General features: G+C 56.9%; 118 protein-coding genes and 9 pseudogenes (1 of these 127 only partly in view). 62 read left to right on the top strand and 65 right to left on the bottom strand.

Annotation, left to right across the window (positions count from 1 at the left end):
- Both C7476_RS18460 and C7476_RS18455 read right to left on the bottom strand, forming a co-directional pair.
- Positions 1–392 carry the 5' portion of a (2Fe-2S)-binding protein gene (locus tag C7476_RS18460; protein WP_114431344.1) on the bottom strand. The gene continues 70 nt to the left of window position 1, outside the view, so only the first 392 of its 462 coding nucleotides appear in the window; it begins with the start codon at positions 390–392; its stop codon lies beyond the left edge, outside the window.
- A 477-nt stretch (positions 393–869) separates the two neighbouring features.
- Entirely contained in the window at positions 870–1298 is a 429-nt protein-coding gene (locus tag C7476_RS18455) for a GlcG/HbpS family heme-binding protein (protein ID WP_114431343.1), read from the bottom strand.
- 569 nt (positions 1299–1867) lie between these two features.
- On the opposite strand from C7476_RS18455, the gene C7476_RS18450 reads away from it, so the two are divergent.
- Positions 1868–4723, top strand: coding sequence for an ATP-binding protein (locus C7476_RS18450; RefSeq protein WP_181872506.1), 2856 nt, complete (start codon positions 1868–1870; stop codon positions 4721–4723).
- Positions 4724–4758: 35 nt separating this feature from the next.
- On the opposite strand, the gene C7476_RS18445 is transcribed toward C7476_RS18450, so the two are convergent.
- The 10 genes from C7476_RS18445 to C7476_RS18395 form a co-directional block, all read right to left on the bottom strand.
- On the bottom strand, positions 4759–5064 hold the full coding sequence (locus tag C7476_RS18445; protein WP_114431341.1) for a putative quinol monooxygenase: 306 nt from the start codon (positions 5062–5064) through the stop codon (positions 4759–4761).
- Positions 5065–5089: 25 nt separating this feature from the next.
- Positions 5090–5839: an alpha/beta fold hydrolase gene (locus tag C7476_RS18440; protein WP_425374003.1), complete on the bottom strand. Its 750-nt coding sequence runs from the start codon at positions 5837–5839 to the stop codon at positions 5090–5092.
- 57 nt (positions 5840–5896) lie between these two features.
- Positions 5897–6694, bottom strand: coding sequence for a type 1 glutamine amidotransferase domain-containing protein (locus tag C7476_RS18435; RefSeq protein WP_114431340.1), 798 nt, complete (start codon positions 6692–6694; stop codon positions 5897–5899).
- Positions 6695–6843: 149 nt separating this feature from the next.
- Positions 6844–8079, bottom strand: a complete 1236-nt coding sequence (locus tag C7476_RS18430; protein WP_147274682.1) for an MFS transporter — start codon at positions 8077–8079, stop codon at positions 6844–6846.
- A gap of 619 nt (positions 8080–8698) precedes the next feature.
- Positions 8699–9598 (bottom strand): sugar phosphate isomerase/epimerase family protein, encoded by a 900-nt coding sequence (locus C7476_RS18420; protein ID WP_114431337.1) that lies wholly within the window; start codon positions 9596–9598, stop codon positions 8699–8701.
- 70 nt (positions 9599–9668) lie between these two features.
- Positions 9669–10607 (bottom strand): ABC transporter substrate-binding protein, encoded by a 939-nt coding sequence (locus C7476_RS18415; protein ID WP_114431404.1) that lies wholly within the window; start codon positions 10605–10607, stop codon positions 9669–9671.
- A 74-nt stretch (positions 10608–10681) separates the two neighbouring features.
- Positions 10682–11665 (bottom strand): ABC transporter permease subunit, encoded by a 984-nt coding sequence (locus tag C7476_RS18410; protein WP_114431336.1) that lies wholly within the window; start codon positions 11663–11665, stop codon positions 10682–10684.
- 34 nt (positions 11666–11699) lie between these two features.
- Entirely contained in the window at positions 11700–13256 is a 1557-nt protein-coding gene (locus C7476_RS18405; RefSeq protein WP_114431335.1) for a sugar ABC transporter ATP-binding protein, read from the bottom strand.
- A complete protein-coding gene (locus C7476_RS18400) occupies positions 13253–14650 on the bottom strand; it encodes an FGGY-family carbohydrate kinase (RefSeq protein WP_114431334.1) in 1398 nt (465 codons plus the stop codon). Before C7476_RS18400 ends, C7476_RS18405 begins: the two co-directional genes overlap by 4 nt.
- On the bottom strand, positions 14647–15429 hold the full coding sequence (locus tag C7476_RS18395) for a DeoR/GlpR family DNA-binding transcription regulator (RefSeq protein WP_114431333.1): 783 nt from the start codon (positions 15427–15429) through the stop codon (positions 14647–14649). Before C7476_RS18395 ends, C7476_RS18400 begins: the two co-directional genes overlap by 4 nt.
- Before the next feature lie 200 nt (positions 15430–15629).
- Between C7476_RS18395 and C7476_RS18390 the strand changes: the two genes are divergently transcribed.
- The 3 genes from C7476_RS18390 to C7476_RS18380 are packed head-to-tail and all read left to right on the top strand — an operon-like array spanning position 15630 to position 18807.
- Positions 15630–16688: a class II aldolase/adducin family protein gene (locus tag C7476_RS18390; RefSeq protein WP_245426414.1), complete on the top strand. Its 1059-nt coding sequence runs from the start codon at positions 15630–15632 to the stop codon at positions 16686–16688.
- Positions 16685–17956, top strand: coding sequence for an FGGY-family carbohydrate kinase (locus C7476_RS18385; RefSeq protein WP_114431331.1), 1272 nt, complete (start codon positions 16685–16687; stop codon positions 17954–17956). The genes C7476_RS18390 and C7476_RS18385 overlap by 4 nt, the downstream gene beginning before the upstream one ends.
- A complete protein-coding gene (locus tag C7476_RS18380) occupies positions 17953–18807 on the top strand; it encodes a TIGR01459 family HAD-type hydrolase (protein ID WP_114431330.1) in 855 nt (284 codons plus the stop codon). The genes C7476_RS18385 and C7476_RS18380 overlap by 4 nt, the downstream gene beginning before the upstream one ends.
- 52 nt (positions 18808–18859) lie before the next feature.
- Here the strand turns inward: C7476_RS18380 and C7476_RS18375 are convergent, their stop codons facing one another.
- Both C7476_RS18375 and C7476_RS18370 read right to left on the bottom strand, forming a co-directional pair.
- On the bottom strand, positions 18860–19027 hold the full coding sequence (locus C7476_RS18375; RefSeq protein ID WP_245426413.1) for a hypothetical protein: 168 nt from the start codon (positions 19025–19027) through the stop codon (positions 18860–18862).
- A gap of 305 nt (positions 19028–19332) precedes the next feature.
- A complete protein-coding gene (locus C7476_RS18370) occupies positions 19333–19917 on the bottom strand; it encodes a Fic/DOC family protein (protein ID WP_342633353.1) in 585 nt (194 codons plus the stop codon).
- Between the two features lie 564 nt (positions 19918–20481).
- On the opposite strand from C7476_RS18370, the gene C7476_RS18365 reads away from it, so the two are divergent.
- Positions 20482–21423: a ketopantoate reductase family protein gene (locus C7476_RS18365; RefSeq protein ID WP_114431328.1), complete on the top strand. Its 942-nt coding sequence runs from the start codon at positions 20482–20484 to the stop codon at positions 21421–21423.
- A 91-nt stretch (positions 21424–21514) separates the two neighbouring features.
- On the opposite strand, the pseudogene C7476_RS28765 reads toward C7476_RS18365, so the two are convergent.
- Positions 21515–21718, bottom strand: a pseudogene (locus C7476_RS28765) (OsmC family protein); the annotation flags it as partial.
- A 272-nt stretch (positions 21719–21990) separates the two neighbouring features.
- Between C7476_RS28765 and C7476_RS18355 the strand changes: the two are divergent.
- A complete protein-coding gene (locus tag C7476_RS18355) occupies positions 21991–22680 on the top strand; it encodes a haloacid dehalogenase type II (protein WP_114431403.1) in 690 nt (229 codons plus the stop codon).
- Between the two features lie 64 nt (positions 22681–22744).
- Here C7476_RS18355 and C7476_RS18350 read toward each other — a convergent pair whose 3' ends face one another.
- Positions 22745–24052, bottom strand: coding sequence for a chloride channel protein (locus C7476_RS18350; protein WP_114431327.1), 1308 nt, complete (start codon positions 24050–24052; stop codon positions 22745–22747).
- 272 nt (positions 24053–24324) lie between these two features.
- Positions 24325–25020, bottom strand: a complete 696-nt coding sequence (locus C7476_RS18345; protein WP_114431326.1) for a GntR family transcriptional regulator — start codon at positions 25018–25020, stop codon at positions 24325–24327.
- A 155-nt stretch (positions 25021–25175) separates the two neighbouring features.
- Between C7476_RS18345 and C7476_RS18340 the strand changes: the two genes are divergently transcribed.
- Genes C7476_RS18340 through C7476_RS18325 form a run of 4 tightly spaced genes read left to right on the top strand, consistent with a single transcriptional unit; the run spans position 25176 to position 29394 of the window.
- Positions 25176–25730, top strand: coding sequence for a TRAP transporter small permease (locus tag C7476_RS18340; RefSeq protein WP_181872505.1), 555 nt, complete (start codon positions 25176–25178; stop codon positions 25728–25730).
- A gap of 52 nt (positions 25731–25782) precedes the next feature.
- Positions 25783–27105 carry a TRAP transporter large permease gene (locus C7476_RS18335; protein WP_114431325.1) on the top strand — a complete coding sequence of 441 codons (1323 nt, stop codon included), beginning with the start codon at positions 25783–25785 and terminating at the stop codon, positions 27103–27105.
- 43 nt (positions 27106–27148) lie between these two features.
- A complete protein-coding gene (locus C7476_RS18330; protein ID WP_114431324.1) occupies positions 27149–28153 on the top strand; it encodes a DctP family TRAP transporter solute-binding subunit in 1005 nt (334 codons plus the stop codon).
- A 47-nt stretch (positions 28154–28200) separates the two neighbouring features.
- Positions 28201–29394: a mandelate racemase/muconate lactonizing enzyme family protein gene (locus C7476_RS18325; RefSeq protein WP_425374002.1), complete on the top strand. Its 1194-nt coding sequence runs from the start codon at positions 28201–28203 to the stop codon at positions 29392–29394.
- Between the two features lie 369 nt (positions 29395–29763).
- On the opposite strand, the gene C7476_RS18320 is transcribed toward C7476_RS18325, so the two are convergent.
- Positions 29764–30585 (bottom strand): LON peptidase substrate-binding domain-containing protein, encoded by an 822-nt coding sequence (locus C7476_RS18320; protein ID WP_114431322.1) that lies wholly within the window; start codon positions 30583–30585, stop codon positions 29764–29766.
- A 309-nt stretch (positions 30586–30894) separates the two neighbouring features.
- On the opposite strand from C7476_RS18320, the gene C7476_RS18310 reads away from it, so the two are divergent.
- Positions 30895–31245 (top strand): hypothetical protein, encoded by a 351-nt coding sequence (locus tag C7476_RS18310; protein WP_114431320.1) that lies wholly within the window; start codon positions 30895–30897, stop codon positions 31243–31245.
- An 8-nt stretch (positions 31246–31253) separates the two neighbouring features.
- Positions 31254–31457: a thermonuclease family protein gene (locus C7476_RS29495; RefSeq protein WP_181872504.1), complete on the top strand. Its 204-nt coding sequence runs from the start codon at positions 31254–31256 to the stop codon at positions 31455–31457.
- Positions 31458–31836: 379 nt separating this feature from the next.
- On the opposite strand, the gene C7476_RS18300 is transcribed toward C7476_RS29495, so the two are convergent.
- From C7476_RS18300 to C7476_RS18275, 6 genes are all read right to left on the bottom strand, one after another.
- Positions 31837–32037 (bottom strand): cold-shock protein, encoded by a 201-nt coding sequence (locus tag C7476_RS18300; RefSeq protein ID WP_114431318.1) that lies wholly within the window; start codon positions 32035–32037, stop codon positions 31837–31839.
- Positions 32038–32423: 386 nt separating this feature from the next.
- Positions 32424–32684 carry a hypothetical protein gene (locus C7476_RS28255; protein ID WP_181872503.1) on the bottom strand — a complete coding sequence of 87 codons (261 nt, stop codon included), beginning with the start codon at positions 32682–32684 and terminating at the stop codon, positions 32424–32426.
- A 213-nt stretch (positions 32685–32897) separates the two neighbouring features.
- The gene (locus tag C7476_RS18290) at positions 32898–35222 is read right to left on the bottom strand and encodes a xanthine dehydrogenase family protein molybdopterin-binding subunit (protein ID WP_114431317.1); all 2325 of its coding nucleotides are present in this window, start codon (positions 35220–35222) and stop codon (positions 32898–32900) included.
- Positions 35219–36205 (bottom strand): FAD binding domain-containing protein, encoded by a 987-nt coding sequence (locus C7476_RS18285; protein WP_114431316.1) that lies wholly within the window; start codon positions 36203–36205, stop codon positions 35219–35221. Before C7476_RS18285 ends, C7476_RS18290 begins: the two co-directional genes overlap by 4 nt.
- Positions 36202–36708, bottom strand: a complete 507-nt coding sequence (locus C7476_RS18280; protein ID WP_114431315.1) for a (2Fe-2S)-binding protein — start codon at positions 36706–36708, stop codon at positions 36202–36204. The genes C7476_RS18285 and C7476_RS18280 overlap by 4 nt, the downstream gene beginning before the upstream one ends.
- A gap of 67 nt (positions 36709–36775) precedes the next feature.
- Entirely contained in the window at positions 36776–37207 is a 432-nt protein-coding gene (locus tag C7476_RS18275) for a MarR family winged helix-turn-helix transcriptional regulator (RefSeq protein WP_114431314.1), read from the bottom strand.
- 252 nt (positions 37208–37459) lie between these two features.
- On the opposite strand from C7476_RS18275, the gene C7476_RS18270 reads away from it, so the two are divergent.
- From C7476_RS18270 to C7476_RS18240, 7 genes are all read left to right on the top strand, one after another.
- Complete coding sequence (locus tag C7476_RS18270) at positions 37460–39340, top strand: M6 family metalloprotease domain-containing protein (RefSeq protein WP_114431313.1); 1881 nt, start codon at positions 37460–37462, stop codon at positions 39338–39340.
- A 46-nt stretch (positions 39341–39386) separates the two neighbouring features.
- Positions 39387–41255 (top strand): hypothetical protein, encoded by a 1869-nt coding sequence (locus tag C7476_RS18265; RefSeq protein ID WP_114431312.1) that lies wholly within the window; start codon positions 39387–39389, stop codon positions 41253–41255.
- Between the two features lie 629 nt (positions 41256–41884).
- Positions 41885–42559 carry a response regulator gene (locus tag C7476_RS18260; protein WP_114431311.1) on the top strand — a complete coding sequence of 225 codons (675 nt, stop codon included), beginning with the start codon at positions 41885–41887 and terminating at the stop codon, positions 42557–42559.
- Positions 42556–43875 (top strand): sensor histidine kinase, encoded by a 1320-nt coding sequence (locus C7476_RS18255; RefSeq protein ID WP_114431310.1) that lies wholly within the window; start codon positions 42556–42558, stop codon positions 43873–43875. The genes C7476_RS18260 and C7476_RS18255 overlap by 4 nt, the downstream gene beginning before the upstream one ends.
- Before the next feature lie 89 nt (positions 43876–43964).
- A complete protein-coding gene (locus tag C7476_RS27875) occupies positions 43965–44315 on the top strand; it encodes a hypothetical protein (RefSeq protein WP_147274681.1) in 351 nt (116 codons plus the stop codon).
- Positions 44316–44347: 32 nt separating this feature from the next.
- The gene (locus C7476_RS18245) at positions 44348–45223 is read left to right on the top strand and encodes a hypothetical protein (protein WP_245426412.1); all 876 of its coding nucleotides are present in this window, start codon (positions 44348–44350) and stop codon (positions 45221–45223) included.
- Positions 45195–45434, top strand: a complete 240-nt coding sequence (locus tag C7476_RS18240; protein ID WP_114431307.1) for a hypothetical protein — start codon at positions 45195–45197, stop codon at positions 45432–45434. The genes C7476_RS18245 and C7476_RS18240 overlap by 29 nt, the downstream gene beginning before the upstream one ends.
- Positions 45435–46023: 589 nt before the next feature.
- Here C7476_RS18240 and C7476_RS18235 read toward each other — a convergent pair.
- Positions 46024–46521 (bottom strand): CYTH domain-containing protein, encoded by a 498-nt coding sequence (locus tag C7476_RS18235; RefSeq protein ID WP_114431306.1) that lies wholly within the window; start codon positions 46519–46521, stop codon positions 46024–46026.
- Positions 46522–46656: 135 nt separating this feature from the next.
- Here C7476_RS18235 and C7476_RS18230 point away from each other — a divergent pair, with 135 nt between their 5' ends.
- Complete coding sequence (locus tag C7476_RS18230; RefSeq protein ID WP_114431305.1) at positions 46657–47022, top strand: hypothetical protein; 366 nt, start codon at positions 46657–46659, stop codon at positions 47020–47022.
- Positions 47023–47502: 480 nt separating this feature from the next.
- Here the strand turns inward: C7476_RS18230 and C7476_RS18225 are convergent, their stop codons facing one another.
- On the bottom strand, positions 47503–48435 hold the full coding sequence (locus C7476_RS18225) for a LysR family transcriptional regulator (protein ID WP_114431304.1): 933 nt from the start codon (positions 48433–48435) through the stop codon (positions 47503–47505).
- A gap of 94 nt (positions 48436–48529) precedes the next feature.
- On the opposite strand from C7476_RS18225, the gene C7476_RS18220 reads away from it, so the two are divergent.
- Together C7476_RS18220 and C7476_RS18215 are read left to right on the top strand one after the other, a co-directional pair.
- Complete coding sequence (locus C7476_RS18220) at positions 48530–48859, top strand: nuclear transport factor 2 family protein (protein ID WP_114431303.1); 330 nt, start codon at positions 48530–48532, stop codon at positions 48857–48859.
- Positions 48856–49644 carry an SDR family oxidoreductase gene (locus C7476_RS18215; RefSeq protein ID WP_114431302.1) on the top strand — a complete coding sequence of 263 codons (789 nt, stop codon included), beginning with the start codon at positions 48856–48858 and terminating at the stop codon, positions 49642–49644. The genes C7476_RS18220 and C7476_RS18215 overlap by 4 nt, the downstream gene beginning before the upstream one ends.
- 19 nt (positions 49645–49663) lie before the next feature.
- Here C7476_RS18215 and C7476_RS18210 read toward each other — a convergent pair whose 3' ends face one another.
- Complete coding sequence (locus C7476_RS18210) at positions 49664–50131, bottom strand: MarR family winged helix-turn-helix transcriptional regulator (protein ID WP_114431301.1); 468 nt, start codon at positions 50129–50131, stop codon at positions 49664–49666.
- 142 nt (positions 50132–50273) lie between these two features.
- Here C7476_RS18210 and C7476_RS18205 point away from each other — a divergent pair, with 142 nt between their 5' ends.
- Complete coding sequence (locus tag C7476_RS18205; RefSeq protein ID WP_114431300.1) at positions 50274–51077, top strand: alpha/beta fold hydrolase; 804 nt, start codon at positions 50274–50276, stop codon at positions 51075–51077.
- Between the two features lie 197 nt (positions 51078–51274).
- On the top strand, positions 51275–52879 hold the full coding sequence (locus C7476_RS18200; RefSeq protein ID WP_114431299.1) for a GMC family oxidoreductase: 1605 nt from the start codon (positions 51275–51277) through the stop codon (positions 52877–52879).
- Positions 52880–53162: 283 nt separating this feature from the next.
- On the opposite strand, the gene C7476_RS18195 is transcribed toward C7476_RS18200, so the two are convergent.
- From C7476_RS18195 to C7476_RS18185, 3 genes are all read right to left on the bottom strand, one after another.
- Positions 53163–53972: an NAD-dependent epimerase/dehydratase family protein gene (locus tag C7476_RS18195; RefSeq protein WP_114431298.1), complete on the bottom strand. Its 810-nt coding sequence runs from the start codon at positions 53970–53972 to the stop codon at positions 53163–53165.
- A 4-nt stretch (positions 53973–53976) separates the two neighbouring features.
- Complete coding sequence (locus tag C7476_RS18190) at positions 53977–54426, bottom strand: MarR family winged helix-turn-helix transcriptional regulator (RefSeq protein WP_114431297.1); 450 nt, start codon at positions 54424–54426, stop codon at positions 53977–53979.
- Positions 54427–54701: 275 nt separating this feature from the next.
- The gene (locus C7476_RS18185) at positions 54702–55592 is read right to left on the bottom strand and encodes a LysR family transcriptional regulator (protein WP_114431296.1); all 891 of its coding nucleotides are present in this window, start codon (positions 55590–55592) and stop codon (positions 54702–54704) included.
- A 95-nt stretch (positions 55593–55687) separates the two neighbouring features.
- Here C7476_RS18185 and C7476_RS18180 point away from each other — a divergent pair, with 95 nt between their 5' ends.
- From C7476_RS18180 to C7476_RS18170, 3 genes are all read left to right on the top strand, one after another.
- Positions 55688–56746 (top strand): aldo/keto reductase, encoded by a 1059-nt coding sequence (locus tag C7476_RS18180; protein WP_114431295.1) that lies wholly within the window; start codon positions 55688–55690, stop codon positions 56744–56746.
- Positions 56747–56843: 97 nt separating this feature from the next.
- Positions 56844–57398: a nuclear transport factor 2 family protein gene (locus C7476_RS18175; protein WP_114431294.1), complete on the top strand. Its 555-nt coding sequence runs from the start codon at positions 56844–56846 to the stop codon at positions 57396–57398.
- 107 nt (positions 57399–57505) lie between these two features.
- Entirely contained in the window at positions 57506–57835 is a 330-nt protein-coding gene (locus C7476_RS18170) for an Atu4866 domain-containing protein (RefSeq protein ID WP_114431293.1), read from the top strand.
- Between the two features lie 102 nt (positions 57836–57937).
- On the opposite strand, the gene C7476_RS18165 is transcribed toward C7476_RS18170, so the two are convergent.
- A complete protein-coding gene (locus tag C7476_RS18165) occupies positions 57938–58837 on the bottom strand; it encodes a LysR family transcriptional regulator (RefSeq protein WP_114431292.1) in 900 nt (299 codons plus the stop codon).
- A gap of 93 nt (positions 58838–58930) precedes the next feature.
- Here C7476_RS18165 and C7476_RS18160 point away from each other — a divergent pair, with 93 nt between their 5' ends.
- From C7476_RS18160 to C7476_RS18150, 3 genes are all read left to right on the top strand, one after another.
- Positions 58931–59764, top strand: a complete 834-nt coding sequence (locus tag C7476_RS18160) for an SDR family oxidoreductase (protein ID WP_114431401.1) — start codon at positions 58931–58933, stop codon at positions 59762–59764.
- A 54-nt stretch (positions 59765–59818) separates the two neighbouring features.
- Positions 59819–60313 (top strand): lipocalin-like domain-containing protein, encoded by a 495-nt coding sequence (locus C7476_RS18155; protein WP_114431291.1) that lies wholly within the window; start codon positions 59819–59821, stop codon positions 60311–60313.
- Positions 60314–60413: 100 nt separating this feature from the next.
- Complete coding sequence (locus C7476_RS18150) at positions 60414–61388, top strand: MBL fold metallo-hydrolase (RefSeq protein ID WP_114431290.1); 975 nt, start codon at positions 60414–60416, stop codon at positions 61386–61388.
- Between the two features lie 17 nt (positions 61389–61405).
- On the opposite strand, the gene C7476_RS18145 is transcribed toward C7476_RS18150, so the two are convergent.
- A complete protein-coding gene (locus tag C7476_RS18145) occupies positions 61406–62311 on the bottom strand; it encodes a LysR family transcriptional regulator (RefSeq protein WP_114431289.1) in 906 nt (301 codons plus the stop codon).
- A gap of 170 nt (positions 62312–62481) precedes the next feature.
- Between C7476_RS18145 and C7476_RS18140 the strand changes: the two genes are divergently transcribed.
- From C7476_RS18140 to C7476_RS18130, 3 genes and pseudogenes are all read left to right on the top strand, one after another.
- A complete protein-coding gene (locus C7476_RS18140; RefSeq protein WP_114431400.1) occupies positions 62482–63474 on the top strand; it encodes an MBL fold metallo-hydrolase in 993 nt (330 codons plus the stop codon).
- A gap of 26 nt (positions 63475–63500) precedes the next feature.
- Positions 63501–64582 (top strand): annotated as a pseudogene (locus tag C7476_RS18135) (aldo/keto reductase).
- 53 nt (positions 64583–64635) lie between these two features.
- Positions 64636–65220 carry a dioxygenase family protein gene (locus C7476_RS18130; RefSeq protein ID WP_114431288.1) on the top strand — a complete coding sequence of 195 codons (585 nt, stop codon included), beginning with the start codon at positions 64636–64638 and terminating at the stop codon, positions 65218–65220.
- Positions 65221–65358: 138 nt separating this feature from the next.
- Here C7476_RS18130 and C7476_RS18125 read toward each other — a convergent pair whose 3' ends face one another.
- Together C7476_RS18125 and C7476_RS18120 are read right to left on the bottom strand one after the other, a co-directional pair.
- On the bottom strand, positions 65359–65664 hold the full coding sequence (locus C7476_RS18125) for a hypothetical protein (RefSeq protein WP_114431287.1): 306 nt from the start codon (positions 65662–65664) through the stop codon (positions 65359–65361).
- A gap of 388 nt (positions 65665–66052) precedes the next feature.
- Positions 66053–66793, bottom strand: a complete 741-nt coding sequence (locus C7476_RS18120; RefSeq protein ID WP_181872514.1) for an SDR family NAD(P)-dependent oxidoreductase — start codon at positions 66791–66793, stop codon at positions 66053–66055.
- Between the two features lie 79 nt (positions 66794–66872).
- Between C7476_RS18120 and C7476_RS18115 the strand changes: the two genes are divergently transcribed.
- On the top strand, positions 66873–67553 hold the full coding sequence (locus C7476_RS18115) for a TetR/AcrR family transcriptional regulator (protein ID WP_245426411.1): 681 nt from the start codon (positions 66873–66875) through the stop codon (positions 67551–67553).
- 39 nt (positions 67554–67592) lie between these two features.
- On the opposite strand, the gene C7476_RS18110 is transcribed toward C7476_RS18115, so the two are convergent.
- Positions 67593–68543: an AraC family transcriptional regulator gene (locus C7476_RS18110; protein ID WP_114431284.1), complete on the bottom strand. Its 951-nt coding sequence runs from the start codon at positions 68541–68543 to the stop codon at positions 67593–67595.
- A 111-nt stretch (positions 68544–68654) separates the two neighbouring features.
- On the opposite strand from C7476_RS18110, the gene C7476_RS18105 reads away from it, so the two are divergent.
- Positions 68655–69023 (top strand): DUF1330 domain-containing protein, encoded by a 369-nt coding sequence (locus tag C7476_RS18105; RefSeq protein WP_114431283.1) that lies wholly within the window; start codon positions 68655–68657, stop codon positions 69021–69023.
- Positions 69024–69151: 128 nt separating this feature from the next.
- Here C7476_RS18105 and C7476_RS18100 read toward each other — a convergent pair whose 3' ends face one another.
- The 7 genes from C7476_RS18100 to C7476_RS18065 form a co-directional block, all read right to left on the bottom strand.
- Positions 69152–69625 carry a DUF2147 domain-containing protein gene (locus C7476_RS18100; protein WP_114431282.1) on the bottom strand — a complete coding sequence of 158 codons (474 nt, stop codon included), beginning with the start codon at positions 69623–69625 and terminating at the stop codon, positions 69152–69154.
- A gap of 878 nt (positions 69626–70503) precedes the next feature.
- The gene (locus tag C7476_RS18090; protein WP_114431280.1) at positions 70504–71121 is read right to left on the bottom strand and encodes a class I SAM-dependent methyltransferase; all 618 of its coding nucleotides are present in this window, start codon (positions 71119–71121) and stop codon (positions 70504–70506) included.
- Complete coding sequence (locus C7476_RS18085; protein WP_114431279.1) at positions 71121–71756, bottom strand: DedA family protein; 636 nt, start codon at positions 71754–71756, stop codon at positions 71121–71123. The genes C7476_RS18090 and C7476_RS18085 overlap by 1 nt, the downstream gene beginning before the upstream one ends.
- 3 nt (positions 71757–71759) lie before the next feature.
- Positions 71760–72743, bottom strand: a complete 984-nt coding sequence (locus C7476_RS18080; RefSeq protein ID WP_114431399.1) for an SDR family oxidoreductase — start codon at positions 72741–72743, stop codon at positions 71760–71762.
- Between the two features lie 142 nt (positions 72744–72885).
- Positions 72886–73131, bottom strand: a complete 246-nt coding sequence (locus C7476_RS18075) for an aldo/keto reductase (RefSeq protein WP_210207802.1) — start codon at positions 73129–73131, stop codon at positions 72886–72888.
- A gap of 109 nt (positions 73132–73240) precedes the next feature.
- Entirely contained in the window at positions 73241–74092 is an 852-nt protein-coding gene (locus tag C7476_RS18070) for an SDR family oxidoreductase (protein WP_114431278.1), read from the bottom strand.
- Positions 74093–74146: 54 nt separating this feature from the next.
- Positions 74147–75460: an MFS transporter gene (locus tag C7476_RS18065; RefSeq protein ID WP_114431277.1), complete on the bottom strand. Its 1314-nt coding sequence runs from the start codon at positions 75458–75460 to the stop codon at positions 74147–74149.
- Between the two features lie 168 nt (positions 75461–75628).
- Here C7476_RS18065 and C7476_RS18060 point away from each other — a divergent pair, with 168 nt between their 5' ends.
- Positions 75629–76546, top strand: a complete 918-nt coding sequence (locus C7476_RS18060; RefSeq protein ID WP_114431398.1) for an AraC family transcriptional regulator — start codon at positions 75629–75631, stop codon at positions 76544–76546.
- Between the two features lie 324 nt (positions 76547–76870).
- On the opposite strand, the gene C7476_RS18055 is transcribed toward C7476_RS18060, so the two are convergent.
- Positions 76871–77137, bottom strand: a complete 267-nt coding sequence (locus C7476_RS18055) for a hypothetical protein (RefSeq protein WP_114431276.1) — start codon at positions 77135–77137, stop codon at positions 76871–76873.
- A gap of 54 nt (positions 77138–77191) precedes the next feature.
- Between C7476_RS18055 and C7476_RS28760 the strand changes: the two genes are divergently transcribed.
- Positions 77192–77587: an autotransporter outer membrane beta-barrel domain-containing protein gene (locus C7476_RS28760; protein WP_342633352.1), complete on the top strand. Its 396-nt coding sequence runs from the start codon at positions 77192–77194 to the stop codon at positions 77585–77587.
- A gap of 377 nt (positions 77588–77964) precedes the next feature.
- Here the strand turns inward: C7476_RS28760 and C7476_RS18045 are convergent, their stop codons facing one another.
- The 6 genes from C7476_RS18045 to C7476_RS18020 form a co-directional block, all read right to left on the bottom strand.
- The gene (locus tag C7476_RS18045) at positions 77965–78162 is read right to left on the bottom strand and encodes a hypothetical protein (protein WP_114431274.1); all 198 of its coding nucleotides are present in this window, start codon (positions 78160–78162) and stop codon (positions 77965–77967) included.
- The gene (locus C7476_RS28250; protein WP_181872502.1) at positions 78152–78523 is read right to left on the bottom strand and encodes a hypothetical protein; all 372 of its coding nucleotides are present in this window, start codon (positions 78521–78523) and stop codon (positions 78152–78154) included. Before C7476_RS28250 ends, C7476_RS18045 begins: the two co-directional genes overlap by 11 nt.
- 109 nt (positions 78524–78632) lie before the next feature.
- Entirely contained in the window at positions 78633–78908 is a 276-nt protein-coding gene (locus C7476_RS18035) for a DUF982 domain-containing protein (protein ID WP_114431273.1), read from the bottom strand.
- Between the two features lie 82 nt (positions 78909–78990).
- On the bottom strand, positions 78991–79203 hold the full coding sequence (locus tag C7476_RS18030; RefSeq protein ID WP_114431272.1) for a hypothetical protein: 213 nt from the start codon (positions 79201–79203) through the stop codon (positions 78991–78993).
- A gap of 275 nt (positions 79204–79478) precedes the next feature.
- Positions 79479–79703, bottom strand: a complete 225-nt coding sequence (locus tag C7476_RS18025; protein ID WP_114431271.1) for a hypothetical protein — start codon at positions 79701–79703, stop codon at positions 79479–79481.
- A 47-nt stretch (positions 79704–79750) separates the two neighbouring features.
- Positions 79751–79951 carry a hypothetical protein gene (locus tag C7476_RS18020; protein WP_114431270.1) on the bottom strand — a complete coding sequence of 67 codons (201 nt, stop codon included), beginning with the start codon at positions 79949–79951 and terminating at the stop codon, positions 79751–79753.
- Positions 79952–80321: 370 nt separating this feature from the next.
- Between C7476_RS18020 and C7476_RS28245 the strand changes: the two genes are divergently transcribed.
- Complete coding sequence (locus C7476_RS28245; RefSeq protein ID WP_181872500.1) at positions 80322–80492, top strand: hypothetical protein; 171 nt, start codon at positions 80322–80324, stop codon at positions 80490–80492.
- A 61-nt stretch (positions 80493–80553) separates the two neighbouring features.
- On the opposite strand, the gene C7476_RS18015 is transcribed toward C7476_RS28245, so the two are convergent.
- Complete coding sequence (locus C7476_RS18015; protein WP_114431269.1) at positions 80554–80850, bottom strand: hypothetical protein; 297 nt, start codon at positions 80848–80850, stop codon at positions 80554–80556.
- A gap of 204 nt (positions 80851–81054) precedes the next feature.
- Here C7476_RS18015 and C7476_RS28240 point away from each other — a divergent pair, with 204 nt between their 5' ends.
- From C7476_RS28240 to C7476_RS17980, 7 genes and pseudogenes are all read left to right on the top strand, one after another.
- Positions 81055–81222, top strand: coding sequence for a hypothetical protein (locus C7476_RS28240; protein ID WP_181872499.1), 168 nt, complete (start codon positions 81055–81057; stop codon positions 81220–81222).
- 466 nt (positions 81223–81688) lie between these two features.
- Positions 81689–81796 (top strand): annotated as a pseudogene (locus C7476_RS29490) (BA14K family protein); the annotation flags it as partial.
- Positions 81797–81983: 187 nt separating this feature from the next.
- Complete coding sequence (locus C7476_RS29485) at positions 81984–82166, top strand: DUF3606 domain-containing protein (protein ID WP_114431266.1); 183 nt, start codon at positions 81984–81986, stop codon at positions 82164–82166.
- Between the two features lie 72 nt (positions 82167–82238).
- Positions 82239–82487, top strand: a complete 249-nt coding sequence (locus C7476_RS17995) for a hypothetical protein (protein ID WP_114431265.1) — start codon at positions 82239–82241, stop codon at positions 82485–82487.
- Positions 82488–82859: 372 nt separating this feature from the next.
- A complete protein-coding gene (locus C7476_RS17990; RefSeq protein ID WP_114431264.1) occupies positions 82860–83306 on the top strand; it encodes an MgtC/SapB family protein in 447 nt (148 codons plus the stop codon).
- A gap of 222 nt (positions 83307–83528) precedes the next feature.
- Complete coding sequence (locus tag C7476_RS17985) at positions 83529–84506, top strand: sensor histidine kinase (RefSeq protein WP_114431263.1); 978 nt, start codon at positions 83529–83531, stop codon at positions 84504–84506.
- A gap of 845 nt (positions 84507–85351) precedes the next feature.
- Entirely contained in the window at positions 85352–86827 is a 1476-nt protein-coding gene (locus tag C7476_RS17980; protein ID WP_114431262.1) for a protein adenylyltransferase SelO, read from the top strand.
- A gap of 431 nt (positions 86828–87258) precedes the next feature.
- Here the strand turns inward: C7476_RS17980 and C7476_RS17975 are convergent, their stop codons facing one another.
- Positions 87259–88065: an alpha/beta fold hydrolase gene (locus C7476_RS17975; RefSeq protein ID WP_114431261.1), complete on the bottom strand. Its 807-nt coding sequence runs from the start codon at positions 88063–88065 to the stop codon at positions 87259–87261.
- A gap of 937 nt (positions 88066–89002) precedes the next feature.
- Between C7476_RS17975 and C7476_RS29480 the strand changes: the two genes are divergently transcribed.
- The 7 genes and pseudogenes from C7476_RS29480 to C7476_RS17935 all read left to right on the top strand — a co-directional run bounded on the left by C7476_RS29480 (position 89003) and on the right by C7476_RS17935 (position 94080).
- A complete protein-coding gene (locus C7476_RS29480; protein ID WP_181872498.1) occupies positions 89003–89320 on the top strand; it encodes a helix-turn-helix transcriptional regulator in 318 nt (105 codons plus the stop codon).
- A gap of 67 nt (positions 89321–89387) precedes the next feature.
- The gene (locus C7476_RS17960) at positions 89388–89738 is read left to right on the top strand and encodes a DUF1330 domain-containing protein (RefSeq protein ID WP_114431259.1); all 351 of its coding nucleotides are present in this window, start codon (positions 89388–89390) and stop codon (positions 89736–89738) included.
- A 201-nt stretch (positions 89739–89939) separates the two neighbouring features.
- Complete coding sequence (locus C7476_RS17955) at positions 89940–90764, top strand: enoyl-CoA hydratase/isomerase family protein (protein WP_114431258.1); 825 nt, start codon at positions 89940–89942, stop codon at positions 90762–90764.
- A gap of 12 nt (positions 90765–90776) precedes the next feature.
- Positions 90777–91715, top strand: a complete 939-nt coding sequence (locus C7476_RS17950) for an alpha/beta hydrolase (protein ID WP_114431257.1) — start codon at positions 90777–90779, stop codon at positions 91713–91715.
- Positions 91712–91938, top strand: a pseudogene (locus C7476_RS29475) (NAD(P)H-quinone oxidoreductase); the annotation flags it as partial. The gene C7476_RS17950 and the pseudogene C7476_RS29475, both read left to right, overlap by 4 nt.
- A 108-nt stretch (positions 91939–92046) precedes the next feature.
- Positions 92047–93117, top strand: coding sequence for an alkene reductase (locus tag C7476_RS17940; protein WP_114431256.1), 1071 nt, complete (start codon positions 92047–92049; stop codon positions 93115–93117).
- A gap of 84 nt (positions 93118–93201) precedes the next feature.
- On the top strand, positions 93202–94080 hold the full coding sequence (locus tag C7476_RS17935; protein ID WP_114431255.1) for an alpha/beta fold hydrolase: 879 nt from the start codon (positions 93202–93204) through the stop codon (positions 94078–94080).
- Between the two features lie 102 nt (positions 94081–94182).
- Here the strand turns inward: C7476_RS17935 and C7476_RS29470 are convergent.
- A pseudogene (locus C7476_RS29470) lies at positions 94183–94341 on the bottom strand (SOS response-associated peptidase); the annotation flags it as partial.
- Positions 94342–94408: 67 nt separating this feature from the next.
- Between C7476_RS29470 and C7476_RS29465 the strand changes: the two are divergent.
- Positions 94409–94600 carry a hypothetical protein gene (locus C7476_RS29465; RefSeq protein ID WP_114431254.1) on the top strand — a complete coding sequence of 64 codons (192 nt, stop codon included), beginning with the start codon at positions 94409–94411 and terminating at the stop codon, positions 94598–94600.
- 2 nt (positions 94601–94602) lie between these two features.
- On the opposite strand, the pseudogene C7476_RS17920 reads toward C7476_RS29465, so the two are convergent.
- Both C7476_RS17920 and hisD read right to left on the bottom strand, forming a co-directional pair.
- Positions 94603–94778: pseudogene (locus tag C7476_RS17920) on the bottom strand (integrase); the annotation flags it as partial.
- 329 nt (positions 94779–95107) lie between these two features.
- The gene (gene hisD, locus C7476_RS17915; RefSeq protein WP_114431253.1) at positions 95108–96391 is read right to left on the bottom strand and encodes a histidinol dehydrogenase; all 1284 of its coding nucleotides are present in this window, start codon (positions 96389–96391) and stop codon (positions 95108–95110) included.
- 170 nt (positions 96392–96561) lie between these two features.
- On the opposite strand from hisD, the gene C7476_RS17910 reads away from it, so the two are divergent.
- From C7476_RS17910 to C7476_RS17890, 5 genes are all read left to right on the top strand, one after another.
- Positions 96562–97110: a cupin domain-containing protein gene (locus C7476_RS17910; protein WP_112551725.1), complete on the top strand. Its 549-nt coding sequence runs from the start codon at positions 96562–96564 to the stop codon at positions 97108–97110.
- A 102-nt stretch (positions 97111–97212) separates the two neighbouring features.
- Positions 97213–98253 (top strand): ABC transporter substrate-binding protein, encoded by a 1041-nt coding sequence (locus C7476_RS17905; protein ID WP_114431252.1) that lies wholly within the window; start codon positions 97213–97215, stop codon positions 98251–98253.
- A 123-nt stretch (positions 98254–98376) separates the two neighbouring features.
- Positions 98377–99444 (top strand): ABC transporter ATP-binding protein, encoded by a 1068-nt coding sequence (locus C7476_RS17900; protein WP_112551723.1) that lies wholly within the window; start codon positions 98377–98379, stop codon positions 99442–99444.
- A complete protein-coding gene (locus C7476_RS17895) occupies positions 99441–100622 on the top strand; it encodes an ABC transporter permease (protein WP_112551722.1) in 1182 nt (393 codons plus the stop codon). Before C7476_RS17900 ends, C7476_RS17895 begins: the two co-directional genes overlap by 4 nt.
- Positions 100619–101407: an ABC transporter permease gene (locus C7476_RS17890; protein ID WP_112551721.1), complete on the top strand. Its 789-nt coding sequence runs from the start codon at positions 100619–100621 to the stop codon at positions 101405–101407. Before C7476_RS17895 ends, C7476_RS17890 begins: the two co-directional genes overlap by 4 nt.
- Positions 101408–102069: 662 nt before the next feature.
- On the opposite strand, the pseudogene C7476_RS17885 reads toward C7476_RS17890, so the two are convergent.
- The 7 genes and pseudogenes from C7476_RS17885 to C7476_RS17860 all read right to left on the bottom strand — a co-directional run.
- A pseudogene (locus C7476_RS17885) lies at positions 102070–102344 on the bottom strand (GMC oxidoreductase); the annotation flags it as partial.
- 10 nt (positions 102345–102354) lie between these two features.
- Positions 102355–102504, bottom strand: coding sequence for a zinc-binding alcohol dehydrogenase family protein (locus C7476_RS17880; RefSeq protein WP_210280708.1), 150 nt, complete (start codon positions 102502–102504; stop codon positions 102355–102357).
- A gap of 198 nt (positions 102505–102702) precedes the next feature.
- Positions 102703–102852 carry a hypothetical protein gene (locus C7476_RS28230; protein WP_181872496.1) on the bottom strand — a complete coding sequence of 50 codons (150 nt, stop codon included), beginning with the start codon at positions 102850–102852 and terminating at the stop codon, positions 102703–102705.
- 52 nt (positions 102853–102904) lie between these two features.
- Entirely contained in the window at positions 102905–103249 is a 345-nt protein-coding gene (locus C7476_RS17875) for a hypothetical protein (protein ID WP_114431251.1), read from the bottom strand.
- A gap of 125 nt (positions 103250–103374) precedes the next feature.
- Positions 103375–103776: a RidA family protein gene (locus C7476_RS17870; protein WP_106719499.1), complete on the bottom strand. Its 402-nt coding sequence runs from the start codon at positions 103774–103776 to the stop codon at positions 103375–103377.
- Between the two features lie 127 nt (positions 103777–103903).
- On the bottom strand, positions 103904–104644 hold the full coding sequence (locus tag C7476_RS17865; RefSeq protein ID WP_114431250.1) for an SDR family NAD(P)-dependent oxidoreductase: 741 nt from the start codon (positions 104642–104644) through the stop codon (positions 103904–103906).
- Positions 104645–104909: 265 nt separating this feature from the next.
- Positions 104910–105767 (bottom strand): alpha/beta fold hydrolase, encoded by an 858-nt coding sequence (locus C7476_RS17860; RefSeq protein WP_114431249.1) that lies wholly within the window; start codon positions 105765–105767, stop codon positions 104910–104912.
- Positions 105768–105901: 134 nt separating this feature from the next.
- On the opposite strand from C7476_RS17860, the gene C7476_RS17855 reads away from it, so the two are divergent.
- Together C7476_RS17855 and C7476_RS17850 are read left to right on the top strand one after the other, a co-directional pair.
- Positions 105902–106468: a TetR/AcrR family transcriptional regulator gene (locus tag C7476_RS17855; RefSeq protein WP_114431248.1), complete on the top strand. Its 567-nt coding sequence runs from the start codon at positions 105902–105904 to the stop codon at positions 106466–106468.
- Between the two features lie 135 nt (positions 106469–106603).
- Positions 106604–107305: a carbon-nitrogen hydrolase family protein gene (locus tag C7476_RS17850; protein ID WP_245426409.1), complete on the top strand. Its 702-nt coding sequence runs from the start codon at positions 106604–106606 to the stop codon at positions 107303–107305.
- Between the two features lie 223 nt (positions 107306–107528).
- Here the strand turns inward: C7476_RS17850 and C7476_RS17845 are convergent.
- The 4 genes and pseudogenes from C7476_RS17845 to C7476_RS28515 all read right to left on the bottom strand — a co-directional run.
- A pseudogene (locus C7476_RS17845) lies at positions 107529–107768 on the bottom strand (MFS transporter); the annotation flags it as partial.
- A gap of 141 nt (positions 107769–107909) precedes the next feature.
- The gene (locus C7476_RS17840; RefSeq protein ID WP_245419254.1) at positions 107910–108419 is read right to left on the bottom strand and encodes a nuclear transport factor 2 family protein; all 510 of its coding nucleotides are present in this window, start codon (positions 108417–108419) and stop codon (positions 107910–107912) included.
- Positions 108420–108459: 40 nt separating this feature from the next.
- Entirely contained in the window at positions 108460–109860 is a 1401-nt protein-coding gene (locus C7476_RS17835; RefSeq protein WP_245426408.1) for an aldehyde dehydrogenase family protein, read from the bottom strand.
- Positions 109861–109985: 125 nt separating this feature from the next.
- Entirely contained in the window at positions 109986–110234 is a 249-nt protein-coding gene (locus C7476_RS28515) for a putative antibiotic biosynthesis monooxygenase (RefSeq protein ID WP_114431247.1), read from the bottom strand.
- Positions 110235–110440: 206 nt separating this feature from the next.
- On the opposite strand from C7476_RS28515, the gene C7476_RS17825 reads away from it, so the two are divergent.
- Complete coding sequence (locus C7476_RS17825) at positions 110441–111352, top strand: LysR family transcriptional regulator (RefSeq protein WP_114431246.1); 912 nt, start codon at positions 110441–110443, stop codon at positions 111350–111352.
- A gap of 400 nt (positions 111353–111752) precedes the next feature.
- Positions 111753–111914 (top strand): annotated as a pseudogene (locus tag C7476_RS29460) (2Fe-2S iron-sulfur cluster-binding protein); the annotation flags it as partial.
- Positions 111915–112167 lie beyond the last annotated feature (253 nt).

Here is a 112167-nt window from a genome sequence, read left to right as displayed (position 1 = left end):
CAGAGATTGCCCGACATGACCTCGTTGATATCCTCATCGGTTGGATTGGGAATTGTCTCGAGGAGCGAGATCGCCTGGATGATTTGACCGGTCTGACAGTAGCCGCACTGGGGTACCTGATGTTCGATCCAGGCCTCCTGCACCGGGTGCAGCTTGCCATTGCCCACGGCTTCAATCGTAGTTATCGCCTTGCCCGCAATATCAGCCATACGCGCCTGACAGGAGCGAACGGCTGCTCCATCGACTTGCACAGTACAAGCGCCGCATTGGGCTATTCCGCAACCATACTTAGGACTTGTTATGCCGAGCTCATCGCGCAAAACCCAGAGCAAAGGCATCTCGGGAACCACGTCTACTCGATGCCTAACGCCATTTACCGTGATGTCAAACATGGCACGCCTTCCGCAGTTTTGAATACTTGGCTATCGCGTGCAACCGTACTCGCGGCTTGCGAAGCTGCAAAGAACAGTTGACCGGAAATTTACCTCTTTTAACCGGCGCTTGGACATCAACAACCGCCAACGCAAAGCCGAGTCCGTTTAGTTCTTGGCCGCTCGACGTGGTGCCGCGAACGTCATGAAGGCGGGGACCTCGGGACAGAGATTACCCGGGCGTGTTGTCCGAATGCGACATGTCTAGTGGCAGTAGGTGATCCTGGTAATATTTCCACTACAGGTTTATGCCCTAAGAATTGTCGACGCTGCCGATCGTGACGAACACCTTTTGCAGTCGAGGCAAGGAAAGACGCGACAACGGCGGGATCGGTGTCGCGCCAGAACCTGAGCGCGCGGCATGAGCATTGCGCAGACGCCTCATGACCATGCCACCTACCTCGACGGTGGAATGCCGCTTTCATCACTGATGTCTCGTTAGGCGTTGCTTGAATTGAGTGCCGCGGTCGCCGCCTCAGCGACTGAAATATCTTGCTCGATCGTTCCGGCGCTCGCGCCCACCGCACCAATGATTTCACCGTCGATGCGCACCGGAATTCCGCCGCCGAAGATGACGACCCGCCCGCCATTGCTTTGCTCGATGCCGAAGAGCGGCGCACCGGGCTGCGCCAGTTCGCTCAGATAGGCGGTGGTCTTATCGAATAAACGGGCCGTCACTGCCTTGCCGATGGCAAGATCGATGCTTCCGATGAGGGCACCGTCCTGACGCACAAACGCCACGAGCGCGCCACCGTCATCGACGACGGCAATGTTGTACGCAATGCCGAAGCTTGCGGCTCTGGCTTCACCCGCCTCTAGCATCCGCTTCGCATCAGAGAGGGTGAGGGTGGTGCGAGAACAAGGCATCGTTTTTCCTCGGCTTAGGCTGCCGTTCCGGGGACTGAATCGGGTTCTTGCGGTAAGCTCATTGCAAGCCTCTCAAGTCGTTATCGTCCAGGCAACCACGGTTCGGGTAGCAGCCGAGCTGCCATCGCTTGGTCATCGCGATTGTCCTCGAACGGCCGGACTGCCAGAGACCGTATGCAAAACAACGTTGCGTGCGAAGCACATTACAACCGAACGAGCCAAATTGGGGGTAAAAAAAGGTAATTCTGATAGGGTGGTTGTAAAACTGGGCTGCCTCTGGATAGTCGTAACAGAAGGGAGAACCAGCGCTCCGGTCGCGGCGGATAAAACCAGATGCTACGATAGGCGAGATGGAGCAACGGCCTCCTGCTTTGGCGATTGCTGCATCATCACGACGCGACGTGTACTTCCGATCGCCGCGTCCGAACGGTGCTGTACGCGAGCGGACTAAGAGGTTAAATTTGGCTGGCACGCCAAAGCTCACCAAGCCGAGCCTGGGGTGCGTTCTGGCAGATGCAGGCAGGCCCAACTCGCAACAGTGCGTTCATTACGGAGTCATTCGGGGGTGCATGGAACGATCCGGCAAACTAGACGATAAGACATATTGCTTCGGTGACTATCGGTTCATTCCAAACCGGCAACTGTTGATGCTTGGCGACAACCCGCTGCGGGTGGGAGCCCGGGCTCTGGATCTGCTCCACCTGCTCCTCATCCACGCGGGGGAAGTCGTCGGCAAGGATCAGCTGATGAGCTTCGTCTGGCCGGACACCTTCGTGCATGAAAGCAACCTGAAGGTCAACATCGCCGCCTTGCGCCGTGCTCTTCGGCTACAAGCGTCAGGACTATCGTGCATCGCCACGGTAAGCGGCCGCGGCTATCGCTTTGTCGCGCCGCTGCGTGTCTATGGAGGAGATCACTCGCCGTCGGCTTTCGATTCTGGCAAGGCGCCAGCGAGAGAACTGCCGAACATCGCGCCGATCATTGGTCGCGATCAAGTAATCGCCGCGCTCGAAGCCAAACTTGCCAAGGAAAAATTAGTGACTGTTGTCGGCCCGGCCGGAGTCGGCAAAACGACCGTCGCATTGGCCACAGCGAGCCGCCTTCTGAAACGCTATGGCGATGGTGTTTGCTTCGTAGATCTCGCCACCATCGGTGACCCACAGCTCGTGGACGCGACGATTGCGGCTTCGCTGGGTGTCAGCGGCAAATGGACCAATGTGCTTGCCGGCATCGTCGAAACATTGCGGGATTGCGAAATGCTGCTTGTGCTCGACAATTGCGAGCATGTTCTTAGCACGGCCTCCGCCATCGCGGAGCATCTGAGGCTAGCGATTCCCAGCATCCACATCATCGCGACGAGCCGGGAACCGCTCCGCTCGCGGTCCGAGAATATCTATCGGTTGTCCCCGCTCCCATATCCAGACGAGAATGGTGGCACCAACCGAAAGGATGCCCTGGCCTTTGCTGCCGTCGAGCTCTTTGTCAGGACGGCAAACGAGGCGTGCGGCTTCGTGTTAGATGATAAGGACGCGTCGGCGGTGGTCGGCATTTGTCGACGTCTCGACGGCATCGCGCTTGCGATCGAACTCGCCGCGTCGAGGCTGGCGGCTATGGATCTGGCAACCTTGCTCGGTCTTCTCGAACGCAGCTTCGAGCCGCTCAACGCGGGATCTCGCGAAACTCTACCGCGCCACCAGACCCTTCTTGCGACCCTGGATTGGAGCTACCAACTCCTCTCCCGGGATGAGGCTCGGCTCCTGCGGTTGCTTTCGGTTTTTTCGGCAAGCTTCTTTCTCTCGGATGTCATCGGCGTCGCTGGCCGCATCGGCGGAAGCATCGAGGAGATAGCGGCGTGCACTGAAAGCCTCGCCGCGAAATCGCTCCTGTCGGTCGCGTACGATGCCGGCGTGCCACGCTATCGCCTGCTCGACAGTACTCGCAGCTTTGCGGCCGAGCGGCTAAACAGGAGTGGAGAAGCCGCCGACGCTCATTCCAACCATGCGCGCCATCTTCTACGACTGTTCGAGCAAGCCGAGGCGGAGTGGCAATGGCAGCCGAGGAACCAATGGACCGCCACTTACGAACCGCGAATTAACGACTTGCGCAAGGCGATCGATTGGACTTTAGGCGAAGGCGCCGATCCCGAGGTCGGCGTGCGTCTTACCAGCGCTGCAATTCCGCTTTGGGACGAGTTGTCGACCGTCGCTGAAAGTCGCCGGCGCGTAGAACGGGCACTGCAATCAGTCGAAGCCCTGTCGCGATGCGACCCCGCTGTCAAAATGAAACTGATCGCGTCCTACGCCTCGGGCCTCAATTTCTCCGACCATTTTGGACCCGAAGCCGACGCGGCGTGGATGGAGGCCAACCAATTGGCCCGCGAGATCGGCAATGCCGATTACCAGCTTCGTACCTTGTGGGGACTTGGCATACTGCAAAGCTTCACCGGACGGCACAGGCAGGCAATCACGACGCTCAGGCAGTTTGCCGAGCTCGCCGATCGGGAAAATGAGGGGGCGGTCATAGCGGAAGGAGAACGGGTGAGGCTGATGGCCGCCTTTTACTGTGGCGACGTCCGGTTTGCCTACGATGACCTGAAGAGGCTCGTGCGCGAGCATGCGATCACCGCGAAGCGAACGGGCGTCGCCCGATTTCAGATGGACCGGTTCGTGTCGATCCGCGTGGCTCTGGCGACGGCGGCCTGGGTGGCTGGCGATCGAAGCGAGGCGACGACGGCGCTCCAGGATGCGCTCGATCACAGCCTTGCGCTCGACCACTTGGTTTCGCATTCCAACGCCCTTGCACAGGCGGCCTTGCCTATCGCGCTCTGGTCCGGCGAGAGCGAAACTGTGCGCCGACATGTTGTGGTGCTAGCGCGTAATCTTACCTTGCGCGATATCGCCATCTGGCGACCCGTCTGTCATTTCTACGAGGGCGCCGTGAGGAGCATGGACGGCGAACGCGAGGGTGTCGACGCGATGCAACTGGCGATCGGGCAACTCGTTGCCAACAATTTCCTTGTCCGGGTGCCTTTATATCTCGCCATGCTCGCGGAAGCCGCATTGCGTCATGAACGTATCGCGCTCGCGCGTGACAGCCTGAGCGCTGCCTTCGATCGTGCCGATCGCCAAGGCGAGTACTGGTCCCAGCCGGAACTGCAGCGGGTGCGCGGGCTGCTACAGTGGTGGGACGGCGACTTGCCCGGCGCCTCGGAAACGCTGCTGCTGGCCACGGAGACCGCAAGAGAAAGCGGTGCGCTTTTCTTCCGGCTGCGAGCCTCGACGGCTCTGGCGGAACTGTGGGCGGAAACCGACCGCCACGTGGCAGCAGCCGATTTGCTGTCGCCCATCTGCGCCGAATTCGATAACGTACCGCCCTGTGCGAACGTAGCGAAGGCGCGTCATCTGCTCGAGAATCTTAGGCGATAGACACAGCCCGGTCCAAAGGTGCTTCTCAAACCACTTCAGCCATTCTTGTTCGCGACCAGCGCGGGCTCGAGGACAAAGGCGTTTCGGTCGGCCAGGTCATTGATTTTTGACAGATAGTTCTTGAAATGCGGCGTCTCGCGGTGGGCGGCCACGGCAGCATTGTCGACATAGAGCTCGTCCAGCGCATAGCGGTCGGCTTTCGTCTGGTCCCGCCAAATGTCCCATCGCAGATTTCCCGGCTCGGCCCTACAATGGGGAGCCATGCTGAAGAGCAAAGCCTCAAGCTCTCCGGTCTTGCCCGGCCTTGCCAGCAAAGTCGCCATAATTTTTATGTGAGCCATGATCTGGATCTTTCGGTCTGCTAATTCACCTGCCGGCGGTTTCTATGAAGGCTGCGACCTGCTGTGGATGGGAGAGCATCACGGCATGGCTGCTGTCGATCTCCACGCTTGTGGCTCTGGCCCGCTTCGCGAACGCCCGCTGAAAGGTCGGCGGGATCATCAGGTCTTTGGTGGTAACCATGAAATGCGATGGCTTGGCCTTCCACGCGACCTTTGTAATTTTTGTCTGCACTGCTTCCAGTCCCCACGGCACCTGCGCGGCGGCCATGAATCGCGTGATCGAAGCATCAACATCAGCGGCGAACGCGCCCGGGAATTTTGACGGGTCGACGAGCAGGTAGCCCTCACGGGGCGGCAGCAGCGGCGCGCCCGATTCTCCCGGCGGTACCGGCTCTTCGGCAAGCGACGCTACAGACTCTCCGGCGTCGGGCGCAAAAGCTGCGATATAGACCAGACCTCGTACTTTCGGATTGTCACCCGCTTCCGTGATGACCATTCCGCCATAGGAGTGGCCGACGAGGATTACCGGGTGTCTTGCAGCTGCAATAACCTGCTGCGTGGCCGCCACGTCGCCATTGAGGCTGATCGTCGGGTTCTGGACGACGAGCACCTCGTATCCTTCATCAGTGAGTATGTCGAACACCGCCTTCCAGCCGGAGCCGTCGACGAACGCGCCATGCACAAGAACAATCGACACAGGCTTTTCGTTCGATTGAGCCAGCGCGGCTGCAGGAGCGATCAAAGACACGAGGAGGGCTAAAGCAATGCGCATCATAGAATTAGCTCCATTTGATTGAGAGTGTACACGGCGAGGCATTACGCCTCGTATGCTTCACGGCGCCAGACTGGCGCGATCAAGCGCTTCAATGAGCTTTGCCGCCATCGGATGGTCAGAGCGAGGATTTTGGCCTGTGATGAGTTCCCGATCGACGACCACATGAGGCTCGAAATCCGGACCAACTGTCGTCTTCGCGCCAGCCAAGTCCAGGGTTTCGGGCATATTGAAATAAAGCTTGCCGTGCAGGATATTCTCCTCGATGGGTTTTTCCTCGCTTGCCGAATAGACCGTCATCCTGTAGCCGGCATATTGCCACCCCTTTGCAAGTTCTGCCGCCTTGACCCGGTCACCCTGGATCAGCGCTGCGCGAAATTCGCTCGCCCGAGGCATTGCGGAAATCGAGACGATCGGGCCGTGGCAGAGCAGGGCGGTGGGCTTTCCGGCCGCGTGGAAATGCCGAAGGATCTCTCCCGCGTCCGGATCCTGCATCAGATCGACGACGGGCCCTTGGCCGCCTGGCGCGAATACGCCGGCATATTTATCCAGCCCCTCCTCGATCACAGATCGCAAGGTGCGGCCCGTATTCGTCGAGGGATCGTTGGCGAAGAAATCTTTGCCGCGCTGATACGCCGCCTCGTCGCCGCCGAAATGCTGGACTGCGTCCGATGCCGGGTCAATGTAAGGCTTGGCGCCCGAAGGCGTGGCAAGCAGAACTTCATAGCCTGCCCCGACAAGCGCCAGCATGGGCACCACTGTTTCATTGAGATACTGTCCCGTCGGCCCGGTGCCGCCTCCCTGAATTTCGATACGTGTGGCGTTCGAGCCCATCACCAGCACTTTTCCCTTGCTCATAAAGCCGCCTCCCGATGTTTCACGGCGGATGGCGGACCGAAGCCGGCCGTCCGGAACTGCGGAGATGATATACCGGCTACTCCACGACGGCTGGTTAAAAGAGGTAAAAACCGACATAGGTCATGACGGCCAGGATTGGTCCGGCGATGCTATGCGAATGCCTGAGTCTTCCGGGTCGGATAAGGCCCCAGGAAAAGAATCGTTGCCGCGCCAGCCACGAGCAGCAGCGCACAGGCTTCGAGTATTCCCGAATAGGTGCCCGTGCTGTCGAACGCGTAACCGAACAGGCTGGGTCCTACGAAAGCGCCCACCACGAAGATGCCGTACAACGTGGCGTAGGTCGTGGCATAGCTGCGCATCCCGAGATAGCGGGCGACCAGATAGGCCATCAGGTCGAATTCCACCCCAGAAGTGAGGCCAAGCAACAAGATAGCAATGCAGGCCATGGGAAAGCTCACATGGTCCAGCGAAAGGATGAGGCAGGAGGCCGCGCCCAACGTCAAGATGACCGTACCGACTGCAGGCGCCCAGAAGCGATCGACCAGAATGCCGCCAAGCAGTCGGCCGGCCACTGCCGCTATTCCGACAAGGGAGGCGAGCTGAACAACTTCGCTGGGGGACAGGCCAAGCGAGCGAAGTATGTTCTCGATGTTGGGCAGTGGCGCGGCGATGGCGAGCGACATCGGCACAAAGACGATGGCCAAGAGCCAAAAATAGCGGGAGTGGAACGCCTCGCGAGCGGTCATGCCTTCCGACGCCTTGCTCATCGCCGGCTCCGTGCTAGCATTCCTACTTGGCAACCTGGCAAAGCCCCAGAGAACCATTGGGGACGCGATCAGGATGGGCATTGCCCCAACCACCAAGATCGCGACACGCCATCCACCGGTTTCGATCAACAGTTGAGCCAGCGGTTTCACCACGAAGGCGAACAGGCCCGCGCCAGATAGCACGATGCCAAGGGCAAGACCTCGGCGTTCTTCGAACGCATTATTGATCACCCGAGTGAAGACGACGGGGGTCGCTCCCAACCCGAAGATCGCGATAGCCAGCCACGACAGATAGTATTGTTCGATAGAGCCGTTCGATGCCGCGAGCGTCATGTAGCTCAGGCCCAGGCACGGCAGCGAGATCGATGCTACCCGGCGCGCACCAAACCTGTCGATCAACGTCGCGAAAAATGGACCGACGATCAGAATTGCACCGGCCAACAGCGACAGACCGCCAAAAATGATCGCGAAGGACCAGCCGAATTCTTCGACGAAGATCGGCGCAAACACGCCGATCGTGTAGAACGGAATGGCGGGCATGCCTAAAGCCGTTCCGAGCAAGCCGGCCAACACCAGCCGCCATCCGTTCCTGAACTCGTTGAAGTCTATTCCTTTCAACGGGCACTTCCTGTTTTTCGAAAGTTCGGCAATCGCATCGTTGGGCAAGACACTATGCGCAATGTATCCCTGTCTGCAACCATGCGAGGTTTGCGACAATCTCGGAAACGGCGAATATTGTCGGATGAATGCGGTCAACCGTGAATGTGCTGTCCTTTTGAAGGTCCGCTTTCAGGATGCGGCCGCTACCGGATCAATGACCTGAAGGCGGGCGCAAAGCAGTCGTCGTTGGTTTGGTCACTTTTATTCCTGCTTTTGCCAAATCAAATAATCATCAACGAGAGGGGATAACTAGCGACTCTGCAGTCCACGCTCTGTTCGAGACGTAGTATTGAATAGGCGAGACAAAACAGGCTTTTATTCGGGATTGTAAACATTCGGCCACAATTAAAAATGCCTGAAACCAGCTAATATCGGTGTTTTCAAAGGAACGTTTTCTGGCCATTTCCGGAGACTGTCTTGAGCCTGCCGCATCTTGCTGTCATCGTAAACAGCACCATTTGGTGCGCAGCCGACCAGAACTTGCTGTCAGGATCATTCTCAATGGGCTTAACTTGTCATCGAAAACGCGAAACTGTTTTACTGAAAGGCGTGCCCGAGGACCAAACCGATCTGCCACTTAATGGTCTGCCCTATGCTCCGCCTTCACCAATTCCATTTTTAACCTGGAAGTCTCCAAACCAAGATCGATAAAACGGTGCGCATGCTTCGCCAATGCAGCATTGTTTGACCAGAGGTTCCGCCAGATACCTGTCTTCAGCGATAAGTTCTCGTCCACAACTTCCGAAGAGAAGGACTCGAATGTTAGGTAATCGTCATACCCAATAGCCACCAGTGCATCGAATATCGCGGCGAAATCGATATTGCCCGTTCCCAGGTAGCCGCGATGACTTTCGCCCAAATGCACATAGCCGATCTTATCCCCGGCGTGGCGCAAAGCGAGACTAATATCGGCCTCTTCGATGTTCATGTGAAAGGTATCGAGATGAAGAAAGATATTATCGGAACCCGTATCTTCGATGAAAGCGAGCCCTTGTGAAACCGTATTGAGAAGATTGCTCTCGAAACGATTAACGATTTCAAGATTGAGCGTAATGCCGGCGCTCTTTGCAGTATGTGCCACGTTCGCCAAAGTAAAGGCGCTGGTCTTCCAGGCGCGTGCGGTGGGTGCCTGATCCTGCTTGCCATGGGACGATGATAAGATGCCCGCCAGTTTCTGCCCACCGAGATCACGTGTTAATGCAATTGCCCTCTCAAGTATTGTCACACCGTTAGCAACGACCGATGGATCGTCACTCGACACGTCGCCATCACGCGGAAGGCCCATGCTGACCGCGACACCTAGCCCATAGGCGTCGATCCTTTTGGCGAGCCATGCCACATCGACCTGGCGGGGATCAAGGTAGGAAAATTCGATCAAATCAAATCCCAGTTCTGAAGTCATCTTAAGAGCATCTTCAAGTTCTGCCTGCGACGAGCCTGCGCTCCAGACGAAAGAATGAATTCCAAGCTTGGACATGATCGAGCCTTCTTCGATTCAAGTGAGTGGCAGCCGGAATTTCACCGGCTGCGTGTTTTGTTTGCCCTACTTAGCGCGCCGCGGTCCAGCCTTTATATTCTCCCAAATTGTCTTTGGTGATGAGGACTGGGTCCAGCAGGATCGTAGTCTCCGCAGGTTTTTCACCCGCAAGGAGCATCGCCGCCAGATCGAGCGACTGTCCTGCCATCGTGTAAGGATCCTGGGAAGCTGACGCCTTTATCAGTGAGGTGCCCGTCTTGAGAACAGCCTCGATGTCAGGTGCTCCATCGACTGCTGTGATGATGAATTCCGACCGTCCAAGCTGCTTTGCGGCAAGCTCGGCACCGATTGCTGTCGGATCATTAATCGCAAAAACAGCATCGATCTTGTCAAAGCGCGTCAAAATGCTCTGGAACACTTTCAAGCCGCCATCGCGCGAACCTTCGCCATTCTGATCATCGGAAAGAATCTTGATATCGGGATGTTTTTCCAGCACGCCCTTGCATCCCTTGACGCGGTCAAGGATGGAGGAGGAGGCCGGGCCGTTTATGATGACGTAGTTTCCCTTGCCACCTGTCTGATCGACAAGATACTGGCAGGCGAGTTCACCAGCTTTGATATTGTTGGTCATCACCGTGATGTCGGCACCGGGAGCCGAAACATCAAAGGCTGCGACGAGCACGCCCGCGTCGTGCGCTTTCTTAACGGCAGGCGCGATCGCACTGGCGTCGACCGCGTTCAGCATAATGACATCCACTCCTGCGGCGATGAAACTGTCAACTTGCGATGACTGCTTGTTGAGATCGTAGTCGGCGGAGACCGATGTTACCTGGACATTCGGATTGATTTTTTTTGCCGCGTCTTCAATGCCTTTGATAGTGGCGACGAAAAAAGGGTTGCCGAGAAGTCCGACGGATATACCAACCTTGTTGAGCTCTGCCGCAGATGCTGGCGCTACAAACATCGCTGTCACCGCGACCCCACAAAGCAGTCTTTTAAAATAAACCATGCATTCCTCCATTTGTGCCGTTTCTGCGGGCACCTTTGTGAACCGGTATAGAGCCGGCGTCTCCTGATCGTTCACTACGTCCTGACACCTCCCTGGAGCCGGTATCGGTCCAGAGTGACGGCCGCGATGATGACCAAACCTTTGATGATGTACTGCCATATGTCCGATACGCCCGCGAGAATCAGACCATTGGAGAGAACGGCTATGATCAGCGCGCCGATAAATGTTCCCCAGATAGAACCAACGCCGCCGACAAAGCTCGTACCGCCGAGGATGACCGCAGCAATGGCATCGAGCTCGTAGGACTGCCCCAGCTGCAGGCCATTTGCCGCGTAAAGCCGGGCGGCCGACATTGCGCCGCCAAGGCCGGCAAGCATTCCGGAAACCGAATAGACGAAAACAAGGACGAGGGGCACTTTGATGCCGGTCAAACGTGCTGCTTCAGCGTTCCCGCCAACCGCATAGATCCAGGTACCGAGCACGGTGCGTCGCAAGATCAACCACGACAGCACCACCACAACGACCGCAATGATGACAAGCCAGGGAACGCCTAGAAATTTTCCGTTGCCGATAAATTCGAAGGGCAGCGCAGGGTTGAAGACGGTGGTATCTCCACCGAGGAGCCGTGCAACCCCGCGCACTGCTGTCAGCGAGCCGAGTGTGACAATAAAGGGAGGGAGCCGGATAAAGGCGATCAGAAGCCCATTTGCCAATCCGAACAACAGACCAACGAGCACTGCGGCCGGCACGCCCAGCATGCCAAAGTCCGGAATGAGCGATATGATCACGGCAACCATGGCCGAAACGGCGAGTATCGATCCCACCGAAAGGTCGATGCCGCCTGTCAGGATAACGAAGGTCATGCCCGCCGCGAGCACGGTGTTGATCGACGACTGCTGCATGACAATGGAAAGATTTGCTCCCGTCATGAAGCGCGCATTGATGAGCTGGAAGGCGATGGCGAGGATGACCAGAACAGGCAACATTCCAAGGGCTGCGACAGACGTGCGGATGCGCGAGGGACCCGGTTGTGTGGACGTGGTTGTGGAATCAGTCATGATCCTGCCTGCGAATATGGAGTGAAATCTGGCATCACGCGGAAATCTCCCTGGAATCCATTTGAGTGGACAGGTGCATGATCGCCTCTTGCTGGATGGGATTGTTCGGCGTGGCGGCAATCTCGCCTGCAATGCGCCCTTCGCGCATGACAAGAACGCGATCGGCAATTCCGATGATTTCCGGCAATTCGCTGGAAATGACCAGGATGGCGATCCCGCGTTGCGCTAGTTCGTCGATAAGGCGATAAATTTCTGATTTCGCCCCAACGTCTACCCCGCGGGTCGGTTCGTCGAGGATGACAACGCGTGGGTTGGTTTCGATCAGCCTTGCAAGCAGCACTTTTTGCTGGTTGCCTCCAGAAAGGCTTCCCGTGTTAATGTCGGCACTATGAGTGCGAATGGCAAAATTGGAAATTGCAGCGGTCGCGCGTCGTTTTGCTGCATCGAAATTTAAAATTGAGCCATATTTCGCATCGTCACCGAGAACGCCCATGTTGATATTGTCGCAAATGGTCATATCGAGAAACAGGCCGAGAGCCTTGCGATCTTCGGTCAGGTAAGCAACACCGGCACCGAGCGCTTCGCGGGGCGAACTGATCGAGATCGCCTCGCCATTGAGTTCCACAGTGCCTGCGATACGTTTGTCGGCGCCAAAGATGAGTCTCGCAAGTTCAGTCCGTCCCGAACCGACAAGCCCGGCAAGACCGAGCACTTCCCCTTTGTAAAGGTCAAAGGAGCAATTGTGAACTCGCCTTCCGTCGGACATATCCCGCACGCGCATGGCGATCGGTCGTCCCGCTGCAGGTGGTCGATGCGCTTTCTTATAGAACGATGATATATCCCGCCCGACCATCATCGAAACCAATGCCTTGGCGGAGAGTTCTTTTTTTTCCAGCGTGCCAACATAAGCGCTGTCGCGCAGAACGCTGACCCGGTCGGCAAGTTGATAAACTTCTTCCATACGGTGACTGATGTAGATTATGGCAATACCTTGATCCTTGAGCGCGGCGATGACGCCAAAGAGCTTTTCGGTTTCCCGCGTGGTCAGCGATGTGGTCGGTTCGTCCATAACAATGATGCGCGCCTCCGTTGACAGAGCACGCGCTATTTCGACCAGTTGCCGCTCGCCCAAGGATAGATACTCCACCTTCGTCGATGACTGGAAGCTGACGCCGAGACTGTCCAATAGAGGCTGTACCCGGTCTGCCATTGCAGCCCGATCGACAAATCCAAACCTGGATATCTCCTTACCGAGAAAGATGTTTTGCGCAACGGTGAGGTTGGCCGCCAGGGAAAGCTCTTGATAGATGACGGCTATACCGCTCGACTTTGCCTTTAGCGGATCACCGGTGATGACCGGTATACCGTCCATCAAAATCTCCCCGCCAGGGTCAGCTCTATAGGCGCCCGACAATACTTTCATCAATGTAGACTTGCCCGCACCGTTCTCACCCATCAAGGCATGAACTTCGCCGCTATGAACCGTCAGCGAGACATTGCTCAGTGCTTTTATTGTCCCAAACGTTTTGGAGATGTCGCGCATTTCCAGGAGAGGTTTGCCAGGGACAGTTAACCCATCTGCCGACGTCATGGTGTCCTTTCCAACGGTGCTGAAGCTGCGGCGGCTGACCGTGGCTCCACCGCTTGCCGGCGCCAATTATCCCGATATGAGGCCAGTCCAACTAGGGCCGCCGGCTTGACAGGAATAGGTGGCTTGCCGAGAGGTTTTGCTCCCATTGATTCAAATGCCAGCGCGGCGGCGCCAGTTGCGCTGCCTTCCACATTGCTGCTTTGAACCACTTCCTGTGCGGGACGAAGTTGTGCGAGAAGGGCCCCAAATAGGCCCGAGCGATTGAGGCCACCATCGACGACAAGAGTATTGGCTGACCGGATTTCGTCCAGCGACAGATCTGTCATCAGAACAACATAGAGGAAGGCTGCGGCAGCTCGATCCTCCGGGGTCGGTTCGGGCCCTACCAGCATACCCTTTTGCCCCGGCATCGGTCCGCCCGCAGCAAACGAGGGAAGGGCGAATATCTCGCGCTCGATAACACGCTCAATCTCATGCGGCTCGATGGATTCGGCCCAGCCTTGGCTGATGACATCGAATTCGCGCCCACCCATGAAACGTATCGTTGCAACGGGCTCTCCATCGACACTGACGTTGGCAAGCATGTCCTTACCCGCGTCGAGCGAGCCGAGGGGGCAATTCGGATTGAAAATAATTACCCAGGTTCCCGTGGATACAAGTGTGAAATCAGAAAGCCCAAGCGAACGATAAAAATAAAGTGCAGCATTGCTGTCGTGAACTCCGTTGTGCACGGCAAGTGTCCGCATTGAGCCGTCCGGAAGTTTCAAAGCATAGGAACCGAGCACTGCACCCGCCCGTGCGAACGCAGGCATTTTGCTTTTCCAGCCCATTGCATCGACGAGGCTGCTGAAATCTTTTTGCAACGGCGCCCATAGATGCGAATGGCACCCAAGATACGAAACTTCGTTTATGGGGATCCCGGAAAATTTCCAGCTCCAGAACTGTGGATAGCCAAGGATCGATTTTGTCTTGGCGAAGCTTCCTGGAGACCGTTCTGCAAGCCAAAGCATGTGTCGACCGTAATTGAGGCCGAGGGGAAGCCGTGGCGAAAACGTCTCCGGAAAGCCTGGTATGCGATCGTCAATTCTTGCAGCGATTTCGGTCGGTGGTTCCTGTTCGTAATCCAAAATCGGATGTGTCAGTTCCGTGTCATCGACAAGGGCGAAGGTGCAGCCATGACCAGATATCATGATCCCCGTAATATTGTGAACCGGTGTGGTGTCCTTTAACGCTTGTTGCATCCATTCAAACATGGCGTGCTCGTCAAGTACGGTCAGGTCGTCAACCGTTCGCCATTTTGGCTGTATCCGGCTTTCATGGATGATCCCGCCTGCTTCGTTGAAGACGAAGAGCTTGGTGTTGGTCTTGCCAAGGTCAAATACTGCCAAGCTCATGCATCGCCTCCGTTGAGCTGAGCAATCAGGATTGAAATGCCTTCATCGACGAGCATTTTTGCATCGGCGTCCTTTAGTCCATCATCCGTAATGATCGTGCCAATGCGCGAAAGGGGCAGCGCGATATTTCTGGCGCGGGTGGCGAACTTTCGGCTGTCGGCCAGCACCACGATCTGGTCGGCGCATGTGCTTAGATCCTGAATGGCCTTCACGAGAAGCGGATGCGACTCCTGCAGACCGGACACGCTCACTCCTTGCGTACCAACAAAGAACTTCGTGGCAAAAAAGGCGGGCGCGGCCGCGCCGGCAGATTGAATGATGCCTGGTTCGCGGTGCAGATCCCCGCCTGCCACCACCAATTGGCATGTGCCTCGCTCGCCAAGGTAAGCGGCGAGCGGCATGGAATTTGTGAAGATGCGGATATTGCGTTTGGCAAGACGCACTCCAAGTTGAAAGCAGGTGGAGCCTCCATGAATGATAACGGAATCGCCGTCGCGGATAAGCGTCTCTGCCGTCACCGCTATGGCACGCTTGGCCTCAACCGCCAAATCGCGGTTTTCGTCATAATAGCGGGCCGACAACCGACCTGAAGCTGCTCCTTCAGGTGCGGAGATACCTCCGTAGACCTTACGAACCTGTCCGCCATCGTGCAGCTTGTCGATATCCCGGCGAATAGTAGCAGCGGAAACACCAAGCATTTCCTGAAGGTCTCGCACCGAAGCAAACGGCCGTTCCTTGACGATGTCTATGATCTGCTGATGACGATCTAGATCGTTCACATCTCACTCCCTTGCGGCCGGTCGCCTCCCAAGCGTGACGAAGATTACTCATGACATGGCGCATTTTGTCAAGATGCTGATTGATTTTAATCACTATTGACGTAAGTTCATCTTTCTAGATATTTAGGTCACGACACCGGCGCGATGCTTGCGGGCCGGCGGAGGCAAGGTTGTCCAAGGTTTTAAATCAGGGAATGGTGATGTCAGGCGAACTCGAAGCCCTCAAAAAGCTCTCGTTCAGGTTGGGTACCGACATCACACGGACGCAGGGCGCCGGCGGCAATGTCTCGGTCAAGCGCAATGGTGTCATGTGGGTCAAGGCGTCGGGCACTTGGCTTGCTCACGCACTGGAACGAGACATCATGGTTCCAGTCAAGACAAAGCCCTTGCTTGCAGCAATTGCTGCACGCGACGACCGTGCGGAGAAGGCGACTGATTTCATCGTTGATGAGCTGAATCACGCCAATCTGCGCCCTTCAATTGAAACCAGCTTCCATGCTCTTATCCGGCAGCCCGTCGTGGCGCATTTCCATTGCGTCAACACGATTGCGCGCTGCGTGGTTGAAAACGGCGAAGCGGAAGTCTCGGCTTTGCTGGCATCTTTTGTGCCAGAATTGCGCTTTGCCTTGATCCCCTATTGCAGACCCGGCATCCCACTGGCGCAGGAAATTGCCAAGGTAGTAGATCGCGATCCGGATATTTTGGTCCTGCAGAACCATGGCATCATCATTGCAGGGCAATCGGTGGACGAAGTGGGTGACCGTATCGAAAAGGTCACAGCTGCTCTTGCCACACCGCGCCGCCACCCCTCCAATGCCGATCATCCGTGGCTGGAAGAGGCTGCTGAAGGGAGCGCGTACCGCTTGCCTGTCGATCTTCAAATTCATGACTTGGCAATGGATGCCGCCGGACTTGAACTCGCTCTTGGCGGAGCTCTCTACCCCGATCACATCATTTTCCTGGGGCGGACCATTGGCGTCATCAACGACACAATCACGATCGAAACCCTGTTGAAGGAGAGCGCATCGTCGGGACAACCTTTACCCAAGCTCGTTGTGGCGCCTGGCAAGGGGACCCTGCTTTTGCGCGATCTGACTGCCGGCGGCGAGACTATGGCGCGCTGTCTAGCGGAAGTCGTCACACGCATTCCCGAAGGGGCACAACTTTCTTACTTGCGTGCCGAACAGGAAGCGGAGCTATCAAATTGGGAGGCCGAACAATATCGCCAGGCCCTCGACCGGGAAATGGCGAGACAATGAACCGGAACCGGGCGATTGCCGTTGGCATTGATCTTGGCACATCTGGCGTGCGGGTCGCGGCGCTTTGCGAGCAAGGCAATATTGTCGGCATGGCGCTGTCGTCTTACGGTTCGGCCGAGGAACGTCGAAGACCCGAGGCTTGGTGGCGTCACGTGCGACATTCGTTAAAGCAACTTGCAGCAGAAGTTCGCCTGGATGGTATTCGTGGCATTGCGGTCGATGGGACGTCCGGGTCACTTCTTGCTGTTGATGCAGCTGGCAAGGCTTTGGGTGAAGCATCGCTCTACAACGATGTTTGCCAAGATACCGCCGTTTTGGCTGCCGTCGATACACACGCACCCATCGACAGCGCTGCACGGGGCCATACCTCGCCCCTCGCGCGCGCCCTATGCCTTCAAAAACGAGGGGGTATTGCGCAAGTCGTCCATCAGGCTGACTGGATTGCGGCTCGAATAGTTGGTGACGGCTTGATTGTCAGTGATGAAAACAACGCTTTGAAGACAGGTTTTGATCTGGATACACGCTCCTGGCCCGAGTGGATGGAACGGACGGGATTTGATCGTTCTTTATTGCCCATTGTCTACGGCGCCGGAACGCCCATCCGGACTGTTTCTCCCAATGCGACGATGGTCGATTTCCCCAAGGACGCCATGATCTTTGCGGGAACCACGGATGGATGCGCTTCCTTTCTCGCAACGGGAGCAAAACAACATGGCGAGGCGGTTACGTCACTCGGCTCGACGCTTGTGATCAAGATCGCGTCCCATAGGCCAATCGATGCTCCGCAATACGGCATCTATAGCCACCGTGTTCGGGATATGTGGCTGGCTGGTGGTGCCTCCAACACGGGTGGGGCGGTGATAAGGAGCTTCTTCGCCGATGACCGCCTCCGCGAACTGAGTGCGGGCGTATCTCCTGATCAGCCAACCGGTCTTGACTACTATCCGCTCCTCGAGCCGGGCGAGCGTTTCCCGGTTAACGATCCTGTGATGGCGCCTCGCCTTACGCCGCGTCCAAGCGATGATGTCAAATTTTTCCAGGCTATTTTGGAGGGAATAGCCGCTGTCGAAAAACAAGGATATGACCGGCTGCATGAGCTCGGCGGCCCGTCCGCCACGTCTGTGCGGACGGTTGGCGGGGGAGCAAAGAACAAAGCCTGGAGCCGGATTAGACAGAACAAAATGCAAGTGCCGTTTGTTGAAAGCTTATCTGCTGAGGCGGCCGTTGGAACGGCGCGGCTCGTTCTGATGGGACTGCAAAACTCATGAACAATCACGTCACGCTCGAGGACTTGGCTGAGTGCTATGATACCTTCTTTATCGACCAGTTCGGTGTACTGCTTGACGGGGTCAAAGCCTATCCTGGCAGTATCGAGGCGCTGCATTGGCTCAAGTCCCGTTCGAAGGAAATCGTCATCCTGTCTAATTCGGGCCGGTCCGGCGCCTACAACACACACAGGCTGGTTGCGCTGGGCTTTGACGCGTCGTCGTTTGATCATTTCGTGACATCCGGTGATGTTGCCCGCCATCTCATCACCAGCGGCGCCCTTGTCATTCCCGCAGGGGCAGGACCGCGTTGTCTGACCATCTCGGTTGCCAATGATAGCACCCTTGCGGACAGTCTTGGTTTCACACGCACAGACAGCGGGCATGACGCTGACCTCGTGGTGATCGCCGGCAGTGAGGCCGATCGAGTTCCGATGCAGCGATATCAAGACCTTCTCGCGCCCGCGGCTGCCCGCAAAACCCTGTGCGTTTGCACCAATCCCGATATCAACATGCTGACGGGGAAAGGGTTGGCGCCGGCTGCTGGCGCGATTGCAAAGCTGTACGAAGAAATGGGCGGCCCGGTTATGCGTATCGGTAAGCCCTACCGCGATATCTATGATTATGCCTTACATATCGTCAGGCAAAAGGACAAATCGCGCATTGTCGCAATCGGCGACAGTGTCGAGCATGATATTGTCGGCGCCAACCGTTTCGGAATAGCTGCTGCACTGGTCAGAACCGGAGTTTTGGCTGATACTTCCGTATCACAGCTCCAGCGCATATCGATGGATCTCAATGTTGATTTCCCTGAGATCTTGCCAAACTTCGCTCGTGAGATTGCGTCGTGTTGAAGGGGCCGCGGGTTTGAGGGTCGGCACCTTCAAGGCGCCCATCTAGGTCGAACTAGGGCCAATCACTCTCAACATCAATGTCGCAATTGACCGCGTGACGCAACGTGCGCAACCCCTCGAAGTCGTTCCGCAAAATAGGATCTTCGACCCCAGCGTCCCGGATCGCGGTCAGCTTGACCACGGCCTCTTTCCAGTTCCAGGCCCCATTGGGGTCGATCATGATCAGCGATCCCTTTTGGCACTGATTCCTGCAGCAGGTCGAGCCGTTTGGAGTGTTTTGTCTCGTTCCAAATGTGCGTTAGAGAGGATCGCGCCTATGTCTCGTTTGTGCCAGGTCTGCCGCCTTTCCGTGCTTCGAAAATCGCATAATGGCTCATCCGGAACCGCTTTAGGCGATTGTATTGAGTGGGTCTGCGGTTCGATTCCGCTCAAGGCGTGCAAGTTTCGTTACGAGTTTCCTGCAAACCACCCCAACTGGGTGGCCAGTCCCTCCCTATAAAGAAGCAACGGTCTCAGCGTGCATGCTCACTGGGTAGACGAAATGATATCCATGATTAAGTCCGCCAACGGTCGCTCGTTGCCGTCGAAGCTTTGGATCATAGCGTCCAGAACACGCTCCCTTACAAGTTCCTCGGCGCCGAACGGCAACCCGGCATTATCCGTCAACAGGTATAAGAACGCCAGCTGAGTTCGGCCGTTGCCTTCTCGGAACGGGTGGATCGCGTTGACTTCCGCAAGAATGTGAGCGGCATTCGATGCAAATTCCGGCGGTAGCATATCCATGAGGAAATTCAGCCGTTCAAGAAATGCAAATGCCGCCTTCATCTGTTTGTCGATGTATTCGGGATAGCAGAACCAGTTGCCGCTCTTACCAATGCGAATGGTTCGCGGCTGACCTGCCCATTCATAGACGTCCTGAAACAGATGGTGGTGGAGCGCCATATAGTGCGGGTAATCGAGCCGGCCGTATGGAAACTCTTCATCCGCACGGATTAGGAACAGTGCCAGCTCTGCTTCGTCTAAATCGTCTTGATTCTGTAAACCAAGTTTGTTGCGCAGGACCGTCGTGCCCGGGTAACAGAGCGGGTCGGATTCGGCGGTATAGACCACTATTTGCGCTTGGTTTTTGCCAGCTGCTCTTTGACTAAAGTACGACGTTCGTCGCCGGTTTTACCTCGAGACTCAGCTAACGCCGTTGCCATCCGTGGCGTCAGTTTCATGCCCTCGACGGCACTTATTCTTTCGCCGCGCGTACTGGTAAGCGTCCAACTACTTTTAGTAGTTCCACGGGCCGGATGATGAAGACTGTGATTTTTCATGAGGTGAAGTTTACAACAGCGCGCGGAACCTGGGCAATAGGAATTTTCAAGGCGACTTCGCTCGTCAAGGAAGCCTTGCCGGCTCGCTTAGAGACATTGTAGACTTAAGGAATCAATCAAAAACGGTCGAAAATCCGCTATTATCGGCATTTTCAAAGGAACGGTTGTTGCTGCGCGGCAACATTGTACTATGCCGATTTGGGAGACGGTCAAAGATCGAGCGCAGGCTACATCATTGTACGAATTCCCGAGAATATTCGTTCAAGCCGTATAAACTCGATTGTACGGCTAAATGGTGAGCGGGTGCAGCGTTCTCGATATTCGACTCCCGTACTCATTTCCTGGAGGCACAATCATGCGTATTGCGATTCTCGGAGCAGGGGCCGTCGGTGGCTATTTTGGGGCGCGGCTGGCGGTTGGCGGCGCGGATGTGACCTTCGTTGCGCGCGGCGCCCATCTTGCCGCCATTCAAAGGGACGGGCTGCGTGTAATCAGCCAACGTGGCGACGTCCATCTGCGGGACGCCAAGGCAGTTGACGATATCAGCAAAGTCGGTGAGGTCGACCTTGTCATCGTCGGGGTGAAATTATGGGACACGGAACTAGCCGCCGTCACACTCAAGCCATTGGCCGAACAAGGCGCGGCGATCCTCTCCTTGCAGAACGGCGTCCATAAGGACGAGGTGTTGCGTGAACACGTACCACCTGAAGCTGTTATCGGTGGACTCTGTTATATCGCAGCCGTAATCGCTGAGCCGGGTACCATCCGGCACGACGGAACAATGCAACGCATCGTGTTCGGGGAATATGACGGAACCCGCACCGCCCGGCTCGAAGCTTTCTATCAAGCCTGTATCGCCGGCGGCATCGACGCCGATATCAGCAATGCGATTGAACGGCTGATCTGGGAGAAATACGTCTTTCTCGTCGGACTATCGGCAACAACAGCGGCTATCCGCCAAACCATTGGGCCAATTCGGGAACATCCCGCTGCCCGTGCCCTCTTGTTTGACATCATGAACGAGACTATTGCCGTCGGGCGGGCAAAAGGCGTGCCCCTTACGCCGGACTTTGCCGAGGACCGGCTGGCCTTTTGCGATACACTTCCGGCTTCGATGACATCGTCGATGTATCATGATCTTGTTCGCGGCAAGCGGATGGAGTTGGCGTGGTTGAGTGGCGGAGTTGCCGCCTTGGGAGAGGAACTGGGCATACCGACACCCATGAACCGGGCGGTCGCCAGAATCCTGCATATATACGCTTCCGGGAACGCAGGCGCGGGGAGTGCGCCGGGTTAATCTTGCTCCGAAGAGATGCGGGCATTTCGGCCGATGTTTCATGGCGGCGCTCCGCAGATTGCGACAATCGGCGGCTTCGAGGGCAACTTGGACCTAAGCACAGTTCCAGGCCCGTCACCCCGGTCGCGGGATGAAGGCCCGCCACGGCGAGAAGGCGTCCAGTTTCCACCTTGCAGGCGATGTTTTGATCATCGAGCGTGCCATGCGCCTTCAACGTGATGTATGCGTTCTTCGGATCGGTTTTGTAACCTTCCTTGATCGGCGCCTGAATGGCGCGCAGTGCGGCAGCATCCATAGTGATTGACCTTCCCTTTTCGACCGCCGTTCTTTTAACATATCACGTCGTCGTGCGCTGATCCGATAGCAGGAAGTCGAGTTCTCAAGTGTTGCTCTGTGTCAGCAAACTATCAAGGGAAAACCGTTCCACTGGCAGGCATTGGAACTTCACCATCAAAAACCATTATCCGGCAAGAGGCAAATACACTTGTGAGTGGTGACCCAAAGGGTTCAAGTTGGTATGCTCCGGTGATCGAAATCGCCGAAGCTGGATCAGGCAAAGGGGTTGAAATGAGCGGAGCGAGGTTTGAGAACGTTGAGGCCTGCGTCTTCGATGCCTACGGGACGCTGCTCGACTTTAATTCTGCTGCCGGGCGGGCGAAAGATACCCTCGGTGAAAAGGCAGATGCTTTGTCGAGTCTATGGCGTCAAAAGCAGCTTGAGTACACATGGCTGCGCTCGCTGATGGGCGCCTATGCGCCATTTTGGCAAGTGACAGGCGAAGCGCTGGACTATGCCATGGAAGCACTTGCCATCGCCGACGATGAATTGCGTCAGCGACTTATGCAGCTCTACCTCGCGCTCGATCCATTCCCGGAAGTTGCCGCGACATTGAAGATCCTGAAGCAAGCGGGGATAAAGACGGCGATACTGACCAACGGATCACCTCAGATGATCACAGCCGCCTGCCGCAATGCAGGCATCGATGTCTTCCTTGATGCTATTTTGTCGGTTGATGAAGTCCAAGTCTACAAGCCGCACCCGTCCGTCTACCAGCTTGCCGTTGACAGGCTCGGTGTTGCCAAGGAGCGCATCTCCTTTCAATCCTCGAATTCCTGGGATGCCGTTGGCGCGTCGCATTTCGGATTCCAGGTCGCATGGTGCAATCGTTACGATCGGCGGTTTGATCGCCTGCCGGCACAGCCCGACGCAGTCATCAAGAGCCTGACGGAACTACCGCTCCTCATTGGTATAGTGTGAGTACAGATTTCTGCCGACATTGGCGCATTTTTGTCGCCTCGTCTGATTGAAGCGCTGATGGATTTTATCCGGCCCGCTCTGCCAGCGGTGCTGCCTCCGCCCGCTTGCGCCGAATAGCTTCAGCGATAAAGACGCGGGACAGGGCATGGTAAAGCGGTTCGTGCGAAATCATCCGCGCCGTGCCATAGCCGAGCATCGAGGTGCACATCAGCCCGATGACGCTGTTATGGCTTCCCGTCATTTCGAGAATGATGACAAAGGCCGTCATCGGTGCCTGCACGACGCCGGCAAAGTAGCCTGCCATGCCGAGGATTGCCGCAAGACCGATATTGCTGCCGAGCAATTGTCCAACGGCGCTGCCGAAACCGGCGCCGACCGAAAGCGAAGGCGCAAATATGCCGCCGGGAATTCCGGAGATCATCGACAGAAAACCCGCCAGTAATTTTTCGAGAAAATAGTACCAGGGCAGGGCGTTTCCCTCCACCGCGCCACGAGCCTGTTCATAGCCGGTACCAAAGGTCATTCCGCCTGACAAAATGCCGACTATGGCAACCGCAAATCCGCAGATGACAGCCAACAGGATCATCCGGTGCAGGGGCTTTGATATCGCCCAGCGGCGGATCCTGCGAGAAGCCTTGAGTGCGGCCGCGCTGAAGCCAGCACCAAAGGCGCCGCCGCCTACGCCGCACAGGATCACCAGGAGCCAGTCGGAAAACCCGGTCGATGCGCCAGCCGATTCGCCGAAATACGTATAGTTGCCGACAAGCGCGATGGCCGCGAGACCCGACAGGATTACCGCCGTCAGGACGAGACCATTGGCACGCGATTCATAAGAACGTCCCATCTCCTCGATGGCAAAGACAATGCCGGCGAGCGGTGTGTTGAATGCAGCGGCGACGCCCGCAGCTGATCCGGCCACGATCAGTCCGCGCGCGTGGGCCATTTTACCCCAGCGCGCCGCCTGCAACATCAGTGATGCACCCACCTGAACTGTTGGCCCCTCGCGTCCGATGGAAGCGCCACAAAAAAGACCGACGATGGTAAACAGAATTTTGCCGGCGACCATCTTGAGGGAGAGCAGACGGGCACGATCGTCATCATCGGTCAGGTGCCTTGCTGCGATAGCTTGCGGGATGCCGCTCCCCTGGGCATTTGGAAAAAAACGCATCGCCATGAAAGCGCAAAAGCCAAAGCCAAGCGGCGTGATGATCAATGGCAGAAATGTCGTCCAGCCATGTGTCCCGGTCATGAGGTGAAAGAGATGTTGCGCCATATCGGCGAGTTTTGCGAAAGTGACACTGATGACACCAATTGCCAAAGCCCCGGCCCAAAACACCAGTCGCGGTCGCCAAACCCGCCTGTTTCCCCACATGGCCTGAGACCGGCGCAGGACAGAGTTCTTTCGGTAGATTGGGCGCACAATGGATCCTGCAGTTTATACGACAGCAACGTTCTATCCGAAGTCCCACCTAGCACAGGGAGGCCCCGTCGTGCCAGCGCGGATGGGACAGATCGTGCCGGCGTCCCACATATATCGAGCAGGTCTCGTCGCACGATCGATTTTGTCGAATGCGGTGGAAATGCCTGTTCTCGCCGCATGGCAGCGGAAGCGCAATCCGAACGAGAAGGCGACGCTTCAATCGATTATTTCGCAGACTTTTCGCGGCCGCGGCCAGCACGTATGTGATCGATCAGGTGGCGACAGGCGCCATGGACATGCCGCTCTGTGAATGCCGCCGCCGCATCAGCGTCCCGTGATCTGACAGCCGCCAGTATTCCTCGATGTTCCTCCAAGCACTCGGCCCACCGACTACGGGTAAGCGGGTAGCGCTTGTTGAGCATGAAAAGAATTTCACGGTAGCGCTCCTCCATATCGATGGCCTCGCGATTGAAGTGGCCAGCATAAGACACGCTATGAAACCGCTCATTCAGAGTACGATAGGCTTCGTGATCGCCGTCAAGTTGCTCGATCTCATCCTGGATTGCTTCCATTTCCGCAATCTGTGCTTTTGTGGCATTCGCTGTGAACCATCGGATCATGTACGGTTCGATCAAAGCGCGGATATCGTAGATGTCCCGGGCAAAATGCTCTCCGACGGAGCGAACCCTTGCACCACGGTTTTGCGAGATGACGACAAAGCCTTCACCTTGCAATTGGTGCAAGGCCTCGCGCACAGGGTTGCTTGAACTGTCGTAGCGACGAGCGAGCTCAGCGACCACCAATCGCGTTCCCGCATCCAACTGGCCGTCGATGATGTCCTCGCGAATTCGGTGATAAAGCGGACGTTCGTTGTTTGCGACGACGCCTATGCTGCGCCCGATCAGAGCGATGTCACCCATGTGTTCCTCGCGATTTATCTGCAGGATTCCATTTCACGGAAGCGACTTCATGGCAAGCCCTATCGTGAATTCACCTCAAATTGCGTACAATCGTTGACAAGATGCGTATAATAAGGTTACGCGGTTGGTTGAGGAGTGAGTGAAGGAGGAGGTCTATGCTGCGCAATTTGATTTTCCGAACGATGGAAATGCTGATGGTCGCGTGCCTAGCGGCCATGGTGACAATGGTCTTCACCAATGCGGCTCTGAGAAAACTTTCGGACTATGGGCTGACCCTGTTTGGTGGTGGCATAACCGTTTCGGAAGAGCTGTCGCGGATTCTTTTCGTTTGGCTGACATTCGTCGGTGCAGTGGTCGTCGCGGGTCAGTGGGGGCATCTGGGCGTCGAGACACTCGTAGGGAAACTACGCGGGCGTGCCCGGATCGCCGCAATGTTCACATCCGATATTCTCGTGTTGGTCTGTTGCGCTGTATTATTCATCGGCACATGGAGGCAGGCACCGATCCATGCGGACAACATCGCGCCGGTGACCGGAATGCCGATGATCTGGGTCTATGGTGCAGGTTTTATCACCAGTATCGGGATTGGATTGATCGTTGTCGGGCGTGTTTTCCGCGTTCTGACAGGAAGGATCACGGACCAGGAACTGCGTCAGTTCGCCGGCGAAGTCGACGATCCGAATGGTCTTCCGAAGGGGCACGTCGAATGACGTCTCGGTCTCAATTGACAGAAAATACCCACCGTCTGAAAAAGGTCGTCCCATGACCGTCGAAATTTTTCTGGTAACGCTTGTCGGGGCAATGGCTATCGGTGTGCCGGTGGCATTCTCGCTGATCGTCTGCGGTCTGGCACTCATGCTTTATATGGGCATCTTCGACAGCCAGATCGTGGCGCTTAAGCTGATCGAAGGGGCCGATAATTTTCAACTCCTCGCATTGCCTTTCTTTTTACTCGCCGGCGAATTGATGAATGCTGGCGGCCTGTCCAAACGCATCATTGCATTTGCCATTTCACTGGTGGGCCATCTGCACGGCGGCCTCGGCTATGTGGCGATCTGTGCCGCAGTCATTATGGCGGCGCTGTCCGGCTCGGCGGCCGCAGATACCGCAGCGCTCGCAGGCATTCTAATCCCCATGATGCGTGCAGCAAATTACAATATCCCACGCTCGGCCGGCTTGATCGCTTCAGGCGGCATTATTGCACCCGTCATACCGCCATCGGGTGGGTTCATAGTCTTCGGTGTTGCTGCAAACGTTTCCATCACCCAGCTTTTTCTAGGCGGTATTTTCCCAGGCTTGCTGATGGCATTTTCGTTGATCTTTGCTTGGGCGTTCGTGGCGCGCCGAGACAAGGTGCAGACCTTCCCTCGACAGACATGGGTCCAGCGGGCGCGTGCCTTTCGAGACGGGATATTTGCGCTCTTCATGCCGGCGATTATTCTTGGCTGTATCAAGTTCGGCTGGGCAACGCCGACAGAAGCCGCTGTGTTCGCAGCCGTCTACGCCCTGTTCGTCGGCATGTTTGTCTATCGTGAACTGAAGCCTCGCGAACTTTACGGCGTCTTTCTCATGGCAGCAAAGACGTCTGCCGCCGTGATGTTTCTCGTCGCTGCCGCTCTCATCTCAGCCTGGCTGATCACGCAGGCAAACATCCCGGCCGAACTAGGTTCGCTCCTCGAAGGCTTCGAGGATAGCCCGCGCCTCATGATGTTTGTGATGATGCTGCTGGTAATCGCTGTTGGAACCGCCCTTGACTTCACACCGACCGTTTTGATCCTGACGCCGATCCTGATGCCGATCGTGCGAAAGGTTGGCATCAACGAGGTATATTTTGGTGTGCTCTTCATCATGAACAACGCCATTGGCCTGATCACGCCGCCGGTGGGCATTGTTCTCAATGTTGTATCGAGCGTCGCGCGTGTTCCCATGAGCGCCGTGATGCGTGGAGTAGTGCCATTCTTTCTGGCCCAATCGGCTGTGCTGTTCTTTCTGGTGCTGCTTCCGGAATGGGTAATCGCGCCGCTCAATTTTCTGCGTGACCGGATCACCTTTGGCGAAATGCTCGCCAGGATGTTTGGTTTTTGATCAACCGTGGGACGGGAGGTCCCGAAAGAGGAGAAGAGTAGTAATGAAAAAGTTTTTGATGTCGCTTATGGCCCTGACGGCCACGACCATGATGACGGCGCCAGCAAAGGCCGAATTCCGGGAATTGACAATCAGGCTTTCCAGTGGTGTCGGCGAGGGACATCCAGTTGTCGCCGGCGTCGAGGCGATGAACGTTTGCCTCGCGGACAGATCTGGCGGCGCGATGAAGGTACAGGCTTTTTTGGGTGGAGCACTTGGCGGTGATTTGCAGGCGACGCAGTCATTGCGGACCGGCACATTGGAAATGGTCGTTACCGCCACCTCGCCTCTGGTCGGGATTGCACCGGTCCTCGGCGTCTTTGATCTGCCCTTCCTCATTGGCACCGAGTCAGAAGCTGATCGGCTTCTCGACGGAAAATTCGGGAAGATGATCTCTGACAGATTGCCCCAGCACGATCTTGTCAATCTGGCCTATTGGGAGAACGGTTTCCGCAACGTCGCCAATTCGAAACATCAGGTCGCGTCGGTCGATGACCTGAAGGGTCTGAAAATCCGGGTGATGCAGAACAACATCTATCTCGATACATTCACGACGCTCGGAACGAATGCGGTTCCTATGGCTGGTGGCGAAGTTTTCTCTGCACTTGAAACGCATGCGATCGATGGCCATGAGAATACGATCCCTGGGCTCGATGCGTCGAAGATGTACGAGGTGCAAAAATACCTTTCTCTGACGGCGCACGCGTATTCGCCGTTCCTCGTGCTCTATTCCAAACCACTGTTCGACAAACTGAATGCCGAGGAACAGGCGGCTGTGAAAGACTGCGCCCAAGTCGGAGCCAAAGCACAGCGAGAGGCTTCACGTAAATCGGCCGTGGCTTCTCTTGCGCATATCAAGGAAGAGGGCATGGAAGTTGTGACGATGACGCCTGAGGAAATCGCTCGTATGCGCGAAGTGGTTGCCCCTGTCTACGAAAACCACAAATCCATGATCGGCGCGGATGTGATCGATGCCGCGACGGCCGAATTGGCGAAGATGCGCCAATAGTGTCCGGGCGTCTCTGACCGCCCTGCTTTTGTGCTGCGCTCACATTTGTGGAGCGCAGCAATCCCTTCCAAGCGCCAGAGAGGTTCTCCGTGAAGATTTCCGCCATCAAGACCTACCCGATCTGGGTGGGCGACAGGAACCAGTTGATCCTGAAAGTGGAAACCGATGAGGGTTTGTCTGGTTGGGGTGAATCAGGCCTGTCCAGCCGCGAACTTGCCGTGGCAGGTGCAGTTCGGCATTACGAACAGTTTTTGATTGGGCGTGATCCAATGCTTCCGGGTCCGCTCTGGCAGGAAATGTATCGCAGCCAGTATTTTGAGGGCGGCCGGGTTCTGGCTGCCGCCATATCGGCGATCGACATCGCATTACACGACATCCGAGGCAAGGCACTGGGAGTTCCGGTTCATCAACTCCTCGGCGGCAAGCACCGGGAGAGAGTACCGACATTTGGATGCGTCCGCTCGGACACGATCGGAGGCCTGAAAGAAGCGGCATTCGCGGCGCAGGAGGCGGGCTGGGACTGCCTGCGATTAGGTTGGCTGAACGATGCACAGTCGCCATACGAGCCACGGGAGCATATCTTCCAGATGGCGAAATGGATGACGGAGATACGGGATAGTCTTGGCGTGGGGGTTGTGCTCGGGATCGACTACCATCATCGGCTAAGCGTCGCCGAGGCTGCTTCATTCTGCCAGCGCATGCCGCGAGGTACACTGGATTTCCTGGAGGAGCCAATACGCGACGAAACACCTGCAGCATATGCCGCGCTGCGTACAATGACCGAGATACCCTTTGCCATTGGCGAGGAGTTCGCTTCCAAATGGCAGTTTCTGCCTTACATCGAGCAGGGCTTAACGCAATTTGCCCGGCTGGACATCTGCAACGTGGGAGGGTTCACCGAAGCGATGAAAGTCGCCGGTTGGTGCGAGGCGCATTACATTGATCTCATGCCGCACAACCCGCTTGGTCCAATCTGTACGGCAGCTACGGTGCATTTGTCGGCTGCTATTCCCAATCTTTCGTACGTCGAATGTTGGGATACGCCTCTTGAAAGCATGGCGCGGCAGGAATCGGATATCTTTGCAATGCGTATGGACCTATCCGGCGCAACCTACCTCGTTCCGAATGCACCTGGTCTCGGCATTGAGGTTGATGAAGTCGCGCTTTCTCGTGCGGAGCCTTTCCGTTTCTATGAGATGCCTCATATCCGGCGACCCGATGGCTCCATTACGAACTGGTAGCCTGGAGGGGAAAATTGCACTTGAGTGTGTGCGGATTAACGGCTGACTTCATGTGAGGAAAATTCAAGACGCGGCACATCTCGAAAGCTGTCCGCTGGGTGATAGCGATGTTGAACGTCATTGAGATTTGGCCGCGATGGGTTCAGATCTCATCAAGGCAGGCCTTTGAAATATCCATGAGCCATAGATAGCATCATCTACCCGTCATTGCGGTAACTAAATTGATGCTATCGATGACCGAGATGGGCCCACACCGGTCATTGGCCGTCACAAAAATCCGCCGCGAAACTCCAACTTTAGTGACAGAGTTCCGCGACGAGAATTCTCAATCCCTTTCAGGGAACGCAGGTGCGTCGCAAAAATCGGTATTTATGCGACAGCTTTGGGTCGGCCATTGCTCATCAGCTCGATGAGTCTTTGGAGACGAGCCACCACGTCATTGATTTGCAAGAGTTGCTGCTTCTGTTCGATACTGGTCGATAGCAAAGGGGCGACGGTGTCGGCTAACAGGCTGGGATTTCCGATCGAAGGTAGGCTGAACCTGGCTTTGGATCCCGGCGGTAGTGCAGAAAAATCGACCTCGGCGTAGATCTGGTACGCATCGAGAACCGCACTCGACAGAGCGGCTGCCTCCGTCGTCTGGCCGCGTTCGTCGTCAAACGGCGTAACCTCCGCCGCCAGGAACCCGTCATCGGTCAGCCGGGCCATGCCTGTTCGCTGAAGCCCGCAGACGGTAACCTTGAGGGCCCCGTCCACCTGTGTCTGGCGATCGACCACGTTTGCTATGACTCCCACTGGATAGAGGGCTTCAAGTGTGCTGGGATGATCGTCGCCGCCATGCCTTTGGGCGACAACGAGAACGCGCCGGTCGCTGGCAAGAGCGTGTTCCACGGCCTGTCGGGTTTTCTCGCGTGCCACGAAAATCCGCGAGATCATGTGCGGAAACAGGATCAAGTCCCGCATAGGAATGAGGGGGATCTCCGCCCCCGCTGGAATAGACGTTTCGGCACTGACCGATTTCGCTGTCGGCTGCGTCGCTTGGATCGTTGCGGCCAATACGTTCCAATCTCGAAAGCCAAGAATTCGAGCAACGAGCTCCTGGCTCTCACTGTTGGTGAAGATGACAGATTTGGCGTGAAGCGCTTCACGTAGGGTTTTCGCCATAGCTTTGGCATCGCGGAAATTGCGCATGGGATGATCCTCTGCATAAACGAACGGAAAGCGTCAGGGGCTTGCGTTGCTGACCCGTTCGTTCGGGCAAAGGGAGCCATAAGCGGCTCGATACATTCACCGTACCCGAGGGGGCGCAAGCAGCAGGTCGTATCCACCGAGGACCAATTCTGCGCAGAAGGTTGTTGCCTGTCAATCTTAGGCTGGGCGATAGTCCGTTTTGGGGTCGGAAGCCGCCGCTCCTCTGTGGAGTTGCTGCAAAATTTAAACGATTGCGTAAAGTTTGCTTATTGTTTTCTCGCTAACATTTTCTCCATACCGGGGGACTAAATGAGCAAGCAGCCTAGATTGATCAGCAGCAATAGCCCAAAAAAGAAAGGGGCGACGTATTCAGCGCCCTCAAGTTGGAAAGATCGCCTGAACTACGAGCATACATCCAAACCAAAAAACATCTGGGCAGCGACCGTTGTCCTGCTCGCGATTGTGATGTTCCCGACCTATGCCCCCATTGTCATTCCGGACAATGCCTCGGCGAATGCTGTCGCATTCGTCGGACAAACCATCAGCCGTCAGCAACTATATGTCGTGGACGGCGACACGATCCTTTACAACCGTGAGAAGATCAGGATCGCAAATATCGACGCTCCAGAAATCGGCAGGCAAAATGCGAATCCGAGCTGAAGCGAGGATTGGATGCGAAGGCCGCTCTTAAGGAACTCCTCGAAGGCAAGAAATTCCAGATCGCCCGGGGTGATCCTAAAACGGGCAGGATGACCGACAGACACGGAAGAACCCTTGCTGTGATCTCAGTTAACGGACGCGACATCGGCAACTCGCTTATACAGCGCCAGCTGGCTCGTCAGTGGACGGGCAGGCGGATGCCATGGTGCTGAATGATAAGCTTGCCTTCAACTTTCTAAGCCAAAGGCTCACCGATGCACAATGAAATGCATATGGTAAACGCAGTTCCAACATTCGATCCGTCAGCGTTCCATAGCCGACGAAACGCTCAGAGGGCTCTGTTGGATGCGCCTCGAGTATTATGCCGATGTCCATGGTCGTTTATCCCCCATCGCTTGGCGCCACTATCTTGTAAAACTGCTCCGGGTGTTCTCGATCTGTGCTTTGAAAATCGCATAATGTCTCGTATGGGACACCTAAAGTAAAGCGCCGCATTAGGGCCAAAAGGTGCCAGACACGACGTCTGTGAATTAAGTTCGGTGTGCTTCCGCAGACCGTGTGGGGCCCAATCGATTCAAAGCCAGCATCGACTCAAAGTATGCGGACGTTTTCGGCTTTCGATTTTCCAGTCTTGCGATCTTGCCCCAAATCATAACTCACACGTTGCCCTTCGCTCAACGAGTCACCCTGAAGAGCGGACACGTGCACGAACACGTCCGTACCTCCACTTTCGGGCGTGATGAAACCGAACCCCTTCTCTGCATTGAAAAACTTAACAGTGCCGTTCGCCATAGATTTGTCCTCGAAGGTTCAACAGCTGGTTGCCGTTGGAAAAAACCTATAGCCGTTGAACTACATTCGCAATGCGTTCGCGCCGCGGGGACAACATATCAATTATTTTCGGAGGGCGCGAAGCCGACTTGTATAATCGGCCAGCCTCGTTGTTCAGTACCGCTGCTGCCGATGGCAGATCTAACACCTTGGCTTGTAAGCGGAGTGCTCGCATGGGTATGCTGGGTACCAAATCTTGTTGTTGCCGAGTTCATTGCGCGCCAAGGCCTTCGTAAGCGGCAGATGCCGATCATCGCCGAAAGTTCTATGGCCTGCTCCGTCATTTCTCAATCCTAGCAAAGACACCGTCAGTTGAAGATCCGCAGTGCGAAAGCAGCGTCCTGCGATCACCCAGAACGATCGCATTTTGCAGCAAGCGGACATTCAAGGCCCAGGATCTTGTCGGGGAACTGTGGCAGCGGCATGGCTGTGCCATCCTGCCGGTCACCCATGACGTGGAAGAAGCCGTTCTCCTCGCTGATCGCGTCCTGGTGATGAAAGATGGTGTTATTGCTCATGAGGAACGCATAGCCATGCGTCGTCCGCGCGACATTGCCGATCCGGCACGTATACGCGGCGATCTTCTGGACTGGTTGGGCGTGCGTCACGGAAAGGATCGCGATGGTTGGGCCCTATGACTAATATTAGCACAACCGTGAGCAGTCATACACTGGCACTGACCGCCGATGTCGCGTCATCGGAGGCGGACTTGCCGGGACCGGAGCGACGATCGTTAGGATCACGAACATGGCAGAAACACTCGCCCGAATTCAACAGGGCGGCCATCCTCATGACCTGAAAACTTAACCTGATATCACCATTCAAGGGATTTCGCTCAGAACCTTGTCGAGGGTGATAGGCAGATCCCTAACTCGCGTGCCTGTAGCATTGAAAACGGCATTGGCGACAGCGGCCGCAACACCGGTAATGCCAATTTCGCCTATTCCGCGCGCGCCGAGAGGCGACCGCGGATCGGGGATACCGGTCCAGATCACGTCGATCTCCGGCACGTCGAGGTGGCTGGGGACGTGATAGTCGGCGAGAGAGGCGTTCATGATCCTTCCACTTCGCTCGTCAAACAAGGTCTCTTCCGTCAGAGCAAGCCCAAGACCCATGATCATCCCGCCCTTGAACTGGCTGGCTGCGGTCTTCGGATTGAGAATCGTCCCGCAATCGAACGATCCGAGCATCCGATCAACCCGGATCTCACCGGTGACGTCGCTGACGCGAAGCTGACAAAAGATGGCTGAAGAACTGTGCATGGCAAACTTAAACATTTCCAGGGGTGGGCTGCCGCTGGCGGTGACGGTCACTTCGTCGCGTGACGCCCGCGCCATGATGGAGCGGAAGCTTTCATAACGGCTTGGATCGTCGAGAGATGCAATCCCCTCCTTGGCAAGTTGTACTTCACCTGCGCGCAAACCGGCGATCGGGCTGTCGTTGCCGGCAAGACGCAGCAACTCGATTGTAAGCCTTTCAGCGCCGGCGATAACCGCGCCTGACAAAGAAGCGGTCTGGGACGATCCGCCGGCCATGGGCGCAACGGGCAGGGCAGAATCGCCGAGCTCGAACGAGATCGCTTCGACTGGCAGACCTAGCCGATCGGCTGCGTGCTGGGTCTGGACCGTCGCCGTCCCCATACCCATTTCCTGGGCAGAGCATGATATTTTCGCAGATCCGTCGCGGCGGAGCTCGATGCGTATGTTGACGCCGGGCATTCGCACATACGGAAACCCGCCGGATGCGCAGCCCATGCCAATGCGCCACTCTCCGTCGCGACGCGCACCGGGCCTTGCCTCCCGCTGTTCCCAGCCGAACCGTTCGGCCCCATCGAGATAGGCCTGCCGCGTCGCATGCTGCGAGAACGTTGCCCCGGAGATCGGGTGTTTCTCCGGCTCGTTGCGCAGACGCAATTCGATGGGATCTAGACCCATTTCGTGGGCTAGTTCGTCAACCGCGTTTTCCAGTGCGAACGTACCGATCGCTTCCCCCGGCGCGCGCATGAAGGTGTTGGGCACGATGTCCAGGTCGAGATAACGTTGAATGATCTCGAAGCTTTTCGATTTGTAAATCGCACGTGTTCCCAATGTGTAGGGTTCGGGGCATGCGGCATAGGGCGGCATGATCGAATAGCCGGTATGTATAATCGATGTGAACTTGCCTTCCGCGTCTGCGCCAACTGCCACACGTTGTTCGGAGGGACTGCGTCCGCCGATCATACGATAGACACTGTCTCGGCTGAGTATCAGTCGAACCGGTCGGGCTGCGAGTTTGGCCGCGGCTACCGCGATGATCTGGTGATCCCAGAAGGCCTTGCCGCCAAAGCCGCCGCCAACCAGTGGAGAAAGAACGCGCACTTGTTCATTCTTCAAATTGAACAGCTTGGCAATCGCGCTAGCGGTGGCGGAAATCGCTTGCGTCGCGTCGTGTAGAAGCACTGTGTCGCCGTCCCATGCGACCGTCACGGCATGCAATTCGATGGCATTGTGGTTGTGGCCCGGGGTCCGATAAATGTTGTCCACCTTGAACGCCGCCCGGTTCAATTCCTGCTCGGCATTGCCGATGGAAACGTGGTTCTTCTCAAAGAGCACAGAGGCCGGAGCGCGGGAGTCGGGCTTCGCGTTCTCAAAGCTCGTTTTCGCACTATCTTCCCGATAGTCGATTTCGATCAGGGACGCGGCATAGTCGGCCTGTTCCTGTGTTTCCGCCAAAACCATCGCTACGACCTGTCCGTTGTACCAGATGTCCGGGCCCTGCATGGTTGGCAAGGCGCTGTTGCCTGCAGCCGACAGGTTTGTGCCGCCGATCATCGGGACGATGCCGAGGCGGGGCATGTTGTGGTATGTCATCACCAGGATCACGCCGGGCGCAGCCTCTGCAGCGCCGCTTTCAAGCTTTGTGATCCGGCCACGTGTTATCGGGCTATGGACGAGGGTGGCGTACGACAAACCCGCCATGGCGACATCGGCGGCGAAGCGCGCCTGCCCGCTTACCTTCGCTGGGCCATCCAAGCGTGATGCTTGCTGTCCAATTGCGGCACGACGTTCGATAAGCGGATCCGGAGTGCCGCCCGGCAGCCATTGGGAAGGCACCCACCCCAGTACGGTCCGAACCGTTCCTATGACAGCGTTCTGTACATTGCTCATCGAGCGTCTCCTGTCAGTTCAGTAAGGACAGCGCTCAAAGTGCGCTTGGTAAGTCCGATTTTGAAAGCGTTTCCCGCGAGGGGAACGGCACGCGCCAGTTCGGCTTCGACGGCGTCGTCGAATGCCTCCTGCGTGGCGGGACCGCCCCGCAGTGCCATCTCGACGCGGAAAGCACGCCATGGTTTAGGAGCGATACCGCCAAACGCCACCCGGATGTCGTCAATAGTCCTTTCGCGCATCGTCACTCCAGCCGCCACCGAAACCAATGCGAAAGCGTAACTCGCCCGGTCGCGGACCTTGCGGTAAGCCGACCGGGCAGCGAATGGCGACACAGGAATCTCGATACTGGTAATAACGTCCCCGGCCTCAAGCACCGTCTCAAGGTCGGGTCGGTCGGCGGGAAACCCGTGGAAGTCGACAATTGGTATAATCCGCGTGGCGTTTTTATTGTAGACATGGATGCGGGCATCGAGCGCCGCGAGCGCCACGCACATGTCGGAGGGATGGGTCGCGATACACGCTGGCGCAGCGCCGATGATTGCATGGTAGCGGTTGAAGCCGCCAACTGCGTCACAACCGCTGCCGGGCGACCGCTTATTGCAGCGGGATCCGGCGACATCGTTAAAATAGATGCAGCGTGTACGCTGCATCAGATTCCCGGCAACGGTCGCCATGTTGCGGATCTGTGCGGAGGCGCCAGCCAAGATCGCCCTGGAAAGCATAGGGTAGCGCGTGCGCACCAAGGGATGCGCCGCGACGGCGCTATTGCGTGCGGCAGCTCCGATCATCACGCCGCCTTCCTGCGTTTCCTTGATTGAATCGGACAGCGCGGTGACGTCGACCAAACACGACGGCAGCTCGACGTTCTTCCGCATCAGGTCGACAAGATTGGTACCTCCGCCAAGCAGCTTGTGACCGGTACGGATCGCCATCGATGCGGCCTCGTCAGCTGAAGATGCGCGGGTGTAGGTGAACGGGATCATGCTGCCTGCTCCTTTGCCACCTGCTGGATCGCTTTGACGATGCCGTTATGAGCGCCGCACCGACAGAGGTTGCCACTCATTCGTTCGCGTATCTCTTCCAGCGACAGGAAAGTCTTTTCCGTTGCCAGATCAACTGTGACGTAGCTCGGCATACCGGAAGCAGCTTCGCGCAACATCGCAACCGCCGCGCAGATTTGACCAGGCGTACAGTATCCGCACTGAAAACCGTCATGTTCGATGAATGCCGCCTGGAGAGGGTGAGGCTCTTCAGGGCTACCCAGCCCCTCTATCGTAGTCACCTGATGACCGTCGGCCTGGACGGCAAGAGTCAGACATGACAGCACCCTGTCACCGTCGAGGAGCACGGTGCACGCGCCGCAGGCACCCTGATTGCAGCCGACCTTGGTGCCGGTAAGGTGCAAGTGCTCACGAAGCAGGTCGAGCAGCGAAACGCGCGCATCGTCTGGCGGAGCGACGTCATTGTTGTTGATCCGTATCGTCATCATGATCCTCCTTGCACACCAGACGCTTGCACGCCTCAGAGCAAAGATATTACGATGTTCGTATTATTCAACCCTCGGAATAGGCGATTTTTTCGATCATTGCTATGAAGCTGTCCCTTTCATCAGGCTCAAGCCGTTCCAGCATCATGAGGAACATCTTGTGATGCGCTAGTTCTTGAGCGGCCACGTGGGCTTCACCCGCCTTTGAAAGACGAAGCGCAACCGCGCGCCGGTCACCTTCCGGGCGGTGTCGTTCCAAAAGTCCCCGCTTGACGAGGCGGTCGGTTGCCGAAGATATAGTAGTCATGGCAACGCGCAGGAAGCGGGCCACATCTGTCGGCCCGCACCCCGGATGTTTTCCGACATATAATAGCGTTTGCGTGTCGACCTCGGTCAACGCCCGCTCCAGACCGCCTGTATCCGTCATCTTGTATCGGCGCGAAAAGGTTTCGAGCGCGGCGCCGAGCGCTGCAATTTGTAAATTAGTTGGTATGGTCATTGGCATTAAATAGCTTACCGCGACTACTGATGGCTAGACATCTTATCGGACCATCGACCTTACCTTGGCAAGCGTCACAAACCGCCATAGCGAGTCTTGCTATCTCAGCAAATTAAACGCGGTGTAGTCTCGAAGTGCGTAATCTAAAAGAACTACTCCCTATTTATTACCTGCGTGATCGGGTGTGTAATGGTAGTATGGAGGGGTTAATTTGAATTAATAATTTGCTTAGTAGGTTTTCGGGGGGTGACGATGAGTTGCAAGCGAAAAATGCGCCTCCGCCTAGGGGCCAGTTTTGCTTTTCTCGGCGTATTTTTTGCCGTACCTCAACTTGGCCATGCCACGCCGCCGCCTCCAGAGCCTGGAATGCCGGTGGCAGGCGAGGGTTTGCAAGATGTACGGACCCAATCAATTGAATCCTTTTCAGTGCGGCGTGGCTTAAGGCCCCGGGTGCAAGCTGCCCAGATGTCGCGACAAAGGATCGTCAATCTCCCTCCCGGGCTGGCGATGGTTGCTCCCATTGTTGGATCATCGGTGGAGGGATCCGTGGAAGTCCCGATAATTGCCATCCAATTCTCAAACACAGCAGGCCCCCCTTATCCCGCTGCCAATCTACAAGCGGAGCTTTTCGACGGGCCGTGGCCAAGCGGAACGATGGGCGACCATTATCGAGAGATGTCGCTCGGCAAGTTTACGGTGTCCGGCGAAGTTTTAGATTGGTTCAGACTTTCAAACACTGACTCATTTTATTCCGGTCCTTTGGGCTGCAACGGCCTTTGTTCGAATGCCCGGGTCGGAGATATGCTTGTCTCGGCCCTCAACCACGCCGACCAGAACGTAGATTTCAGCCGTTTCGACAATGACGGGCCGGATAACCTTCCGAATTCTGGAGATGACGACGGTTTTGTGGACTTCGTCGCATTTGTGCATCCGGAAAGTGGTGGCGAATGCAATGACGCTGGAAACGATAACATATGGTCACATCGATTTTCTATACTATCGTTGACCGGGTCTAACTATGAAACAGCTGATCCTGGCAAGTTGGGATCCAACATCCTGGTCGACGACTACGTGATAATGCCCGCGTTTGCCTGTGACCGAACCACCATGATTGAGATTGGTGTTTTTTCCCATGAATTTGGTCACGCCTTTGGTTTGCCGGACCTATATGATACTCGCAAACCCGTTGAATCGGCCGGAATTGGCGGCTGGGGACTGATGGCATCGGGGTCTTGGGGCGGCGATGGCAGCACGACGCCGCAGACACCTTCCCATATGGAGGCTTGGTCAAAGGAATTCTTGGGATGGGTGTCGCCCAGAGTTGTCGACAGGGATCAGCTAGGTGTCCAGATTCGACCAGTGGAAAAAACCGGCGACGTGGTCCGCGTTGACTACACCGATGCAGCCGATCCCGAAGACAAAAAATACCTGTTGCTTGAATATCGAGCAAAGGAAGGGTTCGACAGATCCATCAAGGGAGCTGGCCTTCTGGTCACCGAAGTCAATAATGTTCAAGTGCAGTCGGGCTTGGTCAATAACACAGTCAATGACAGCGCTCTGGATATGGGGATCAACGTCATCGAGGCGGATGGCGCACGGAATCTTGACCGGAACCAGAATCGATCGGACGAGGGCGATGTTTTTCCTGGAAGTGGGAACATAGCAAGTGCCGACATCTCTCATGTTGAGAAGATCGCAGCGGCGTTGTGCAATATAGTTCAAACGCCAAATCATATCACGCTTGATATCTTTGTGACCCGGACAACGTGTCCCGGATCGCTTCAACCCGCCTCAATCTCTCCTTCATCAATGACACGGGACAGCGTGGCGATTGGTCAGGAAGTAGTTGTAAAGGGCGTCCTTTACAACAAAGGGTCAAACTACTTCACGGATCGGCAACTTGTTGTGACGGGAGAGGGATCGGCGGGAACAGAGTTGCCGGTAACGTCGCCTGCACCATTAGAAGTTCAACCTGGCGCATCCGAGCCATCACCTGATCAAAAACCACACCCCAATCTTTCCGACCTTGTTGGCAAGAAGGTGCTCTTGAGGGGCCGGCTGCAGAGGGAAACAGTCAAAGGTAAAGGGCTGACGGACGTCTTCGTCGTAGATGAATTCAAGGTCGCAGAATAGGAGCTTACTGCCGGGACAATCCGGCTCCAATCGAGAGGGAAAAATCATGAAAACATTGACAAAGCTGCTCACAGCATTGCTGGCAACATGTTTTGCATCCACTGCACACTCCGATCGTTCGAACCTTTGCCGAGAAGAAAACGGCAAATTCATCCTCGACTTCAGTGTCAAGCCGAGCCTCGTCGTTCACTCCGACGCTATACTCGACAAGACCTTCAATGATGTTGGGATTGCTGGCGGGGCACCGGATGAAACCGTTTTCTCCCTAACCCACACGCTGGGACAAATTTTGCAGAGTTCGGGAGCTCCAAACACTGCAGCGTCACGCGATGCGTTTCTCCAAACAATGCTCACTTCGTTTCCGTCGGTCGATGGCGTTGCCCTGAACAGTGACGCAGGGATCCTAATGCCTTTCGAAGGACGCCTGGAACGTAACTTGGTAGCTGCGGACTTGCTGAATGAAAACGGTTCCGCCGCTGGTATGAGGCCGTTGGCTCTGTTTAATCGTTTCGATCTGGCACCTGCGAATTGGAGCCATTGTGGCGAGCATCGCATTGTATACGGCAAGAAGAATCCAGGTTTCCAAGATCGGTTTCTCCTGATTTTCGAAGCAATGGTGCCAAATCCGAAGCCCGAACTGGGTGAGGCTGGCTGCAGGCCCGTTGCCGAATTCTGGGCCAAACTGAGCAGTCCCACGGCAGGCGATGACACCCAAAAAGCCAAACGACTGGCTGCCTTCTATTATGAAGGAAAGACGGATCCGACCTTAGCGAAGGCAGATTTGCTAGGCCCGGTCGTGCACTACAAGAATTATGGTGGGGACGGATCACGGGGGCAAGTGCGAGGCAACCTGTTTATGCAACAACCTTGGCAGCTGCGAGAATGGTTGACGCAGCCAACGTTCGATCCGAACGGTCCGGCGCTAGCTTTTGTCGTTGATACGGTAAAGAACAATCCGCTCTCCGAACTTTATAAGGACGATCTTACCGGCGACCCGGTCATGAGCAGCAACGTCGGCGCGGCGGTGACTGTTTTGCATGGCGATTTTGTGCAAGCTCTTGCCACGGGAATACGAGACAATCTGATGTCCGAAGAGTCCCAGAACCATCAAAGCCTTGCAAAGGGAGTTAAAGACTTTGATCTAGGCGTTGGCGACACACTCGAGGTCTCGGAAGCGAAAGTGCTTCTCAACACGATAGGACTTGGCAACGACAGCCGTTTCAACGAACATCAAAGCACTTCCCAAGAGGGTTTTGGGGGCAAAATAGACGCACCGACGACACATGCGGGACCTGGATCAAAGCTGCGCACCATGCTGGATCAACTTAGCAAGCAACCGACGCCCATTCTGAATCCGCAAACCGGCGAGATTATCTTGAACCGGGCACAAGCATCAACTTGTGCCGGATGCCATATGACCTCTCCGGGCAAGACCGTAAGGCAAAATCCGGACACCAGTGCTGTCCAGTGGCCCGACGTCGTTACGGGGGGCTTCGTTCACGTGCATGAGGCGACCCGTGAACTCTCGCCAGCTCTCGAGACCAGTTTTCTGCCATTTCGCCGCTATTTGATGGGGCGTCACCTCTGCGACGTGACTCAGCCCACTGCTCCGTCCGCGGTTGCAGCTGCGACCACGGCGGCACCAGTTGGAACTGAAGCCACAACCGCGAGTGTGCGGTTCACCGACGACATCGTACGCGATGCTTTGGTAGAATCCGCTACCGGATCGGCGGCCGCCGCACCAGCGCCCGCCCCAGGTGTCGACGATGCCAACCTGTTGGCTCAAGCCACGGCGAACCTGAACGACGCGCAGCGGGAGGCGTTGCGACAGACTCTGGCGCGGGAGATCGGCAGCATGCGGCGCATCGAAGAAAACTCGCCGGGAGCCTTTGTCGAGGTCCGCCGGTCGCATTGATTTGAATGCCTAACTGGGGACGGCAATGAGTCGTCCTCCTTCTCTAGAGCACAATACATCGATTTGCACAGACGTCGAACGCGCGCGTTGGGCTGGCAGCTTCCTTGCGCCAAGATAACATCGCTGAGCGCACTTACTTCGCACGTGTTTGTCTGCGCGGCTGACGGGTCCAAAGCAGCCATCTATCTGTGCAGTGTGACCCTTCTGTTACCGATCAAAAGTGGATAGGACCCGAGATGACCTGGAAGCGGGGACACCGGTCAACGTCGATTGTGAGAAGATGGCTCCGCTAGAGCAGCGCGGACGGGGTCTGAAGCACAGGTTGCCCGCCGCGCCGCGGCAAAAGCATCGCGGATCCGGAGGACTAGCGAGCCCGGGTAGGGGCGATGATTATACGATTGAAGTCGCACTCACGTATAATCCCGACTTTCAGGTTAGAGGTCCAATGGTAACATTGGCGCCGATGCGACCCGTCCTGAGGAGCACGTTGTCAGCTTGTGCGCCACGAGTTGCGCGACGCAAGGTAGCTGCAATGCGAGGCGCGTATTATGCGAAGGTGCACGACCTTCGATGGCTTGAAGCCGAAGTGAGGCCGGTCTGGGCACGGCATATCGACATGGGGTGTAATCGTGAGAGTATTGATTGTCGAGGACGAGGCAGAATTTGCAAACACGCTGCAAATTGCGCTCGAGCGAGAGCGCTTCATTGTCGATCAGGCGGACCGCATATCGATGGCGCAGGAAGCAGCCATGTCCGGATCTTATGATCTGGTGTTGCTCGATCGCACGCTGCCGGATGGCGATGGGCTGTCGCTCCTTCCGATATTGCGTGAAACCCATCCCGGTCTTCCGGTCATCGTGTTAAGCGCGCGCGGCGAAGTGATCGACCGTATTACTGGCCTCGATCGAGGCGCTGACGACTATCTCATCAAGCCGTTTGATGTAGACGAGATGTTTGCCCGCATCCGCGCGGTACGGCGGCGTCCCGCGGAGTTGGGGAGCGAGGAAATCCATGTCGGCGCGCTTGTGTTCGACGTTACGAATGACGAGGCGAGCGTCGGAGGTGTCAGGCTTGATCTTACCCGCCGAGAGTTGCGCGTTCTGACGGTGCTCGTGAAACGTCGCGGTAGAACGGTCCTGAGAGAATCTCTCGAGCAGGCAGTCTATGGTTTTGACGATGAGGTGCAGTCGAACACGCTGGATTCCCACATCTCGCGTCTTCGCCGCAAGCTCACTGAGGCGAGTGCGCAGGTTGAGATCCACGCCATCAAGGGTGTCGGCTACCTGTTGAAAGATCTGTCATGAAGCGAGGTTCGCCTTCGCTGAAGCGCCCGCTGATCGTCAAGCCGCTGATCTTCCAGCTTGCGACCTTGCTCATCGCGTGCACGTTCTTCATGGCTTTGGCACTTCGCATGGACAGCGGCGGCCTCTACACGGACGAGGCAATTACGCCGGTGATCGCGCGCGCGATCGTCCGTGATCAGAACGGGAATCTCTCCGTTCGCGAGACGCCAGAACTGGCCGAGCTTCGTAAGAAATCTCCCGATCTCTGGTTTGTGGCCGAGGACGATTCCGGCCAGAACGTGACGTCGGGCGGCGTACCGTCGCAATATGCATCGCTTTTGGGGAGGTTGGGTGATTTGTCCTACGCGCACCTGCGCGATCGGTCGCCGCCTTACCGCTTGTCGGCCGTCATCCGGCGAGAGGTCGCTCCAGCTGGAATCTTGACGATTCTTGGACATGGCAAGCTGACCGGCGTCAGTCTCGTCGTTCTTCTTGCGTCGAATTTAATTGTCATCCCCATCTTCATCGCATTGGCGCTGATCTCGCTGCTCGTGACGCCGTGGATCGTTCGGCAAGCGCTCGCCGGTGTATCCAGGATCGCCGAGGAGGCCGAGCAGATCGACGCGAACCGGCGTGGGCGACGGCTGAGCGAGGAGCATGTACCAACTGAGATTGCGCCGCTGGTGCGAGCCGTGAACGACGCCCTGCGGAGGCTTGACGAGGGCTATGAACGGCAGCGGCGGTTCATCGCCTCCGCCGCGCACGAGCTGCGCACGCCCATCGCCATCCTGCGCTTGAAAGTGGATACCGCGGTTGAGCCGGCCACGCGCAAGCTGAGCGGCGATGTGGCACGACTGAGCAATCTCGCCGAGCAGATGCTCGATATTCAGCGGTTGGATGCCGACAGAAGCGACGAAAGCGTCGATCTTGGAGCACTCGCCCGTCGTGTCGCGGCGGATCTGGCACCGCTACTGATTGCATCAGAGCGCACCATCGAGGTGCGAATCGAAGGCACGTCATCGCTTCGCGGTGATGCGGGTGCGATTGAGCGGGTGATGACAAATCTCGTCCAGAACGCAATCGAGCACGGCGGGCGTCATGTCATTCTGCGCGTCCTGGAAACAGGCTTCGAGGTGGAGGATGATGGTCCGGGCATACCGCCCAAGGAGCGTGAGCGCGTATTCGAACCGTTCCACCGCCTGCGACCACGTTCGACGGGGAGCGGACTCGGCCTCAACCTCGTGCAGCAGATAATTGAGCGGCACGATGGCCGCGTGTCGATCTTGGGCGCGCCCGGCGACGGCACGATCGTGCGTGCAGAATTTGCTTCGCGCTAACGCTTTTGTGCGTCAGCCCATGTTCTCGCAATCTTGCCCTGCTTTTCTAACGGGGTCGCCAATGACGGCGCCGAAAGGAGACCAAGGACATGACAAGACAAAATCCTATCAGTCGGTATCGACCTGCCTTGATAGCGCTCGCCGCGCTTCTGGGCACTGGCATCGCGGGCAGCGCATCCGCGATCGATTGGGGTCGCGAAGCCCACCGGGAAGACAGCAGAACCTGCGAGCGTTTCGGTGCGGTTCAGGGCAGGGAGTACACGCGGTGCATGATTGAACAGCAGCGCCGCCGCGACGACGCGTTGCTCAACGCTTCCGAGCAGCAGCGAAACAACGCTGAAGCCGCGCGGAACAATGTGGAGACAGTCCGCAGGATGCGCTGCAATCGCGAAGCCGAGCGCGCGCGCGACCGCGGCGAACGTCCTCGGTGGTGCCGATGATCTCCCGGCGGCGGTTCGGGAAAGCAATCTGCGTGTTCGCCGTGTTGGCGGGTACACAGAGAGTCTGCGTCGCGGGTGGGAGTACGGCGAAAGTCTCTTTGCCCGACCCGGACGCGCTCCAGATCGCCTATCCCAAGACAAAGCGCGGTACGGTGACTGAAAGTCAGTTCGGCGTATCTGTTCCAGACCCTTGTCGTTGGCTCGAAGGGGATCCCCGCACCGACAAGATTGTCGCAGCATGGATCGACGGGCAGCAGCGCTTGACGACAGACTATCTCTCCAACCTTCCCGGCCGGGACGTCGTCCGCCGATCGCTCGCCTCGACCTATGACTATGAGCGCCTCGGCATTCCGCAGAAGAGCGGGGACCGCTACTTCTTCACGCGCAAAGCGGGCAATCAGAACCAGCCAGTGCTGGTCATGCGCGACGCCGACGGCGCCGAGCGCATTCTGATCGGTCCCGCGATAACCGGGTTGTTTGGTCGTGCGATGCTGATCATTGGACCGGCATGGGCTATAAACTCTCGTGGTCAGGGATTAGAGGTGGCAGTCGTTGTTCATACCATGTACGACACCCTGTCCTTCTTGCTTGCCAAGGCGTTGCGCACCGATCTTTCGCAAAGGAGTGAGCGTTCTGCAGGCGCCGCGAACATCGCGGCGCTCGTTCCAATCGTTGTCGTCGCCGTAGCGACAGGCATCGTCTGGTACAAACGCGATGATTTGGCCCATTGTGTACTCCGCATCATCGAAATGAACGGGGCGATGCATCAAACATTCACCGTCGCCGGCCAAAAGAACTTCGGCAGCTGGCGTCATCACCATAACATAAATTCACCTGCGCAAGCGCATGGACGAGCTATTTACTTAGGAGGGATTGGTATTGCACGAACAGAAGCCAGACAAATTTAATATGGATGCCGGTGCATACAAACTGGCGATTAACGCAGTTATTCAGGCCCTCGTCGAACACGCAAGCGATGCAAATCCAGAGTTGCGCGGCCGCATTACTTTGGCGATGGAAGCTTACATAACAAAGCTCAACCCACAGTCGGAGCGCGAGGAAGACTTTGCAGAAAGGGCCCGAGGTTACGTCGCATTGCTTGTCCGACCAACCTCCTGATGACCCTGGCGCTCGAAGGCTGCTGGTTGAAAAGTATAATTCCTGATGGAGCGTCGGACTACGCCTACGAGAAGGTCGAGATCGTCCGGTTCATTGGGTAGTTGCCCCGCGGGGGCGCTGTACGCCGGAGGCTGACAGTGAGCGCATCAACCTGCTGCTACCGTTTCGAGGCGCTAAAAGCTGCCCTTCGCCTAGTTACGCGACGTCGTCCGACGACGTCGAGACCTGCGGCAATGGTTTTAGGCATTTGTGCGTGGCTTAACTGGCCACTCCTTTCGACCTTTCCGGAAAGCGGGTTGTCATCGCATCTAAGAAGGTGCGAAGCGCGGGCGCCATCTGGCGCTGCAGTTAAGCCGAGTGAGCTCTTTCGAATAGTTGCTGATCGGCAAGCCAAACCTGATGGATTTTGTCATCTTAGTGTTGACCAAATGCAATACTCAAATGGTCAGGACGCTTTCAGTGTTCGGGGCGTCTGAACGAGGCGCTTCAGTTGATTTCGAGATACGAATTCGATGATCATCTGTGCCAAGCGATCAATCTTCCATCGTTGGCAACGACTCCTGTCGAGACCCAATTCCAGGAGCCGAGTTCATCCGTAATCAAGGGATTCCAAATTCATTGGACGGCCATCGGCTACGGCAGCGGCAAGACGACCTGATCCAAATCTCGGGTCATGAGTAATCTCGCGCCCTGCCCAGTCCGGCAAGGTAAGTGTGAAACTCTCAAAGGGAAGTTCGACGTCTGCCGTGACCAGTCCTTCGAAGATGCCAGCATATTCGTCTATCTGCCACGTAAGACCAGCCATATCGGCCTGGTACCGGCATTTTTCTAATCCTGGCCCACTGGAAAACTCATCGACGATTGCCCTTGCGTCAGCCTCCGGGAGTGGCATGTGATACTCGCTGCGGGTGAGGCCGCGCCTTGGGCCCTTCAAAGTCATGGTCGGTAGGTCGTCGCAGAAGAGGATCCGCATCTTTCCACCGTCGAAGTTGGCAATCAGATAATCGACGATCTGGAGCCCAGGTCTCGCCGACTCTCGCCATCCATCCTTAATAACAAGGAATTTCCGCTCAATCTCCAAAGCCATGTTCAATCCAAACCATAACACGTTGCGATTAACCTCGCGGGCCAGTTCCGTCAGGTATCGGGCGGAACTCAGTCCCTCGGGCGGAACTCATACAATAGTTGCAGCGTTGTCAGGACGCTATGAAGGAGAGATGCAATGGGAAAAAAAAGCAAGGCTGTACCCAAACGTGTCGCCGGCATGAAGGTCCCAAAGTCGGTGCGAAAGTCAAAAATGCTGCGCGGTCTTTTGAGTAATCCCGTTGGACGCGAGGTGCTGGCCAATGCTCTGACTGCCGGCGCGGCTGCGGCAGCTGCGGTACTTATTGAAGAGCGGAAGGAAATCGCTGATGCCGGCAAACACGGCTTAAAAAAAGGGGGCCAAACGCTGGGCATCGCGACACGGGCAGTCCAAAGCGGGACCAGCGCCGCAATGGGCGCAATCGGAGATACTGCCCACTCCATGCTGCCAAAGAAAGTACGCAAAGGAAAAAAGTTCAACTTGGACAAGGTCACGCAGCATTAGCGAAGGAGACCGCAACGTCCGTCCCTGAGGCGCGGAGCGGGCTTCCGCTTTTCCTCGAACGATACCTATTGGAGGGCTCCGGCACCTCGGTATTAGCGCGCATGAAGGCGGCGGGAACACTTCGCGCCCTTGGAGTGCTAGTCCGGAAATATCCGAAGGCGACGATTCACTCTCTTGCGGCTGGAATCTGGCAAGCAGGGAAGGTCGGTTTCAGCGATATTGGCAGACTCATCCGGCGAAAATCTAGCGCGTCCTTCCCTCAACGATATAAGACCCTAACTCTGCCGCCCATGCGGATCGTAAAGAAGTCGAAATGGTATTCGGTGCGAGCAAGCCGCCATCGAGCCAGCCGCGGCAGACATGTTCCCACGGTTGATGGCTCCCAACATAGCCCCCCCGAATAGGTCAAGTTCGATGCTTGTAAAGCGTTGAGGTCGCGTGCGCTTGGAGGAGCCAAGGGCTGTAGCACGTCGTCAACCATCAAGGCGAGCGGATCATTGATTTCGGGCGCGGATCAGCCGTACGCGAAAGCTCACGAGCTAGCTCCAGAAAAGCTCTCACGCCGGCCGATAGATTTCGGCGTCCCGGATAGTACAGGCAAAGCCCAGGATAAGACGGCGTCCAGTCCGCCAACACACGAATGACCTGTCCCACATCGATCTCTGGAAAAATGTCTTGCTCAAAGAGGTAGCCCAAGCCGGCGCCATCAAGCACCGCAGTTCGCGTGAGGCTGGCCTCATCTAGCGTGATCTGCCCGCGAACGTCTATCTGAACTTGCTCGCCGCCCTTCTCAAACCGCCAGCGAAACAAAGAGCCGTCAGGCAGACGAACGCGAATGCAACTGTGAGTGAGAAGATCAGGGGGGGCCATCGGTATCCCGTGCTTTTCGATGTATTCCGGGGATCCTACGACAGCATGTCGTTGGGGCCTGCCGAGCGAAACGGCAATCATGTCGCTAGGAACAAGGCCTTCCACTCTAACGCCCAGATCGAACCCGTCCTTAACGATATCCACCATCTTACCTTCGGTGACGATATCGACATTCATGTCGGGATAGCGGCGCAGGAATTCAAGCACGAGCGGTTTGGTGATCGAGCGCGCCGCAAACGGCGCTGCGTTGATCCGTATCGTGCCTGAAGGCGTCTCACGTTGCTCGCGCACCGACCCCAGTGCTGCATGCAGATCCTGAAGCGATGGAGCGACCTGCTGCATAAAAAGCCGTCCAGCGTCCGTCAGGGAGACGCTTCGCGTGGTGCGATTGAACAGTCGCACGCCCAGCGCAGTCTCGAGTCTGCCGATCGTGTGGCTCAGTGCCGTGGTCGACAACCCTAGATCGATGGATGCTGCGCGGAATGTCCCGCGCCGTGCGATCGCAATGGCAGCTTCAAGTTCTTTCAGTGTCGCCTGATCCATTGTCCCGTTCCATTCATCACGTCATACCGTTTCGTCCCCCTTATTCCTACAATTGTCCAGTGCTAAATGTCATTCCGAGCAAAGGAGGACGATCATGACACTACGACTACCCAAGCCCATAGCGGACTATGTCGAGGCTAATGCACAGCTCAATGTGGACGGCATGCTGAAGCCTTTCGCTAACGATACTGTGGTCCTGGACAACGGTGGCCGTCACGAAGGCCACGCCGAGCTGCGGACCTTGTTCGAAGAGGCAGTGATTCCCGCCAAGGCGATCTTTACGCCGGATGGCGTTCGTCACGAGGATGATCAGGTCGTGGTCGAGGGACCTGCCCACGGCGACTTCAAAGGCAGCCCGATCCGCTTCACCTACCGGTTCACGCTCGAGAACGACAGCATCAAAGCATTGGAGATCACTGCATGAACATCAAAGCTGATCCGACCGAGTTTGCAGGAAAGCGCGTGCTTATCAGCGGTGGCACCAAAGGTGCTGGTCGCGCCACTGTCGACCGTTTCCTGGCTGGCGGCGCCCAAGTAATCACCGCCGCTCGGGGAGCACCGAAACCCATTGACGGGGTCGAGTTTGTACAGGCGGACCTTACGACGGCCGAGGGCGGGGAAAATTTTGCCAAGGCCGCGCTCGAGCGCTTGGGCGGAATCGATATTCTGGCTCACGTTATTGGCGGATCATCGACACCGGGCGGCGGTTTCGTTGCCCTGACAGATGACCACTGGCTGGCAGAAATGAACCTAAACCTTCTGGCCACGGTCCGCCTTGATCGTTTGGTGATTCCTCAGATGATCGCACGGGGCAGCGGCGCGGTGGTGCACGTCACTTCCATTCAGTCCGTCCTTCCCCTGCCAGAGGCGACCACCGCCTACGCTTCCGCCAAGGCCGCGCTCAAGACCTACAGCAAGTCCATCTCCAAGGAGCTTGGGCCGAAAGGCGTACGGGTCAATGTGGTTTCCCCCGGCTGGATCATGACAGAGTCATCCCAGGACTTGCTCAAACGTCTGCAGGCCGCCAATGGCGGTACGATCGAGGACGCGCGGCAAGTCGTTCTTGACAGCCTGGGCGGTATCCCGATTGGGCGTCCAGCCGATCCCGATGAGGTCGCCGACCTCATCGCCTACCTGGCCTCGGATCGAGCTGCTGCGATCCACGGCGCCGAGTTCGTCATAGACGGCGGCACTGTTCCGACGGTCTGATATCACGTCACCATCTTGGTCAGGCGGGTGTGTCCCACCCGCCGATCTGGGAATAAATCGCATTGCGAAGATAGCGAACGTCGCGGTTCAGGGTGGCCAATTGCTGCGGCGTCTGGGTCGAAGCTGCCAGCAAGGTATCGCTAAGACAGCCGGCCTTGTGCTGCAAGGCACGTCCTTTGTCAGTCAACCCGATAACCACCTGCCGCTCGTTGCTCAGGTTTCTGGTCCTGCGCAGCAGGCCACATGTCTCGAGCCGCTTCAGCAACGGCGTCAGCGTGCTGGATTCCAAGGCAAGGGCATTAGCAAGGGCGCCGACCGTTTGCCCGTCGCTACTCCACAACACGTTGAGCACGAGATACTGCGGATAGGTTAGGCCCAACTTGTTGAGAAGAGGCTTGTAAGCGCGCTGGATAGCGATGCCGGCCGTATAGATTGCGTAGCACAACTGGTCGTGCAGGGGAGGCGGGTCGTTAGGGGGGTGGGTCATTTTGAGCTCCTGTCGAACTTCATATAATCAATCCAGAATGAAAAATAAATATCGCGATAAGAATTATCTTGACGTCCAATCCAGACTCTGCCAGCATAAATATATCGCGATAAGAGTTATCGCAATGACAGAGGAGCAAGTTATGACACGCAAGACCACGACCACCGTTGCCGCCATTGCCGCCATTGCAGCTGCTGCAGCATTGTCTGCCGCAATACCGGCAAGTGCCGCTGATATCATTCCTCAGAACCAGTCGGTCAGAAACGTCGTACTTGTTCATGGCGCTTTCGCAGACGGCTCGGGCTGGAAGGGTGTCTACGACATCCTCACGAAGCGTGGCTATCGCGTCACCATTGTCCAAAATCCTCTGACTTCTCTTGCGGACGACGTTGCCGCCACCAAACGTGCGCTGGAGCGGCAAGATGGACCAGTCATTCTCGTCGGGCATTCGTGGGGCGGCACAGTCATCACGGAAGCTGGTGTCGATGCAAAGGTCGCAGGGCTCGTTTATGTCTCCGCTCTCTCCCCCGATGCAGGCGAGACGACGGCTCAGCAATACGAGGGATTTGCTCCCGCATCGGAATTCGTCATCGAGACCACCAAGGATGGTTTCGGATATGTCAGCCCGGCAAAGTTCAAGGCCGGTTTTGCCCATGACGTCAGCGATGCCGATGCTGCGTTCATGAGGGACGCGCAGGTGCCGATCAACATGTCGGCGTTCGGGACGAAACTTGAAAACGCTGCCTGGCGCACCAAGCCGAGCTGGGCAGTCATCGCCACTGAAGACAAGGCATTTGATCAGGCAATGCTGATCCACATGGCAGAGCGCATCAAGGCAAAGGTTACCAAAGTGTCGGCAAGCCACGCCCTGTTCATGACACAGCCAAATGTCGTCGCAGCCACGATCGATGAGGCCGCGAAGGGCGGCGTAGCGGCGAAGAAATAGTGGGAGACCCAGCGCGGTCATCGGGACGGCCCCAATGTCCCGATGGCGCGAACCGCTGCTGCGACCCAGGTGGAGTAGGAGAGAAGCGGCCTATAACGGACCGACTGATCGCTGTATCAGATCAGCCGCGCACCTTCGTTTCAAGACTCTGCAGCACTCTCTTAGTTTTTGTTAAATCCTTTCATGGAGGTAATCATTTGACCCCGGATACTCATGACCAATACGCACCAGAAAGCTCACTCAACCCGCGGGGTAAAATTGGTGATGTTTTTGACTTCATCGTCTGCGGCTCTGGCTCCAGCGGCTCCGTTGTTGCTGCGCGACTGGCGGAAGATGGCAATGCAAGCGTTCTCCTGCTTGAGGCCGGGGGCGACGATGCGGCCGAGACTGTTTCAAACCCTGCGCAGTGGCCACTTAATCTTGGCACTAGCCGGGATTGGGGATTTGTCGGCGAACCGGCGTCTGGCCTGAATGGGCGACGTCTTCCTCTCAGCATGGGCAAGGGGCTTGGCGGTGGTTCGAGCATCAACGTCTTGGTATGGGCAAGAGGACATAAGGGCGATTGGGATCACTTTGCCGCTGAGGCCGGTGACGATGCATGGGGGTACCAGTCTATTCTCGGCTACTATCGCCGGATCGAAAATTGGCAGGGAGCACCGGACCCAGCCCGCCGAGGAGTGGGAGGTCCCGCCTACGTTGCGCAGCCACCGGCCCCCCAGCCAGTCGCAGAGGCTATGTTGCGTGCGGCATCCACGATCGGCATTCCTGTTTATGACAGCCCGAACGGTGAAATGATGGAGGGTCCGGGCGGCGCGTCGCTAGCTGAGCTGCGGATTCGGGATGGAAAGCGTGAATCCGTGTTTGGATCCTACGTCCGTCCGCTCCTGTCTCAGCCCAACCTGACAGTGCTTACAGATGCATTGGTCACACGCCTCATCTTCAATGGCAAGCGCGCGACGGGGGTCGAGGTCCTTGTCGATGGCCAGAGGCGCCAGTTCACGGCGCGTTGCGAAACGGTATTATCGCTTGGCGCAATCAACACGCCAAAAGTGTTGATGCAATCGGGTGTCGGCCCGGAGGATGAGCTGAAAGCCCATGGCATTCCTGTGGTTCAACACCTCCCTGGCGTTGGTCGTAATCATCAGGATCATATCGCCTTCGGCTGCACATGGGCATATCGAAAACCGGAAGCCGTAGGCGGGACCGGCTGCGAAGCAAAACTCTACTGGAAGAGCGACGCACGGCTTTCCCAACCGGATATTCTCCAGTGCCAATTGGAGTTTGCGGTACCATCGCCGATAGAAACAGGGCTTCAGACGCCGGAGCACGGCTGGACCATGTTCAACGGTCTCGCCCAGCCAAAAAGCCGCGGCCGGTTGCGGCTTTCTGGACCCGACCTAAACGATGCGATGCTGATCGAACCGAATTCTCTCAGTGAGCCGGAAGACATGGCTGCGGCCCTGGTTGCGGTGGAATTATGTCGCGAGCTCGGAAATAGCGATGCCTTCGCCCCCTTGGTAACATGCGAGACAGCTCCGGGCGCGCGCGATAGGTCAGGGATGATCGATTTTATCCGGCGGTCTGCGGTCACCTATTGGCATCAGACGAGCACAGCCAAGATGGGACGCGACAGCATGTCGGTGGTCGATAATGAACTCAAGGTCTACGGTGTGGATGGTCTTCGCATAGCCGACTCTTCGATTTTGCCGCGGATCACCACCGGCAATACGATGGCGCCTTGCGTCGTCATCGGAGAGCGGGCGGCCGATTTGATCCGGACATCTCATAGCCTCATGGTTTGAGCAGACGCATTGATCGATCCGTCTAAGGCTAGCTTTCAAAAGTACGGCGGCGCCTGCACAGGTGCGACCGTTGTTTAGCGGCCAGCGTGCCATAGGATGCCCAGTCCTATATGAATAACACGGACATTATCACGAGTATTCAGCGCTGAGCTATTTCGGCAATTTTCGGGTTGTGGGTTCATATCCGTTCAAGAGGCACTACGCAAAAAATTAACCAGTCATACGAACCGAGTAAGCAACAGACGCTTACAGGCCGAAAAAACCAGGCCGGGACACCAAGTTCCTAAGAAAGCCCCTCCTGCCAGGCCTGGCATACGGTCCCTACGCTAGGACGAAAACCCAGGCTGCGGGCGAGAGACGTGTCGACATGCACGTACCATGGATTTGCAAGAGGCTCGGAACTTGAATCCAACCGGGACCCCACCATGCCCGCGAGTTCGTAGATGGAGGTGGGCGCCTCGTCGGCCAAATTTACCACGTGCCGATCGAAGGCACCCTCCAGCGCCAGCATGACTGCTTGTGCGATGTCACGATGGTGGATCGTGCTCATGCGATGGGCCGGATGCCAGGTGCTGACGTGCTTGGGAAGAGATTCGAGATGTCCGTCACCATCGCCATAGACAAAGGGGAAGCGAAGGATTGACCAGTTCAGACCGCTTTCGCGCAGTTCCTTCTCCGCGGCCACCTTGCTTGCGGGATAGGCGTGCTGTGGATTGACCGGATCGTCTTCCCTTCCCGGATGGGGATTGTCCTTATTGTAGACATGGCTGGTGCTCGACATGATGAACCGCGCGCCGGGAGCATGGGCCTTTACGGCGGCAATCAGGTTGCGTGTCCCGTGGAGGTTGCTCTTCCAGATGAGATCGGTGTCTTGAGTACGAAACACGGCGGCCAGATGCACGATAGCGGAAACTCCGCGAACGACGTCTATCAGGCTTGAAGGCTCGAGAATATCGCCGGTCACGGCTTCGGTTGCCTCTGCGCACACCGTGCCCGCCCGGAGCAAGACACGGCAGAGAAAACCGGCCTCTGCCAGCCGCGGCAGAAGTCGCACGCCAACGAGCCCGGTGGCTCCGGTGATCAATACGGTCATTTACTCAATCCTTTCGCAACAGGGTCTGCAATCGTTCGGTCGCTGATTTGAGGACGCGGATGGTCGTGGCGAGATCAGCCTCGTCGATCCGGCCGAAGGCAGCGTCGTGAATGAAAGAAAGATCAGGAATTCTGCGCCACAGCGCCTCACCTGCGGCTGTCAGCGTCAGCAGACGTTGACGCTGATCGCCGCCATCCGAGGTCTGTGCGACCAAGTCCTTTCGGACGAGCGTGGCGATGATTCCGCTCAGGGTCGCCCTTTCGAGTTCGAGTGCACGGCCGAGGTCGCGCTGGACGGACGGGCCATTGTTGACGAGATACCAGAGAACATACCATTGCGTGGATCCCAGATCGAAGGGCCGCAGACGCTCGTCCATGAGGGCCCGGCCCGCGAAGTAACACCGCTTCGTCCATGCTCCCACCGAGAGATTTTTGGTGTCCGCCTGATCGCACATGGAAAAGTCCTGTCAATTCGTTCGCTACCATACGATAATCGCAAGGTAACGAACGAATGTCAAGGCTTGATACGGTTCGGTTTAGGGTTGGGTGGTCTCAGATTGCTGGACCAGAAAGCTGAACGGCGGTCTTCAACGAAGGCGATGCGATTGCGCGGGCAATCCAGGTGACCATCCGCGATGCGGCCATGGCCTTAAGGTGGTCCTCAGGGCGTCAGCATCGACCCGGTCGCGCCCGGTAGTGCCTGTCACGCCAACGATGTCATGGGGGGCCCCTATCGCCACCGCTTCACATGGTCGACGAGTGCACGCAGTTTCGGAGCGAGATTGCGCCGGCTGGGGTAATAAAGAAAAAAGCCGGCAAACGGAGGGCAATACTCCTGGAGGAGAGGGACCAACTGACCAGATTCGACATAGGGTTTGAACGTGTCTTCCATCCCGAAGGTGATGCCGCCGCCGGCACATGCTGTTCTGATCATAAGCCACATGTCGTTTGTGGTTATCTGGGGATCGACAGCCACGTCGAACTCGAATCCATGCTGGCCGAATTCCCAGCGATAGGGGGCGCTGTGTGGCGCTGGACGCCAGCCGATGCACCGATGGGCAGAAAGTTCGGAAGGATGCTCGGGCTTGCCGAAACGTTCAATGTAGGACGGGGCGGCGAAGGCGCCCTGACGCTGCTCGCCCGAGACCGGAATCGCAATCATATCCTGATCGATAACTTCGCCCAAACGTACCCCCGCGTCATAGCCTTCCGCGACAATGTCGAATTCCTCGTCCGTGACCGTCACGTCGACCAGAACGGCAGGAAATGTGTCCGCGAAACGCGCCAGGAGCGGCCCGGAGATGAACTGCTCGGCGATGGATGACACCGCCAGCCTCAACAGTCCACTCGGTGCGCTGTCGCGGTCCGCCGTGGCGTCGAGCGCCAGTCCGACTTCGGAAATAGCCGGCGCCACCCGCTGATACAGTCGTTGGCCGGCCTCCGTGAGACTGACGCTGCGCGTGGTGCGCTGGACGAGTGCGACACCCAGCCGATCTTCGAGACGGCGGATGGTCTGGCTGACGGCGGGCCTTGTGACGCCCAAATTCTCGGCGGCCACGCGAAAGCTCCGCGCCTCGGCGACTGCCAGGAAAACAGAAATGCCATTCAGATCGACTGCCATTGGTTAGAATTAGTTACCGCAGTGGTCATCATTGGGCAAGTTGTTCGCTCTCCTTGGCGCGTCTACCTTGGATCTCACAACCAGGAGATAGCGATATGACGCTTGATAACTACAAACTTCTCGGACGGTCGGGCTTGCGAGTTTCGCCTTTGAGCCTCGGAACGATGACCTTCGGTTCGGACTGGGGATGGGGCGCGGACGGCGATGAGGCCCGCCGCATTTTTGATCTCTATGTCGACCGGGGTGGCAACGTCGTCGACACGTCGGTAAATTATACCGACGGTGCCGCCGAGCGCCTGCTCGGGACATTCATCGGCGACAAGCGCGAGCGGATCGTCCTTGCAACGAAATTCACAATGGCGCGCGAACCGGGCAACCCGAACTCCGGAGGCAACCACCGCCTGAACATGGTGCGCTCCGTCGAGCAGAGCCTGACGCAGCTCGACACCGATCGCATCGACCTCCTTTATCTCCATGCATGGGACATGACGACCCGGCCGGACGAGGTCATGCGAGCGCTCGACGACCTCGTTCGGTCCGGTAAAGTGCTCTATCTCGGCATCTGCAACACACCCGCATGGCGGGTTGCACAGATGCAAACGCTCGCAGACATCCGCGGCTTTTCTCCTTTCGTGGCGCTGCAGATCGAATACAGCCTCGTGGAGCGGACCGTCGAGCACGAGCTTCTGCCTGCGGCTGCGGCTTTGGGCCTCGGGGTGCTTCCGTGGTCGCCGCTCGGCGGTGGCGTGCTCACGGGCAAATACTCCCTTGCCGACGTCGAGGATTCGCAGGAGGCGACGGTGTCTGCCAGCCGGAAAGGTGTCATAGCTTCGTCCGGGCATCTGAACCAACGTGCGATCGAGATTGCGCACGAGGTTCGAGCCGTCGCGGTGGAGGCCAACTCGACGCCATCGCGGGTGGCGCTTGCCTGGACACTGACCAATCCGAGCGTCGTCTCTCCCATCATCGGCGCCCGCACGCTCGCCCAGGCCGAGGACAATCTCGGAGCTCTGGATCTGGTGCTTGCACCGGAACAACTGGATCGACTGAACCGGATCAGCGCACCGAGTCCCATCTTTCCCACTCGCTTTACGCAACGCCCCCTCGTCCAGCAACTGATATTCGGCGGCGCCGCTGTCGAACGCCGGGACTGACCGTTCAAACGACGTGACGCCTCTCGACGGTGGACGATCTTCATTGCCGGTCGATAGGCACCAACAAGCCCTCAACAACCAGGAAAGGACCGATACCATGACCATTCTTCCGACACGCAGGCGGGTCGCCGGCGCGAGCCGAACAGCTCTGATCACACTGGCATTGCTCTCGCTCGCCCTGCCGGGCGCAGCCATTGCCACCACCGCGGCAACGCAGGTGCAGGCTCCGGACAGTGCCGCGATCGAACGACAGAACAGGGCGATCGTTGAAGCCGCCTTCGAAAAATGGCGCGGAGGTACCTACGTCTTCGCGGCACTTCTCGCCCCCGACGTCGTCTGGACGATCCATGGCTCCGGGCCGGTTGCCGGCACCTATCGCAACCAGAAGGATTTTATCGAACAGGCATCACGTCCCCTGACCAGCCGCCTTGCGACGCCGGTCGTGCCGGAGGTGCATGACATCTTTGCCGACGGCGATACGATCATCATCCGCTTCGACGGAACGGCGACCACGACGTCGGGCGCGCCTTATCGCAACCAGTTTGTCTGGATATTCAAGATGAAGGACGGCCTCGTCGTCAATGCGGAGGCCTTCCTGGACCTCGTTGCCTATCAGCAGGTCGTCGACAACAACGCCCAGCGTTCCCAATGACCGACGCCTGCGGTTTCGGCAGAACTGAGTGTCTGCCGAACCGACATCGCGCGCCCCTGCGCGATCGCCTTCAAACCGAGAACAGCAACGCTTAACGGAGCTCGACCATGCGACAGGCATTTGCAGCACTCATCACAGCGGCCACGCTTTCGATCCAACCCGCAGAAGCACAGGAGACCAATTTGCAGCCGAACCATCCCTATGTTGGCATGTGGGTCACTGACGACAACCGTGTTCGCCATGAACTTCTGCCGAACGGACGTTATGTCGAGGCCCGCGGCCAGCGCGAGCGAGCCTATGAAGGCCGCTACGAAGTCGACGGGACGCATATCGAGTACTGGGACGACACGGGTTTCACTGCCGACGGCGATTTCGTCGATGCCAATACCTTGCACCATGGCGGCATGATCTTGCGCCGAAAGTCAGCGATGCCCTGACATACCAGAGGGCATTCGCGATGCGAAAACAGCTCGAAGCGAGGGTGCCGCAGGTCTTCCTCATCCATCCGACAGCGTCGGATGCCATTCACCGTCGCCCCGTCATCGTGTTCTGTCCACCTCTCGCAAGAGGTCGATGAAGGCCCGAAGCGGGGATGGGACGTGCCGGCTGCGCGGGTAATAGAGGGCCAGACCAGGCATCGGCGGGCACCAGTCATCAAGCACGGTCACCAGCAGGCCGGACCCCAGAAACGGCTGGGCGAAGTATTCCGGGACATAGGCGATACCGCGCCCGTCCGCCGCCGCCTGCACGAGAAGATCATTGTCATCGAGTGTGAGGTTGCCCGGCACATCGATCGCGACGTCGGCGCCGCGTTTGGAAAACTCCCAGCGATAGCGCTTTCCGCTCGGCAAACGTTGGCGGACGCAGCAATGCGCATGAAGATCGTCGGGCGTGTGCGGTCTTGCTTTCCCGTCCAGATAGGAAGGCGCCGCCACGGCGATGAAACGCACGTCGCCACCGAGCTTTACCGCGACCATGTCTTTCGGGACGGTTTCCAGCAGGCGTATGCCGGCATCGAAACCCTGTTCCACGATATCGACGAGCCGACCTTCCGAAACAAGATCAAGCTCGACGTCGGGATAGAGATCCAGAAAGCGCGGCACGACCTTTGCGAGGAGAATGCGCGCGCCGCTCTTGTTTGCATTGATCCGCAGTGTGCCGCTCGGGGTGCCGCGTTCCTCCGACAAGGTATCAAGCGCCTGATCGAGTTCCTGAAGAACCGGGTCGAGCCGCGCGAGCAGGCGTGCGCCAGCCTGGGTCAGCGATACGCTGCGTGTCGTCCGGTTGAAGAGCCGCACGCCCAGCTTTGCCTCCAGAGCGATGATCGCGTGGCTGAGAGCCGAGCGCGAAACGCCCATGATGTCGGCCGCTCTGCGAAAGCTCTGGTGACTGGCCACCGCCGCAAAGGCGGCAAGATCGTTCAAACTGGGGCGTATCATTCGTGAAATATCCTCACCATCTCATTTCAGATTGAAGACCTTATATCACCAATGGTGATGGTTTACATTCGTATGAGCAAAACAGGAGTTTACATGCCAAAGACTTGGTTCATCACCGGCGCTTCCTCGGGGCTTGGCCTTGAGATGACGCAACAGCTGCTCATCCAGGGACACAAGGTGGTCGCAACAAACCGCCGCCCAGGGGTGCTGGCGAAACTTGCGCAGGAATACGGCGATCGTCTCGATATCGTTCAGTTCGATCTGGCCGAACCGGAGAGCATTGCCTCGACCGTTAACGGCACGTTCCAACGACACGACCGGATCGACGTGATCGTCAGCAATGCGGGCTATGGCCTGTTCGGTGCTGCGGAAGAGCTCACAAACGAAGAGATTGACCGGCAAATCGCCACCAACCTTACCGGATCCATCCATCTGATCCGTGCAACTCTGCCCCTTCTTCGAAAGCAAGGCGGCGGGCGGATCGTCCAGGTCTCGTCCGAAGGAGGGCAGATCACCCATCCGGGCTTCAGCCTCTATCACGCAACCAAGTGGGGTATCGAAGGCTTCGTCGAATCCGTCGCACAGGAAGTGGCTCCCTTCGGCATCGACTTCATTATCGCCGAGCCGGGACCGACCGGCACGAATTTCGGAGCCAATCTCGTCCGCGCGAAACCGATGGATGCCTACGATGAAACCCCTGCCGGCGCCGTCCGCCGGGCGATCACTGAGGGCAGCTTCGAGATCAAGGGAGATGCGGCGCGCACCGTAGCCGCAATCATATCAGCCGCCGAGAGCGAAACACCGCCATTGCGGCTGGCGCTGGGCAGCACGGCCTATTCCTCCATCTCACAGGCGCTTTCCGCACGCCTCGCTGCCCTTGAGGCGCAGCGGGGAGTGGCGAATTCCGCCGACAGGCAGGATCTGTGAACCGCGCGAGAGCGGCCTGGAAACACAGACCTAAGGAACAGGAAAGGAAACAACATGTCCATTCGACCAATCATATTGGCCTTCGCCCTTAGCTTTTCATCTTCTGCCTTTGCGCAGACCGCCGCACAAAACCAGGTAGTGGGCACTTGGCGGATGATTTCGGCGACGATCGATCCCGGCGGCAAAAATATTCCCGCCTATGGAGAAAACCCCGACGGTCTTCTCGTCTTCACCCCCGACATGCATTTCGTTGAAGTTCTTACCGATGCCGACATTCCTCGGTTTGCTTCTAACGCTCGCGGTGAGGGAACGGATGATGAAAATCGCATGGCCATGTCACGCAGTATCGGTTTTTTCGGAACCTACACCGTTGATGAGAAGGGCGAATTCAGTGGAAACCGTGTCGAAGGGGCGACATTTCCGAACTGGGTTGGCAGTGTGCGAACGCGTGATGATCTGAGGCTGGTGGTTGACGGCGACCGCATGACCGAACAATTCCGCAGGCCGGAAGGCACTGAAATCAGGATCGAATTTCAGCGCGTCAAATGAGGCGCGTAAGGGCGGTCTACTGCTTAAGTTCTCGACCTTGCCGAGCCTCAGCCCTTCGACGATGACCAAAATAAAGTTGAGTTATCCGGAGGCAAGAGCCATGCGTTTCAATTGTCGTTCCATGTTCAGGGCAGGAGCCGCAACTGCGCTGGCCTTTTCAACACCTCAGATCATGACACGCGCTGCCCTTGCGGCCGCTCCACCGAAATTGGAAATCATCAACACCGGTTTTTACCGCTTCATGCTGGGTGAATTTGAGATCACCGTCGTTCTCGATGGCATGCGTGTATTCGATGGGCCACATCCAACCTTCGGCGCGGATCGGGATGCCGGCAAGGTCCAGTCTCTGATGGAGGCCAACTTTTTGCCGTCGGATCGGATGATCGGGCAATTCAACCCGGTGCTTGTAAACACGGGGACGGACCTCATCCTCTTCGACACCGGCAACGGGCCGGAGGGCAGGGAGTTCGGCACCCGGCAATTGGCGAGCCGCATCGCGGCATCGGGTTATGCGTCGTCCGATGTGACAATCGTGGCGATTTCTCATCTGCATGCCGATCGCAGCAACGGGCCCATGGACGGCGATCGTCCAGCGTTCAGCCAGGCACGATATGTCGTTGGCCAAGCCGAATGGGCCTTCTGGACTTCAACTGATTTTACAGGAACGCCGGCCGCCATGCATGCGGCGGCTATTCAGAGAAAGGTCCTGCCTCTCAGGGAGAAATTGGCCTTCATCAGCGCCGCTGCATCGATTGCGCCGGGCGTGACAAGCATGGTGGCCGCCGGACCCACACCCGGTCACATGGCGTTCCTACTGGAACCGGCAGGGCGCAGCCTGCTGCTGACCGGCGATACGGCAACCATTTTGTTGCTTCCCGGCAAACCGGATTGGGAAGTTTATTTCCACATGGACAAAGGCGCCGCTGCCAGCAGTCGCAGAAGGATATTCGATATGCTGGCTGCCGAGAAAATCCCGTTTATCGGCTATCACATGCCTCATCCGTCGGCCGGCTATGTCGAGACGTTGGATACGGGCTTTCGCTTCGTGCCGGTGAGCTATCAATTCCTGATCTGACGCCCGCCGGGACGGCGTCAGTCCCTGGCCTGCCAATCGTAGCTCCTCATGTAATCAAGAAACGCACGCATGGCGGCGCTCGGAAGGCGGCGGCTGGGGTAGTATAAAAACCAGTGTGGCAAGGTGGGGCTCCAGTCAGAGAGAAGTTCTACCAGCCGGCCGCTTTGGACATATGGTTTGGCGTAGTCGTCGAAGACATGGGCGATTCCTCTGCCCGCCAGTGCAGCTTGCAGTTCGTTGTGCGCAGAACTGACCGTCAGGCGGCCCGTTGGAGTGACTTCGATGTTTTCGCTTCCCTCGGCAAACCGCCAGGTGACGAGGGCGCCACCGGGGAAACGACGTCTTATACAGTCGTGTCCAACGAGTTCGTGCGGCGTCTGCGGCTGCCCGCACCTCTCGATATAGTCAGGTGAAGCTACGATTACATAACGAAGTGCGGGTCCAAGCGGCAGCGCAATCATGTCCTGCGCCAGCTGCTTGCCGAACCTGACGCCGGCGTCGAAACCTTGTCCCACGATATCGATGACCGCCGCATCGCTGATGATCTCGATCTTCACCTCGCGATAGGCATCCATAAAATCGAACGCCAGCGGGCAGAGAAAATGATCGACAGCCGGTGCCGGCGCGTTGATCCTGAGAGTTCCGGATGGGCTATCGCGCAATTCATCGACCTCTGCGATCGCGAGCCTGATGTCGCTCAACGCAGGCGCCAGACGTTCAAGAAGGCGCTGTCCTGCCTCCGTAGGAAACACGCTCCTCGTCGTTCGATTGAGGAGCCGGATGCCGAGGGCCTCCTCCAGGGTGTTCATCGTCTGGCTCAAGGCAGATGAAGAGACCCCTCGCTCGAGTGCTGCTGCACGAAAACCGCCACAGCGCACGATGGCCACGAATACATCGAAGCTGTCCAGTCGGATCGAATCCATTGAGAAGTATTTCTAATCAAGGTGATAAACTTAACGCAGCTTATCAGATCAATCGGCCCATGTCATGCTTAGCCCGGAGCTTAATGCCGCCCGATCTGCTTCCTTTGCCGGGCACTTCGACCCGTCAAACCGCTGAAGCAAAAGAGTGTCCAATGCAGAAGGAAAGACCGATGAATGCCTTCACTCTCAGCCGACGCGCTATCATGCTGTCCGCTGTCGCGGGCGCATCAAGTATGTTCATCCCAAGCCTGGGTGCCTCTGGCAGCGCCAAGGCCCAGGCCGCGTCCTCGGTGACCGGCAATGCTGGTCACTACCGTTTCCGCGTCGGCGAAATAAGTGCGACTGTCTTGAGCGACGGCGTGATCGGTGGCCCGCCCCGCGTCTATGCAAGCGACGCACCCGAGGCTGAGCTTCAGGAGGTCCTGCGCGAAGCATTTCTGCCGACCGACCACATGACGCTCAACCTCAACACGCTGCTGATCGAGACCGGCGGCCGGCGGATTCTGATCGAGGCTGGAGCCGGCAAGACCATGGGCCCGAATGGCGGGCGCATCTTCGATAACCTCGCGGCGATCGGTATAGAACCTGTGGACATTGACATGATCGTCATCTCCCACACCCACCCCGACCATGTCGGCAATCTAAGAACCGCAGACGGCGGCAAGGCCTTTCCCCGCGCCACTGTTTTCGTTCCGAAGGCAGACTGGGATTTCTTCGTCCGAACCGATCCGGACCTCTCTTACATGCCGGTCCCGGAGGAATTCCGTATGCGCTTTGTGGCAAACATCAAGAACAGCCTCGCGCCATTTATGAACGATGTCGAGCTTTATGAAGCCGGCGCCGAGATCGTGCCGGGTCTGACGACGATCGTCGCATCCGGTCACACGCCGGGCATGGCGACCTTCCTTGTCCATTCCGGGAACGACCAGTTGCTGCTGACGGCAGACCTTGCCTATCACCCTGTTGTCAACGTCGACAATCCGTGGCTGCCGGGACCCGACCGCGACAAGGAGACGGCTCTCTCCTCACGCCGTCGCATTTTCGACAGGGCGGCTGCCGAGCGAATGCCCGTGCTTGGCTTCCACTATCCCTTCCCCGGTCTCGGCCGGATGCTGAAGACCGACGGCGGCTACGCCTGGGTACCCGCCAACTGGCAGTTCTGACGGTCAAGGAAAAAAGGAGAGATCTCATGGACCAGTCAAAAATCAACAGACGCGGTTTCCTCGGCACGATGGGCGCGGCGGCAACAGGGCTGGCACTCGCCACCAACGCTACGGCGCAGACCCGGGGACGAATGCTGCGTCGCCAGCCACTGGATCAAGCCCGGACGTACTGACCCGCACCTTGCCACGTACCGGCGAAAGGGTTACAGCCCTGGGGCTCGGCACTTTCCTGACGTTCGACCTGAAGCCGGGGGATCGCCGCGACGCTCTGCGCCAGGTCTTCGAACGGTACGTGGCCGCAGGCGGCGGCGTGGTCGATACGTCGCCCCTCTACGGCTCGGCGGAAGTCAGTGTCGGCCAGTTCATGGGAGAGTTTCAAGGATCCGACGAGATGTTCCTCGCCAACAAGGTCTGGTCGACAGGAGAGTATCTCGGAGACGAAAGCCACGCCGTTGAAAGCTTCCGGCAATCGCGCATGCGGACATGGCGTGAAACGATCAATCTCATGCAATGCCACAGCATTACCAACGCGCCGGTCGTCATTCCGTTGATGAAGGCATGGAAGAAGGAAGGCCTCATACGCCATGTCGGCGTGACCCATCACGAGTCGGCGGCGCAGGACCAGTTGCTGGCGATCGTTCAACGCAACGATGTCGATTTCATCCAGACGAATTACTCGATCTTCAACCGGGATGCCGAGCGCCGCCTTCTTCCGGCGGCGGCCGACAAGGGCGTCGGTGTACTCATCAACCTGCCGCTCGAAAAGGCCCGCCTGATGAAGGTGGTCGAGGGGCAGCCGCTCCCCGGCTTTGCGCAGGAGTTCGGGGCGACGAGTTGGGCGCAGTTCTTCCTGAAATGGGTCATGGCGCACCCGGCCGTCACAAGCGTGCTCTGCGGCACTTCCAACCCCGACCACATGAGTGATAATGTCCAGGCGATGACAGGCTCGCTTCCGGAAGAGCGCATGCGCGCCCGCATGCTTGCACATATGGAAACGATTCCCGGCTTCGGCTCCATCGGCACGATGCCCTGGTATCCCGGCAAAGAGAATATGTATTCCGGCCTTATCCGGGAGGCGCAGGCGAATGCGGCACAGCGCCTGCGGTAAGGCCCCTCGACTACCTCGTAGTCACCGTAGAACAAATCACTGGGAGACTGACTTTGCCCTCCACCAGACGTTCGCTTCTGACGGCCTTTCTGACGCTGCCTCTCATCGACGTGGCGAGAATGAAGGCGTCTGCGCAGGCCGCTCCCGACCTGTCGCTGACCCTTGCATGTGACGATGGAGACGAACTAACCCTCGAACGGGAAGCCGGCCCCTTCTTCAGGCCTAACTCCCCGCTCGAACGCGATCTCTATCCCTACGCGCCCGGAGGCGAGCGAATAACGCTCGCCGGTTCCGTGCTCGACAATCGCTGCCGGCCTCTTGGCGGCAGCCTCGTCGAGATTTGGCATGCGGACGAAAACGGCGACTATGACAGCGTGGGTTTCCGCCTGCGGGGCCACCAGTTCACCGACGCCCAAGGGCGCTGGTGGTTCAACACCATCGTGCCCGCGCTTTATCCCGGCCGAACGCGTCATTTCCATTTCAAGGTCCAACGCCCCGGTGGGCGCGTCCTCACCACGCAACTCTACTTTCCCGCAGAGGCCAGAAATGCCGGAGACAGGCTGTTTCACGAGACACTTCTTCTTGACCTGAGGAAAACGGATGACGGACAATTTGGGCAGTACGACTTCGTGGTTTAGGTCGTGGCCCACTGTTTGAACATAGGTCTGGGCGCTAGTCAGATACGTTGCCCACCCGCGGCCCTCCCGACCGGAATGGAATGCTCACCGTCGGCGCACAAATCGGATCATCGGTGCGACCGCAATCCCTGCTCGCGCTTAGTGAAGGAACCGGGCGTCGTAGTCTGCACAACCGGGATCAGTCGCAGGCGGGCCAATGTGAAGGCCAGGCCTATAGGAGTCTACAAGCGTACCAAGTGTGTCAACGTCGGCGCCATCTCTTGCCTGTACCGCCATCCCTTGCACAACGGCCATGTAAAACCTTGCCAGTGCTAAGTTGTCGGCCTCTCCCGGAACGTCGCCATTCTCCTTCGCAACATCGAGAAGAGCAACGAATTGCGCCAGAGCTTCGGCGCGAGCAGCCCTTGTCGCTTGGGCCACGCCGTGTGCATCTGGGGGCCGCATTGAAGCGCGCCGATCACGATCATGCAGCCCCGCCCGGTCTCTGACGCGGTGAAGCGGACAGCAGATGCGCGCAGAAACGCTTCCATCATTCCGAACAGGCGGGTTGTCCGAGAGAGCTGGCGCGCTTATGCGAGCTTCCCGTCGCTGGTAATGGCAAAGGGCTTTACAATACAGCTCCTCCTTCGACCCGAATGCTGAATAGATCGTGGGCGCGGTTATCTGCCTCCCTGTCGGCGATGTCAGCTTGAAGGGGGAGCGCTGTGGCATAAGGATTGATTGATAGCGCGTGTCATCCTGGCCGCGATGAGGAGACGCGCCGCGACGCCGTTCGATCGATGGGCGGGAAGCTACTTTTCCCTCCGACCTTGACGTCTGCTTGCCAACCAAATCAGGCGTTGAAGCCGGCGTCTACACTGAGAACTGCGCCTGTAATCAGACTTGCAGCCGGACCTGCCAGAAACGCGACCGCGCTGGCAACTTCACGGGGTTCGCCAAATCGGCCGAGCGATGTGAGGCTCCGCTGATAATCGGCATTCTCGCCATTGGCCGGGTTCATCTCCGTGTCGGTTGAACCGGGGAGAACGAGATTGACGGTGATGCCTTGAGGCCCGAGTTCGCGCGAAAGGCCTCGCGTGAGCGACAGAAGTGCTGACTTCGACATGGCGTAAGCCGTGACACCCGGGAAAGGCACACGCTCTGCCAGGGAGGAGCCGATAGAGATGATCCGGCCCTCCGATGAGAGATGCGGGATCGCCGCCTGTGCGAACAGGAGGGGCGCGCGAACGTTCACATCAAGCATGGCCTGCAGGTCGGCGAGTGCCAGATCCGCAGTCATGCCGGCGGTTCCGATGCCTGCGCTGTTGACCAGAATATCAAGCCCACCAAGTGTTTCGACCGTCAGGCTGACGGCGCGACGGATGGCGTCCGGATCGGCACTGTCGGCCTGGATGGCAAGCCCGCGCCGGCCTTTTTCTTCGATAGTCCGAACCACCGATGCAGCCCGGTCTACCGAGCGCCGATAGGTTAGTGCGACATCGGCGCCCTTTTCGGCCAGCGCAGTGGCGATCGCGGCCCCTATTCCGCGGGAGCCGCCGTTCACCAAGGCCCGCTTTCCAAGCAATTCCATAATCTTTCCTTTTATGCAGTGATCGATGTATAAATCGGTAGGCCCATTGCAAACCGCCGTCAACTGATTTATGCAGTGGTCGATGCAAAATGATGTTTCGACACCTCCAGCCAGCTCACCGTCGCCTCGTCCTCCACGCGGGCGGCCGCGGGAGTTCGATTGCCAGGTTGCGCTTGCCGCGGCGACACGGCTGTTTTGGATCAGGGGATACGAGGCGACCTCGATCGCCGACCTGACGGAGGCAATGGGGATCGGAACCAAAAGCCTTTATGCGGCCTTCGGCTCAAAAGATGCGCTCTATGCGGAAGCACTTAAATACTACTACACGACCTACGAGGGGTTGGTCTGGACCCGGTTTCGGAAAGCTTCGACCGCAAGGGAAGCCGCGCTGGCATTTCTTCAGGATTCCGCGATCGCCATGACCGGTGGAGATTGCCATTTACCGCATGGATGCATGGCGACGCTCGCCACTGTTGGGAGCGAAGGACACTCCGAACTGGGTGAACTCATGCGAGCGACTCGCGCGGGCGGCTTTGATCTCCTCAAGGTGCGCTTCGACAGAGCAAAGAGCGACGGTGACCTTGAGGCCACGGCAGACACGACCAAACTTGCGAGGTTCGTGCAGATCGTCCAAAGCGGCATGGCAATTCGCGCCCGTGATGGAGCCGATCGCGCCGAACTGCATGCTGTGGCGGAAATTGCGCTTTCCGGCTGGGACAATATCACCGGCAACATCGATCGCAGGATGCAGGGGAAGGCTTAAGCGTTGTGGCGTGAAGGCCGATCAGAGTGGTAACGGGATTCAAGGCCACTCCCTTGCGATGCGGGCCGAGCTTTCTGTGAACCGGCTCGGCGAGCAGCCGACAGCACGTGTGAAGGCCGTGCTGAATGCGCTCGCCGACTTGTAGCCAATCGAGAAGGCGATCTCCTCCATCCTTGCCGTCCCGGACTTGAGCGCCTCCTTGGCGAAAGCCATGCGCCACCGCAACAGGTACGAGATCGGACCGATCCCAACGACGGCACGAAAGCGCGTGGCGAACGCGGATCGCGAGACACCGCAAAGCCTCGCCAGAGATTCGACCGTCCATTCTTGCCCGACATTTTTGTGCATGGCTCGAATTGCTTTGGCGGTGACGGGATCACGAAGGCCGGAGAGCAGACCGCTGCTGGCGGGGTCGACACTTTGTTCCGGAAGACCCGACGCCGGCATCCTGAGAATTTCGACCAGCGCCAGCTCGACGAGACGGACGATGATGAACTCGCTGGCCGGTCCAGGGTCGCGGCCTTCGGATTCCATCAGCGTGAGCAGGTTGTGAAGCCGGTGGAGTTTGGGCGAACGAGAGGGGATCTGAACGATGGGCGGGAGAAGCCCAGTCAGGAGATCCTCGTTGGCTGTCGAGAACAGAAATTTTCCCATGTGAAGCGAAATCGGTCTTTCCTGACCGGAGCCCAATTTCAAGCGTCCCTCCTGCTTGGCGGCCACCGCCGCGACGCTATCCAACGGCTCTACTTCCATATTTGAGGTCAGCGTAAAGGAAAGCGTTGTCCGCAGCAGCACGAAGTCTCCCTTTTCCAGCCACAGCGGGTCGCAATCAGGTCGTATCAACTGGCAATTGCCGTCTTCTATCCAGAAAAACAACAGGTCTCCCAGCGCTGGAAAACTCAGGCCCCAGTCACCGGCGGCGTCCATGCCGCGAGCCAGAAGGGCGGCACGTGGCCGCAGCAGTCGGATAAGGTCAAGGAAGGGATCCATTCTTGGGCTTTAGATAAAGTATCCTGGGGTTTGAATTATAGAACGTGCAAAGGCGATAGCATAATTTGCCGGAAGACTGAACGAGGCTTAGGCCCCCATCACTGGAGAATTATGATGATTAAAGTCACCGCCGCTGATATTGACCGCTTTCTTGCCGAAGATGACGACGAGCCCATCGTTATGCTCAATCTCCTTCGGTTCAAGGCGGATGGGGGCCGTCAGCGCTATCTCGACTACCTCACCATGGCGGGACCGATCGTCGCCCGGTATGGCGCGGAAATTCTTTTTGCTGGCGACGGCGCGCCAGCGCTCTGCGCCGAACCCGGTCAAGCCTGGGACGCGGTGGCGCTGGTGCGCTACCCGAAACGGAAATCCTTCGTCGACATGATCGCCGACCCTGCCTACGCCGTTGCCGATCCGATCCGGATGTCGGCACTGGAAGAAGCGGTACTGCAGCCCATCGGCATCATGAGGCTCTGAGGGCAGAGGCACACCCGCATTCTGTGAGTGGCAAATAACGCCGCTCAGCCAACTCACCGCCACAAGCAATCCCACACTCCAGCTCGCAGCCAGACTGTGAAAACTGCGACTGTCGCTGGGGACGGCCGTCATTGTACGCGATACAAAACCATAGTCTGTCCGAGGAGTGGCGTCCCCGCATATCCTCGCAGTTCGAGCGCACCATCTCGAATCGATGCCCGCCCTGAATAGGTGCGCCCCGACGATCCATCGTAGAAGTTGCCGTCTTCCCAACGGCGATCTTGTGGATCCCATTTCAGATCGGTGAGGAAGGTGATGCCCTCGAGGGACCGGCTTCTAAGCTTGGGGTCAGGATTGTGGATGTCTTTCTTGAAAGTCTTGCCGTCCGCTTCCATAAGCCGATCGCCATAAATGACCCGCGCCGCAAAGCTGCCGCCGGCTTCGAATACTTCGAACTTGAAGTTGCCTTCCTGTGTTTCCCAAACGCCCTCGATTTCGCTTGGCGACGAAGCTTGAGCCAGAGCCGAGGTGAGCTGTAGTCCGGTCAATCCAGCCGTAAACATGACTGCCAGCGAGAACTTCCTGATTTTCGATTTCAGCATATCGACGTCCTTTTTTCGCGTATGAAGAAAAACTACGGCCAGAGCGCCCGGTGTTGAATGTCGAAAACCTCAAATTATGTGCCTGATCCTCCAAGGCTGATACTTCTCTATAGCGCGTCGCTGGGCATCGTCGGCTTCTTGTCCGTATCAGGGGCTGCGCTGCCCGGACGTTGCGGAGCCAAAGCTTGGGGAAATTTACCCGGTGTGCCCTGGAGCAGACATCGCTGGCCAGACGTACAAGGCAACAGCCCCGCGCAAACCAGGACCGTCCTTTATCGTCTTGGGCGACCGGCCCCGAAACCAGAATGTGACTGTGACGACGGCGGTGCCCGGGCGCACGGTCTCGTCCAGGAATTTTGATAATCTGGGCATAGCGCTGGGCATGAGAAAACACGTCACCGCATCGGCATCCGCCAGATCGCATTTGTAAAAGTTCTTTCCCGCTATCGAGACGTTGCGGAGGTGCCTGGTTCGCAGCCTGGCAAGCAAGCACGGGAAAGGCGAGACCTCCACGCCTTTCCCGTGCGCGTGTGGAAAAGCCTTGGTGAGTGATCAGAAGCGAGCCCCATCCACAGCCAAGATCGTAAATCACACCGAAGCGAGAAAGGTTCGCATCGCTCAAGAGAGGAACAACATCGGCTGCTTCCGATTTTGCAAGCGGCCATGACGATACCCTCGTCAATGCGTGGAAAAACAACAGCGAAAGGCACACCGACGAAACAGCGGCAAGCAGAACGACCGAAAATGCTTGATGCATGTTCGATCTCTCAAATCAGCTTGGCCGGGTGCTGAAGGACTTCGTCGGGCTGCGATGGCATGTCCCGGACTAAAGGCCTCACCCGGAACAAAAGTAGCCATGCGGGTCGGACTGATGCTGACTAGAACGACAGATCCTGATGCGTCCGATCGGAAACCCTCCGCGGTCGTCGTCGACTGATGCGATAGACGGCCGCGGGTGGGATATTGGCGAGGGTGTAGCCGATGTATTTCGCCTTCAGGCCGAGACGGTCGAGCAAGGGTCTGGCGATCGGGCACCGTGGACCGTAGGTGAACTGGTAGAATGCCCCATTAGGGCGAAGATGCGAAAATGCGCCCTCCAGAATGGCATGCACTTTACGCGTCGGCATCGACAAAAGAGGAAGGCCACTTACGACGGCGCCGACGGGAGCAGATGCTTGAAGCGGCAACTTGCTCAATTTGGCAGCATCCATCTGGATGGTTCTTGCAGTTGGAAAACGAAGGCTAAGCTGCGACGCGAAGTCCGCGCCATATTCGATCAGCACAAGATTTTCTTCAGCGACACCTTGCTGCAGCAATGCTTCTGTAAAAACGCCCGTCCCCGGACCTAATTCGATGACTGTGCCCGTCTTGGCGGAAATCTCGGCTGTCATAAGAGAAGACAACGCGCGCCCCGACGGTGTAACGGAGGCGACCCGGAGGGGAGCGGAAAGCCACGCCCGAAAAAACAAAAGCGCATCAGCAGTTTTATTTGTCATCACTTGCTTGCTCCGGGATTCAGGCGCATCGAATATCGTCGCTGAAGCCGCCACACCAAGGCCGTGAGTACTTCGGCGACAACAAGCAGGGCCAGTATCTTCAGCGCGAGCGCAGATGAATTGATGCCGGGAATCGCCAGCACGGCTAGGTAACCTGCTGCGATGAACAGGCCGTTCCACAGAACGATGCCGACTGTTATGCCGGATACAAACCGCAGCGCATTAGTACCTAAAAGCCCAGCCGCTATGGGCGAGATCAACCGCACGGTAGGAATGAGTTGTGACAGGATAGTGAGCGCGCGTTCCCGGGCACGTAGGGAGGATAATGTCCAGTCGATACGTGGTTGCGATAGACCCACCCATCCACCGACCGAGTAGAGAAACGCTGTAGATCGCTTTTCTCCGACTGCACGTACGAGAAGATAGAGTCCGAGGGCTCCGAGGAAACTTCCAACCGCAGTACCGATGATAGCGGTGTGGAGCGACCAAACCTCGTCGTCGGCCGCAATACCTATGGCAACGAGAACACCATAGGAGGGCAGGGCAGGCACGAAGCGCTCCGCCAGCCCGATCGCAAACAAACCGAATATGCCGTATACCGCAATCCAGTCGACAAGGTTTCCAAGTGGGTCCAAACCTCAACCCTCCCGTCTGACGGTTGTCGAGTTCAGACCGGTAAGCTCAGACGGGGAAACCTGCGCATTGAACGAGATCTCCGTCAGTGTTTCAGAAATCTCCCACAGCCTGTGCGCCGCCTGCTTCTCCATCGCCTGTCGCGGGATCTGCGCTTCGGCCGGGTGTCCACGGGTCTCGCCAAGTTTATCGGGGCCATAATAGCCACCGCCTCGGGCTTTTGGAGATGTGGCCGCGAACAAGGTCGGCAGCGCGCCTTGCGCAACAGGCTGGAACAGAAACCACATGAACGACCTTAGAAAGCCCTGAGCGCTGCGGCGACCTGGCCCGTTGTGAAGCAGATCCGTGCGCGATATCCCCGGATGCGCTGCGATACTCGTGACACCCCAACCCGCTGCTTCGCTCCGCCGTTGCAGTTCGAAAGCCAACATCAGACACGCCAGCTTTGACTGACTATAGACAGGCATGGGCTTGTAGCTCCGTTCCGCTTGCAGATCATCGAAGTTGATGGCTACGTTGGCGCTTCGCACAGCAATGCTGGAAAGGGTCACGACGCGTGAGCCTTGTGCCCGCATTAACAGCGGCAGGAGGTGGCCCGTCAGGGCAAAGTGGCCGAGATAGTTGGTGCCGAACTGCAGTTCAAAACCGTCTTTGGTCGTCTCGCGCGTTGGTGGCGTCATGACGCCGGCGTTGTTGATGAGTACGTCGATATGGTCGCGAGTTTCTTTTAGTCGTTTTCCAAGCGCCTCGATCGATACGAGGCTGGCGAGGTCGACCACTTCTAGAGTGACCGATGCCTGCGGCGCCTTTTCCTTGATGCGCCGGACAGCGTCGGCACCCTTTATCGGATTGCGCCCTGCGATGATCACGTCGCCACCGGCTTGGGCCAGCGCAAGTGCATCTTCGACGGCCAGACCGCCTGTTCCGGTGATCAGGATCGTCCGGCCCTTTTGAGACGGCATATCATCGAGTGTCCAGGATTTCGTCATCGGCAGTCCTTTCTGTTTCTGTTGGGGCGCAATTGTCCGCCGAAGACACATTGTTCGGGGCACATCTTCGGCGGACGGAAGGTCGCCGTGGGGTGAGGCGACCTTTTCAAGGATCCGACACCGGGCGGTTCCGGATCCGAGCCTATTCGATTGCGTTGATCGGCTTGCCGAGGGGCGGCTTTGCCGCGACCTCGCGCGTTCGCTGCATCCACGCCGGATATTCGGGAGCGATCCTGCTGGCGGCTTCCAATTGGGCGACCTCATCCGGACTGAGCATGATCTCTGACGCCCCGAGGCTGTCGTCGAACCGCGCGACCATCTTCGCACCGACGATGACGCTTGCGACGTGCGGCTGATGCAGCAGCCATGCCAGCGCAATTCCTTGCAACGCTGGCACCTTTGTCGGCGCCCAGTGTGTTGTATTTCATGGCAAGGGTATCCTGAAAGAGTCTGGTTGCGAACCTGCTGCGGCGCATGTGCGCCGCAGCAGGTATCCGTCAGGCGATACCGCCATTCGCGAAGACGTTTTGACCATCGATCCACGCCCCGTCCTGTGAGCAGAGAAGGCCTATGACATTGGCGATATCTTCTGGTTGGCCCAGCCGACGAAGCGGGGTCGCTTCCGGTATGCCGCGAAGCGCCTCTTCCCCGTGCTGACGCAAGAGTTGGGTATCGACGGCGCCTGGCGATATCGCATTGACCGAAATGTTGCGACCGCCCAACTCCTTGGCAAGAACGTTTGAGTAGATCTCCTGCGCCGCCTTGGTTGCAGCGTAGGCTGCCGTGCCGGAAGGGCTCATTTTGATAATGCTTGAACTTAGGCTGATGATCCGACCACCGTCGCGAACGCGTCGTGACGCCTCGCGTAGCACATTGAAACTCCCTTTGACGTTGGTAGCCATCATCCGGTCAAAGGCCTCGTCGGTCATCCGACTGAAAGGACCGACGTTCATGATGCCGGCGTTATTGACCACGATGTCGACGCCGCCGAAGGCTTCGTCATTGGCGTCGAAAAGAGCTTTGACCGCGGCCGGATCCGCCACATCTGCCTGGCGAACGATGGCACGGCCGCCGGCGGCCTCGATATCGCGAACGACCTGCTCGGCCAACTCGCGATTGGTAAGGTAGTTCACGGTCACGGCGAAACCGTCCCGCGCCAGACGCCGGGCGGTGGCCGCGCCAATGCCGCGGGAAGATCCAGTGACGACCGCGCCGCGTTTGTCACCCGGTTTGGCGACAGCGCCAGTATCGGACGACTGGGCCGATGCAATGCCGCTCATGGCAATAGCGGATGGCACGGCCGCCGCGAGGGCGAGGAACGTGCGTCGGGAATTGTCTGTGTTTGACATTGGAATGTCTCCTAAGAAGTTTCGAATGTTTCAGCCTGCAACGGCGGTTTGCGGTCAGCGTTGGCGAAGGAAGGCGCCAATCCTTTGGTTTGCGATCAGGAGAGTGATGCCGGCAAGGACGGTCGACAAAGGCACAATCAACAAGCCGAGGCCGAGGCCGTTTGGAATATCGGCGGCGCTTGCAGCATCGCTGACAATGCCAACGATCAGAGGGCCTAGCGCAGGCCCGAGGAGGCCGCTTCCGATCATGACGAGACTGGTCGCCTGCGCCTGACGTCCAGGACCGGCGATCAGATGCGCTGCTCCGAAGCCCCATGGCAACATGAACGAAAATGACAGCATACCGGGCACAAAGAGTGCAATGGACATCCAGCCGGTCGGAGCAAACAACGCCGCAGTCGTTGTTGCACTCGCGATCAGGAAGAGAATTGCCGGAGGGCCGAGCACCCTGCCTTTCCCGGAGCGGACAGCAAAATCAAACCAGCGTCCACCGCCCAATGTACCGATGATCCCCATCAACCCTTGTAACATGCCGAACGAGACGCCGACCTCTGTCGCGGTAAAACGGTAGGTGCGGATCAGAAACGGTATGGAGAAGGCATAGAAAGGCGCGCCTGCGAAGCCCAGGAAAATGGTGCCCGTGAACAACCAGCGGAACACTGGAGACGATAACAGGTCAAGGCTGGTTCGCAGGAAGGGTTCGTCGCGAGCGGCTGTTGTTGGAAGAGGAGGAGTGGGGCCGGAAACAAGAATGATCAATAACCCGATCAAGACGCCGATGGCTCCAGCACCCATCAAAACGATACGCCAGCCAAATACGTCTGCAGTCGCGCCGCCTGCCGCAAACCCCACCATCGTGCCTAGCGGGATGCCCATTGCGAATAGGCCGATTGCAAGACCGCGGCGCTCGAGCCCAATTTTGCGGACGATGAGAGCATGGCCTGCCGGGACTGCGCCAGCCTCGCCGAATGCGACGCCGAAGCGTGTGAGTGCCAGGAACATGAAACTGGCGGCAAAACCGCCGAGCGTCGTCATGACGCTCCAGATCAGGACGCAAGACACCAGTACGAGTCGGGGAGATCCCCGATCTGCCGCACGGGCAAGCGGTAATGAGAGAAGTGCGTAGCAAACCGCAAACGCAGGGCCAGTGAGGAGCCCCATCTGGGTGTCGGTCAGCGACAGGTCGGCTTTGATCTTTTCTGCCAGGATGAACGGCAGTATTCGATCGATCTGCGAAAACGCGTTGATCAGCAGAAGGACCATGCATATTGCGGCCATGCGCAGGCCTTTTACGTGTTCCCCGCCGGACGCAGCGGGCGGCGCGCGTGTCTGCGCAGGGGCTATTGACCGGGCAGCAATTTCTGTCATCTTGAGGTCACTCCTCGCTTGGTTGCACCCTTAAGCTAGATGGAGTGTCCAATGACCAGAATGCCCGAACCTTCAAGAAACTTGCCTATTCCTGCAGAAGAGGCGATGATGCCGGCGAAGAGCCACATATTGCCGTGGCCCCTGAAAAAACCGGATCCCCGCTTGAATATGCCATTGCTCTCTGCCGTAACGGCCTACATCGAAGACCAGGGTGGCGGGCAGGGCCTGTTCCCGACGGCCATAGAAGGCTTCAACATCGTCCGCTCGTTTCAGTCGATGATGCCCATGCGAAACATCTATCGGCCATCGCTATGCGTGGTGCTGGAGGGTGCGAAGGAGTTGCAGTTTGGCGACGAACATCTCAACTACCGCACCATGGAGTGCTTGGTCGTCAGTGTCGGGGTTCCGGCAACCGGAAGGATCGTGGAGGCCAGTGCTGCAACGCCTTATGTCGGCGTCATGGTCGACTTCGACGTAGCAACTGTGCGGGAAGTTCTCGAACAATTGGATACACCACCAGCGCAGTCGGACGCGACCGGTCCTTGCGCTTTTGTCGCTAAAGTGGACCAACCACTAGCCGATTGTATTCTCCGCTTGGTTCGACTGCTGGCGACCCCAAAGGCGATACCGATTCTGGCGCCTTCGATCGTGCGCGAGATTTGCTATTGGCTGCTGAACGGCCCGCATGGCGGTGAGATCTGCAAACTTGCCTGCCCCGAATCAAACATTGAACGTGTGGTAAGGGCTGTTTCAGTGCTTCATACCAACTTCGCGGATACTTTACGCGTCGATCAGCTCGCTGATGTTGCGCGGATGAGCCCGTCGTCGTTTCATCAGCATTTCAAGGCGCTGACCTCGATGACCCCACTTCAGTTTCAGAAGCAACTCCGCCTGCTGGAGGCGCGCCGCCTCATGGTCACGCAGGCTGCCAACGTTGCCGAAGCCGCCTACAAGGTCGGGTACGAGAGCGCGTCGCAATTCAGCCGAGAATACTCAAGAACCTTTGGCGTCGCGCCCAAACAGGATGCTCTGAACCAACAGCGTCTCCACACTGTGTACGCCAGCCGCACCGTACGATCCGCGTAATCGCATCAAAAAGAGTTTGCAACGACCCAGCCGAGCTTGGTAGAACAATATACTGAGACTTCTCAGTATATTAGCTGCAATTGTAGACTCTCAGGCACCAATCAAAAATGGGAAAAATCTGCTATTGTCGGCATTTTCAAACGAACAGTTGCTCGTAACCTTTGCGGTATTTTTGTCGTGTAAGTTTTCGAAGAAGTGCTATCGCGTCCGCCGGACCATCACAGATCGAGCCGCTGCACGCTCCTCATCGTCGCGATGCAAACACCGCGATAAACGTTTTAGGATTTAGGTGTGCTGGAGCGGGCTGGAACCGTCGTTCGGGCGCTAAGACAATATGTTCTCAATCTCTTGGCCCTGCTGGGCGTGTTTCTCCGGGTTCTGCTCTTTCAGTTTCGTGAGGTTGAGCAGTTTCCATCTGACGGCGGGCAGGTTTGCCGCCTGCGGGATGCCGATGGCTTCAAAATCCGGCTCGGTATCATGCAGTGAAAGCAAGAAACGCATAGCGTTATCATCCAGCCGTGTGAGCAAGTCGTCGGTAAGACGCACGCGTGCATCCTTCAGTTCGCCCAAGCTGACAGGCACCACGGTCATGCTTTCAAACGCCGTGATGAACGCGAGTTCGGAGAAAAACGGCTTGATAAGCTCGTGCGGCGGTTGGCCCGAGCTGGCGACATAAATGAGGAAGGTGCGAAACAGTGCATCCGTTATTCCAATGTCGATTTTGATGACTTCACCGATCCCTTCGGCGCGGACGTTTCGCTGGACAAGAGCGACAGTCTGAAGGGACGCCTTGGCGTCTCCGCCGACTACCAGAATGCATGGCAGGACGCTTCGGGCAGGATGGCCCGGAGCAATGTCTACGGGCTCGCCAACCTCTATCATGAATTCCTCGATGGTTCGCAGGTTGACCTTGCCGGCGTCAATTTCGCCAATGAGAGCGATCGCACCTGGGGCGGCGTCGGCGCTGGCGGGTCATACAGCTGGGCCGATGACAAATACGCGCTCTATGGCGAAGTGTCGGAACGACCGGATTCAAGGTGAAGTTCTGACCACTAGTAAGCGTCTGCCCGACCTGCCGGATACACAATACGAAAGCAGGCCGGGTGCCGACCCAGTGGCACTATGGTCAGCACTCAAAGCGTGCGCCTGTATGGTTAACAAAAGGTGAGGCCCGATATCGTGGTAACCGTCCGACGCCGAGCCTCTTGCTGAAGAGTGCCAAGCCCCCTCAACTTAGCTAACAACACCAGGACGAGCGGGAATGTTCCTCAGAAATAAAAGCGCCAATTCCCAGCCTTCAATTCCTCTAGGTCGAAAACCTCAGCATGGTCAGCGACCTCAGCACGCGCTCTATGGCGAGGTGTCAGCCTAGCAACTTGCTTCAAGGTGAAGTTCTGAGGCCGCCAGAGCCCATTTTCTCAGTCGGCGTTCCAGTACAGCCCGCTATCCTTCCAGACATGTTTCATTTTCAACAATATCTGTTCCGAGCTTCGATGTGGGAATTCTCGGGCGAGCGCAGGAACGAGCTTTGACACGTCTGTCCTTTTCGGCAACGCATCGCTGGCAAATTTGGCCTGCGCATTGATTTCAAGATTGAGCCTGTCGTCATCGGTCATGGATGGGTCTAGGCTTTACACCAAGAGGCTCAATCGCCCGGTCTAGCCCTAAACTTGCCGGCGCTTCCGGTCTCTCAGACTCGATTAGTGCCACCCGCAACTGTTCTTGGCCACCGCTCGCCAACTCATGCGCGTGAACTGCATTTTGGTCGATCCGGACAAACTGGCCCTTGTCGAGCCGGAACGCGCCGTTCATTCCGCCTTGCTTGAAGAAGTCGGCTTCCAACTCTCCCCAATATCCAAGGTACTCGCCGCAGCTAGTGCAGTTAATGGGTGTGTGGCCCGATACATCCTTGGGAATTCTAAGGTAGATGGTCTTGCAGTTCGGGCAGTCCAGCTTGTGGTCCAGTTCCTGAGACATCTTCGCGATCCCATGAAAGAGGCACTGACCTGCATACGAATATTATAAAAATTTCAGTTTGCAACCATGTCTGCCAGCAGACGAAACCCAACCTCAGGTCAAGCGGAAATCAGACACGTCTTGGCTTGCCCTTATGCCACCGAAAGGATTTGCCCGTGGGAGGTCCGCGTACCGGCTCATCCACATAGTTGCCAGCTTCCCTGGCAGCCTGAATGAATGCGAAACGTGCGGCACCGGGTGAGCGGTTTCCCTCAAGGCACGCTAGGAGAGCGTATTTCGCAGCGGACAGGGACTCGACCTCTTCAACCGGCCAGTCAGTCAGGATTTGCTCTGCAGCTTCAAGGGTTGATGTGACCACGCGCATTCTTCCAGGGTGGCTGGTCATGATGTTTTGAAGTGTCTTTCGTCCATCAGCGCGAAACGGGTCCTTGGGGATTCAGTTCCGCGTAGAAGATAGGCAATTCTTACTACGCCTTGCGCAGTATCTGACCATCCTTCAATTCGAAGACACCGTCCTGGCCGCCCTGTCCGTCGAAATCGCGATTGAGCTCGCCCCAATAACCAATGAACTGACCGCATGACGAGCAATGGATAGGCGTCACATTGCGCACGTCGTCGGGAATATCCAGATAGATAGTCCCACAGGCTTTGCAGTCCAGCTTGTGATCCAGGCGCTCCATGTGACGCCCCCCGTCAGAACCCACCGTAGTCTAATTATGGCATGCATTATTGCGCTGTCCAGAGGAGTACGATGGAACGTTCTTCACCCCCTAGTGTTGCTGCCGAGCAGTCGCAGGCCCGCAGCCCTTCACAACCGGGTTAGAATGCTCGCTATGATCAGTGCGATGGCCACACCACTGATGAAGATGCAGACCTTAAGCCACCACGGTGTTCTGTATTTGCGCCGTTCGAGTTTGTCATTCAACGCGAGCGGCCTCCGATTGGACACACAGTCTCATACATCTCTGATAAAGGGTATGCTGTCACCGCCTTGGGCGTTACTCCTGGCCTTATTTAGAAACGCCTCTTTATCTTGACGAGGCAATTCGGTCATGGCCTCCAGTGCTGAGCCCGAAATACGAAAACGTCCGCAAGTTGGGCAGTCGAACTCGATGTAATCCCCGGTGGTCGGCAAAGATGCGACCGGATCACCTGAGATAGGGCATATATCGATAGTCATGAAGCTTCCTCCGGGCGCGCCAAGTCACCACTATGGACTGCGTGTTTTTAATGGTCGCAACAAAGTAACCCTCTTAGCCTCCATACATTGTTGATTTTCTGATGAATTTCCTCAATTTTTCGATGAGGAAAATCCGTAGCGAGTGCTTTGGCAAGCTCCATAGCATTCGTTCTCTTCGGACGGGACTGATAAGCGATATCGGCCTGCGCGCAAATCTCCGTCATGAGCCGCCTGTCATCTTCAGTCATGGTACGCTCCGGACTTCCTAGTCGTGGCAAGCGATGTCATCGCATCCGTTGCCGCGCTATAAACAACAGCCAAATCGCTACGATGACGGCAATTACCGCCAAAGCGTACAAGTTCAACTAGTTGAAGCATGTCAGCTGAAATAGTCGTCATAGAATTTGCAATCTAATGGAGTGTAATGATTAGGCGAAACCGTTCGGACCATAGCAGCTAAAAGTATTCCATCAAACTCTGACGGTGTTGTAAGCGCGCCTTTTTGTTTGTTTTATTTCTGAGGGCACTCCCACCCGTCGTGCGTCCACGGGAGGACAGAGCGGAACGATCCCCTCGCGGATCTGTTGAGAGCTAATAGCCAAATTCAGGCGGATTGGGATGACCAAAAAGGGACAAATCCGAGCACCCGCCGAGGTGTTCAAGCGTGGTAGCCGCCGCAAGGACTTTGCGGAGCATTTGCAAACCGGGCATAGTGTGCCCGAGAATGACGATAGATTTCAGGAGCTTTTAGACCGGCTTGATGAAGCCGAGAAAGAGCAAAAGACATAGTTTTACTACCTATCACAGTCGGGCCCTGCTGATCCCGGCGGGGGTGGGACCAAGTCGCGAGTCAGTGGAAGTACTTGGGACGGCTTGCTACTATGATGGACATGTCGCGGACGTTGGTTCCCATCGTCTCTGTCTCGAACTCAAACAAATTGATCTCCCGTTTTGCGGTCATACTAGCCAGTCTCCCGTAGTCTCTTTCGCCTCGCGCAAAAAACATGATCACCGTACGTGCCACCTGTTCTGCGAGAGGATGGTATTTCGGATCACGGCCAAGAATCTGGCAGGCTCGTTGATGGGCCTTTTCCAGGATGTGCCAGTCATTTTCAGAAGAAATATGATCGATGCTTGAATACAGCATGGAAGCCCCTCCATACGTTTAGGCGGGAGCACGTTCCATCTCTCAAACGCCAGTGGCCGTTACATGCCTGGCGACTTGATAATGTCCGCCAGAAGACGGAGCAAGTCAATGCAACGCGATTTCATGAACCCATCCCGATGGTTGCAGTTTCGGCACTGGAACCAACGCGCCACACAACGGTTGAGAGACCAACGGACAATGAATTTGAGTGACGAAGAAAAGCCCAAAGGTGCGCGAATTATTGACTGGCAACTAAAGCGGCCGGAGTACGGTGAAGCATTGCGGTCGTATCACAAGCCTTTAGCCGAAGATGAGAGATTCAGAGAATTTCTGCGACGCCTTGAAGAAGCTGAGCGCGATCAAACAAAATGACATCACCGCAAAGCCCGACCCTCCCGAAGGCCTTTTAGGAAAAGAAGTGTTCTTCAGGCCAAAACCGACGTGGGGGCTACCGGCGGCCCCAAAATACTCCCGATTTGGCCAGTTCTGTATGGACCAAAGACCTTTCCGTCTTGGGGAACAATACCGAAGCTCGAAAGCACGGACCAATGCGTTTTCCATTCATCCCCCGTTAAGAAGTAAAGGCGCACCTGTCGTATCTCGTTTAACAGGAGATACTATGAAAAATATTGTTTCGCTATTAACTGCAGGATTTTTGGCCATCTTCATGGGCCTGACATCACTTGTTACAGCCTCGGCAGCCCCGGTCGCAGTGCAAGCTGTTCCTGCCGCCCCCAATATCGTGCGGGTACAGCACAAAGATGATCGTCGATATGAACAGCGGAATGATAGAAAGAAGCGCTGGGAGCGCTATGATCGCCGCAATGATCGTTTTGAGAACCGTCGCGACCGTCGCGGCTACTGGAATGGCCACCGTGGCTATCGCGAACAACGCCGCGGATATCGTCGTCATAATGACGGATACTGGTACCCATTGGCGATATTCCGTCTGTAAACTCAACTTTTCGTTAGGACATTTGAAGGCGGCTCTTGCGGGTCGCCTTCAGTTGCTCTGGTGCGGATAAAAGAAGCTTGGCATCAGCGCGACACCTTATTAGGTCACGTACGCCAGGCGTGGAACGATTTCCGCTCAATACTGTTAGCTGTGTAATTCGCAGGCGGAAGTAAATGCAATGGCCGACAACAGGCAGAAACAAGCTAATCGGGATCGGTCGAAAGTCTCAGCCAGCGAGGATCATGAAGTCGAGTATCTGATGTTCAAGTTCGACATAAGCAAGAAGCGCGCCCTAGAGCTGATAATTAAACACGGAGGCAGTCGCAAAAACGTCGAGGCTGAACTCACACACTCTTTATGAGATAGATTTTAACGGTGGGGGTTCTGCAAAAGACTCTTCGCGACGCATGACAGATTGAACTGGGAGATCCGAATGACAGTAATAGCCCCGACATTACCTTCAATCGATCCCAATCGTTGGCTTGAGTGCGAGCGGGCCTTGCTAGAGCGCTTTACGGTGATTGCCGAAAGCGAGGATCGGTCTCCCGAAGTCCTGAAAGATTTGATTGTAGAGGCAGTTAACGCCGGTTGGAGCGAGGGGGAGGTAAGGCGTGCTCTTTCGGACATGATACGAGCAAGGGGGATTACTGGCGAAGAGGGCGACCTATGGCTGCACGTGTAGCGGGGCCAACACTAGAGTCTGGAGATCCCAATCGATGGGACGAATGTGAAAAGGCCATTAAGCCGCGGTTCAACATGATCAATTGGGTAGATATGCGAGACGATAAAACTATTCAATTGCGGAACGACGCCATGGCGGCCGGCTGGAGCGCGAGACAGAGGTGATACGTGCAATCTGGGCACTAAGAATGTTAAAGGATACGGCATCTGTGACCAGAAACTAGCGAGCGGCTAGGCAAGGGATGCCCTTCAAGAGCTTCCAAACTTTGCTCTATATCGTCTGGTGCGCTTCGCTAGATGGATTTAGCGGAAAACTGTACCGATTCGTCAGCGCTTAAATTGCAAACTTAACCGATTGTCTGGGGGAAATTCATTGCTCGAAACGTTTCACTACCTCAATTCCTTACCGTTTTTTCCGCATGTGTTTGCTCTGGCGGTCGCCTATATCTTTGCGTTTCCGATTGGTCTGGATCGAGAACGCGAGGAACGCAGTGCGGGAGTGCGGACTTTTCCCATTGTGGCGTTGGCAAGCTGCGGACTGATTCAAGGGACCGAAAATCTTACGGCCGGCAATCCAGAAGCTACGGCCCGTATTATCGAGGGATTGATCACCGGCGTTGGCTTTATAGGCGGCGGTGCAATCCTGCAACTCAAGAATTCTGTGCGAGGTACCGCAACAGCTGCAAGCATCTGGTCAACCGGCGCAATTGGTATAGCGGTCGGACTTGAGAGTTATGACGTGGCGTTCATCATCTCACTCTTCACCTTTCTCACATTGCGCCTGATGCTGCCGTTGAAAAAGGAGCCGAAGCAGGACTGAGATCCTACGAGGACGGATGGATGGCACATAAACGAGTAGCCGATGCCCTCCCACTGTGTGCCTTGTCGAGTGCTGCGCAGTTCGCGATTGACGCAGCGCCAAGGTAGGAGGTTCCAAGTCGTTTTACTCGATGCTCAGAAACAACTGAACCAGTACTTGCAATTGCATCGTGTATGGGGTGGCATACCTTTTTGATCTTCCACTGCAAGGCGAAGGATCCAAATGACAAACCCACGTATCGCAGAAATGGTTCTTGAAAGCGCGATCGACTACGCCATTCTGACCTCTGACCTTTCCGGCAATGTCACGTCATGGAGCATCGGGGCCGAAAATATCTTCGGCTGGACCGAGGATGAGGTGGTGGGCCTTGCCGCCGACATCATTTTCACAGGCGACGACCGTGCGCACGACGTCCCGCGCAAGGAAATGGCCAATGCCCTTAAAAACGGTCGTGCTACAGACGAACGCTGGCATATGCGCAAGGATGGATCAAGATTTTGGGCCAGCGGTGAAATGATGCCGCTTCAGAACAATGGTGCCGCTGAAGGCTTCCTCAAGATTGTTCGAGACCGGACGCAGCAAAAGCGGGCGGAAGAGCTACAGTCGATGTTGAGCCAGGAGCTAAGTCACCGGTTGAAAAACCAGCTTTCCATGGTCCAGGGTCTGGTCAATCAGTCGTTGCGCCGTGCGGATAATATCGAGAGTGCGCGCCTTTCGATCAGCCAGAGACTTCGTGTCCTGGGACAAGCGCATGACTTGCTTTTGACCGGTTATGGCGAGCGGATTGATGTTCGTAGCCTGGTCGAAAAGGCAATCAATCTGGACGAGGACAAGCGCAGCAGTCAGTTCATTTTGACCGGTCCAGAATTGCAGGTCGGTCCTCAGTCCGCATTGTCCCTGGCTATGCTGCTGCATGAACTCACGACCAATGCTTTCAAGTATGGCGCGCTCTCCCAGACGGATGGCCAGATCATCATTGAATGGGGAATTGCCGAAATGGATGAGGAGGCGGCATTTAAACTGGATTGGCGAGAGAAAAACGGTCCACCTGTGGTACCACCTACGGTCGAGGGATTGGGCACGAGACTTATAAAAAGTGGCGTCGCCGGCACGCTGACGAAGGTTGATCTGACTTATGCATCTGATGGATTGAATTGCACTATATTGGCGCAGCTTGAAGGCTTCCAAGCCGACGCTTAGAAAGTGGATGAAGTTGTATAGGTGATCGTTATAAAGATGAAATCTGTTTGACCGCTTCCCGCCACCGCGTTGCGACTGCCTCCGGCTCTTCGTTGACCAAAATGCAGAAGTGACTAGGGCTTGTGGTCCCAGAGTATGAATGGTTGTGTGTTGTGCGTCAGGATATTTCTGGATCGCCACAATCGTATGCGGGTTCACGTAAACTGGCTGCCCTGCGGCGGACATGAACTTGAGCATTTCCTGGTCTCCTGATTTCTGCGTCTTAGCGAACGGCTTCCGGTCATTCTGGATGCCTGAAGTCAGCTGCGCCAGCACATCAACTTAGGACGAATATGCAAGACAAGATATCTCCGTCCGCAACGCGTCTGCCCCAGGTACCAGCGTCATTCTTCGGGATTGTGCTCGGGCAGGCCTTGCAAACGCGTGGTGCCCGGCCTCGACCATTTGGGCAGTACCGGCGATCGTTGGCGGGGTTCTGAGTTTCGCGGCGGTGACCGTATTGTTGCCATGCTGTTTGCCTTGAAGTGGCTTGGGCCCGCGAGCAGGAGCAGGGCATCCGGTAGAAGCCGGCGTATCGACCATGTTGATCGCATTGGTGCTGCGGCCTGACGCTATTACTCCGCATTTACCGAATTCCCGAGAGTGACCTATCAATGGTGGTCGGCTCGCTTGGGACTCACACAACACGACGTCTGTTGTCGTCCTGCGCACCAAAGACAATAGTCCGGTCACTCGTTACGGCTTTGCTGCCCATTGAGCAGAACGTGCGTTCTTGTCACGATCGGCGCCAACTTGTGCTCCGGCAAACGCTTGGCTACGGTGATACAACTGAAAGCAGGTTTGGAATGACCGAGATCGCATTCGACCATAGTTATAGCCGGCTGCCGGACAAATTCTTCATTCGGACAATGCCTACCCCTGTTGCATCTCCGAGATTGATCAAGCTGAACTTGGACCTCGTCTACCAGCTGGGGCTAGATGATCGGTGGTTGAACAGCGCCGAGGGTATCCACATGCTCGCGGGAAACAATGTCCCGAGGGGCGCTAACCCTATTGCCACCGCATATGCAGGACATCAGTTTGGTTATTTCGTCCCGCGACTGGGCGATGGCAGGGCGATCTTGCTCGGTGAAGTCATTGATCGAGACGGTGTCCGACGTGATATACAGTTAAAGGGGGCGGGACCGACGCCTTTTTCGCGTGGCGGAGATGGACGCGCGGCGTTGGGTCCCGTGCTGCGCGAATATATCCTAAGTGAAGCAATGAATGCCCTGCGGATTCCAACGACCCGTGCGCTCGCTGCCGTACTGACCGGAGAAACTGTGGCGCGTGAGACGTCTCTCCCTGGCGCCGTTATCACCCGCGTTGCCTCCAGTCACATAAGAATTGGCACGTTTCAATTTTTTGCCGCACGCGGTGACATTGAGGGCGTCCGTGCTCTCGCAGACCATGTCATTGCCCGGCATTATCCCGAGGCGGCAGAAGGTGAGATGCCCTACCTGTCGCTCTTGGCGGCAGTGATCGAAGCCCAGGCCTCGCTGGTTGCGCAGTGGATGTTGGCCGGATTTATCCACGGTGTGATGAATACAGACAACATGTCCATCGCCGGCGAGACCATTGACTATGGTCCATGTGCATTCCTGGACAATTACGATCCAGCGACGGTTTTCAGTTCTATCGATCATGCGGGCCGCTATGCGTATGGCAACCAAGGACCGGTCGCTTTGTGGAACCTGGTGCGTCTGGCGGAGAGCCTGCTCCCGTTGCTTGCGGACGATCAGGACAGGGCGGTGTCCTTGGCTCAAAACGCGCTAGCCACTTTCGACGCCCAATTCCAAACGGTGTTTATCACCGGGATGAGGCGGAAGCTTGGCCTGTTCACCGAGGAAGAAAACGACCTGACACTTATCAAAGAACTGCTCGACACAATGACGAAGAGCCAGGCGGACTTTACTCTGACGTTCAGATATCTGAGCCACTCTGCCGAGACCATCAACGACGATGAGAAAGTGCTCAACCTGTTTACAGAACCTAGCGCATTCAGGGAATGGCTGGCACGCTGGCGGTCCCGGATCTCTCGTGAACCACAAACAGGTTTTGAGCGCCGGACTGCTATGCTCCACGTCAATCCGCTTTTTATCCCGCGGAATCACCGTGTCGAAGCGGTCATAGCTGCAGCGGTCCAGAATAATAATTTTCGCCCGCTTGAAGAACTACTGACGGTTCTCGGCGAACCTTTCGAGGACCAGGCGGAATTCGCGCATTATGCAAAGCCGCCGGAAATCCACGAGCGCGTTCTCGAAACGTTTTGTGGTACGTGATATCTCATTTATTCAAAAGAAATTGAGGGCTAGGCGCGGTCGGAAATTGGATGGATCAGCTGACAAGCCAGTTGATACTAAGGTCGTCGTAGACTTTGAAGCACTAATAAAGTCCACTAGAATATCGCTACTATCGGCATTTTCAACGAAGGTTTATCAATAGCCTTCGACTGTGAACGGTCGGCCTAAGGAATTTTGATCATGGTGACTGGAGTTCGATTCCTTTCAAGGTGAGGGATTCAAAGGGGCTCTTCTAGAGCACTTGAATGACCGAGATGGGCCGTAGAAGTTGACGGTCTGCTCTTGGTGCTGGCTCGTCAGAAAGCGGCCATTCCGCTGACGACCCTTCTCTGCCCCTCCTACGGAGCAGTCCTACGGCAAGCCGTGACCCGAAAGCGGACTTGCGAGCCGCCGCCGAGCGTCATCTTCCCTCAAGAAAGAACCTTGCCGAGGAACGCACGCATCACGCCGTTGAATTGCTCTGGCCTTTGCAGGGGTGCGAAGTGGCTCACGCCGGACAGGATGATCAATTCCGCTGCCGGAATGCTCCGCGCGAGATATTCGGCATGTTCGGGCTTGATGAACTCGTCGTACTCGCTTTGCACGATCGCAACGGGCACATGGATATGGGTCAAGTCGCCTGCAGAATAGTTAGGTTCGCTCTTCATCATCTGGCCGACCGCTTCCACAAATACATTGAATTGGTCCGGCGTGGCCGATAGGGCGACATAGTCCTTGGCGTGCCGTCTGAAACACCGGTCCACGATCGGAGTGGGCTCGAATTCCTTTGTGCCGCTGGGGTCCATGTTGCAGCCAAAGAAGAATACACCGGCAACCCGCTCGGGTGCTTTCATTGCGAGGATTAAAGCGATGCACGCGCCGTCGCTCCAGCCCACAACGGCCGTCTTTTCCAACTGCAGCGCGCCCATCACGGCGAGCACGTCGGATGCCATCAACTCGTATGTAAAAGGCCGCCGATCGCGCGTGCTGCGGCCGTGGCCGCGGCTATCAATGAGCACGGCGCGATAGCCGGAGCTGACCAGCGTTGAAACTTGATAGCCCCAATTACCGCTATGGCCGAGGCCACCATGCAGTAGGATCACGGGAGAGCCGGACCCGTATGTCGCGTACCAAATTCGAGCGCCGTCGTGATCCACGAAGCCCTGATCGCTCGTAACGGGCAGAGGCGCAGCGCCATGCGCCTCGAAATTTTTAAGGTCGTCGTCGTGTGATTCCATGCTGCTGTGACTCCAAACCAGAAAGGCCCGCAACCTGTCGCTGACACAGATCAAACCAACCGCTGACAAGAACCTGTTGCCTAAGCGACATAACACCGAGCGACTAACTGGATCAATGTCCACTTCTGTCCGCGCTTGCGTCATTGGTGTGTCTGCTGGGAATGACGCATTGCCCGGTTCTCGCTTGAGCCTTATATAGCTGTTCCAGTTTGGGCCGGGAGCGGACTGGCGGCTTCCCGAAAGCGTGGCCAGGAAGCAGACAGGCGTTTGCGTTCGAAACAGACGGTAGATTGTCTGGGCAGTTATTTGCGATCACCGAACTCACGGCGATCTATTGATGCCGTCAAAAATGCATTGAACTCCCTTGGAGCAACGGTCAAGCCGAAGGGCAGATCAACCGCCTCAAGATGCTGAAGCGAGCAATGTACGGTCGCGCCGGCCCAGAACTGGGCAAGAATGCTGCCGCTGAATCACAGAAATTGAGGATGAACCGCGGGGGATCGATTTCGACGTTTCCCGATTTCAGCACGACTTCTCGGACGTCCCGGTCGGAAATCCTGAACAGCAGTCGTGGATCTGGAACAGATGAGCTGCGCGTCCCTGCCAAGCCGAATGCATGAGGAACGCGGGTCAAATTCCGGAATCACCGAATTAATAGCAGTGAGGTTCGCAAACCAAAGTATGATACCGGGCAACCAACGCATTACGCGCCCGCACGTTTGTATGATGGATCACCCGCCGTTGCATCGATAACCTCATCTGGAAAGTTGCAAAAAGAGTAGTGATCATGACTTTACGTGCAATCCCTGACCGTCCAATCCGCTCCGATAGCCGCGCGATGAAAAGGTCGAGAAATTCATCGACGCCAATCTGGACCAACGAATCTTGATCTCCGGACTCGCTTCCCTGGGAGGCCTGAGCTCCAGTCAGTTTCAGCGTGCTTTTTAAGCAGAGCTTCGGTGAGACGACACATATGTATCTTATCAAACGGCGTATCGAGCGCGCAAAAAACATAATGCCGTCGCAGCAGCTAAATTTTGCGGAGATCGCTCTCGCTTGCGGTTTCTCCGACCAGTCGCACATGACGCGTCTGTTCACTCGGCTAGTTGGCGAGCCACCCAATAATTGGCTCGAATGGCAAATGGCGCAAAGCGACAATGCGGGCACTGCTCATCACATATTCGACGTATCCCGGCAAGATGCGCTTGCTTGTCTGTCATCATCGTCCTCGGCTCGCCGAACTCAGGCCTCATGAGAAGGAACAGCTCGCCTCCCTGATATAGGACGAACGATTCTCCCCCCAACACACAAGGAGCACTATCATGAAGACCTATCTCATTAATCATCTGCGCATTCCCGGCGACATTCCGAACGACGCGGGACTAACCTACCTCGAACAGGTCGAAGCAACGGTCGCACCTTTCGGCGGCAGGTGGCTGGCCCAAGGTTCTGCCGACGTCGTGGAGGGCGCTTGGCCAGGCTCGGTCGTGTTGATGGAATTCCCCAGCCGCGATGCCGCGACGTCCTGGTACAATTCCCCTGCATATCAGGCGATCCTGCCGCTCCGCCTGAAGAACGCGATTTCGGACCTCATTCTAATTGACCAGATTCCCGAGGACTTCACCATCAAGGGCTTTGCCAGCGAGGTTCGCCGCGCGATTCGGGGCGGCTGAGTGCTGCCCGCAAATTCCGCATGCGTGCGCCTTCCGTAGATGGAATACGCGCGCTGCATCCTATGCCAGAACCGGGTCCAGGCGGTCAGCCGAGGCACCGGGATTCCCACGGATTACAGCCCGCCCGTAACCTTCGACGCCCTGCGATCATCGAGCCACCCTAAACGTCGATCGGGGCAATAATAAAACCATGGTCGAGAGATGAGCACGTCATTTACCACCCTGCACGTTACGCACACCAACCGCGTTATCCACGCCGTCATCGATGCCCCTCCCATCAACCTGATCGGGCCGGAGTTGATTTCCGATTTGGTCAGGTTGATCGAATACGCAGAGAACTCAGACTGTCGTGTCGTGGTGTTCTCAAGTGCCAATCGCGACTACTTCATTCCCCACGTGGACATGACGAAAGTCCGAGAGTACCGCGAGGCAGCGGCCAAGCTCGCAGGCGACGCGTCCATAGGTCTCCTGTTCCGCTACATGAGTAAAGCGAAGTTCGTTACAATCGCGCAGGTCGAAGGCCGCGTCCGCGGAGCAGGCAGCGAATTCATCCTCGCATGCGATATGCGCTTCGCAGCGAGGGAGACGGCAGTCTTCTCCCAAATCGAAGCGGCCTTCGGGTTGATCCCAGGAGCCGGGGCGGTCCAGCACCTCTCTCGTTTGATGGGGCGCGGCCGCGCCTTGGAGGCTATGCTCGGAGCGCAGGATTATAGCGCCGACCTTGCTGAACGATATGGCTGGATCAACCGCTCGCTTCCGAAAACAGAGCTCGGACGTTTCGTGTCCAACCTTGCGCAGCGGATCGCGAGCTTTCCCGTCGAGGGGCTCAACGACATCCGGGAAAGCTGTAACGCCATCACGCTTGGTAGCGCTGAAGCATACCGCAAGGACTCAGACCTGTTCGGTCTGGGCGTGGCGCGCCCCGAAACACAGGCGAGGGTTCGTGCCGCCATGCAGGCTGGACTTCAGACCCGCGATGCCGAGCTCTCCATAGAGGGCATCATCCGCGTTCTTGGCAATCATTGAGGAGCAGCATCCATGTTTACGAAGTACGACGTCACCTTTCCGGCAGAGGGAGGGATAGAACTGGCAGCATGGCTATTCCTACCCGAACGGTCAGATGGAAAAGCACCGGGCATCACCATGGCCCACGGCTATGCGGGCACCAGATACCATGGGCTAGAACAGACTGCAGTAGCATTTGCGGAAGCGGGCTTCGCGATCCTTCTTCATGATCACCGCGGGTTCGGAGACAGCGGCGGGGACCCCCGACAGGACGTCAATCCTTGGCAGCAGATCACGGACTGGCGGCGCGCAATCTCATACCTTCAGGACCGGCCCGAAGTGGACGAGGCGAGGATCGGTGTCTGGGGCACAAGCTTTGCTGGCGGCCACGCAATCGTCTTGGGTGCCACCGACCGGAGGCTGAAGGCAGTTGTGTCGCAAGGACCCACGATAGACGGATACGCCACAGGGTTGCGGCGCGTGGCTCCGCAAAAGGTCGCGGCATTAGAGGCTCTCTTTGCGGCTGACGAACGCGCGCAGCTTCGCGGGGAGCCTCCGGCGACGCAAGCGATAGTAAGCGAGGAGCCGACACAGAACTCCTCGTATTACGACGCTGATGCGGTAAAATTCTATCTCCAGCCTCTGCCGGAGGGCATATGGGAGAACAAGGTTACAGTCCGCTCAACTCGCTGGACTCGGATGTACTCTCCCGGCGAATGGATCGAAAGGGTCTCTCCAACGCCGCTCCTGATGCTGGTAGCCGAGCGCGACCACACGGCCGCGACCGACGTAGCTCTGCGGGCATACGAGCGCGCCCTCGAACCAAAGAGGCTCATCATCACGAAGGGCGGCCACTACGACCAGTACCTTGGCGAGGCTGAAAAAGGGGCACAGGCGTCAATCGCCTGGTTCAGGCAACATCTTGTTTCGAATGCCGAATTTCGGTCAAGCAAGGAAGTAATGAGCCCATGATATCAAGTTCGATGGAAGCGGTCGCGGTCGCGGGTGGCACTGGGACTGCCGGGGCCTTGGAGCTGGTTAAGATACCAGTCCCCGTACCCAGTCGAGAGAAGTGCTGATCAAGGTCCGCGCCGGGTGTTAACGACCTGATCTCTTCCAGCGCATAGGCCTGTACCCGCCGCCGCCAGGTGCTTCCACAACGCTCGGCCTTGAGGTGTCGGGAGAGATCGCGGCGAAGCAGGTGAGCATGTAGGCAAGATCATTCTCACCACGTGATTACTGTTGATGACCGCGCCGCCGCTCCTGGCGCTGCCACTCTACCATAGATATGAAAGGCAAACCAATGGCCACTCTCTTCGACCCCGTCCAGATCGGCGACCTGCAGCTAAAGAACCGGATCGTGATGGCACCACTGACACGGATGCGCAATTTCAACGAGCGCAGTCCCGGGCCCATCAACGTGAAACACTATGTCCAGCGGGCAAGCGCCGGCCTGATCATCACAGAGGCGACCTCGGTGACACCGCAGGGCGTTGGCTACCCCGACACTCCCGGCCTCTGGTCGGACGCGCAGATCTCCGGCTGGAGGAGCGTGACCTCGGCCGTTCATGACGCCGGCGGCCTCGTCGTCGCCCAGCTCTGGCACGTCGGCCGGGTCTCAGACCCGGTCTATCATGGCGGCAGGCTCCCCGTCGCTCCAAGCGCGATCGCACCGGAGGGTCAGGTGAACCGCCTCAATCCGAAGCGCCCATATCCGGTGCCGCGGCGGTTGGAAACCGACGAAATCCCGGGCCTCGTAGAGGACTTCCGGGTCGCAGCCGAAAACGCGCTGCGTGCCGGTTTCGACGGAGCGGCACTTCACGCCGCCAATGGCTACCTCTTCGACCAGTTCCTGCATGATGGCTCGAACAAGCGAACCGACCGCTACGGCGGCCCCATCCAGAACCGGGCCCGCTTTCTCATGGAAACGGTGGACGCGCTACTGACCGTATGGCCTGCGGGCCGGATCGGCGTGCACCTCAATCTCATGTCAAGCAGCTATTCGATGAGCGACACCGACCCTCGCGCGCTCTTCAGCTACGTCGCCGACCAGCTTGGCGCACGGAAGATCGCGTTCATCTTCGCCCGCGAGGCACTCGATCGCGGCGACCATCTGATCGGCCGGGAGGTGAGACGGCTCTTCAAGGGCGCCTACATCGTCAACGAGGGCCTCACGAAGGACAGCGCGCAACAGGCCATCGAACGTGGCGAGGCAGATGCCGCCGCCTTCGGTCGCTTGTTTATCGCCAATCCCGACCTTGTGGAGCGCTTCCGGCGTGGTGCGGCGCTCAACGCGATCAAGTCCGAGACGATCTACACGGACGATGAGACCGGATACAACGACTATCCGCTGCTCGGCGAAGCAGCGGAATAGGCGCCGCGCCCGCAGGTCGCTGCGCAGTGATCGACACCCTACGACGGCAATGCGCTTCCTCCTCCATTGAAAGCCCCCTGGACAATGCAAGCAACAATCAATGACACAGACATCTTCTTTGACGTAGAAGGCAGTAAGTTGCGGAAGATCGAAGGACAGATGTTCGAAGTACCCACAATAATAGCTCTGCATGGCGGCCTCGGCTTCGATCACGGCTACTTAAGGGATGGACTCGGACGTCTTCAGGATATCGCCCAAATCATCTATGTGGATTTGCGGTGCCAAGGCAGATCGGGGCGCCCGCCGCTTGAAACAGCCACGTTGGAGCAAATGGCCGATGACGTTGCGGAACTAATCAGTATGCTTGGGATCCGTATGCCGTACATCTTTGGTCATTCGGCCGGTGGTTTCGTAGCCATGCATCTCGCGCTAAGACATCCGGGATCGGTTGCTGGGCTTATTTTAACGGGAACTTCGCCAACTGTCGCTCCGATACGAGATGAGGCGAATGAGCCGACGCCCGCTCTCGCCGACCGAGCCCTGCCCAAGACGATCGCAGTGGCCGCACGCATTTTTTCAGGAGACATCAGCGCGGAGAGTGTGACGGAATTTTTCGAAGAGGTCGGCCCGTATTACGCCGCCCCTGGGAACATGGGGCTGACCGCAATTCTTTTGCGAGCAACCTCACCGAATATAGACATGATGAAACATTTCATGACAAAGCTTGCTCCGCAATATAATTTAACCTCGCAACTTCATCTGATTACCATTCCAACCCTGGTTCTCGTCGGTGCTTATGATTGGGTCTGCCCACCGCGGGCGAGCCGCGTGATCGCGAGGAGCATTTCGCAGAGCAAGATGATCCTATTTGACAATTCTGGCCATTTTCTCTTCTCGGAGGAGCCAGAGAAATTCCGTGGCGTTGTAGCCGACTTTCTTGCACACGGCGCGGTGCTGCCCTGAAAGTCGGCTACCGATTTACGAGGAATGATAGGTGGAATTTTGCGATTGGGACCGTCACTCGCTACTCGATTGTTGACCTCACTATCCACGATAGATGGGGCAATCTTGGGGTTGAAGGACTACAATTTGGCGATCGAGGTACGGCTTCACATCCGACCCGGGTTCTGTCGTCAGCATCGTGAACGCCGGCGGATGGTTACCCGCGCCTTGGCGCCATATTCCTGCTATCGCCATTAATGGAGCGCCATTCAGTGCGAACCGGGAAGCCTCTGGCTCTAACGCCAAATTTATCCTTGACTTTGTCAGACCGCTGCCTTTCGACCCGGCATTGGGAAGTGACTACCTTTCCGCACTAAAGTTTGATCGCCGCAAGCTCACAGTGCTCCACGAGCTAAAAGCGCACTATGAGGATCTCGAAGACTTCAAAGAACGGCGCACCATGCTGGAGGCGGCGATATCCGACCATTTGAGCTATGGCGATGATGAAGAAGGCGAAGACGAATTCGATCAGCTACCCTAGGGCGCACTGATTGCGAGATCAAACAACGCACGATCTCTCATGCGCGTCCCTCCCTATCAAGGAAGAAGCGGATCGCCCAAATCTGGCGCTGTTTCAGCGGCTTCTTGACACCGATCTTTCGGCCGGCGTTCCACGCCGGACGGCCGAGTGCGGCAGGATCATATTGTGCAATACCCATTTCAGGTCTCCTTAGGCCAACATTGGCCGTTAGGAGAACGCACGGGCGCAAGTATTGAAGGGGCCGATTCCGGTCAGGCAGCTTTCAAGAAGCGCCCTGCGAAAGCAGACGTTTAAATCGGCTGCCGTGATGTCTGGATCTGGCCAGAAGCGGAAGTCGTGTGATCCGGGCCGTTGCGGACGCGTTTACCGAATTCGAACAAAAACCTGATGCCGGCTAGTTGAAGGACCGAATGTCACTGGTCGATCTTTGAAGGAGTGTGAAGTTGCAAAGGCCTGCTCGGCTAATGAGCTGGGGCGACTCGATGCTCGATCCTTAGATGGAAGCCATTATTGCCGGCTCAGTCGAAGCGCCGCTGCCCGGCGATGGCCCTCCATACCCTCTGTGCGACTTTGCCGAACCGAGGGGGGAGCGACCGCGGCTACACCGCGCTCGTCGAGCCATTGGTGGGTGCACACCTTGACGTAGGAACCTACCCAGAGACCTCCGGTGTAACGTCCTGCGGCCATGGTCGGGAGTGTGTGATTAGTGCCGCAGCACTTGTCAGAGTACACTACGCTCGCGAGTTTCCCGATGAAGAGAGACCCATAGTTGCGCAATTTTCCTGCCGTGGCATGGGCATCGCGTGTGTGAACCTCAAGGTGTTCCGCCGCGATATGGTCCGAATACTCGATCATTGCGGCTTCATCAGCACAAACGGTGATCTCACCATAGTCGCGCCAGGCGACGCCGGCGACGTCGGCCGTGGGCAGTGTTGCCAGCTGGCGTTCGACCGCCTCCAGTGCAGACTTGGCGAGTTTTAGATCGGTTGTGATAAGACCAACGCGGGTCCTGACATCGTGCTCGGCTTGCGCCAGAAGGTCGGTGGCGATCATCTCCGCGTCGCCTGTTTCGTCGGCAACGATATAAATTTCGCTAGGGCCTGCTAGTTGGTCGATGCCCACCTGGCCGAACACCTGCCGCTTGGCCTCATTGACGTAAGCGTTGCCGGGTCCAACGATCTTGTCGACGGCGGGAATGGTTTCGGTGCCGAACGCCATGGCGGCAATGGCCTGCGCACCGCCCACTTTGAAGATCCTGTCGGCGCCCGACAAATGGCAGCCGGCAATCATGGCCGGATGGGCGTTGGGCGGCAGGCAGGCGATGACATGATCGCAGCCGGCGACCTTTGCCGGCACGATAGTCATGACGGGTGCAGATAGGATCGGATATCGACCACCGGGCACATAGGCTCCAACAACCTCAATCGGAATGACGCGGTGTCCGAGGTGCAGTCCCGGAAGGGCGTCGAATTCGAGCGGAAGTATGGTTCGGAGTTGCGCTTCGGCGAACGTCTTGACGCGCTCAATGGCAAACTCAGTGTCTTTTCTGGTCTGGGGATCGAGATTGGCAACGGCTTCCAGGCGATCCTCGAGGCTCACTTCGAATGTGACTAGATCGGACCGGTCATAGGTGCGCGCATATTCTCCGACGGCATCGTCTCCGCGTGCCCGCACATTCGCAATGATGTCCTTGACCACGGCCTCAATTGCAGCAGTATCCGAAATCGAGAGAACGTTTGGCTGCTTGAGATGATTTATCTTGTCACCCAATTGGCGGGAGCGGTTGGCCATTTGAATCTCCGGGTTGCTTGTTGGAGGAATGTCGTCACAATCGTGCACCCGCCGGTTTACTGCAATTCCTGGCGGAGCATCTGTTCAGTATATTCACCAAGGCAGCGCGTTATGCACGTCGTGCGGTGACAGGCTATTTCGATGAGGCACTCCAATCTTGGGAAAATCCAATGCCGAAAATAGGCGTCAAATTGAAAGAGATGCGGCGCAGGCGCGATTTGGGCGTGCGAGAGCTGGCGGTGAGGTCCGGAATCTCCCATTCCACCATTTCCCTGATCGAGCGGGACAAGATGAGTCCGTCAATCGACACGTTGAGTGCGGTGCTGGACGCGCTCGGGACGACGCTCCCCGGGTTCTTCAGCGATCTTCAGTCGAGCCTGCCCTACACACCGTTCTACGGAGGGGAGGAATTGGTGGAGATCGGCAAGGTCGACACCATCTCATACCGTGTCATCGGGCTCAACCATCCCAACCGGCAACTTCTTATGCTGCACGAGACCTACGCGGTCGGCGCTGACACCGGAGAAGCCTTCGCGCATGCCGCGCAGGAGGCGGGAATGGTGATTAAAGGTGCAGTGGAAGTGACCGTTGGCGGCCAGAAAAAGATCTTGAACAAGGGCGATGGGTACTACTTCGATAGCCGACTCCCCCATCGCTTCCGCAACGTCGGCGAGCAACAGAGCGAGATCTTAAGCGCGATAACCCCGCCGACATATTGACTTGGTAATGGTGATTTTAATCACCGCGGCGCTTTATCGGGCTTTCAATCAAGTCAAACTGTGGTTTCTTAGCTTAGTCATAGAAAAACAAGGGGAATGACGATGAAAATTCTGAACGCAACGTTGATTGTATGCGCGTTGGCGACCATCGGAACAGCGACCGCTGAAGCCCGTGATCTGACAGTCGTGTCTTGGGGCGGTAACTACCAAGACGCCCAGCGCAAAATCTATTTCGAGCCTTTCGCAAAGCAGGCCGGAAAGCCGGTGCTCGATGAGAGTTGGGACGGCGGATACGGCGTGCTTCAGGCCAAGGTGAAAGCGGGCGTTCCAAACTGGGATGCTGTCCAGGTTGAGGCCGAGGAACTTGCGCTTGGCTGCGCGGACGGCATTTACGAAAAGGTCGACTGGGACAAGTTGGGTGGCAAGTCCAAGTTCTTACCCGCTGCCGTCAGCGATTGCGGCGTTGGCGCGATCGTTTGGTCAACTGGAATTTCCTACGATGGCGACAAGTTGAAACAAGCACCGGCCTCTTGGGCCGACTTTTGGGACACGAAGAAGATTCCCGGCAAGCGGGGCTTGCGCAAAGGAGCGAAATACGCGCTTGAATTCGCCTTGATGGCGGACGGTGTGGCCGCCGATGAAGTCTACTCCGTCCTTGCTACCCCGGAAGGCGTCGACAGAGCCTTCAAAAAACTCGATGAGCTGAAGTCGAACATTGTCTGGTGGGAGGCCGGAGCGCAGCCGCTTCAGTTGCTCTCCTCGGGAGAGGTGGTCATGACGACTGCTTATAACGGCCGTATCAGCGGTTTGAACAGGTCCGAAGGCAAGCACTTCGGCTTTGTGTTTCCGGGCAGCATCTATGCTATCGACAGTTGGGTAGTGCTGAAGGACAGTCCCAACAAGGACACGGCGATGGACTTCATAGCCTATGCAAGCAAGGCGGACAACCAGTCTAAATTGCCCGAATACATCGCCTACGGACTTCCCAACATCGAGGCGGGCAAACTCGTGCCTGCAAAATTCCAGACCGAGCTTCCGACTTCACCCGACAATCTCAAGGGAGCGATTTCCCTGGATGTTGATTTCTGGACCGACAATTCCGAGGCTCTGACGCAGCGGTTCAATGCCTGGCTCGCGCAATGACTTTGTCCTGCGTGAGCGCCGAGACATACGCGGTCCTGCCTTCGCCGTTGTGACGGACAGGCCCGCGGTTTGTCAGAGCCGTCGCCATTGCGCGTTGCTTTCCGAGAGCCGAGGTGATCGACGTTGAACAATCCATTCATCCGCTTGGAGGAGGTCAGCAAGTCCTTCGGGCTCCTCACCGTTGTCGAGGGACTGAATCTTGAGATCGGCAAGGGGGAGTTTATCAGCCTGCTTGGTCCCTCCGGTTCTGGCAAAACGACGATACTTATGATGCTTGCGGGTTTCGAGAATCCGACAAGCGGCGCAATCTGGGCGGGCGGCAAACGAATTGACAGTTTGCCGCCGCACAGACGCAATATGGGTGTCGTCTTCCAGAATTATGCGCTCTTCCCGCACATGACGGTTTCGGAGAACGTTGCCTTCCCCTTGAAAATGCGCAACGTCCCGCGTGCGAAGGTCAAGGAGCGCGTGGGAAAGGCGCTCGATATGGTGCAGCTTGGTTCACTTGCCGAGCGGCGTCCGTCACAGCTGTCGGGCGGACAGCAGCAGCGGGTTGCATTGGCACGTGCACTGATCTTCGAGCCAGAAGTGGTCTTGATGGACGAGCCGCTCGGCGCACTGGACAAGCAACTGCGCGAACAAATGCAATTGGACATCAGGGACCTGCATCGGCGGCTCGAGCTGACGATCGTCTTTGTCACGCACGATCAATCGGAGGCGTTGACGATGTCGGATCGCATCGCGATTTTCAATCGCGGAAAAATAGAACAGATTGGCAAACCCTCGGATATCTACGACCATCCGAGCACGCAATTCGTCGCGGAGTTCATTGGCGAGACAAATCTGGTCCGGGGTTGCGTACAAAGCGTCGAAGGCGGTACGGCCCGTGTCCAGTTGCCCGGCGGCCAGGAGGTTTTCGTTGAGACAGCCACGGACCTTCGCCCAAACAGCAGTGTTTGCCTGTCGATAAGACCCGAGCGGATAAAGGTGGGACGCCGGGAGGCTGCGGGCAACAACATCACCGCCGCCGTGTCCGATATCGTCTATCACGGGGATCATTTGCGGCTGGTTGCACGAAGCGACAGCCAGTCGCTGACCATCAAGACGGACCGCAGCCAGCCCACGCTTTCGATTGGTGATGAGGTGCAACTTTCCTTCCTGTCGTCCGATTGCTGGGTGGTCAGTGCATGAATCAGCCAAGGCTCGGCAAACAGCTGATTTCCCTGGCGCTTGTCGCGCCGCTGTTGCTGTTTCTTATTGTTTTTTTTGCGTTGCCGCTCGTTACGATGATCAAGTCCGCTGTGTCCGACCCTGTGGCGGCACGCACGCTCCCCGCCACGGCGAGATCGGTTTCGAGCTGGGATCGCACCAGCCCCCCAACCGTCGAAATGCAAGCTGCTTTCGTTGCCGACCTGCGCCAGATCAGCGACGACCAATTGTTCGGGGATCTTGTCCGGCGGCTGAACAGTGCCAAATCCGGCTTTCGCACCTTAATGCCCAAAACGCGTAAGGCTGCTTTGGACACTGCCGGAAGCATTGATCTTGTTGCGCTGGACAAGCGATGGGGTGACATTTCCTACTGGCAGGCCGTCAGCGTGGCAGCATCTTCGAGAATCACAGACCGGAATCTTTTGGCAGCAGTTGACCTGCAACGGGACGCGTCCGGTGCAATTGCCTCTCTTCCGGCTGATGCTTCGGCGAACAAGGCCATAATGCTGCGGACGTTTGTGATGGCTTTGACGGTGACAGGGGCGTGCATTTTGATCGGTTTTCCCTTTGCCATGATCGCCGCCTCGGTCGATGGCTGGAAGCGGCAATTGTTGCTGGGTGCGGTGCTGCTCCCACTCTGGACGTCATTGCTGGTGCGAACCGCGGCATGGTTCATCTTGTTGCAGGACAGGGGGCTGATCAATTCGGTCTTGATGCAATCGGGCGTAACGTCAAGTCCGATACCGCTGATCTTCAACCGAGCCGGCGTCATCATCGCCATGACCCACGTCCTACTTCCCTTCATGGTGCTTCCGATCTTCAGTGTGCTGATCGGTATCCCCAAAAACCTGATGCCGGCCGCGGCGTCGTTGGGCGCTCATCCCGTCAGGGCATTCTTGAATGTCTTGCTACCGCTTGGGCTGCGCGGCGTCGTTTCCGGTTCGCTTCTGGTATTCATGAGCGCGCTCGGTTACTACATCACGCCGGCCTTGATCGGCGGTGCGAAGGATCAGATGATTAGTTCGGTAATCGCCTACTACGCCACGGGCGCAGCCAACTGGGGCATGGCAGGAGCGCTTGGACTGGTCCTTCTAGCGGCCACGATGATCCTCTATGCGATATATCTCAGGCTTTCGTCAGAACGGGAAACCAGTCCGTGAGCGTGTTGCGTTTTTCGAAACTGATTTTCGGTTCTGCGACCGTCTTCTTTCTGATCGCACCGCTGATTGCGATCCTGCCGCTCGCTTTCACCGACAGTGTCTTCCTCAACTATCCCATTCCAGGTTACTCAACCCGATGGTTCGTTGAGCTGTTCACCGCCGGTGTGTGGCAGCGGTCCATCATCAACAGCCTCATCATCGGTTGCGGCACCACCGTGCTTGCGACATTCCTGGGAACCGTTGGTGCCCTCGGACTGCGGGACAAGCAGCTTTCGCTTGTCCTTACGACCATCAAGACGATTTTTCTTTTGCCGATGGTGGTGCCGGCGGTGGTGCTGGGCGTCGGCATGCAGCTCATGTTTGCTCGATATGCTTTGACCAACACCTATCTTGGGGTGATCATTGCCCACACTGTGGTGGCGGTGCCCTTTGTTGTTGTCAACGTGCTGGCGGTATTGCAGGGAATTGATCGCCGGCTGGAGCAGGCGGCAGCCAGCCTCGGTGCAGCACCCGTTACGGTGCTGAAACAAGTAACCTTGCCGCTGGCGCTCCCCGGTATCGTATCTGGGGCTGTTTTCGCCTTTGCGACGTCGTTGGACGAGGTCGTGCTGACACTGTTTGTGGCCGGCCCAAACCAGCGGACGCTCGCACGGCAAATGTTCTCCACGATACGGGAAAACATCAGCCCGGCGATCGCCGCCGCGGCCTTCGTTTTCATTGTCGGCACGGTCTTGATTGCGATCGTTGTGAACTTTTCGCGAGGTACCAACCGGGCGAATGAATAGCCATCGTTAGGCTATACCCCAGTCCGGCAAGCCTTCTCAATCGACCGCACGACCTGCAGAGCGACGATGTCGGGGCACTTCATACAGCGGGCCGTCGTGCCCTGCCTCCGGCGACTCGGCCGGCTTGAATGGGATTGACGATCACTTGTGCTCCTCGAAACGGCTGGCAAAAGCTGCAGAACGAAAACCGCGGCAATACCGTTGAAGGAGTCAGATCGCGTGGCACCCGTTCCGTCCCTGGCCCTAGAACTAGACGCTAAAACCGCTTGGTTGCGCCGGCCAGACGCCTGCTTTTGGCGCAACCGCGACCTCCAGGGTGGTCGTCAGCAATGTCTGCTTGCAGGCGGTGGCAAAACTGACCTCAACGGCCGACATGAAGGCGCAAAGCAGCCGTTCGTTTGGCTCCCTTTCGGTGGAGAATGAAGTATCGACGTAGATTGTAGACTTTTAAGCTACAATCAAACATGCCCGGAATTTCCCTATTATCGGCATTTTCAAAGGAAGGGTTGCTGACAACTTCCCTGACTATACGAAGCCGTAATTCATAGGTCGTGTGTCCAATTCCAATCAAGACCTGGTGTAATCGACGTCGGAGACGTGGCTGTGAAAAGCCAGAAAATACCTTACTAATCGGGCAGTTGCTCATCTGTGTTAGAGCCATTTTAAGAGGAATGCTCTTCTCCATCAACGAGATGACGGCAGGCGCAAAAGGGTCAGGGCCATGACGGTGAGGGTGGTGCCGGCAACTCCACTGCCGGGGAAGGCGCTGGCGTCGGTGACGATGAGGTTAGGCGCGTCCCAAACTTGGTTGTAGCGATTGAGCACTGATGGATGTCTCCGGAGTCTCTCCCATCCGCGCGCCGCCCGTCTCGTGGATGGCAGCGCCCATGCACATGGTGTTGCGGAACCATGTCCGGAACATGAAGCGGGTGAAGGCTGGTCAGCTCTCAGTGCAATTCACCAATGAGGTCGCCTCCCTCAATGGAAATAGCCTCGACGGCAATGAGCACAGCGCCCGGCCCGCAGGCAGGATCCGGCATACCGACATATTCAAGAACGGCCGGAACACCAGGGTTGCCATAGACTGCAGCCTTCATTGTTCTTCCTTTTCCGTAACTGCACGGGCTAACTGTCATTCACCGATGAACCCAATTTGCAGCGCTCAGCCCAATCTGCTGAATGGATTGCCCAGTGATTGCGGGGCCAGATCGCGGTCGTCCCGCCCGTGCTACCGGGCGCCATTTGCATTGCTAAAAGGCAAGACGCCTGTAAACGCTTCAGTCCTTCGATAGTTGCTATAGCGGCTGAGCTTCCCGCTTGAAGAAATAATGAAAGACGAAATGCGCTGGTGAAACGACCGCAACTAATTCCCACCCGGCGTCACCAAGTTCGTTCATCTGCTGCCTATCGAGTGTCTTGTCGACTGTCAGATATTCCCATTTCATGATGGACCTCGTTTATTGCTGTGACCGATTGCCTGGGACAGGGAAGTGCTTTTCAGGGCACCCTGGCCTGTGCTGTGTGGCTCTTCCAATAGGTGTCAATGATGTTGCGACAGTTCCGAATGACATGTTCGCCAACCTCCGAGTTTCCTCCCCGCAGCGTATCCGGATTGCCTCCGCAAAGGCGCACGAATGTTGCCTGCTGAACCGCAAACATGAAGTAGCCTTCACTGGTCGGTTCAAATTCCAAACCAGCGTCTTGCACGTTCCTCGTGACTTCGGCTGTCGCATCGGAGATGGCGCGCGACACCTTCTCAAGCATGGTCTGTTCGGCCGCTTGCTGGATGGCTAGGAAGGAGCGCTCCTGCGGTATGGGAATGGGGCAACTGTCGGTGTTCATTACATTCTCCTTGGGAGGCTGAGATTCTGATCGCTTTAAGGCGGTCACAGGCTTTGGCCATGGGGCGGTCGTTGCTAAACGCGACTAGCCTTTGCATCGTAATGCAGCCGTGGTAGGCGCCAGAGTCATTCCAGGATGGCAGTGACACGGATCTCAATTCGCATGGCGGGGAGCCCAAGGGCTTCCACACCGGTCTGCGTCCAGATCGGGGCTCGATCGGGCATGTACTCACGGAAAAGACCGGCAATCGTTTCGTTCACGATCGGTGGAAAGCCTCCGACGTGATAAGAGTTGACATGGACGACATCCTTCCAGTCCGCGCCAGCAGTGGCCAAGGTTCGCCGGACATTCTCAAATGCTCTCTCGATCTCGGTCACGATTGACTCCGGAATTTCGAGTTCATCGTTCCATCCGCCCTGGCCGGAGATCTCGATGCGATCACCAATCTTGAGCGCTTGTGAAAAGTGCAAAAGCTCATGGAATTTCTGCCCGTACCCGGGCGTGACGAAAAGTTCAGGCTTTGCCATTGAGGTCTCCTATTGTGAGGAAGGTATAAGCATGGAGATGGCGCCCACCGAAATGGTGTGTTGCCGGTTAGTCCGGGCGATCGAAAAGGTGGGCACCATCGCTCCATCAGAATCTTGCACGAGCAAGTCAGGCGATTGCACCGCCGTCTGCGGTGAGAATAGCGCCCGTGATGACACTCGCGGCCGGGCTTGCGAGAAATACCACAGCGTTGGCAATCTCCCGCGGTTCGCCGTAGCGTCCCAAGGAGGTCAAGCTTTTCTGCAAGTCTGCAGCCGGGCCGTCCGCCGGGTTGCTTTCAGTATCGGTTGCTCCGGGTTGCACGAGATTGACGGTGATACCACTTGGACCAAGTTCACGCGAAAGACCGCGTGTGAAGGATGTGAGTGCTGCTTTGGACATTGCATAGGGTGTTATGCCGGGAAACGGTACCCGCTCGCCCAGAGCCGAGCCGATTGTGACGATGCGGCTGCCTTTGCCGAGATGCGGGATGACGGCTTTCGCGAACAGGACCGGAGCTCGTACATTGACATCCATCAAGGTCTGATACGCTGAGACATCCAGGTCGACGATCATGCCGTTGTGGCCAATCGCGGCGCTGTTCACGAGGATGTCCAGCCCGCCCAAAGCGGAGACGGCCTCGCTTACTGAGCTAGCAATTGCCTCGGGGTCGGCGCTGTCCGCTTGGATTGCAGCCACGCGACGCCCCATCTTTTTTATCGCTTCGGTTACCTTCGAGGCCTTTTCGGCGGAGCGTTGGTAGGTGAACGCGACATCTGCGCCGTTTTCTGCCAGCGCCAATGCGATCGCAGCACCAATGCCTCGCGACCCGCCAGTTACCAGTGCGCGTTTGCCTTCAAGATTGATCATGTATCCGTTCCTTTCCACCAGGATAAGTTGATGTGTTTCAAGTTATTTTCGAAGGACACCGTCGGATCCAACCGAACAAGCGAATACTATTTCGCGGGGATTGCTGGCATCCTGTAGGTGCCAGGCGTGCAAAACTCCGTTGCTTGAACAGGAACACTTGGAATAAGTCGTAAAACCCGTACCTGTCCTCCCCGTGAAGCTTCGCGATTGTCCCTTTTCAGTGGCCACTTGAGCCAAGCCCGACGACGACAGCGTCGTATCGAGCTTAGAAATGTCTGATCAGGAAGCTCCGGATGAACTGAGCGATCTCATCCGCATGTGTTTCCAAGGCAAAATGGCCGGTATCGAGCAGATGGACCTCCGCGGTGGGCAGGTCACGCTTATAGGCCTCGGCACCCGCGGGTACGAATGCTGGATCATGTCTGCCCCAGACCGCCAGGAACGGTGGTTGGTGATCCCGAAAATACGCCTGAAACTCCGGATACCGGTCAATGTTTGTTCTGTAGTCGAGGATTAGATCCAGTTGAATGTCTTCAGCACCCGGCCGCGACATGAACGCGATATCAAGTTGATAACCATCGGGTGAAAGACGCTCCTTTGATGTCCCGGTGCGGTATTGCCAGTTTTCGATCACCTCAGGAGACAGAGATGCCCGGCATGCCTCTCTGTTTTGAGCGGAGGGGTCACGCCAATATGCCTCCCACGCAGTCCATGCATCGCCGAACCCTTCGATGTAGGCGTTGCCATTCTGGCTGATGATGGCGGAGATTCGGTCCGGATTGGCCGTCGCCATCCTGAACCCGATCGGTGCACCGTAGTCGAAAACGTAAAGTGCATAGCGGATGAGGCCGAGTGCCTCTGTGAAGCCCGTCATGACAGCGGCGAGTTTATCGAATGTGTAAGGGAATTCTCCTCGTGCAGGTGAATTCGTTCGACCGAACCCGGGAAGGTCTGGTGCGATGACGCGGTATCGATCTGCCAACAGCGGGATCAGATCACGGAACATGTGGCTGGATGACGGAAAACCGTGGAGCAGAAGAAGGACTGGCGCTTCCTTTGAACCGGCCTCTCTGTAGAAAACCTCCACGTCTTGTACCTTTTGCGTTTTGTAGCTTACGGCCATTTTAGAACTCCTTCTCAAAGGATTCGATAAACCAACAGTCGCGAATGAAAGTAAAAATACGACCGAACGGTCGGTTGTCAACCCTTTAGATTTCCTGTATCAAGGGCGGAGAACCCTGGCTCGGGAGAAGACGTATGAAAGTCATGAGAGAAACGATCGTATCGACTGCGAGGGAGTTGTTTCGATCAAGAGGGTATGCAGGCGCGTCGATGAATGACCTCGCGGATGCCGTGGGCCTGAAGAAATCATCGCTGTACGTCCGCTTCCCCAATAAGGAAGCTCTCGTTCCGGCGGTACTTGATCTCACTTTGCAAGAGACATTCGGTCAAAGAGTCTCAGCCTCCGGGCAATGGGATGATGAATTCGTCGAGGTCATCGAATTTATCGCGACCACTCTCACTGATCGCGGCAGATGCGTAGGTCTGCATCTAGCCTACGGCACAAGTGACGAGACCCCGATTGCGAAGCATGCCGTTCGAGCATTTTTTCAAGCGCATCGCGATCATCTGTCGAGCATCCTGTCCCGCGCCATGCCTGTCGATGTAGCTCGCGATATTGCGACTGACACGTTAGCCCGTTTGGAAGGTGCCACGGCCTTTGTTGCGATATTCGGCGAGAAGGATGCCATGAAACGAGCGGTTCGCCTTTCCATCGAAGAAGCTAAAAATGCAGCCGCTGCGAAGTCAATGCCTAGCCGATAACGCCTAAGCCGTGCCGGTTACCGTATCCGCTACCGCATTGAGAATACCCGTCCGTCCATCGGGAAGCTCATGGCAGCCCTGGAACTTGACCCTACGCCAAGTACTAAGCTCAATCCCTTGAGGTGGAGGATAATAATGCCTGTTTGTGCTTACGTCGAAATGACCGATGGCTTGCAGCCGCATGGACCGGCGTGGGAGCAATTTGCCCAAGCTATTGGCAAGTGCAGGCCCGATATACTGTTGCTGAATGAGATGCCTTTCGGTCAGTGGCTGGCTCGAAAGAATGATTTCGTAGTCGAGGACGCACAGCAAAGTGTTGAGATCCACGAAGCTGGAACCGCTGCTCTCGCTGCGCTGAACATTCCGGCTGTTATAACAAGCCGTCCAATGCTGCTCGCCGACAGCCTTGCCAATGAGGCGATCGTCATCGAGAACGGCGAGGTTCGCCCCCTGCATACGAAGACCTACCTTCCGCAGGAGCCTGGTTGGTCCGAGGTGTCCTGGTTCAGTCGAGGCGATGGGCGCTTCAACATCCAGAATATTTGCGGGCTAGGTGTAGGCGTCCTTTTGTATACCGAACTCATGTTCAACGAACATGCCAGACAATACGGCCGATGCGGAGCCGATTTGATTGCCGTTCCTCGGGCGACCGGTTCTGCCCACGAAAGCTGGATAACTGCCGGCAAGATGGCCTCAATCGTCTCTGGGAGTTACGTCGTAAGTTCGAACAGGGTCGGGCATTCTACGGATGGTCCACGCTTCGGCGGAGGCGGCTTCGCCATCACCCCCGGGGCGATCTGGCTGGGCGGACAGAAACCAGTTCTTCCATCATGCTAATCGACATTAATGCGCAGGTTTCTGCCCGACAGCGGCAGGAATATCCCTGTTACGTGGACGAACTGCATGACCCTGGCGGCATCGGGGTCCCTGATATCGATATTTAATTGTCAAAAAACCCAGTCACTGTAGTTCTCTGCAGGACTGCCACTACGTTGCACTGCCGTATTGCCGGTCCTCCCGCTCTTGGGAGGACCTTGATCCTGCCAAAGACGGCTTCGTATCAGGCTTTGCCCGGCCGGTTGATCGCCAGGAAACGGCGAACAACAGGCCTGTCGGGACCCGAGTGGTAGGCAAGTACCTTGGCCTGGAGGTCGGCATCGGCCTGCGAAACCCGTTTGTGCTGGCGCAGGTGCTTCGCCCCGGACTCGACCATGAACCATTCGACCATCTTTTGCGGATCAGCAGAATCCTCGGTCACGCCGCAGCCATAGGCGCCATCGCTCCTGCGAGAGGTGAGCAAGCGCATGCAGGATCAGGATTGTTTTTTCGGCGTTGTTTTGCCGAAAACTGACCGAAGTTTCGTTCAATTCGCTAGCGATTACTTGCTGCCCGAAACCTATTACATCAAGTTAGTGATCGTTGCCGCGAGGCAGACCTACATTCAGACAGTGATTTCGGACCCGTCTGGATTCGCTTTGATGGAATACTCGCCGCCGTTTCTGAAACTGCGGACCGTTGCGAAAGTATCTTCCATAAACTGCACATAAGACAGCTTGCCGTTCTCACCGCGCGCCAGAACCGAAAAGGGCGACGTCACCGTTTTGCCCAAAACGTTTGATGTGTAGGTGAACGTGCCGAAGATCGCTGCTCCGTTCTTATTTTCGAAGCTGTCCTGAATTTCGAAGTTGTCTGTCGTCCAGTAACGGCCGACATCGATAAAAGTCTGAACCAGCCCTTCGGTACCTTCGTTGGTACCGGCCCAAGGCATGATCCGCTTCAGCTCCGCGTGCTCATAGTTCAGCGAAACATAAATGAAATCGTCCGTCGTGAATTGTTTTACGAAATCCAGGTCAGTCGGGTTCGACAGGATCGACTGCAATACCCCTAACGGTGACGTCGGGGATGCAGGCTCGGCTTCAGACAACTTCTTAGCGTGCGCATTGATAGACATCGTATATTCCTCCTTTTAAGTGACTTTGGGAATTGAGGTGTCATCGTTGCGCCAAGCCCGGCTTGAGCGCGATGTGCTTGTGTTCGATGAAATCGTCCAGCGCGGCCAGACCGTTCAAGCGGCCAACGCCAGACTGCTTGAATCCGCCCTCCTCGGTACCGTCGTAGACCTTCGCCCAGTCATTGATCCATACCGAGCCCGCTTCGAGCGCCTGCGCGACGCGCAAGGATCGATCTACATCGCGTGTCCAGATGCTGGCCGACAGTCCGTACTCATTGTCGTTGGCAAGTCGGATCGCTTCCGCCTCGTCAGAGAACCGCTGAATCGTCAGCACTGGACCAAAAGTCTCCTCCTGTACGATAGCAAGACTGTTGTCGGAGACTTCCAGAAGGGCCGGGCGAAAGAAAGCGCCGTTTGCAAGGGGACCCACATTGATGGGGCCGCCACGCTCGACGACCTTCGCGCCGGCTGCGATAGCGGCCTCGACCACACCATCGACTCGCGCAACGTTAGCGCGGTCGATCAGCGGGCCCATATCGCTGGCGGGGTCGGCGGCTGGGCCAACCTTGACGTTGCGCAATCTCTCCGCCAAGCCGTTGCGCACGGCCTCATATTTTCCATCCTGCACGAGCAAGCGGGACCCCGTCATGCAGAACTGACCGCTGAAGACAGTCAGCGCCTTTTCCAGTACCGGCAAGGCGGCACCAAGGTCTGCATCGTCAAAGACGATCATCGGCGTCTTACCGCCGAGCTCCATTCCGAAACGTTTGAGGTACCTCGCGCCGGCGCTGCTAATGGCTCGGCCGGTACGGGTAGATCCGGTGAAACTGACGACCGGAACCTCCGGCGAGTCCACGAGATAAGCGGAGCCCTCAGGACCGCTTTCGAAAAACAGATTGATCACGCCATTCGGAAGATCCTCTGCTTCCGCCATAATCTCGGCCATGACGCTCGCCGTCTGTGCGACTTGTGCCGGGAGTTTGATGACGGTGGTGCAACCAGCAGCGAGCGCTGGGGCGAGTGATCGGATCGTCAGAATAACCGGAGAGTTCCAAGGTGCAATGACCGCCGCGACTCCCATCGGTTGCCGAAGGATCACGGAGATGCTCCCGGGCTTTGGTGTCAATGCCCGTCCACCTTCGACCAAGGCAGTGGCTGCCGAGTAGCGGAGTTTGCTCGCAACCATGTCCAGCTCGAATGCAGCTTCAGCCTTTACCTTGCCGTTCTCCAACGACAGAATTTCGAGTAGTCTGTCGCGATTGCGTTCGAAGGCGCACGCTAGTTGGTCGAGCACACGAGCCCGTAATTCATGATCATGCGCCCACATTGTTTCGCGAAAGGCTTTAGAGGCTGCTACCACCGCAAATTTCGCTGCCTCAAGGCCGTAGTCGGGGTAATGGCCGATTACGTTATAAGTCGCTGGGTCTATTGACTGTTTCAACTGACCTTCTTGGCATTGAGATCCGCTGATCCAATTGAAGGCTTTGCGGCTCGGTATGTTGTCGAGGGGCATCGTCATATCTGTGGATCCTTCCACTTTCGAGTATTCGTCCGGAAAGGACGAGGCTAGAGCCGGTTACGTGATTGCCACTGCACCATTACCTGTTCGATTTTGCCGACAATTGTCCTGACTGCGGGTTGGCTAACGTTGGTGACAATTGGCACAACCATGAGCGTTGCGCCCAGTACGCGCAGCGGTATTGGCCAATCCTGCATGCAGTCGCCTACAATCCAAATAATCAGAAGGACGCTTGGGTAGACGGCGAGCCACACCATCGCAGTCGTTTTCAGGCGTTCGAATATTACCTGCCGCATTCCTGTCATTGCTTGCTTGATCCATTACCTGGCGCGTTGAATGATCAACGACGGGGGACACGTGCATGAGTGTGAGACATGATTACTTCCTCCCAATGCTTAGCTCGACGTTCTAGTAGCGGTCTGCGCGAACAGTTGCTGTGTTGATATTGGAGAATCGCGGCTGTTGACGGAATGGGGGCACTCGTCGCATCATACCGGACATAATGTCGTCAATCGTCTCAATAGAGTCCCTCAGCGGCCTCGTCGCGTTCTCAGTTGCCGTCGAAACCGGAAGTTTCGCCGCTGCGGGAAGGAAGCTTGGCCTATCCGCATCCGCCGTGGGAAAGGCGGTAGAGCGACTTGAAGCGCGTATAGGTTTACGGTTGTTGAACCGTACGACCAGATCGCTAGCCGTGACCGGCGAAGGCGACATTCTATACCGATACGTCGCACGCATCTTGAAAGAACTGAAAGATGCTGAGCAAGAGCTTCATCTGGTCCAGAAGGCACCCCGAGGTCGACTCAAGGTAAGCGTGCCCACAGTCTTAGGACGCAAGATTATCATGCCGGCGCTCCTCGATTTTCGGACCCTCTTCCCAGAGGTGACGACCGATATCAGCCTTGATGATGTGAAGGTCGATATTATCGAGGGTGGATATGACGTGGTGCTGCGACTTGGGGAGCTGGACGACTCGACCTTACGCGCGCGAAGAATCGGACCACACACATTCATAACGTGCGCCTCACCCGAATATCTTGCCCGCCGCGGCATTCCGAAAAGTCCAGCAGATCTCCATGATCATTGTTGTGTTTATTATCGTTTCCCCACCACCGGTCGGCAGGAGGTTTGGGCGTTCAAGAATTCACACCATGCAACGCCAAGCAAGCCCTCTGTCGTTTTGAACGACGGCGAGTCACTTGCATCCGCCGCACTGGGTGGGTTGGGGATTATTCAGGCGCCAAGTTATCTCGTAAGCGAAGACATTGCGGCGGGACGTCTCCAAGCCGTCCTCGCAGATTACACGGACGAACGTGGCAGCGTTTCGCTCGTCTGGCCCCCTATGTCGGCACGAGCGCCCAAAGTTCGCGCCTTCATTGATTTCATGGCCGAGCGCGTTTCCCAAAAGCTTTATTGAGTCGGCACCCAAGATTTCTGTCCACTGCTATGGGACAGTTTGCTGTTTAAGATCGGTCTCATGGGAAATGCTCTTTAATTCAAGCCACTAACAGCAGAAGCGCAGGAGCCGAAGGTCCGTATCCGTTCAAGGCGGGCATTCGAAGTGAGATTCTCATGAGCCACCAACCAATAGTTCCAGCTGATCTCTGGCACCGTCACTAAAGCAAAGAGCATAATGCATGTTCCAGCATTGCGGCTCTTGAACAATGACTGAGCTAGTGTCCTTGAATGGCCGAGATGCGTCCGGAAGGACGTGCAGCTTTTGGCTGGATAGCGGAAAATTCAGGCTCGTCTCGCGCTTGCTGCCCAATTCCAAATTTAAAGGGTTCGAAATATGAACTCGAGCGATCGGGGCGTTGAAGATCATATCGGCCGCCAGCATTCACGAAGGTCACGCTGGGAATGAGACGAAATCCGCGAATACATGAGCGGAGAATCTCTGCCGATGCGGTGTCTATCCGCACATCGTGGCTGCGGCGCGGGACGCGGCAAGTCGCCACAAGAAGGCGGCGGCACTATGAGAACGGTTGACTATTTTCGCGCCAACAGTTCCATCCTTATCAAGACCTGACGTGGCCGATCTGGCGAACAGATGTCGTCCCGACGAGCAAAAGCTATGGCCGCTTTGGGGCAGGACTAACGACTGCCTCTATGACCGGCATGAAGGCGCATTGCCGCACGGCAGCATGGCAATCGGTCGGTGTCTCTGATCGCATTTCTGCTAAAGTTGGGAGCAAATCGCTTCGATGTCATCAACTGCCGAAGTGTGAAAGG

Source organism: Phyllobacterium bourgognense, from assembly GCF_003337575.1.
GTDB lineage: Bacteria > Pseudomonadota > Alphaproteobacteria > Rhizobiales > Rhizobiaceae > Phyllobacterium > Phyllobacterium bourgognense.
This window is presented reverse-complemented; position numbering and strand designations above follow the sequence as displayed.

Excerpts from the sequence above, each read along its gene's own strand:
- C7476_RS18375 (WP_245426413.1), bottom strand. The coding sequence starts at position 19,027 with ATGATCGACCCCAATGGGGCCTGGAACTGGAAAGAGGCCGTGGTCAAG.
- C7476_RS17895 (WP_112551722.1), top strand. The coding sequence starts at position 99,441 with ATGAATCAGCCAAGGCTCGGCAAACAGCTGATTTCCCTGGCGCTTGTC.
- C7476_RS18155 (WP_114431291.1), top strand. The coding sequence starts at position 59,819 with ATGTCCATTCGACCAATCATATTGGCCTTCGCCCTTAGCTTTTCATCT.
- C7476_RS17985 (WP_114431263.1), top strand. The coding sequence starts at position 83,529 with ATGACAAACCCACGTATCGCAGAAATGGTTCTTGAAAGCGCGATCGAC.
- C7476_RS27875 (WP_147274681.1), top strand. The coding sequence starts at position 43,965 with ATGACAAGACAAAATCCTATCAGTCGGTATCGACCTGCCTTGATAGCG.
- C7476_RS18165 (WP_114431292.1), bottom strand. The coding sequence starts at position 58,837 with ATGATACGCCCCAGTTTGAACGATCTTGCCGCCTTTGCGGCGGTGGCC.
- C7476_RS18025 (WP_114431271.1), bottom strand. The coding sequence starts at position 79,703 with ATGACTATCGATATATGCCCTATCTCAGGTGATCCGGTCGCATCTTTG.
- C7476_RS18080 (WP_114431399.1), bottom strand. The coding sequence starts at position 72,743 with ATGACGAAATCCTGGACACTCGATGATATGCCGTCTCAAAAGGGCCGG.
- C7476_RS18285 (WP_114431316.1), bottom strand. The coding sequence starts at position 36,205 with ATGATCCCGTTCACCTACACCCGCGCATCTTCAGCTGACGAGGCCGCA.
- C7476_RS17980 (WP_114431262.1), top strand. The coding sequence starts at position 85,352 with ATGACCGAGATCGCATTCGACCATAGTTATAGCCGGCTGCCGGACAAA.
- C7476_RS18330 (WP_114431324.1), top strand. The coding sequence starts at position 27,149 with ATGAAAAAGTTTTTGATGTCGCTTATGGCCCTGACGGCCACGACCATG.
- C7476_RS18060 (WP_114431398.1), top strand. The coding sequence starts at position 75,629 with ATGCCATTGCTCTCTGCCGTAACGGCCTACATCGAAGACCAGGGTGGC.
- C7476_RS18055 (WP_114431276.1), bottom strand. The coding sequence starts at position 77,137 with ATGACCGTGGTGCCTGTCAGCTTGGGCGAACTGAAGGATGCACGCGTG.
- C7476_RS18270 (WP_114431313.1), top strand. The coding sequence starts at position 37,460 with ATGAGTTGCAAGCGAAAAATGCGCCTCCGCCTAGGGGCCAGTTTTGCT.
- C7476_RS17865 (WP_114431250.1), bottom strand. The coding sequence starts at position 104,644 with ATGATCAATCTTGAAGGCAAACGCGCACTGGTAACTGGCGGGTCGCGA.
- C7476_RS18100 (WP_114431282.1), bottom strand. The coding sequence starts at position 69,625 with ATGCTGAAATCGAAAATCAGGAAGTTCTCGCTGGCAGTCATGTTTACG.
- C7476_RS18400 (WP_114431334.1), bottom strand. The coding sequence starts at position 14,650 with ATGAGCTTGGCAGTATTTGACCTTGGCAAGACCAACACCAAGCTCTTC.
- C7476_RS29485 (WP_114431266.1), top strand. The coding sequence starts at position 81,984 with ATGGCCGACAACAGGCAGAAACAAGCTAATCGGGATCGGTCGAAAGTC.
- C7476_RS18350 (WP_114431327.1), bottom strand. The coding sequence starts at position 24,052 with ATGTGGGGAAACAGGCGGGTTTGGCGACCGCGACTGGTGTTTTGGGCC.
- C7476_RS18105 (WP_114431283.1), top strand. The coding sequence starts at position 68,655 with ATGATGATTAAAGTCACCGCCGCTGATATTGACCGCTTTCTTGCCGAA.
- C7476_RS18265 (WP_114431312.1), top strand. The coding sequence starts at position 39,387 with ATGAAAACATTGACAAAGCTGCTCACAGCATTGCTGGCAACATGTTTT.
- C7476_RS18205 (WP_114431300.1), top strand. The coding sequence starts at position 50,274 with ATGACACGCAAGACCACGACCACCGTTGCCGCCATTGCCGCCATTGCA.
- C7476_RS28230 (WP_181872496.1), bottom strand. The coding sequence starts at position 102,852 with ATGAAATGGGAATATCTGACAGTCGACAAGACACTCGATAGGCAGCAG.
- C7476_RS18345 (WP_114431326.1), bottom strand. The coding sequence starts at position 25,020 with ATGGGTGACATCGCTCTGATCGGGCGCAGCATAGGCGTCGTCGCAAAC.
- C7476_RS18230 (WP_114431305.1), top strand. The coding sequence starts at position 46,657 with ATGGGAAAAAAAAGCAAGGCTGTACCCAAACGTGTCGCCGGCATGAAG.
- C7476_RS18220 (WP_114431303.1), top strand. The coding sequence starts at position 48,530 with ATGACACTACGACTACCCAAGCCCATAGCGGACTATGTCGAGGCTAAT.
- C7476_RS17960 (WP_114431259.1), top strand. The coding sequence starts at position 89,388 with ATGAAGACCTATCTCATTAATCATCTGCGCATTCCCGGCGACATTCCG.
- hisD (WP_114431253.1), bottom strand. The coding sequence starts at position 96,391 with ATGGCCAACCGCTCCCGCCAATTGGGTGACAAGATAAATCATCTCAAG.
- C7476_RS18420 (WP_114431337.1), bottom strand. The coding sequence starts at position 9,598 with ATGTCCAAGCTTGGAATTCATTCTTTCGTCTGGAGCGCAGGCTCGTCG.
- C7476_RS18385 (WP_114431331.1), top strand. The coding sequence starts at position 16,685 with ATGAACCGGAACCGGGCGATTGCCGTTGGCATTGATCTTGGCACATCT.
- C7476_RS18445 (WP_114431341.1), bottom strand. The coding sequence starts at position 5,064 with ATGGCTCACATAAAAATTATGGCGACTTTGCTGGCAAGGCCGGGCAAG.
- C7476_RS17935 (WP_114431255.1), top strand. The coding sequence starts at position 93,202 with ATGCAAGCAACAATCAATGACACAGACATCTTCTTTGACGTAGAAGGC.
- C7476_RS18150 (WP_114431290.1), top strand. The coding sequence starts at position 60,414 with ATGCGTTTCAATTGTCGTTCCATGTTCAGGGCAGGAGCCGCAACTGCG.
- C7476_RS18310 (WP_114431320.1), top strand. The coding sequence starts at position 30,895 with ATGAGCAAGCAGCCTAGATTGATCAGCAGCAATAGCCCAAAAAAGAAA.
- C7476_RS17910 (WP_112551725.1), top strand. The coding sequence starts at position 96,562 with ATGCCGAAAATAGGCGTCAAATTGAAAGAGATGCGGCGCAGGCGCGAT.
- C7476_RS18320 (WP_114431322.1), bottom strand. The coding sequence starts at position 30,585 with ATGCGCAATTTCCGCGATGCCAAAGCTATGGCGAAAACCCTACGTGAA.
- C7476_RS17880 (WP_210280708.1), bottom strand. The coding sequence starts at position 102,504 with ATGAAGGCTGCAGTCTATGGCAACCCTGGTGTTCCGGCCGTTCTTGAA.
- C7476_RS18090 (WP_114431280.1), bottom strand. The coding sequence starts at position 71,121 with ATGACAAATAAAACTGCTGATGCGCTTTTGTTTTTTCGGGCGTGGCTT.
- C7476_RS18255 (WP_114431310.1), top strand. The coding sequence starts at position 42,556 with ATGAAGCGAGGTTCGCCTTCGCTGAAGCGCCCGCTGATCGTCAAGCCG.
- C7476_RS28245 (WP_181872500.1), top strand. The coding sequence starts at position 80,322 with ATGACCAAAAAGGGACAAATCCGAGCACCCGCCGAGGTGTTCAAGCGT.
- C7476_RS17905 (WP_114431252.1), top strand. The coding sequence starts at position 97,213 with ATGAAAATTCTGAACGCAACGTTGATTGTATGCGCGTTGGCGACCATC.
- C7476_RS18290 (WP_114431317.1), bottom strand. The coding sequence starts at position 35,222 with ATGAGCAATGTACAGAACGCTGTCATAGGAACGGTTCGGACCGTACTG.
- C7476_RS18355 (WP_114431403.1), top strand. The coding sequence starts at position 21,991 with ATGAGCGGAGCGAGGTTTGAGAACGTTGAGGCCTGCGTCTTCGATGCC.
- C7476_RS18140 (WP_114431400.1), top strand. The coding sequence starts at position 62,482 with ATGAATGCCTTCACTCTCAGCCGACGCGCTATCATGCTGTCCGCTGTC.
- C7476_RS18110 (WP_114431284.1), bottom strand. The coding sequence starts at position 68,543 with ATGGATCCCTTCCTTGACCTTATCCGACTGCTGCGGCCACGTGCCGCC.
- C7476_RS18020 (WP_114431270.1), bottom strand. The coding sequence starts at position 79,951 with ATGACTGAAGATGACAGGCGGCTCATGACGGAGATTTGCGCGCAGGCC.
- C7476_RS17840 (WP_245419254.1), bottom strand. The coding sequence starts at position 108,419 with ATGTCTATCAATGCGCACGCTAAGAAGTTGTCTGAAGCCGAGCCTGCA.
- C7476_RS18180 (WP_114431295.1), top strand. The coding sequence starts at position 55,688 with ATGACGCTTGATAACTACAAACTTCTCGGACGGTCGGGCTTGCGAGTT.
- C7476_RS18415 (WP_114431404.1), bottom strand. The coding sequence starts at position 10,607 with ATGGTTTATTTTAAAAGACTGCTTTGTGGGGTCGCGGTGACAGCGATG.
- C7476_RS18390 (WP_245426414.1), top strand. The coding sequence starts at position 15,630 with ATGTCAGGCGAACTCGAAGCCCTCAAAAAGCTCTCGTTCAGGTTGGGT.
- C7476_RS18035 (WP_114431273.1), bottom strand. The coding sequence starts at position 78,908 with ATGACCAGCCACCCTGGAAGAATGCGCGTGGTCACATCAACCCTTGAA.
- C7476_RS17850 (WP_245426409.1), top strand. The coding sequence starts at position 106,604 with ATGCCTGTTTGTGCTTACGTCGAAATGACCGATGGCTTGCAGCCGCAT.
- C7476_RS17950 (WP_114431257.1), top strand. The coding sequence starts at position 90,777 with ATGTTTACGAAGTACGACGTCACCTTTCCGGCAGAGGGAGGGATAGAA.
- C7476_RS18340 (WP_181872505.1), top strand. The coding sequence starts at position 25,176 with ATGCTGCGCAATTTGATTTTCCGAACGATGGAAATGCTGATGGTCGCG.
- C7476_RS18125 (WP_114431287.1), bottom strand. The coding sequence starts at position 65,664 with ATGCGGCCCCCAGATGCACACGGCGTGGCCCAAGCGACAAGGGCTGCT.
- C7476_RS18410 (WP_114431336.1), bottom strand. The coding sequence starts at position 11,665 with ATGACTGATTCCACAACCACGTCCACACAACCGGGTCCCTCGCGCATC.
- C7476_RS17870 (WP_106719499.1), bottom strand. The coding sequence starts at position 103,776 with ATGGCAAAGCCTGAACTTTTCGTCACGCCCGGGTACGGGCAGAAATTC.
- C7476_RS18070 (WP_114431278.1), bottom strand. The coding sequence starts at position 74,092 with ATGTCAAACACAGACAATTCCCGACGCACGTTCCTCGCCCTCGCGGCG.
- C7476_RS18175 (WP_114431294.1), top strand. The coding sequence starts at position 56,844 with ATGACCATTCTTCCGACACGCAGGCGGGTCGCCGGCGCGAGCCGAACA.
- C7476_RS18190 (WP_114431297.1), bottom strand. The coding sequence starts at position 54,426 with ATGTGCGATCAGGCGGACACCAAAAATCTCTCGGTGGGAGCATGGACG.
- C7476_RS17995 (WP_114431265.1), top strand. The coding sequence starts at position 82,239 with ATGACAGTAATAGCCCCGACATTACCTTCAATCGATCCCAATCGTTGG.
- C7476_RS17955 (WP_114431258.1), top strand. The coding sequence starts at position 89,940 with ATGAGCACGTCATTTACCACCCTGCACGTTACGCACACCAACCGCGTT.
- C7476_RS18275 (WP_114431314.1), bottom strand. The coding sequence starts at position 37,207 with ATGACCATACCAACTAATTTACAAATTGCAGCGCTCGGCGCCGCGCTC.
- C7476_RS17975 (WP_114431261.1), bottom strand. The coding sequence starts at position 88,065 with ATGGAATCACACGACGACGACCTTAAAAATTTCGAGGCGCATGGCGCT.
- C7476_RS17855 (WP_114431248.1), top strand. The coding sequence starts at position 105,902 with ATGAAAGTCATGAGAGAAACGATCGTATCGACTGCGAGGGAGTTGTTT.
- C7476_RS18235 (WP_114431306.1), bottom strand. The coding sequence starts at position 46,521 with ATGGCTTTGGAGATTGAGCGGAAATTCCTTGTTATTAAGGATGGATGG.
- C7476_RS18300 (WP_114431318.1), bottom strand. The coding sequence starts at position 32,037 with ATGGCGAACGGCACTGTTAAGTTTTTCAATGCAGAGAAGGGGTTCGGT.
- C7476_RS18185 (WP_114431296.1), bottom strand. The coding sequence starts at position 55,592 with ATGGCAGTCGATCTGAATGGCATTTCTGTTTTCCTGGCAGTCGCCGAG.
- C7476_RS18045 (WP_114431274.1), bottom strand. The coding sequence starts at position 78,162 with ATGACCGATGACGACAGGCTCAATCTTGAAATCAATGCGCAGGCCAAA.
- C7476_RS18195 (WP_114431298.1), bottom strand. The coding sequence starts at position 53,972 with ATGACCGTATTGATCACCGGAGCCACCGGGCTCGTTGGCGTGCGACTT.
- C7476_RS18450 (WP_181872506.1), top strand. The coding sequence starts at position 1,868 with ATGGAACGATCCGGCAAACTAGACGATAAGACATATTGCTTCGGTGAC.
- C7476_RS18225 (WP_114431304.1), bottom strand. The coding sequence starts at position 48,435 with ATGGATCAGGCGACACTGAAAGAACTTGAAGCTGCCATTGCGATCGCA.
- C7476_RS18210 (WP_114431301.1), bottom strand. The coding sequence starts at position 50,131 with ATGACCCACCCCCCTAACGACCCGCCTCCCCTGCACGACCAGTTGTGC.
- C7476_RS17860 (WP_114431249.1), bottom strand. The coding sequence starts at position 105,767 with ATGGCCGTAAGCTACAAAACGCAAAAGGTACAAGACGTGGAGGTTTTC.
- C7476_RS18160 (WP_114431401.1), top strand. The coding sequence starts at position 58,931 with ATGCCAAAGACTTGGTTCATCACCGGCGCTTCCTCGGGGCTTGGCCTT.
- C7476_RS17940 (WP_114431256.1), top strand. The coding sequence starts at position 92,047 with ATGGCCACTCTCTTCGACCCCGTCCAGATCGGCGACCTGCAGCTAAAG.
- C7476_RS18145 (WP_114431289.1), bottom strand. The coding sequence starts at position 62,311 with ATGGATTCGATCCGACTGGACAGCTTCGATGTATTCGTGGCCATCGTG.
- C7476_RS18215 (WP_114431302.1), top strand. The coding sequence starts at position 48,856 with ATGAACATCAAAGCTGATCCGACCGAGTTTGCAGGAAAGCGCGTGCTT.
- C7476_RS18115 (WP_245426411.1), top strand. The coding sequence starts at position 66,873 with ATGCAAAATGATGTTTCGACACCTCCAGCCAGCTCACCGTCGCCTCGT.
- C7476_RS18435 (WP_114431340.1), bottom strand. The coding sequence starts at position 6,694 with ATGAGCAAGGGAAAAGTGCTGGTGATGGGCTCGAACGCCACACGTATC.
- C7476_RS17875 (WP_114431251.1), bottom strand. The coding sequence starts at position 103,249 with ATGAACACCGACAGTTGCCCCATTCCCATACCGCAGGAGCGCTCCTTC.
- C7476_RS18365 (WP_114431328.1), top strand. The coding sequence starts at position 20,482 with ATGCGTATTGCGATTCTCGGAGCAGGGGCCGTCGGTGGCTATTTTGGG.
- C7476_RS18015 (WP_114431269.1), bottom strand. The coding sequence starts at position 80,850 with ATGCTGTATTCAAGCATCGATCATATTTCTTCTGAAAATGACTGGCAC.
- C7476_RS18405 (WP_114431335.1), bottom strand. The coding sequence starts at position 13,256 with ATGACGTCGGCAGATGGGTTAACTGTCCCTGGCAAACCTCTCCTGGAA.
- C7476_RS18280 (WP_114431315.1), bottom strand. The coding sequence starts at position 36,708 with ATGACGATACGGATCAACAACAATGACGTCGCTCCGCCAGACGATGCG.
- C7476_RS18170 (WP_114431293.1), top strand. The coding sequence starts at position 57,506 with ATGCGACAGGCATTTGCAGCACTCATCACAGCGGCCACGCTTTCGATC.
- C7476_RS28250 (WP_181872502.1), bottom strand. The coding sequence starts at position 78,523 with ATGTCTCAGGAACTGGACCACAAGCTGGACTGCCCGAACTGCAAGACC.
- C7476_RS18440 (WP_425374003.1), bottom strand. The coding sequence starts at position 5,839 with ATGATGCGCATTGCTTTAGCCCTCCTCGTGTCTTTGATCGCTCCTGCA.
- C7476_RS18335 (WP_114431325.1), top strand. The coding sequence starts at position 25,783 with ATGACCGTCGAAATTTTTCTGGTAACGCTTGTCGGGGCAATGGCTATC.
- C7476_RS18380 (WP_114431330.1), top strand. The coding sequence starts at position 17,953 with ATGAACAATCACGTCACGCTCGAGGACTTGGCTGAGTGCTATGATACC.
- C7476_RS18065 (WP_114431277.1), bottom strand. The coding sequence starts at position 75,460 with ATGACAGAAATTGCTGCCCGGTCAATAGCCCCTGCGCAGACACGCGCG.
- C7476_RS28515 (WP_114431247.1), bottom strand. The coding sequence starts at position 110,234 with ATGCGGCAGGTAATATTCGAACGCCTGAAAACGACTGCGATGGTGTGG.
- C7476_RS17825 (WP_114431246.1), top strand. The coding sequence starts at position 110,441 with ATGTCGTCAATCGTCTCAATAGAGTCCCTCAGCGGCCTCGTCGCGTTC.
- C7476_RS18455 (WP_114431343.1), bottom strand. The coding sequence starts at position 1,298 with ATGCCTTGTTCTCGCACCACCCTCACCCTCTCTGATGCGAAGCGGATG.
- C7476_RS18030 (WP_114431272.1), bottom strand. The coding sequence starts at position 79,203 with ATGGAGCGCCTGGATCACAAGCTGGACTGCAAAGCCTGTGGGACTATC.